The organism is Nonlabens sp. Ci31 (genome assembly GCF_012974865.1).
Classification (GTDB): domain Bacteria; phylum Bacteroidota; class Bacteroidia; order Flavobacteriales; family Flavobacteriaceae; genus Nonlabens.
Genome location: NZ_CP043633.1, coordinates 1 through 115,343, shown reverse-complemented (window position 1 = coordinate 115,343; position 115,343 = coordinate 1). Strand labels below are relative to the sequence as shown.

At 36.6% G+C, this 115,343-nt stretch carries 109 protein-coding genes and 2 pseudogenes (1 of these 111 running past the window's edge); 74 read left to right on the top strand and 37 right to left on the bottom strand.

The genetic code is table 11. The features are described 5' to 3' along the window. The 32 genes and pseudogenes from F0365_RS00555 to F0365_RS00400 all read left to right on the top strand — a co-directional run. Window positions 1-58: the 3' end of a polysaccharide biosynthesis/export family protein gene (locus tag F0365_RS00555; protein WP_169931859.1), read on the top strand. Its footprint begins 740 nt before the window's first position; only the last 58 of its 798 coding nucleotides appear in the window; its start codon lies beyond the left edge, outside the window; it ends in the stop codon at window positions 56-58. A 1-nt stretch (window position 59) separates the two neighbouring features. Beyond that, window positions 60-2,522 (top strand): exopolysaccharide transport family protein, encoded by a 2,463-nt coding sequence (locus F0365_RS00550; RefSeq protein WP_169931858.1) that lies wholly within the window; start codon window positions 60-62, stop codon window positions 2,520-2,522. 358 nt (window positions 2,523-2,880) lie between these two features. Then, on the top strand, window positions 2,881-3,735 hold the full coding sequence (locus F0365_RS00545; protein WP_206071290.1) for a polysaccharide pyruvyl transferase family protein: 855 nt from the start codon (window positions 2,881-2,883) through the stop codon (window positions 3,733-3,735). A 172-nt stretch (window positions 3,736-3,907) separates the two neighbouring features. Next, window positions 3,908-4,753, top strand: a complete 846-nt coding sequence (locus F0365_RS00540; RefSeq protein ID WP_169931857.1) for an ABC transporter permease — start codon at window positions 3,908-3,910, stop codon at window positions 4,751-4,753. Window positions 4,754-4,755: 2 nt separating this feature from the next. Beyond that, complete coding sequence (locus F0365_RS00535; protein WP_169931856.1) at window positions 4,756-5,982, top strand: polysaccharide ABC transporter ATP-binding protein; 1,227 nt, start codon at window positions 4,756-4,758, stop codon at window positions 5,980-5,982. After that, window positions 5,982-6,869: a class I SAM-dependent methyltransferase gene (locus tag F0365_RS00530; RefSeq protein WP_169931855.1), complete on the top strand. Its 888-nt coding sequence runs from the start codon at window positions 5,982-5,984 to the stop codon at window positions 6,867-6,869. Before F0365_RS00535 ends, F0365_RS00530 begins: the two co-directional genes overlap by 1 nt. A gap of 97 nt (window positions 6,870-6,966) precedes the next feature. Further along, on the top strand, window positions 6,967-8,163 hold the full coding sequence (locus F0365_RS00525; RefSeq protein WP_169931854.1) for a polysaccharide pyruvyl transferase family protein: 1,197 nt from the start codon (window positions 6,967-6,969) through the stop codon (window positions 8,161-8,163). Continuing rightward, on the top strand, window positions 8,160-9,047 hold the full coding sequence (locus tag F0365_RS00520) for a hypothetical protein (protein WP_169931853.1): 888 nt from the start codon (window positions 8,160-8,162) through the stop codon (window positions 9,045-9,047). Before F0365_RS00525 ends, F0365_RS00520 begins: the two co-directional genes overlap by 4 nt. Continuing rightward, window positions 9,047-10,183 (top strand): glycosyltransferase family 4 protein, encoded by a 1,137-nt coding sequence (locus F0365_RS00515; RefSeq protein ID WP_169931852.1) that lies wholly within the window; start codon window positions 9,047-9,049, stop codon window positions 10,181-10,183. The genes F0365_RS00520 and F0365_RS00515 overlap by 1 nt, the downstream gene beginning before the upstream one ends. Further along, a complete protein-coding gene (locus F0365_RS00510) occupies window positions 10,180-11,064 on the top strand; it encodes a glycosyltransferase family 2 protein (RefSeq protein ID WP_169931851.1) in 885 nt (294 codons plus the stop codon). The genes F0365_RS00515 and F0365_RS00510 overlap by 4 nt, the downstream gene beginning before the upstream one ends. Beyond that, window positions 11,061-11,945, top strand: a complete 885-nt coding sequence (locus tag F0365_RS00505; protein ID WP_169931850.1) for a glycosyltransferase family 2 protein — start codon at window positions 11,061-11,063, stop codon at window positions 11,943-11,945. Before F0365_RS00510 ends, F0365_RS00505 begins: the two co-directional genes overlap by 4 nt. 3 nt (window positions 11,946-11,948) lie before the next feature. Further along, window positions 11,949-12,908 (top strand): glycosyltransferase family 2 protein, encoded by a 960-nt coding sequence (locus tag F0365_RS00500; RefSeq protein ID WP_169931849.1) that lies wholly within the window; start codon window positions 11,949-11,951, stop codon window positions 12,906-12,908. Window positions 12,909-12,912: 4 nt separating this feature from the next. Next, window positions 12,913-13,833 (top strand): glycosyltransferase family 2 protein, encoded by a 921-nt coding sequence (locus F0365_RS00495; RefSeq protein WP_169931848.1) that lies wholly within the window; start codon window positions 12,913-12,915, stop codon window positions 13,831-13,833. Between the two features lie 57 nt (window positions 13,834-13,890). Continuing rightward, window positions 13,891-14,792: pseudogene (locus tag F0365_RS00490) on the top strand (IS1595 family transposase). A gap of 16 nt (window positions 14,793-14,808) precedes the next feature. After that, entirely contained in the window at window positions 14,809-15,774 is a 966-nt protein-coding gene (locus F0365_RS00485; protein WP_169931847.1) for a glycosyltransferase family 2 protein, read from the top strand. Then, entirely contained in the window at window positions 15,767-16,546 is a 780-nt protein-coding gene (locus F0365_RS00480; RefSeq protein ID WP_169931846.1) for a glycosyltransferase family 2 protein, read from the top strand. Before F0365_RS00485 ends, F0365_RS00480 begins: the two co-directional genes overlap by 8 nt. Further along, complete coding sequence (locus tag F0365_RS00475) at window positions 16,546-17,394, top strand: glycosyltransferase family 2 protein (RefSeq protein WP_169931845.1); 849 nt, start codon at window positions 16,546-16,548, stop codon at window positions 17,392-17,394. Before F0365_RS00480 ends, F0365_RS00475 begins: the two co-directional genes overlap by 1 nt. A gap of 1 nt (window position 17,395) precedes the next feature. Next, complete coding sequence (locus F0365_RS00470) at window positions 17,396-18,178, top strand: glycosyltransferase family 2 protein (RefSeq protein ID WP_169931844.1); 783 nt, start codon at window positions 17,396-17,398, stop codon at window positions 18,176-18,178. After that, window positions 18,175-19,035, top strand: coding sequence for a glycosyltransferase family 2 protein (locus tag F0365_RS00465; protein ID WP_169931843.1), 861 nt, complete (start codon window positions 18,175-18,177; stop codon window positions 19,033-19,035). The genes F0365_RS00470 and F0365_RS00465 overlap by 4 nt, the downstream gene beginning before the upstream one ends. Before the next feature lie 14 nt (window positions 19,036-19,049). After that, window positions 19,050-20,153, top strand: a complete 1,104-nt coding sequence (locus tag F0365_RS00460; RefSeq protein WP_169931842.1) for a glycoside hydrolase family 99-like domain-containing protein — start codon at window positions 19,050-19,052, stop codon at window positions 20,151-20,153. Between the two features lie 328 nt (window positions 20,154-20,481). Next, on the top strand, window positions 20,482-21,567 hold the full coding sequence (locus F0365_RS00455) for a glycosyltransferase family 2 protein (protein WP_169931841.1): 1,086 nt from the start codon (window positions 20,482-20,484) through the stop codon (window positions 21,565-21,567). Further along, on the top strand, window positions 21,568-22,494 hold the full coding sequence (locus tag F0365_RS00450; protein ID WP_169931840.1) for a glycosyltransferase: 927 nt from the start codon (window positions 21,568-21,570) through the stop codon (window positions 22,492-22,494). A gap of 5 nt (window positions 22,495-22,499) precedes the next feature. After that, window positions 22,500-23,627, top strand: a complete 1,128-nt coding sequence (locus F0365_RS00445) for a glycosyltransferase family 4 protein (RefSeq protein WP_169931839.1) — start codon at window positions 22,500-22,502, stop codon at window positions 23,625-23,627. A 54-nt stretch (window positions 23,628-23,681) separates the two neighbouring features. Further along, window positions 23,682-24,851, top strand: a complete 1,170-nt coding sequence (locus tag F0365_RS00440; protein WP_169931838.1) for an acylneuraminate cytidylyltransferase — start codon at window positions 23,682-23,684, stop codon at window positions 24,849-24,851. Continuing rightward, window positions 24,838-25,713 carry an N-acetylneuraminate synthase family protein gene (locus tag F0365_RS00435; RefSeq protein WP_169931837.1) on the top strand — a complete coding sequence of 292 codons (876 nt, stop codon included), beginning with the start codon at window positions 24,838-24,840 and terminating at the stop codon, window positions 25,711-25,713. The genes F0365_RS00440 and F0365_RS00435 overlap by 14 nt, the downstream gene beginning before the upstream one ends. A 120-nt stretch (window positions 25,714-25,833) precedes the next feature. Then, window positions 25,834-27,252 (top strand): UDP-glycosyltransferase, encoded by a 1,419-nt coding sequence (locus F0365_RS00430; protein WP_240961774.1) that lies wholly within the window; start codon window positions 25,834-25,836, stop codon window positions 27,250-27,252. Further along, the gene (locus tag F0365_RS00425; RefSeq protein ID WP_169931836.1) at window positions 27,252-28,385 is read left to right on the top strand and encodes a glycosyltransferase family 4 protein; all 1,134 of its coding nucleotides are present in this window, start codon (window positions 27,252-27,254) and stop codon (window positions 28,383-28,385) included. The genes F0365_RS00430 and F0365_RS00425 overlap by 1 nt, the downstream gene beginning before the upstream one ends. After that, window positions 28,382-29,908 carry a glycosyltransferase family 2 protein gene (locus F0365_RS00420; protein ID WP_169931835.1) on the top strand — a complete coding sequence of 509 codons (1,527 nt, stop codon included), beginning with the start codon at window positions 28,382-28,384 and terminating at the stop codon, window positions 29,906-29,908. Before F0365_RS00425 ends, F0365_RS00420 begins: the two co-directional genes overlap by 4 nt. Further along, window positions 29,895-30,935: a glycosyltransferase family 2 protein gene (locus F0365_RS00415; protein WP_169931834.1), complete on the top strand. Its 1,041-nt coding sequence runs from the start codon at window positions 29,895-29,897 to the stop codon at window positions 30,933-30,935. Before F0365_RS00420 ends, F0365_RS00415 begins: the two co-directional genes overlap by 14 nt. Next, window positions 30,935-31,480 carry a serine O-acetyltransferase gene (locus F0365_RS00410; RefSeq protein ID WP_169931833.1) on the top strand — a complete coding sequence of 182 codons (546 nt, stop codon included), beginning with the start codon at window positions 30,935-30,937 and terminating at the stop codon, window positions 31,478-31,480. The genes F0365_RS00415 and F0365_RS00410 overlap by 1 nt, the downstream gene beginning before the upstream one ends. Then, window positions 31,480-32,847, top strand: coding sequence for a glycosyltransferase (locus F0365_RS00405; RefSeq protein ID WP_169931832.1), 1,368 nt, complete (start codon window positions 31,480-31,482; stop codon window positions 32,845-32,847). The genes F0365_RS00410 and F0365_RS00405 overlap by 1 nt, the downstream gene beginning before the upstream one ends. After that, a complete protein-coding gene (locus tag F0365_RS00400) occupies window positions 32,844-33,914 on the top strand; it encodes a glycosyltransferase (protein ID WP_169931831.1) in 1,071 nt (356 codons plus the stop codon). The genes F0365_RS00405 and F0365_RS00400 overlap by 4 nt, the downstream gene beginning before the upstream one ends. A 332-nt stretch (window positions 33,915-34,246) precedes the next feature. On the opposite strand, the gene F0365_RS00395 is transcribed toward F0365_RS00400, so the two are convergent. Genes F0365_RS00395 through F0365_RS00385 form a run of 3 tightly spaced genes read right to left on the bottom strand, consistent with a single transcriptional unit; the run spans window position 34,247 to window position 36,410 of the window. Next, on the bottom strand, window positions 34,247-34,603 hold the full coding sequence (locus F0365_RS00395) for a carboxymuconolactone decarboxylase family protein (protein ID WP_169931830.1): 357 nt from the start codon (window positions 34,601-34,603) through the stop codon (window positions 34,247-34,249). A gap of 3 nt (window positions 34,604-34,606) precedes the next feature. Continuing rightward, on the bottom strand, window positions 34,607-35,443 hold the full coding sequence (gene tatC / locus F0365_RS00390) for a twin-arginine translocase subunit TatC (protein WP_169931829.1): 837 nt from the start codon (window positions 35,441-35,443) through the stop codon (window positions 34,607-34,609). A gap of 1 nt (window position 35,444) precedes the next feature. Next, entirely contained in the window at window positions 35,445-36,410 is a 966-nt protein-coding gene (locus F0365_RS00385) for an SIS domain-containing protein (RefSeq protein WP_169931828.1), read from the bottom strand. Window positions 36,411-36,495: 85 nt separating this feature from the next. Between F0365_RS00385 and recQ the strand changes: the two genes are divergently transcribed. Next, window positions 36,496-38,688 carry a DNA helicase RecQ gene (gene recQ, locus F0365_RS00380; protein ID WP_169931827.1) on the top strand — a complete coding sequence of 731 codons (2,193 nt, stop codon included), beginning with the start codon at window positions 36,496-36,498 and terminating at the stop codon, window positions 38,686-38,688. A gap of 393 nt (window positions 38,689-39,081) precedes the next feature. Further along, window positions 39,082-39,627: a hypothetical protein gene (locus F0365_RS00375; RefSeq protein ID WP_169931826.1), complete on the top strand. Its 546-nt coding sequence runs from the start codon at window positions 39,082-39,084 to the stop codon at window positions 39,625-39,627. A gap of 366 nt (window positions 39,628-39,993) precedes the next feature. Here the strand turns inward: F0365_RS00375 and F0365_RS00370 are convergent, their stop codons facing one another. After that, window positions 39,994-40,656: a hypothetical protein gene (locus F0365_RS00370; RefSeq protein WP_169931825.1), complete on the bottom strand. Its 663-nt coding sequence runs from the start codon at window positions 40,654-40,656 to the stop codon at window positions 39,994-39,996. A 114-nt stretch (window positions 40,657-40,770) separates the two neighbouring features. On the opposite strand from F0365_RS00370, the gene F0365_RS00365 reads away from it, so the two are divergent. From F0365_RS00365 to F0365_RS00330, 8 genes and pseudogenes are all read left to right on the top strand, one after another. Then, a complete protein-coding gene (locus tag F0365_RS00365; RefSeq protein WP_169931824.1) occupies window positions 40,771-41,703 on the top strand; it encodes a peptidylprolyl isomerase in 933 nt (310 codons plus the stop codon). 223 nt (window positions 41,704-41,926) lie between these two features. After that, window positions 41,927-42,256: pseudogene (locus F0365_RS00360) on the top strand (four helix bundle protein); the annotation flags it as partial. A gap of 138 nt (window positions 42,257-42,394) precedes the next feature. Continuing rightward, on the top strand, window positions 42,395-43,507 hold the full coding sequence (locus F0365_RS00355) for a BT_3928 family protein (protein ID WP_169931823.1): 1,113 nt from the start codon (window positions 42,395-42,397) through the stop codon (window positions 43,505-43,507). Beyond that, window positions 43,504-44,577, top strand: a complete 1,074-nt coding sequence (locus F0365_RS00350) for an ABC transporter permease (protein ID WP_169931822.1) — start codon at window positions 43,504-43,506, stop codon at window positions 44,575-44,577. Before F0365_RS00355 ends, F0365_RS00350 begins: the two co-directional genes overlap by 4 nt. A gap of 659 nt (window positions 44,578-45,236) precedes the next feature. Continuing rightward, entirely contained in the window at window positions 45,237-45,989 is a 753-nt protein-coding gene (gene tpiA, locus F0365_RS00345; protein ID WP_169931821.1) for a triose-phosphate isomerase, read from the top strand. After that, window positions 45,979-46,563, top strand: coding sequence for a DUF1287 domain-containing protein (locus F0365_RS00340; protein WP_169931820.1), 585 nt, complete (start codon window positions 45,979-45,981; stop codon window positions 46,561-46,563). The genes tpiA and F0365_RS00340 overlap by 11 nt, the downstream gene beginning before the upstream one ends. Continuing rightward, a complete protein-coding gene (gene prmA, locus F0365_RS00335) occupies window positions 46,553-47,404 on the top strand; it encodes a 50S ribosomal protein L11 methyltransferase (protein ID WP_169931819.1) in 852 nt (283 codons plus the stop codon). The genes F0365_RS00340 and prmA overlap by 11 nt, the downstream gene beginning before the upstream one ends. A 53-nt stretch (window positions 47,405-47,457) precedes the next feature. Continuing rightward, window positions 47,458-47,739: an ATP-dependent Clp protease adaptor ClpS gene (locus F0365_RS00330; protein WP_410505463.1), complete on the top strand. Its 282-nt coding sequence runs from the start codon at window positions 47,458-47,460 to the stop codon at window positions 47,737-47,739. A 94-nt stretch (window positions 47,740-47,833) separates the two neighbouring features. Here the strand turns inward: F0365_RS00330 and F0365_RS00325 are convergent, their stop codons facing one another. Further along, window positions 47,834-48,511: a M24 family metallopeptidase gene (locus F0365_RS00325; RefSeq protein WP_169931818.1), complete on the bottom strand. Its 678-nt coding sequence runs from the start codon at window positions 48,509-48,511 to the stop codon at window positions 47,834-47,836. 371 nt (window positions 48,512-48,882) lie between these two features. On the opposite strand from F0365_RS00325, the gene F0365_RS00320 reads away from it, so the two are divergent. Genes F0365_RS00320 through F0365_RS00305 form a run of 4 tightly spaced genes read left to right on the top strand, consistent with a single transcriptional unit; the run spans window position 48,883 to window position 54,067 of the window. Further along, a complete protein-coding gene (locus F0365_RS00320; protein ID WP_169931817.1) occupies window positions 48,883-49,569 on the top strand; it encodes a TetR/AcrR family transcriptional regulator in 687 nt (228 codons plus the stop codon). Further along, the gene (locus F0365_RS00315) at window positions 49,556-51,229 is read left to right on the top strand and encodes a peptidase domain-containing ABC transporter (RefSeq protein WP_169931816.1); all 1,674 of its coding nucleotides are present in this window, start codon (window positions 49,556-49,558) and stop codon (window positions 51,227-51,229) included. The genes F0365_RS00320 and F0365_RS00315 overlap by 14 nt, the downstream gene beginning before the upstream one ends. 2 nt (window positions 51,230-51,231) lie before the next feature. After that, on the top strand, window positions 51,232-52,596 hold the full coding sequence (locus F0365_RS00310; RefSeq protein ID WP_169931815.1) for an HlyD family secretion protein: 1,365 nt from the start codon (window positions 51,232-51,234) through the stop codon (window positions 52,594-52,596). Continuing rightward, window positions 52,577-54,067 (top strand): TolC family protein, encoded by a 1,491-nt coding sequence (locus tag F0365_RS00305; RefSeq protein WP_169931814.1) that lies wholly within the window; start codon window positions 52,577-52,579, stop codon window positions 54,065-54,067. Before F0365_RS00310 ends, F0365_RS00305 begins: the two co-directional genes overlap by 20 nt. A 153-nt stretch (window positions 54,068-54,220) precedes the next feature. Here the strand turns inward: F0365_RS00305 and rluF are convergent, their stop codons facing one another. Continuing rightward, complete coding sequence (gene rluF / locus F0365_RS00300) at window positions 54,221-54,976, bottom strand: 23S rRNA pseudouridine(2604) synthase RluF (RefSeq protein WP_169931813.1); 756 nt, start codon at window positions 54,974-54,976, stop codon at window positions 54,221-54,223. A 284-nt stretch (window positions 54,977-55,260) separates the two neighbouring features. Here rluF and F0365_RS00295 point away from each other — a divergent pair, with 284 nt between their 5' ends. Then, entirely contained in the window at window positions 55,261-55,764 is a 504-nt protein-coding gene (locus tag F0365_RS00295; protein ID WP_169931812.1) for a hypothetical protein, read from the top strand. A 167-nt stretch (window positions 55,765-55,931) separates the two neighbouring features. Further along, the gene (locus F0365_RS00290; RefSeq protein WP_169931811.1) at window positions 55,932-56,297 is read left to right on the top strand and encodes a hypothetical protein; all 366 of its coding nucleotides are present in this window, start codon (window positions 55,932-55,934) and stop codon (window positions 56,295-56,297) included. A gap of 102 nt (window positions 56,298-56,399) precedes the next feature. Here the strand turns inward: F0365_RS00290 and F0365_RS00285 are convergent, their stop codons facing one another. From F0365_RS00285 to F0365_RS00275, 3 genes are all read right to left on the bottom strand, one after another. Beyond that, on the bottom strand, window positions 56,400-56,858 hold the full coding sequence (locus tag F0365_RS00285) for a hypothetical protein (protein WP_169931810.1): 459 nt from the start codon (window positions 56,856-56,858) through the stop codon (window positions 56,400-56,402). A 21-nt stretch (window positions 56,859-56,879) separates the two neighbouring features. Further along, on the bottom strand, window positions 56,880-57,341 hold the full coding sequence (locus F0365_RS00280; RefSeq protein WP_240961768.1) for a GreA/GreB family elongation factor: 462 nt from the start codon (window positions 57,339-57,341) through the stop codon (window positions 56,880-56,882). Between the two features lie 87 nt (window positions 57,342-57,428). Next, the gene (locus F0365_RS00275) at window positions 57,429-58,403 is read right to left on the bottom strand and encodes a fasciclin domain-containing protein (RefSeq protein WP_169931808.1); all 975 of its coding nucleotides are present in this window, start codon (window positions 58,401-58,403) and stop codon (window positions 57,429-57,431) included. Window positions 58,404-58,567: 164 nt separating this feature from the next. Between F0365_RS00275 and mnmA the strand changes: the two genes are divergently transcribed. The 4 genes from mnmA (at window position 58,568) to trhA (ending at window position 63,891) form a co-directional block, all read left to right on the top strand. Continuing rightward, window positions 58,568-59,764 (top strand): tRNA 2-thiouridine(34) synthase MnmA, encoded by a 1,197-nt coding sequence (gene mnmA / locus F0365_RS00270; protein ID WP_169931807.1) that lies wholly within the window; start codon window positions 58,568-58,570, stop codon window positions 59,762-59,764. Between the two features lie 352 nt (window positions 59,765-60,116). Beyond that, complete coding sequence (locus F0365_RS00265) at window positions 60,117-61,697, top strand: S8 family serine peptidase (RefSeq protein ID WP_169931806.1); 1,581 nt, start codon at window positions 60,117-60,119, stop codon at window positions 61,695-61,697. Between the two features lie 615 nt (window positions 61,698-62,312). Continuing rightward, window positions 62,313-63,269 (top strand): NAD(P)H-dependent flavin oxidoreductase, encoded by a 957-nt coding sequence (locus F0365_RS00260; protein ID WP_169931805.1) that lies wholly within the window; start codon window positions 62,313-62,315, stop codon window positions 63,267-63,269. Then, the gene (gene trhA, locus F0365_RS00255) at window positions 63,262-63,891 is read left to right on the top strand and encodes a PAQR family membrane homeostasis protein TrhA (protein WP_169931804.1); all 630 of its coding nucleotides are present in this window, start codon (window positions 63,262-63,264) and stop codon (window positions 63,889-63,891) included. Before F0365_RS00260 ends, trhA begins: the two co-directional genes overlap by 8 nt. Before the next feature lie 690 nt (window positions 63,892-64,581). Here the strand turns inward: trhA and F0365_RS00250 are convergent. Both F0365_RS00250 and F0365_RS00245 read right to left on the bottom strand, forming a co-directional pair. Further along, the gene (locus F0365_RS00250) at window positions 64,582-65,250 is read right to left on the bottom strand and encodes a ZIP family metal transporter (RefSeq protein WP_169931803.1); all 669 of its coding nucleotides are present in this window, start codon (window positions 65,248-65,250) and stop codon (window positions 64,582-64,584) included. A 330-nt stretch (window positions 65,251-65,580) separates the two neighbouring features. Then, complete coding sequence (locus F0365_RS00245; RefSeq protein ID WP_240961766.1) at window positions 65,581-66,735, bottom strand: class I SAM-dependent RNA methyltransferase; 1,155 nt, start codon at window positions 66,733-66,735, stop codon at window positions 65,581-65,583. Window positions 66,736-66,797: 62 nt separating this feature from the next. Here F0365_RS00245 and F0365_RS00240 point away from each other — a divergent pair, with 62 nt between their 5' ends. After that, entirely contained in the window at window positions 66,798-67,598 is an 801-nt protein-coding gene (locus tag F0365_RS00240; protein WP_169931802.1) for a class I SAM-dependent methyltransferase, read from the top strand. A 543-nt stretch (window positions 67,599-68,141) separates the two neighbouring features. Here F0365_RS00240 and pyrF read toward each other — a convergent pair. Further along, on the bottom strand, window positions 68,142-68,951 hold the full coding sequence (pyrF, locus tag F0365_RS00235; protein WP_169931801.1) for an orotidine-5'-phosphate decarboxylase: 810 nt from the start codon (window positions 68,949-68,951) through the stop codon (window positions 68,142-68,144). A 25-nt stretch (window positions 68,952-68,976) separates the two neighbouring features. Then, a complete protein-coding gene (gene prfA, locus F0365_RS00230; RefSeq protein WP_169931800.1) occupies window positions 68,977-70,053 on the bottom strand; it encodes a peptide chain release factor 1 in 1,077 nt (358 codons plus the stop codon). A gap of 93 nt (window positions 70,054-70,146) precedes the next feature. Between prfA and F0365_RS00225 the strand changes: the two genes are divergently transcribed. Then, window positions 70,147-70,752: a hypothetical protein gene (locus F0365_RS00225; RefSeq protein WP_169931799.1), complete on the top strand. Its 606-nt coding sequence runs from the start codon at window positions 70,147-70,149 to the stop codon at window positions 70,750-70,752. Continuing rightward, window positions 70,753-71,217 carry a peptide-methionine (S)-S-oxide reductase gene (locus F0365_RS00220; protein WP_169931798.1) on the top strand — a complete coding sequence of 155 codons (465 nt, stop codon included), beginning with the start codon at window positions 70,753-70,755 and terminating at the stop codon, window positions 71,215-71,217. Between the two features lie 105 nt (window positions 71,218-71,322). Here the strand turns inward: F0365_RS00220 and F0365_RS00215 are convergent, their stop codons facing one another. The 6 genes from F0365_RS00215 to F0365_RS00190 form a co-directional block, all read right to left on the bottom strand. Beyond that, window positions 71,323-72,501, bottom strand: a complete 1,179-nt coding sequence (locus tag F0365_RS00215; RefSeq protein ID WP_169931797.1) for an AIR synthase related protein — start codon at window positions 72,499-72,501, stop codon at window positions 71,323-71,325. A 388-nt stretch (window positions 72,502-72,889) separates the two neighbouring features. Further along, entirely contained in the window at window positions 72,890-75,076 is a 2,187-nt protein-coding gene (locus tag F0365_RS00210) for a glutamine synthetase III (protein WP_169931796.1), read from the bottom strand. Window positions 75,077-75,196: 120 nt separating this feature from the next. Further along, window positions 75,197-76,147 (bottom strand): calcium/sodium antiporter, encoded by a 951-nt coding sequence (locus F0365_RS00205; RefSeq protein WP_169931795.1) that lies wholly within the window; start codon window positions 76,145-76,147, stop codon window positions 75,197-75,199. A gap of 114 nt (window positions 76,148-76,261) precedes the next feature. Next, the gene (locus F0365_RS00200) at window positions 76,262-77,020 is read right to left on the bottom strand and encodes a carbonic anhydrase family protein (RefSeq protein WP_169931794.1); all 759 of its coding nucleotides are present in this window, start codon (window positions 77,018-77,020) and stop codon (window positions 76,262-76,264) included. Between the two features lie 25 nt (window positions 77,021-77,045). Beyond that, on the bottom strand, window positions 77,046-77,735 hold the full coding sequence (locus F0365_RS00195) for a DUF2490 domain-containing protein (RefSeq protein WP_169931793.1): 690 nt from the start codon (window positions 77,733-77,735) through the stop codon (window positions 77,046-77,048). 528 nt (window positions 77,736-78,263) lie between these two features. Next, window positions 78,264-79,073: an SUMF1/EgtB/PvdO family nonheme iron enzyme gene (locus F0365_RS00190; RefSeq protein ID WP_240961765.1), complete on the bottom strand. Its 810-nt coding sequence runs from the start codon at window positions 79,071-79,073 to the stop codon at window positions 78,264-78,266. A gap of 114 nt (window positions 79,074-79,187) precedes the next feature. Between F0365_RS00190 and fsa the strand changes: the two genes are divergently transcribed. Then, the gene (gene fsa / locus F0365_RS00185) at window positions 79,188-79,844 is read left to right on the top strand and encodes a fructose-6-phosphate aldolase (protein WP_169931792.1); all 657 of its coding nucleotides are present in this window, start codon (window positions 79,188-79,190) and stop codon (window positions 79,842-79,844) included. A 72-nt stretch (window positions 79,845-79,916) separates the two neighbouring features. On the opposite strand, the gene F0365_RS00180 is transcribed toward fsa, so the two are convergent. After that, window positions 79,917-81,395: a redoxin domain-containing protein gene (locus F0365_RS00180; RefSeq protein ID WP_169931791.1), complete on the bottom strand. Its 1,479-nt coding sequence runs from the start codon at window positions 81,393-81,395 to the stop codon at window positions 79,917-79,919. A gap of 126 nt (window positions 81,396-81,521) precedes the next feature. Between F0365_RS00180 and F0365_RS00175 the strand changes: the two genes are divergently transcribed. The 5 genes from F0365_RS00175 to F0365_RS00155 all read left to right on the top strand — a co-directional run bounded on the left by F0365_RS00175 (window position 81,522) and on the right by F0365_RS00155 (window position 87,129). Continuing rightward, window positions 81,522-83,138 carry an ABC-F family ATP-binding cassette domain-containing protein gene (locus F0365_RS00175; RefSeq protein WP_169931790.1) on the top strand — a complete coding sequence of 539 codons (1,617 nt, stop codon included), beginning with the start codon at window positions 81,522-81,524 and terminating at the stop codon, window positions 83,136-83,138. A gap of 345 nt (window positions 83,139-83,483) precedes the next feature. Next, complete coding sequence (locus F0365_RS00170; protein ID WP_169931789.1) at window positions 83,484-83,765, top strand: riboflavin synthase subunit beta; 282 nt, start codon at window positions 83,484-83,486, stop codon at window positions 83,763-83,765. 8 nt (window positions 83,766-83,773) lie between these two features. Beyond that, entirely contained in the window at window positions 83,774-85,606 is a 1,833-nt protein-coding gene (mutL, locus tag F0365_RS00165) for a DNA mismatch repair endonuclease MutL (RefSeq protein ID WP_169931788.1), read from the top strand. Beyond that, window positions 85,607-86,254, top strand: a complete 648-nt coding sequence (locus F0365_RS00160; protein WP_169931787.1) for a rhomboid family intramembrane serine protease — start codon at window positions 85,607-85,609, stop codon at window positions 86,252-86,254. It begins immediately after the preceding gene. A 2-nt stretch (window positions 86,255-86,256) separates the two neighbouring features. Beyond that, the gene (locus F0365_RS00155) at window positions 86,257-87,129 is read left to right on the top strand and encodes a rhomboid family intramembrane serine protease (RefSeq protein ID WP_169931786.1); all 873 of its coding nucleotides are present in this window, start codon (window positions 86,257-86,259) and stop codon (window positions 87,127-87,129) included. 73 nt (window positions 87,130-87,202) lie between these two features. Here the strand turns inward: F0365_RS00155 and F0365_RS00150 are convergent, their stop codons facing one another. Both F0365_RS00150 and F0365_RS00145 read right to left on the bottom strand, forming a co-directional pair. After that, complete coding sequence (locus F0365_RS00150; protein WP_169931785.1) at window positions 87,203-87,826, bottom strand: trimeric intracellular cation channel family protein; 624 nt, start codon at window positions 87,824-87,826, stop codon at window positions 87,203-87,205. Then, window positions 87,823-88,545 carry an RDD family protein gene (locus F0365_RS00145; protein ID WP_169931784.1) on the bottom strand — a complete coding sequence of 241 codons (723 nt, stop codon included), beginning with the start codon at window positions 88,543-88,545 and terminating at the stop codon, window positions 87,823-87,825. The genes F0365_RS00150 and F0365_RS00145 overlap by 4 nt, the downstream gene beginning before the upstream one ends. Before the next feature lie 39 nt (window positions 88,546-88,584). On the opposite strand from F0365_RS00145, the gene F0365_RS00140 reads away from it, so the two are divergent. The 7 genes from F0365_RS00140 to F0365_RS00110 all read left to right on the top strand — a co-directional run bounded on the left by F0365_RS00140 (window position 88,585) and on the right by F0365_RS00110 (window position 95,426). Further along, entirely contained in the window at window positions 88,585-89,556 is a 972-nt protein-coding gene (locus F0365_RS00140; protein WP_169931783.1) for a stage II sporulation protein M, read from the top strand. Then, complete coding sequence (locus F0365_RS00135; RefSeq protein ID WP_169931782.1) at window positions 89,534-90,469, top strand: hypothetical protein; 936 nt, start codon at window positions 89,534-89,536, stop codon at window positions 90,467-90,469. The genes F0365_RS00140 and F0365_RS00135 overlap by 23 nt, the downstream gene beginning before the upstream one ends. A 61-nt stretch (window positions 90,470-90,530) precedes the next feature. Further along, window positions 90,531-91,229 carry a DUF4129 domain-containing protein gene (locus F0365_RS00130; RefSeq protein ID WP_206071289.1) on the top strand — a complete coding sequence of 233 codons (699 nt, stop codon included), beginning with the start codon at window positions 90,531-90,533 and terminating at the stop codon, window positions 91,227-91,229. Beyond that, window positions 91,229-92,518, top strand: coding sequence for a DUF4350 domain-containing protein (locus F0365_RS00125; RefSeq protein WP_169931780.1), 1,290 nt, complete (start codon window positions 91,229-91,231; stop codon window positions 92,516-92,518). The genes F0365_RS00130 and F0365_RS00125 overlap by 1 nt, the downstream gene beginning before the upstream one ends. A gap of 3 nt (window positions 92,519-92,521) precedes the next feature. Beyond that, window positions 92,522-93,655: an AAA family ATPase gene (locus F0365_RS00120; RefSeq protein WP_240961763.1), complete on the top strand. Its 1,134-nt coding sequence runs from the start codon at window positions 92,522-92,524 to the stop codon at window positions 93,653-93,655. After that, window positions 93,655-94,989, top strand: coding sequence for a DUF58 domain-containing protein (locus tag F0365_RS00115; protein ID WP_169931779.1), 1,335 nt, complete (start codon window positions 93,655-93,657; stop codon window positions 94,987-94,989). The genes F0365_RS00120 and F0365_RS00115 overlap by 1 nt, the downstream gene beginning before the upstream one ends. 242 nt (window positions 94,990-95,231) lie before the next feature. Next, window positions 95,232-95,426, top strand: coding sequence for a hypothetical protein (locus tag F0365_RS00110; RefSeq protein ID WP_169931778.1), 195 nt, complete (start codon window positions 95,232-95,234; stop codon window positions 95,424-95,426). A gap of 464 nt (window positions 95,427-95,890) precedes the next feature. Here F0365_RS00110 and F0365_RS00105 read toward each other — a convergent pair whose 3' ends face one another. Beyond that, entirely contained in the window at window positions 95,891-96,601 is a 711-nt protein-coding gene (locus F0365_RS00105) for a DUF4197 domain-containing protein (RefSeq protein ID WP_169931777.1), read from the bottom strand. A gap of 109 nt (window positions 96,602-96,710) precedes the next feature. Between F0365_RS00105 and F0365_RS00100 the strand changes: the two genes are divergently transcribed. Then, window positions 96,711-97,253, top strand: coding sequence for a hypothetical protein (locus F0365_RS00100; protein ID WP_240961760.1), 543 nt, complete (start codon window positions 96,711-96,713; stop codon window positions 97,251-97,253). Between the two features lie 88 nt (window positions 97,254-97,341). On the opposite strand, the gene F0365_RS00095 is transcribed toward F0365_RS00100, so the two are convergent. The 8 genes from F0365_RS00095 to F0365_RS00060 form a co-directional block, all read right to left on the bottom strand. Beyond that, entirely contained in the window at window positions 97,342-98,241 is a 900-nt protein-coding gene (locus tag F0365_RS00095; protein ID WP_169931776.1) for a DUF6268 family outer membrane beta-barrel protein, read from the bottom strand. A 157-nt stretch (window positions 98,242-98,398) separates the two neighbouring features. Then, window positions 98,399-98,647 carry a DUF6952 family protein gene (locus F0365_RS00090; protein WP_169931775.1) on the bottom strand — a complete coding sequence of 83 codons (249 nt, stop codon included), beginning with the start codon at window positions 98,645-98,647 and terminating at the stop codon, window positions 98,399-98,401. After that, window positions 98,628-98,942, bottom strand: coding sequence for a thioredoxin family protein (locus tag F0365_RS00085; protein ID WP_169934699.1), 315 nt, complete (start codon window positions 98,940-98,942; stop codon window positions 98,628-98,630). Before F0365_RS00085 ends, F0365_RS00090 begins: the two co-directional genes overlap by 20 nt. 86 nt (window positions 98,943-99,028) lie before the next feature. Next, the gene (locus F0365_RS00080) at window positions 99,029-99,664 is read right to left on the bottom strand and encodes a peroxiredoxin (protein WP_169931774.1); all 636 of its coding nucleotides are present in this window, start codon (window positions 99,662-99,664) and stop codon (window positions 99,029-99,031) included. Between the two features lie 691 nt (window positions 99,665-100,355). Further along, window positions 100,356-101,267 (bottom strand): patatin family protein, encoded by a 912-nt coding sequence (locus tag F0365_RS00075; RefSeq protein WP_169931773.1) that lies wholly within the window; start codon window positions 101,265-101,267, stop codon window positions 100,356-100,358. 11 nt (window positions 101,268-101,278) lie between these two features. Next, window positions 101,279-102,154, bottom strand: coding sequence for an MBL fold metallo-hydrolase (locus F0365_RS00070; protein ID WP_169931772.1), 876 nt, complete (start codon window positions 102,152-102,154; stop codon window positions 101,279-101,281). 53 nt (window positions 102,155-102,207) lie between these two features. Then, window positions 102,208-103,740 (bottom strand): Na+/H+ antiporter NhaC family protein, encoded by a 1,533-nt coding sequence (locus tag F0365_RS00065; protein WP_169931771.1) that lies wholly within the window; start codon window positions 103,738-103,740, stop codon window positions 102,208-102,210. 58 nt (window positions 103,741-103,798) lie between these two features. After that, on the bottom strand, window positions 103,799-104,347 hold the full coding sequence (locus F0365_RS00060; RefSeq protein WP_169931770.1) for a cupin domain-containing protein: 549 nt from the start codon (window positions 104,345-104,347) through the stop codon (window positions 103,799-103,801). Between the two features lie 117 nt (window positions 104,348-104,464). On the opposite strand from F0365_RS00060, the gene trxB reads away from it, so the two are divergent. Beyond that, the gene (gene trxB, locus F0365_RS00055) at window positions 104,465-105,451 is read left to right on the top strand and encodes a thioredoxin-disulfide reductase (RefSeq protein WP_169931769.1); all 987 of its coding nucleotides are present in this window, start codon (window positions 104,465-104,467) and stop codon (window positions 105,449-105,451) included. 203 nt (window positions 105,452-105,654) lie between these two features. On the opposite strand, the gene F0365_RS00050 is transcribed toward trxB, so the two are convergent. The 4 genes from F0365_RS00050 to F0365_RS00035 all read right to left on the bottom strand — a co-directional run bounded on the left by F0365_RS00050 (window position 105,655) and on the right by F0365_RS00035 (window position 109,239). Further along, complete coding sequence (locus F0365_RS00050) at window positions 105,655-106,479, bottom strand: GIN domain-containing protein (protein ID WP_169931768.1); 825 nt, start codon at window positions 106,477-106,479, stop codon at window positions 105,655-105,657. A 111-nt stretch (window positions 106,480-106,590) separates the two neighbouring features. Beyond that, on the bottom strand, window positions 106,591-108,399 hold the full coding sequence (locus tag F0365_RS00045) for a PspC domain-containing protein (protein ID WP_169931767.1): 1,809 nt from the start codon (window positions 108,397-108,399) through the stop codon (window positions 106,591-106,593). Continuing rightward, complete coding sequence (locus F0365_RS00040; protein ID WP_169931766.1) at window positions 108,396-108,737, bottom strand: PadR family transcriptional regulator; 342 nt, start codon at window positions 108,735-108,737, stop codon at window positions 108,396-108,398. The genes F0365_RS00045 and F0365_RS00040 overlap by 4 nt, the downstream gene beginning before the upstream one ends. A gap of 1 nt (window position 108,738) precedes the next feature. Next, a complete protein-coding gene (locus tag F0365_RS00035; RefSeq protein ID WP_169931765.1) occupies window positions 108,739-109,239 on the bottom strand; it encodes a DUF4870 domain-containing protein in 501 nt (166 codons plus the stop codon). A gap of 160 nt (window positions 109,240-109,399) precedes the next feature. Between F0365_RS00035 and F0365_RS00030 the strand changes: the two genes are divergently transcribed. The 4 genes from F0365_RS00030 to F0365_RS00015 all read left to right on the top strand — a co-directional run bounded on the left by F0365_RS00030 (window position 109,400) and on the right by F0365_RS00015 (window position 113,352). Beyond that, window positions 109,400-109,849 (top strand): DUF4442 domain-containing protein, encoded by a 450-nt coding sequence (locus tag F0365_RS00030; RefSeq protein ID WP_169931764.1) that lies wholly within the window; start codon window positions 109,400-109,402, stop codon window positions 109,847-109,849. Window positions 109,850-110,281: 432 nt separating this feature from the next. After that, window positions 110,282-111,325 carry an o-succinylbenzoate synthase gene (locus tag F0365_RS00025; protein WP_169934698.1) on the top strand — a complete coding sequence of 348 codons (1,044 nt, stop codon included), beginning with the start codon at window positions 110,282-110,284 and terminating at the stop codon, window positions 111,323-111,325. A gap of 2 nt (window positions 111,326-111,327) precedes the next feature. After that, entirely contained in the window at window positions 111,328-112,290 is a 963-nt protein-coding gene (locus F0365_RS00020; protein WP_169931763.1) for a CPBP family intramembrane glutamic endopeptidase, read from the top strand. Between the two features lie 6 nt (window positions 112,291-112,296). Further along, window positions 112,297-113,352, top strand: coding sequence for an AMP-binding protein (locus F0365_RS00015; RefSeq protein ID WP_169931762.1), 1,056 nt, complete (start codon window positions 112,297-112,299; stop codon window positions 113,350-113,352). A 90-nt stretch (window positions 113,353-113,442) separates the two neighbouring features. Here F0365_RS00015 and F0365_RS00010 read toward each other — a convergent pair whose 3' ends face one another. Both F0365_RS00010 and dnaA read right to left on the bottom strand, forming a co-directional pair. Next, entirely contained in the window at window positions 113,443-113,892 is a 450-nt protein-coding gene (locus tag F0365_RS00010) for a low molecular weight protein-tyrosine-phosphatase (protein WP_169934697.1), read from the bottom strand. 23 nt (window positions 113,893-113,915) lie between these two features. After that, window positions 113,916-115,343 carry a chromosomal replication initiator protein DnaA gene (gene dnaA, locus F0365_RS00005; protein WP_101011957.1) on the bottom strand — a complete coding sequence of 476 codons (1,428 nt, stop codon included), beginning with the start codon at window positions 115,341-115,343 and terminating at the stop codon, window positions 113,916-113,918.

Genomic DNA, 115,343 nt, shown 5'->3' with positions numbered 1-115,343 from the left:
TGTTATTTCGATATTTACTACATTAGTCACCACATTATTATTCTTTACACGTTTATAAAATGGAAGAAGAAGAAAAAGAAGTCAATTCCTTAGCTGGAATATTTGATATCCGACAGTTTGCACTCAACCTGCTTAAGTTGTGGTGGTTGTTCCTTTTATGTATAGGTATCGCCTTCGGCTACGCCTACTATAAGAATCAGTTTATACAGACTATTTATAATGCCAGTTCTTTAATCAGTATCAAGGACAATTCCAACCCACTATTTACCAGCAATACCAGCCTGACTTTTAATTGGGGAGGAACTACCGATAAAGTAACTACAGCTATTGTACAATTCAAGTCCAGGACCCATGCCGAGCAAGTGGTGGATGAATTGCAGTATTACACCAATTATATCAAAGAAGGGGATTACTACAATACAGATGCCTATAAGCAAACACCTTTTTTTGTGTATGCTGATACCAATAAAGCCCAGCTTTACGGCAGGTATTTTAGGATCAAAGTGCTGGATCAAGAACGTTTTGAACTTTCGACTAATTTTCCAAATGCAACCGCTGGAGGCTATCATTATGGGGAGAAAAGAAGCCAAAGCCTAAAGGTTCCTCAAGGCAATTGGAAACAGCAATTCAAATTTGGAGACTCCATACAATTGCCATTCTTAAATGCGCTGATCGAAAAACGTGGAGCAAATATCGCTACAGGAGGAGAATGGTTGTTTAATTTTGGAAATTATTGGGGAACGGTGAATCGGTATAAAAATATTGCTATCAGACCAGCTCCTGAAGGTTCTTCTATATTGCTTTTAAGCCTAAGCGGCGGTAACAAACAACGATTGATCGATTACATCAATACCAGCTCTGTCATTCTAGAAAGAGGAGAGCTGGAGCGTAAAAATAAGTTTGCCGTCAGTACGATCAATTACATCGATAGCTCTTTGGTCCTACAGGAAAAAGCGTTGCAAAAATCTGAACAAGACCTGGAGGATTTTAAAGATAAATCCCAGGTGCTCGATGCGTTGACGCAAAATTCTGATTTTAATAAGCGGTTGTCCGAGTTTGAAATCTTAGAACGGGGGATTCAAAATAAGTTGAATTATTATGATAATTTAAAATCTTACCTTAAAAATAAAACGGACTATACGGTGATTCAAGCACCATCGGTAGTAGGAATAGAAGAAGGTAGTATTTCTGGAGCCGTGTCACGATTGATCGCTCTTTCTGAAGAACGCAAAAAAAGAGAATTTGCCATGCGACCAGACGCGCCGGTATTTAGAGAAATTGATCGGGATATCAACGCTATCAAAGAGGTGATCTATGAAAATATCAAAAGCTCCAACAGCTTGCTTAATAGGGAACTGAATAGGTTGTATGCTCAGATCAATGAAGTGGAGGCCCAAATTAAAAAATTACCAAAAGAACAACAAGAATTTTTAAGAATACAACGACAATTCGATCTGGATAAAAATGCCTATAATGTGTATATGTCTAGAAAAGCGGAGGCAGAGCTGATCAAAGCGGCTAACGTGTCTGATGTGTATGTGATTGATGAAGCAAAGGATACCGGTGGCGGGGGTACACGTCGGGATTCTAATATCAATTATTTGATTGCCTTACTGGTAGGTCTAGCGATTCCTATTGCATTGGCATTTGTGCTGACCATTTTGGATAATTTTGTTCACACTCCTAAGGATATTGAAAAATTATCTCCCATACCCGTCATAGGGGTGGTCGGTAAAATGAACCATCCTACCAATCTTATCGTAAAGGACAAACCCAAATCTACCATAGCCGAATCTTTTAGAGGCATACGTTCTAGTTTGCATTTTATATACAATCAAGAGTCGCTCTATGGATCACGTACCATCATGGTGACCAGTAGTGTGAGTGGAGAAGGAAAAACCTTTGCCAGTATCAATTTGGCTTCGGTTTTTGCGTTAAGCGGCAAACGTACTTTATTGATCGGACTGGACTTAAGAAAACCTAAGATTTTTGACGATTTTGGGGTGGATAACGATCTAGGAGTGTCTAATTTTTTAGTAAATGATTGTAGTTTAAAGGATATCGTACGTCCTACAGGAATAGAACATCTGGATATTGTTCTTTCCGGTCCGGTACCGCCCAACCCCAGCGAATTGATCATGTCCAAACGCGCAGGAGAGATGATTGAGCAGTTTAAAAAAGATTACGATTACATCATTTTAGACACACCTCCTTTGGGTCTGGTAGCAGATGCGTTAGAGATTGCCAAATATGCAGATGCGACCCTGTATTTGGTGCGCCAAGGCTATACCAAGAAAGGGATGCTGGATGTGGTCAATGAAAAATACAAACGTGGGGAGATCAAAAACCTAAGTTTTGTATTCAATTACTTTAACGATCGTGGTAAATATGGCTATGGTTATGGCTATGGTTATGGTTACGGTTATGGCGCTTATGGTAATGGGTATCATGAAGATGAGAAGAATGCTGGTGTTATGATAAGAATTAAAAAAATAATCAAAGGAATTATAAAGCCAAGATAATTTCCTTAGACAAGAGGTTTTGAATGCCGAATATCGATTATGGAATAAAGAATAAAGAAGTCTGATGCTAGTAATAAGACTTTAGATTATAAAGAACTGTATTTCAAGAGCCTTAATGCTCGCTATATAGAATTAATCGAGTAGGGAGTTTTTAGAAGTTATATATGGAGCTTTAAAGTTTTAGGTGCCAGCTGTGAAGAAGGTGTAAATAGGAAATTAGATAGAACTGAATATACTTGTTCTCCAGCTACTTTGGTACTTCCTCAAGCTCATCACAAATAGGCTTGTTGCAATGCCTTAATGCTGTGCCTATTCTTTAGTTGATAAAGAATTAGGAGTGATACAAAATAAAGACTTTATGAAACGAAGTCTAAAAGTAATTTTAATGGGTAAAAAGATACGATTGTACTGGTGGAGCGAGATTTTTATCCAAAAAAAGCCTCAAGAAAACTACGGAGATTTGTTGGGTGCGTATTTAGTAGAGCGTATATCGGGTAAAAAAGTGCAATGGGTGCGAGTTCCTAAATTTAATTTTCTCAATTATTTCCAACCGCTTTATGTGACTATAGGAAGTGTGCTTGCTCATATCAATAGCTACTGCATCGTCTGGGGCAGCGGGATCAATTTTAAAGAGGAGCCCATTGCTGCTGCTACCTTCTTGGCAGTTAGAGGTCCGCTTTCGCGAAAGCGGATCCTAGAATTAGGTTATGACTGTCCAGAAGTTTATGGGGATCCAGCATTGTTGTTGCCTTTGTATTTCAATCCAGTAGTAGAAAAGCGTTATGCTTTAGGTATTATCCCTCACATCAATGACCTTCAACAAGTGAAAGAATGGTACCGAGACGAAACTCAGATCAACATCATTGATTTTAACACCAATACTATTGAAGAGACCACCAAAGAAATACTTTCTTGTGAACAAATAATATCTTCTTCTTTACATGGGGTGATTGTAGCACATGCTTATGGGATTCCTGGCGTACAAGTTTGTTTTTCAGATCGTATATTTGGCGACGGAGTGAAGTACCATGATTATTTTTTATCTGTAGGATTAGACACCTATTTACCAGAACCAATGCATAGCGCAGTTTCTTTAGAAGAAGGTGTTTCTATAGTTAAAAAACACACCAACAAATTACCAAAAGAATCGAATATTAGGAATCTACAACAAGGCTTAATCGCTGTATGTCCTTTTAAAACCACAGATGTATGAGTTGTATGCTTATTTTAGAGGTAACGCATAAGTTATGGTCCTAGTTATTTCAATTGATCAAGTCCGACACGTATAGCTCGTAACCCACATAAAAGATGTTTAAAAACAAGTTCAATTCTGTTGCTTTTTTAATATATGACAACAGTTCCCTAGAGATAAAACCAATGATATTATGGCTTTAGAAACCAAGATATACCAACGAGGAAACTCCCTAAGCCTTATAAAGCTTGTAAAGGATTCTTTAAAGGACCTGTACAGTTCTCGATTTCTTGCGCGACAATTGGCTACTAGAGATATAAAATCACAATACAGACAGTCGTTACTTGGGGTCTTCTGGTCTTTTGCAGGACCACTTTCTACTGCGTTGGTTTGGATTTTTTTAAATAATTCTGGTGCTGTAGGCTTGGACGACACGGGTGTGCCTTATGCCTTATTTGTTTTTTGTGGCACCTTATTGTGGTCTACCTTAAAGGATTCTATAAATATGCCATTAGCGGCAACTAATGGAGCAAAAGGGATCATGTCAAAAATTAATTTCCCTAAAGAAGCATTGATCCTCTCAGGGGTGTATAAACAGCTTTTTAATAGTCTTTTTAAGTTTATCTTAATGGTTGTTTTATTGATTTTTTATCAGGTAGTTCCCTCTTGGTCCCTACTGCTCTTCCCACTTACTTTTTTAATACTCATACTGGTAGGAGTGAGTTTTGGACTCCTTATCACACCTATTGGAATGTTGTATACAGATGTGGCCAAAGCGATATCTATGGTCATGGGTTTTGTGATGTACCTTACTCCTGTGGTATATGTGATCCCAAAAGAGGGTTTTTTAAAAGTATTTATGGAACTCAACCCATTAACACCTTTATTAGAAGTGAATCGCAGTATATTGCTAGGTATGGATATAGCCTTTTTAAATTATTTTATGGCATTGTTCCTTATTATGGTACCGGTGTTTTTAATCGCACTGGCCATCTATAGGGTTTCTATTCCAGTAATTGTAGAACGTTTTAGCGCATAATTATGGAAGGAGAAGTACTGATAAAAGTTGAAGGATTATCAAAAAAGTTTGCTAAAACGCTTAAAAAGAGTCTTAAATATGGAGCATATGACCTTGTGGCTAATTTAAGGGGGCGCAAGCCCAGTACAGCATTGCGCCCGGAGGAGTTTTGGGCATTACAAGACATTAATTTTGAGGTAAGACGTGGCGAGTGCTTAGGACTTATAGGTCATAATGGCGCCGGGAAATCAACTCTGTTAAAAATACTCAATGGCTTGATCAATCCAGATCAAGGTAAAGTGACTATGAAAGGTAGAGTTAGTGCTTTGATAGAGTTAGGTGCAGGCTTTAATCCCATCATGACCGGTAGAGAGAACATTTATAATAATGGAGCGGTACTCGGGTTTTCTAGAGAGGAGATAAACCGTAAAGTAGAAGAAATCATCGATTTTTCTGAAATACGAGAGTTTATCGACATGCCGGTACAAAATTACAGTTCTGGAATGAAAGTGCGACTAGGCTTTGCAGTAGCGGCACAGATGGAACCGGATATATTGATTATTGATGAGGTGCTGGCTGTAGGGGATGTAGGGTTCAGGATTAAATGTATGAACAAAATTGCTGATATTCAGAAAAACTGTGCCATCATTTTGGTTTCTCATTCTATGCCTCAAATTGCGCGAATTTGTAACCGTGGAATTCTACTAGATAAAGGAAAAACCTTTTTAATATCAAAGAGTGTAGGTCAACTTGTTGAAGAATATTATTTAAGATTTGCAGATAATTATAAATCAAATGAGATAAATCCTTATGGCGCAGAGGTTCTCGATTTAAAAGTAAATGACTTGGAAATTGAAAATGACGAATCATCTATAGTATTATCTAGAGGAGAAGAAGTTGAGTTAAGTTTTAAACTGAAATGTCCAATAGATATAGAAAACTTTTCTGTTCACCTTCCCATTACAGATGAACAAATGGTACACGTAGCATTAACTACCTCACTTGAAAATCTAGGTGTAAGCAAGAATTTTGGTGAGAAAATTATGGTTAGATGTAAAATACCGGCATTTTTTACAAATGGTAAATTTTATGTAGGAATTACTGTTGTTGAAACTGATTTGAATAATGGTCATTTTAATATAGGTAGAACGATTTACAAAAAGGAGAATTGTTTTAAATTTTTTGTAAAAGATGCACCTCTAACCACGTCTGTTCCTATATTATTAAACGCTAATTTTAAAATAGACTGATGAATACTTGTCCACTTTGCCTTTCCGTCCAGAATGAATTGCTTCATACAAATTCAAGAGGAGATAAATATTTAGAGAACTATGTGTGTGATAACTGTGGTTTCATTTATACTTATCCTAGAATATCTAACGATGAGATTGATAATTTGTATTTAAAAGGTGAGTTTTCTATGGATGCTAGGAAATCTTATAAACCTGATTTAGCAAAGTTTATACAAACTGAAACTTGGGCTCTGGAAAGATTACACATCCTTGAACAAAAACTACCCGACTTTTTCTCAACTAAAAAAAAATGTCTAGAAATAGGTAGTGGTGCTAGCAGTTTCCTTTGGTTACTTAAAAGTAGAGGGCATTTAGTGAAAGGAATTGAACCAGACACAAATTTTGTAAATGTAGCAATAGATAGATATGATATTGATGTAGACACTTTGCTTTTTGATGAAAATTACAAATCGGAACCATTGGATTTTATTTGTAATTTTCATGTGATTGAACATGTCTTAGATCCTCGAATTTTTGTGAAAAATATGTACAGCATATTAAAGGATGATGGACTTATTTATATTGAGTGTCCCACAATTGATGATATATATACAAAGAGCTTAGATACCTTTTTCTGGGATGTTCATGTAAACACATTTTCTAATGTTAGTTTAGCATGGTTGTTAGAGAGTGAAGGTTTTTTAATCAATGATCTTTTCATGCACAGAGGTTTTGTAGGTGTTATAGCTACAAAAGGAACTGAATTAAAATATGCTCCAGATAGTAAAGAAAGGGTATTAAACTTAATTAAAGAGTTTTATAAGACAAATTCTAAAATTCAAATTAAATTAAGTTTAAAAAAGAGAGTAGTAGGAATGCTAAAGCGAATTCTAGATAAAATATAATGTCTTATGGTATTCTTGTTTTAGTAATTAAAAGGGCTTGACCACGAATTTTTAATTGAAAAAGTCGTTTGTCTTAATATAAAATATAAAATAAATAATGAAAATAATGAATAAGATATGGAGAAGGTTTAAAAAGCTGGTCAAGCCAATAGCATTATCTAAAAAACCTGAAGAGTTACAACAAATAATCAGTTATTCTAAAAACGAAACCCCTTTAACTTTAGTTCATGTTTCTGCATTCAACTACGGGAATGCAGGAGATGTTTTATTACCTATTGTTTTACAAGACACTTGGCAGCATGAATTTGGAAAAATAGATTGGATTAATCAAAAGGTTTATTCTGAAGTTGATATAGAATTAGTTAATAGAATAAACGAATCTAATGGTGTAGTAATTGGCGGTGGCGGCTTATTTTTAAGAGACACAAATCCTAATGAAATTAGTGGTTGGCAATGGCCGTGCTCTATTGAGATGTTAAATCAAATTAAAGTTCCTGTTATTCTATATGCGGTAGGATATAATCGATTTAGGGGACAGGAAGAGTTTGAACCATTCTTCACTGAAAACATCTGTGCATTTGCAGAAAAAGCAACTTACATAGGATTAAGAAACTATGGTAGTATTAATGCTATTGAAAACTACCTGCCAGAGCGTTTACATAATAAATTAAGGTTCCAGCCATGTATGACAACATTTATAGCACAACTATATCCGAATGAGTTCAACTATGATGATAAGCAAAATTTTATAGCATTTAACGCAGCTTTTGACAGATCTCATCTTAGATTTGGTGAAAAAATAGGCGATATTTTATCAAAAACGGCTCAGGTTTTAAAAGAGCTTTCCATAATAATTCCTATTAAATTTTATAGTCACCTTCCGTCTGATGACGCTATTATACCGTTTTTACAAAGTTATGAAGTACCGTTTGAATTAGTTAACCTTCACCAAAAGCACCCAAAAGAGATTATTGAAGCATATGTGCGTCCTAAACTAGTGATTGGAATGAGAGGTCATGCTCAAATGATTCCTTTCGGTTGTAAAACTCCTATTCTATCTATTGTTTCTCATGATAAGTTACAATGGTTTTTAGATGATATAGGGAAACCAGAATGGGCAGTTGACGTATTGTCTACTTGGTATAAAGATGAGTTGAAGAGCAAAGCTCTAGATGTACTATCTAAAACCATGGAGATTAAAACATTTATTAATGAAAAGCAAAAGGAATTATATCAGATTTCTATTAAGAATGTTAGTGATTCAATTACTGAAATTAAACATAAAACCCTTTGAACAATCAATATCCTAATCCAAACGAATGGGTAGTGGTTCTAGGTTCTGGAGCTAGTATTAACGATTTGCCTGATGATTTAAAACAATGGGCAAATAAGACTGTTGCACGTATAGGAATAAATAAATACGGCACTTTTTACGAGAAGGCAGGAATTATGCCTAGTGATATTTATTTTCATGATTTTCATGATAAGACTTCGGAATACTTTTTTTATGAGACTCTTAATAAAACTAAAAAAGTAGCTAGTAGGTTTTATGTTTCTGCAACTTCAAAAGATTTAATTACTCAATCACTTATTTATTATATTTATTCTTATTCTATTTTCAGAATATTAAAAATGAAATCAATTCTAATTAAACTAAGTCGTAATTTAATCAAACCAATAAGAAAAAAATGGCATAATAGCTTGGTGTTTTTTTTAAGTAATTCTTTTAGGAAAAAGCCATTATTATTAAAAAAAAACAGTGAAATAGATGTTGTAGATGTTTATTATCTTTGGGATAATGATAATAAATGGGCGAGTAATCTTAATCAAAAATTATATCATTTTAGAGGCAGTTTAACAAGTGTGCTAAATTTAGTTTCCGTAAAATATTCTGAATTAAACGTACTGATGTTAGGAGTGGACTTAATCAGTAAACAATACTTTTTTGATGATGAATTACAAATTTTATTTAAAAAAACCGGTTTGGGATATGATTGGACACAATCCTTTATGGTTAATTCAGGAAAACATTATTCTGCTTCTATTGATAGTGGTGTAACTATTTTTGATAGATTTAGTTATGTCGTTGAAAATCTTAATAAATCCGGAAACCAACTATTTGCTTATCCAAATAAAAATGTCATCATATTCGATGGAAAAGTTAAAGATTTCATCTAATGAATATTCTTTTTATAACACACGAGACTTCTCGTACAGGAGCACCACACGTCATATTATATTTCATTCAGTGGATTAGGAAATATCATCCACAACATAAAATTTATATGGTTTCTTTAAAGCGAGAATCTATTTCTAGTAGTTTTGAAGCATTATGTGATGGTTTTATTGAATTGGAGGATTTAAAAAGTTCTCAAAATCTAGGTTTAAAAAAGCAACTTTTAAACAAGGCAGGATTGCTCAGCGAAAAGACGTTAAAGGAAAAATGGTTTCGGATAATTAAAAATTGGAAAATTAATGTCATACATGCAAATACAGTCATTTCTATACCTATCGGGGCTGAAATTAAAATGGCATTTGACATTAAAACGCTTATTGCTCATGTGCATGAGTTGGAGGTTATTATACAACAAAAATTACCTAATTTATGTAAGTTTGATGAGCATGTTAGCCATTATATTACCGCGTCTGATTTGGTGCGCGATAACTTAATAGGAAATCATAATTTACCACATCATAAAGTTTCTCGAGTTTATGAATGCTCAACGCCTTTAGACTCTTCTTTTAAAAAAACAGCAGGATTAAATGATAAAATTGTTGTTGGAGCTTCTGGAACGGTCCATTGGAGAAAAGGTAGTGATTTATTTATCCAAACTGCTTTGCAGTTTTGTAAATTGTTTCCAGAGGTAACTATTGAATTTCAATGGTTGGGTTATTGCGATCCAAATGAACAATTAATTATAGAGAAAGATTTAAAAAAAGCTCGATTGTTGGATAGAGTATATTTTTTAGGAATCTCAAATGAACCTCTAGAAGTTTTTAAAAATTTCGACCTTTTTTTATTATTGTCAAGAGAAGATCCATTTCCTTTAGTAGCAATTGAAGTGGGAAGCATAGGAATTCCTATTATTTGTTTTGAAGATGCAACAGGTACGGTAGAGGTTTTAAAAAATTGTGGCATAATTGTACCTTACTTAGATACAACCGCAGTTGCGTTAGCCATAAATTACTATATCTTAAACCATAGTTTATATCAAGCACATTCAAACAACATTAAAAGTGTTTTTAATCAATTTACTCCTGATTTAATTTGTCCTCAATATTATCAAATCATAACTCAAATTGAGAACCGATGATGCAGCAACCACTTGTTTCTATATGCATTCCTACATATAATGGAGCTAAGTTTTTAAATGAAGCTTTAGACTCTATTATCATACAGACCTACAAAAACCTAGAAGTTATCATTAGTGACGATAATTCTCAGGACGATACTCTTACCATTTTAGAATTTTTTAAAAGACAGACAAAGCTTCCAACAGCTATAATTAACCATAAACCAAATGGAATAGGATCAAACTGGAACAACTGCATCAAACATGCTCAAGGGAAATATATTAAGTTCCTTTTTCAAGATGATAAATTGCTTCCTAAATGTGTTGAAGAAATGGTACTTGCTTTGCAAGAACATACAGATTGTAAAATGGTAGCTTGCCAGCGGAGCTTTATGCGTATGGAAGAAATGAGTAACTCTGAAATTGATTTATGGATAGATCGATATAAGAATTTACAACTTCAATTTCCAAATGTTGAAGGTGATTTTCAAAAAATCACCAGTAGTATTTTTTCACAGGAATGGTTTAAAAAATCTCCACTCAATAAAATAGGAGAACCTATTTGTGTGATGTTTGAAAAGTCGTTGTGTGATGAGTTGGGTTACTTTGATGAAAGTTTAAAACAGATTCTTGATTACGAATATTGGTATCGCGTGCTAGCTAAGTATCCTATATTAATAATTAAAAAAGACTTAGTAAGTTTTAGAATTCATGAATCGCAAGCGACAAATGTGAATCGTTCCAAGAAAATAAGAGATTATGAAATCTATGATGAACTACTTTATAAGGATTATTATGATTTGCTTCATCCTATATTGCAATATCAATTGAGACTTAAGTTTCATAAGCCCACCTTATTATGGAATAGAGCAAAGTGCAATTTTAAATCTGCTTTTAAATGAAAATAGTAATTCTTATAGTTACCTATAATGCTATGCCTTGGATAGATTGCTGCATGCGTTCTATTTCAGATAAGTATGACGTTGTTATAGTAGATAACAATTCGCAAGATGAAACAGTAAAACACTTAGAGGACTGTTATCCCAAAGCAACTGTATTGCTTCAAAAAAATAATCTAGGTTTTGGTATGGGTAATAATGTTGGGTTACGTTATATACGGCCTTTGGATTATCAAGGCGTATTTTTGCTCAATCAAGACGCTTATTTGAATTCAAACACTATTGTTGAATGTGTAAAAGCTTATGAAGTAAATGAGGAAGTAGCTATTGTAAGTCCTGTTCAATTTCAAAATGATAATAGGACATTAGATACTCGATTTGTCTACCACGTTACAGAGGCGGGAATAGAAACATCACAATTGTTCAATGAGCCATTTAAAGAAGTCTTATTTATAAACGCAGCAGCTTGGTTGTTACCTATGTCTACTTTAGAAGTTATAGGTGGTTTTGATCCTTTGTTTCAGCATTATGGAGAAGATGATAATTACTGTCACCGAGTTCTTTATCACCATAAAAAAATCATATTAGCTACTCAGTCTCATTTCATACATGATAGAAACAATAATATCCCTAGTGAACCTAAGATTTATAGTTCCATTTGGTGGAAATTAAAAGAGCGAAGATTTAAAGTCATGTATGCAAATCCGTTAAAGTTTGAAAAACCTATTTTAGACTATTACGGTACGGTTTTAAAAAAACTGTCGATGGGTAAAATCAATAATGTTTTACAAGTTTTAAAGTTAAGGAGTAAGCAAAGAGATTGGTTTAAAGCCTGTCAATTAAGTAAACAAATTACTCAAACTAAAGGGCCACATTATCTTTAATATATGAAACCATTAGTTTCCATAATAATTCCATTATACAATCGTGGTCATATCATCACTCGTACCCTTGAATCATTAATGGATCAATCCCATGAGAATTGGGAATGTATTCTAGTAGATGACGGAAGCACGGATAATAGCGTTCAAGTAGTTGAAGGTTTTACACAAAAAGATCAAAGGTTCCAGCTACATCATCGCCCTATTGAAAAACCTAAAGGAGCTAACGCTTGTAGAAATTTTGGATTAGAAATGGCTCAAGGAGATTATATTAATTTCTTGGATAGTGATGATACTTTACATGTAGATAAATTAAAGCTTCAAATCGACACATTATCTAACAATGATTATCAATTTTCGGTTTGTCAAACACAAATGGTTGATGATAAAAGCGGTGATTTTTTAAAGCTCTGGTCCACGGTTGTTAGTTCTCATAAACCATTTGATGATTATGTGACCTGCAGTGCTTGGTGGTCTATCCATGCAGTTTTATGGAAAAACGAGATAATTAGTCAATATCGTTTTAATGAAGACTTACATCAATCACAGGAATATGAATTACACATTAGAATACTAGCTGATTCACCAAAATTTCATGTACTTAATCAAACGCTTGTCACTGTTTTTGTGCATCAAAACCAAATTTCAACCAATTTTACCAGCAGTATTGCTAAATTGAGTTCCAATCTTTATGTGAGGTATTTAACTCTCAAGAATTATTCTGGTCAATTGCAAGATGAGACCAACAAATATTTATACAAGCAATTATTTGATCTATTTAAACACTTTGTGATTCATAAAGAGGTGAAAAAAGCATTGATCTCATACCATTTCCTAGTAAAAGCAGCACCTTATAATGAAGAAATGAAACCCAATAAAAATGAAATACTATTAAGATGGCTTTTTTCTATTCCTAGCTATTTTATTCTCAATAAAGGAGAAGGATTTATAAAATATATAAGATAAGGGTATGAAAATAAGTGTCATTATTCCTGCTTTTAATTCTGAATCATTCATCAACAAGGCTGTGGAGTCTGCCTTATCTCAAAAAGAAGTAGGTGAAGTTCTTGTTATAAATGACGGTAGTACAGATAATACAATTCTTGAAGTTCAAAAAATTAAAGATTCTAGAGTAAAAATCTACCATCATGAGAATAAGGTTAATAAAGGAAGAAGTGCAACGAGAAATTTGGGTATTATAAGATCAAGTTTTAATTTGTTAGCATTTCTAGATGCCGATGATTACTTTCTGCCGTATAGATTTGAGAATGATTTAAAATTGCTAGAGACTTATCCTCGTAGTGAAGGGATCTATAATGCCGTTGGGTTTGATTTTATAAATAGTAATGAGTTGAATGAAGATCTTTACACCGTTACGAAAGAAGTAAAACCAGAAGAACTTTTTTTAGGTTTATTGGATGGAAAGTTTGGTCATTTTCAAATTGATGGTTTAACGGTAAAGAAGGCAGCGTTTGAAAAAGTAGGTTTGTTTAATACAGATTTAGAAGTTGCTGAGGATACTGATATTTTTTGGAAATTAAGTTTGTTATGTAATCTTTATACTGGTATTATAAATCATCCAGTAGCCATGCGAGTAGTGCATAATAACAACGTTTTTTATCGCAAAGATGTCTATGAGAAGTTTAGATACAATATGTATGAATCAGTTTTAAAATGGTCATGTGAGCATAAAATCGAATTAGATGTAATAGATCGTATCCTACGACGTATCTGGATTCTTAAACATACTGATGAAGTTAGTTTGTTTGAGGAGATTAAATATTGGTGGTTTTTATGTTTCTTGCATAAAAGAATCTTCTTTTCTGTACTGAGTATAAAGTACTTTCCAATTATCAGAAGGAGAAAAAAGGTATTTTCATTTCTTTATTAAAAATAATTGAGTTAGTCATATAGTTTCCGTATCTTGTTATCATTAATAACACGGGTTATGGAAGTATATAAAGGTCAAAATATACTGAGTTTTGTGAAAGAACTGCCAGATGATGATGCTTGTAAAGCATATTTAGCAAAAATAAAATGGCAGGATGGTTTTACATGTACAAAATGTGGTCACACTAAGGGCTGTGAAAAATCTGGTTATAGATATCATTGTTACAGTTGCAATCACGTTGAAAGCGCCACGGCAAACACCTTGTTTCATAAGGTTAAATTTGGTTTGCAAAAGGCATTCTGCGTTGTGTTTGAAATGAGTACTAGTACCAAGAGTGTTTCCAGTGTTCAAATGGGAAAGCGATTTGATATCCGTCAAGGTACCGCTTGGTATTTCATGCAGAAAGTTAGAAAGTCAATGAAAAGCAGTCAAAAATATCCTCTAACCGAAATAGTTCCTGTAGATGAATTTACCGTAGGGGAAAAGAACAAGGCAAGCAAGGTAGAAGTTACGATTCAAAAAAGAAAAAAGCAGTGATAGCGGTAGAACTGAGCGCCGAACATAAAATCAAAAGAGTTTATGTGAAGTCTATAGATGATTACTCAGCTAAATCACTAACTCCCATATTTGAAGAACATATAGATCCCTCTGCAAAAATAGTTACCGATAAATGGAGAGGTTATGCTCCACTTAAAAAGAATTATGATATAGAGCAGAAGCTAAGTAATAACGGAAGTAATTTTAAAGAATTACATGTTGTAATTATGCAGTTAAAATCTTGGTTGAGAGCAATACCTACCCATGTTAGTAAATGGCATGTGCAAAGCTACTTTGACGAATTCTGTTTTAGAATTAATCGATCTCAATCCAAACAGAGCATATTCCATAAAACAATAGAAAGAATGGTAATAGCTAAACCAATTTATCATAAAGATATAAAACAGATGCTAAGTGTGTAACTCAAAAAATTAATTTATGTCATTTGCTGTTTCCGTAATCATACCTGTCTATAATGCGGACCAATTTATTGAGAAAGCAATAGATTCTGCACTTATGTTTACAGAGGTTAATGAAGTGGTTGTCATTAATGATGGGAGTACAGATAGTAGTCTGGAACTATTGCTTAAGCTGCAAGAAAAGGACGCTAGAATAAAGATTTACCATCACAAAGGAGCTGTTAATAGAGGAAGATCTGCAAGTAGAAATTTGGGTATTCTTCAGGCAAAATCAGATTACATTTCTTTTTTAGATGCAGATGATTTTTATTTAGAGCAACGTTTTAATAGAGATAAGTTACTTCTGCGTAATCAACATATAGATGGGGTTTATAATGCAGTAGGGTTTCATTTATATCGAGGGATAAGTGATACAGAATATCATCATTTTAAAGTAGCCACTTTATCTCAAATCATCCCGCCAGAAGTCCTTTTCGAAAATATTGTATCAAGTAGATTAGGCTATTTACATTTAAATGGGCTAACTGTAAAGCGCAGAGCCTTCGACATAGTAGGATTTTTTAATGAAGAATTAATTGTTGCTGAAGATTCAGATCTTATTTTTAAAATGGCACTTAGAATGCGACTAGTGCCTGGTTATCTTCAAAAAGAGGTTTCAAAACGAGGGGTACACATTACCAATATTTTTACAAATGATGCTTTGTATGAGGATTATAACCTGCGCTTATATGAATCCCTAATAACCTGGTCTTTACGATATGGTATTCAAAAAGAAAAGATAGCGTTACTTTTGGATACGCTATGGATCCATAGATACCGGCAAAAAGCCAGTATTTTAACTTATGTTATATATTGGATGCAATTACAGAAAAAATGGCCTCAGTTAATGGTAACACGCTTATTTTTGAAATATTTTCCACTTGTACGATTGCGGCAGAGACTGTTTCCTATCATATTTAAGAAAGGGTATCAAATAAATGACTAAAATTTCGATCATAACAGTAAACTATAACGACCTATCGGGTCTAAAAAGGACGGTAGATAGTGTGAGCCATCAGACCTGGCAAGAATTTGAGCACCTTATTATTGATGGTGGCTCAACAGATGGAAGTGTCGCATTTATAAAAGAACATCAAAATGATTTTGCTTATTGGGTAAGTGAACCTGATCAAGGAGTCTATAGCGCTATGAACAAAGGGATTGCTCAATCATCTGGAGAGTACCTGCTTTTCCTTAACGCAGGAGATCATTTTCAAAATCTTGTAGCCTTAGAACAAGCCCATACTTTTTTAACTGGTGAAGCAATTATTTATTTTGACCTAGAAGTAGTTGATCAGGAAATGATTTTTGTAAAATCTTATCCAGATACCTTATCGTTTTCTTATTTTATAAAAGATACCTTGCCCCATCCTGCTAGTTTTATTAGGAAGGATGCTTTTGAGAAAGTAGGAGTGTATAAAGAAGATTTTAAGATCTTGTCAGATTGGAAGTTTTTTATAGATGCCATATGTAAATATGGGATGTCTTATAAAAGGGTTCCACAACTACTTTCTACCTTTTACTTGGGCGGTATGAGTTCTGATCTAAAAAACAGAGGCCTTAAGTATGCTGAAAGACAAGAAATACTTCAAAAAGATTATCCGATCTACCTTAAAGATATTGAGGATGCTTTGATAAATAAAGAAATAGTAGAGGATTTTAGAAATTCTAGAATCGTGGAAAAACTAGTTCAATTTGGATTTTTAAACAAATTTTAATGAGTAAGTTAGTTTCTATCATTGTCCCTTGTTATAAGCAAGCTCATTTTCTAGAGGAGAGTTTAGGGTCTGTAATGAATCAAACGTATAATAGTTGGGAATGTATTATAGTAAATGATGGTAGTCCAGACGAGACCGATCGTGTTGCCCTAAAGTGGACAGCAAAAGACGAGCGTTTTAAATATTTAGAACAAAAAAATAAAGGTTTATCTGGCGCACGTAATGCCGGGATTGAAATTTGCGAAGGAGAATATATACTACCTCTCGATGCTGATGATATTTTGGATAAAGAGTACCTTAAAATAATAGTGCCTGAAATTCTAAAACAACCGGAAGCTGCAGTCATTTCCTGTTATACAAAGTTTTTCCAAGGAAATACCAATACTATAGTAGGTGAATTGAAACCAGAGAACGGTACGGTAACATCACTTTTATACCAAAACCATTTAGTGGCTACTTCACTGTTCAGAAAAGCATCTTGGAAACAAGTCGGCGGTTATGATGAAACCATGAAAAAAGGTTTTGAGGATTGGGATTTTTGGATATCCATTGTTAAATTAAATAAGAATTATATAGTAATACCAAAGTATTTGTTTTTTTATCGCAAAGCAAAAACATCAATGTTAGTAGATACTATAGGAAATCACTTTGAAAATAACAAAGAGTACATTGTAAAAAAGCACGCCAGTTTATATATAGAGGATTTTGACAATTTTGTTTCTGTAATGTTTTACAACATACGCACTCATCGCGCCTCAGAAGTGCGTTTGAAAAACAATAAATTTTTGAAATTTTCAAGAATTCTTTTAAAACCAATTGACATATTAAAAAATAGTTTAAAACGATAGCATGAAACTTTCTGTAGTCATACGCAATAAGAATCAAGATAAAGCGCTGGGTTTTTTACTAAAAAACTTAAGGGAACGATATGTCGATGATGTTGATGAAATTATAGTTATCGATAATTTATCTACCGATAAAAGTGAAGAAGTGACAGCCAGCTTTAATGCTCAATTTGAAACCATTGAGAAATTTAGTTATGGCGGCAGTGCTAACTTTGCGGCACAAAAAGCAACCCATGATATAGTTGTAATTTTTAGTGCCCATTCCTATCCAGTCAGTCACGACTTTTTCAAATTGATAAAAATAGCATTTGAGAAGAATAAAAATCTGGCAGGAGTGAGGTGCCTTCATAATTCAAACGATTATAAAAATTACATCAATAAAGTTAGTCCGAAGACAGACCCTAATAAAGCAGGTCTTATATTTTCAGGTTCAGCATTTAATAGGCTGGTGTGGAAAGAACATCCGTTTAAAGAAGAGGTTGCTACCTTTGAAGATAAGGAATGGTCCAAACGTGTTTTGGAAGCTGGTTATGATATGGAGTTGGTGCCCTCTATTTTTAACTATGATATAAAACGCAATAAAAAACAGTTGTTTTTTAGATTCAAAAATGACCTTATAGGGAATTACCAACTATGGCATGAGGACATTTCTATAAGAAACGTATTTAATGGACTTATAGGAAGTTTGTGGAGAACAGGGTCGAGTTTAATAGTGGATATTTATTATATTTTCAAACGATTTGTAGTTAGTCTAAAATTCATCATCAATAAACCGCAAAAGTTTTGACTAATAATCAACTAAAAATTGTTTCTATTATTATTCCATGTTATAACCAGGGGCCTTTCTTGAGTCAGACTTTAAGGTCTGTTTTCTGTCAGACATATACACGTTGGGAATGTTTAATTATAGATGATGGAAGTACAGATATTAGTAAAAAAATAGCACAAGAGTGGTGTGCTTTAGATACTAGATTTAAATATTTTTATAAAGAGAATGGCGGTTTGAGTAGCGCTCGTAATTATGGTTTACGAAAAAGCCAAGGTGACTTTATTCAATTTTTAGATTCAGATGATTTGATTAGACACGATAAACTTGAATTACAAGTTCAAGATTTAAAGCATAGTTCTATCAGTATTTCAGATTATTTTCCGTTTGATGATACTAGCCAAGATTTTGTGCCACATCGGTATCTCTCTCCTTTTCTTGATGAATCAAATTATAAATCAGAGTTAATTCTAGATTGGGAAAATAGAAAATCAATACCATGTCACACCGTTTTATTTGACAAGAAGTTATTGGTAGAGCATCATTTAACCTTTGATGAACAACTTGAAAATCATGAAGACTGGGTTTTTTGGGTTCAATTATTTTACTTCTCAAATCGTGTGATAAATAGAAAAGATATTTTGGCGTTTTATAGAATCCATAGCAAATCAATGACGATCGATTATCTTAAAATGAGAGTTGGATTTTTGAATGCTGCATTAAAGTTAAGGGCATTTTTTCTTGATTTAAATGAAGTAGAATATGCCAAATTAGCGCAGAAGAAGCATAAACAAATAAAAAAAATAGGTAAATCCTCTACTTTTATTAAATTATCTAGAAGATTCTATCGAAGAATAAAACTAATTTTTAAGAATTAAAGTAATTTCAAAGAATGTCTGAATCCATAAAAGCTATTGCAATTCACTTGCCTCAATTTCACCCAATACCTGAGAATGATAAATGGTGGGGAAAAGGTTTTACAGAATGGACCAATGTAAGTAAAGCAAAGCCATTATTCAAAGGTCATTACCAACCTCATCTTCCAGCAGATCTAGGTTTTTATGATTTAAGATTAGAAGAATCTAGAATAGCTCAAGAACAATTAGCAAAAGCAAATGGCATCCATGGATTTTGTTATTACCATTATTGGTTCAACGGTAAACGGATTCTTGAAAAACCAGTAGAAGCAAAACTAAAAAATGATAAAGAAGATTTGCCGTTTATGCTTTGTTGGGCAAACGAAAACTGGACAAGAGTATGGGATGGTGGTGAAAATGATGTGTTATTAAATCAAGACTATTCGTTAGAAGATGATGCCAACCATATAAAAGAATTGATTACTTACTTTAAAGACTCTAGATATATAAAGGTAAACGGTAAACCTGTCTTCATAATATATCGTCCTAAATTATTTCCAGACATGAGAGCAACAGCTGCCTTATGGCGTGAAATAGTTAAGGAGCATGGTTTTCCTGATATGTATTTAGGATTTGCTGGTAGGTTTGATGACCACCCTAATGTAAGTGAATCTATATTTGATTTCGCATTTGATTTTCAACCTAGATTTGATAAACGTCCATTACCTTATGGTTATACTCGCTTTAAAAACTATTACAATCTCTATCTAAAAAAGCTAGGTTTTCCTTATAAGGATTTTTCAAAACCCATATATGATTATGGAGACTTTGCCAAGTTACAACAGGAAATACCATTTATGCCAAATACGTATCCCAGCATCACTCCAGGGTGGGATAATACAGCTAGGAGAAAAGTAAATTACTTTCTACTTCACAACAGTACGCCTGAAAAGTATGGAGAATGGTTATCACATATAGTAGACAATTATCCTTGGAATGAAAATCCAGAATCTTTTTTGTTTATAAATGCTTGGAATGAATGGGCAGAAGGCAATCACCTAGAGCCATGCAGTAAATGGGGTGATAAATACCTTAGCACCACTAAGGAAGTATTGCGCGGAACGAGAAAGGTTGACTAATTAATTTAAAATATGGTGATGGTTGCACGCAACAATAAGGTTGAATTCCTAAGATTTCTGTTATCGATTTTTATTGTTATTACTCCTATATTTGCTCCTAAAGCAGTACGAGAAAAACAAGAATGGCTTCCCGAACTTATTAATAATAAGTTCAGTTTCTAAGCCATAGGACAGAGTGGTTTCTTTACTATAAGCGACTATTTGATCTATCTGAGTTTAATGCGGAGTGAAAATATCAGAATCTATTTTAAGAAAACGAGCATTACGTTATAAATAAAAATAGCTTTATTACCTTACAGCATTTTGAAAACGTGAACTAACTTAATCTATGTCTAATAGCCTTACTATAGTAATACCTAATCGCAATCGTGATCTTGAAATTGTAAAGCGCAGTTTGGGGTCTATAGTATCACAACTTAATGATGCAATACGATTAGTGATAGTAGATTATGGTAGTGTGTTATCTTATCAAGTGCAGTTAGAACTGTTAGTGAAATCATTTGATCAAGTAGAATTAATACTATGCCCTACACAAGAGCAACTATGGAATAAGTCTAGATGCATTAACATAGTGCTACAATCTTGTGCAACCACCCATTTTATGGTGTCTGATATGGACATGATATGGCATTCACAGTTTCTTGCAAATCAAATAGAATCCTTCTCACAAAAAGAATCAATTTACTTCTCAGTGGGCGTGATGACTCAGGAAGAAAGTACGCTTGATAAATCCTTTGAAGATTATGCAATAAAATTCCAAACCAATAATGAGGCAACTGGAATCACCGTTTTCCCTTCAGCGCATTTAAAATTTATCAACGGTTTTGATGAGTTTTATCATGGTTGGGGCAGTGAGGATACTGATGTTCATGTGAGATTGAAGAATGCTGGCTATATAGTTCGCTTTTGCGAAAGCGAAATTCTCTTCAAACATCAGTGGCACGCAAAATCTTATCGTACTAAAGAAAGTACGTCACCTTTCCATCCCTATCTAGAACGCATCAATCAATCTTATTTATTACTTACTCAAGAATCAAAAAAAATAAAGGCAAATGGCAATGGCTCATGGGGAAAAACCTGTAATAATAAAGTGTATGATAAATTAAGTGAGCCGACACTTCGTTTAAAACGATATGCTACAGAGCACGATGTGCAGGCACTGGTAAATGCTTTAATAGGAATGGATTCAGAGAATGTTGTAGAAGTGCAAATCAAAAAACATCCCGAATCTAAATCTTTAAAAAAATTAGTAAAAGAAGGCTTAGGTAAAAAAACACTACGTTTTATTTCCTTAGATAGAGCAAATGAAACCCTGCTAGAAGCGCTTATACTGAATCATCACAGTTGTGCATATTCTTATAGTTATGATCGTACTGCATCACTAATAATTTTCCGTATTAAATTGGGTTCATAGATGTCAGATACGCAACAACTCATCACAAACTGCACAGTAAGTATCTTTTTACTTACTTACAATCAAGAGCAATATATATCTCAAACTCTAGAATCTATACTGTCTCAAGAGACTGATTTCTCATATAAGATTATAATAGGTGATGACGCTAGTGAAGATAATACCTCACTTATATGTAGTGAATATGCTTCTAGATTTCCAGAGAAAATCGAATACCACAGGCATTGCAATAATTTAGGCTTGATGGGGAATTTTGTAAAAACAGCGACACGATTAAAAGGGAAATATATAGCCATATGTGATGGAGATGACTATTGGCTGGATTCATTAAAGTTACAGAAGCAAGTGAATTTTCTAGAAGAAAATCATAAGTACGCTCTTGTAGGAACTGGAGTACAGTTAGTTTTGAAAAACGGTGAGATTTCTGAAAAGGTCAATATGGATTTCCAAGAGATATCCTTGGAAGAGCTCATCGAGGATAATAAGATTAGTGCACCTACTGCTGTTTTTAGAAATTATTTAGAACTACAAAATTTACCTCATTGGTTCCACACCATACCCTATGGAGATTGGCCATTATATCTTATGTCACTTCAAAAATATGAAGCAATGGCTTGTATTCTACCAGAAGTTACAGCTGCTTATAGACTACAGTCAGGAGTGAGTTTTAAAATGCGCAAAAACTTGTCTTCTGTATTTAAAAATAATGCACGCATACTTGATTTTTTGGCAACTGAAAAATTAATGAAACCCATTGCTAAAGAGCTTTATTCAGGCTGGCGACATCAAAAGTTAAAACAATTATTAGCTCTTAATAATGAGCAAAAATTGGGTAGCGGATTTTTGGTTTTATTAATGTTAATGGCTTTAAAACCATCAATTAAAATGCTCAGGCATTACCTATATTCGCTTAAGAAACAGCTTTAGCAATTATGAAAATCCTACTTGTATCTATTAACTCCATACACTTCCGCCGCTGGTCTGACCAATTGCGAGAAAGTGGTCACGAAGTCTATTGGTTTGATATACTCGACCAAGGATATGCGCCTTCTATAAGCTGGATGACTCAAATTACCGGTTGGAAAAAAGGCTTTTTAAAAAAACGCGGTCGTACGTTTATTAAAAACAGGTGGCCCAAATTATACACAATTCTCGTGCGTAAATATGATAATAAAATAGAAGACGCTTTTGCAAAAGCGGTACAAGAAATCCAACCCGACGCCATACATTCTTTTGCTTTATACTTGAGCTGTACACCCATTTTACCGGTCCTATTACAAAACAACATCCCGTGGATCTATTCTTCCTGGGGTAGTGATTTATTTTACTTTAGGAATAAAGCTTCCTACCTAAAAGATATCAAAGAAGTCTTGCCCCGAGTCAATTACATGTTTGCAGATTGTAAAAGAGATCAAGAAATTGCTTCTGAATTAGGTTTTACTGGAACTCATTTAGGTGTTTTCCCTGGTGGTGGTGGTTTTGATTTAGAACTCTTTGATACGTATAAGATCCCTTTTAAAGATCGCAGGATTATAGCCGTAAAAGGCAATGAAAATAGATCGGGTAGAGCAGTTTCGGTACTAAAAGCTTTGGAACAGCTTTCTGATCAACTCACCAATTATGAAGTAGTCGTTTTTGGAGTCGAAAATGATGCCGTCTCCCAATTTCAAAAGGGAAGCATACCGCATTTGACTATTAAAGGACTTATGGAACATAAGGAACTGATCCAACTTTTTTGCAGTAGTTTGATTTATATAGGAAATTCCAATAGCGATGGAATGCCTAATACCTTGCTTGAAGCCATTTGTGCAGGAGCTTTTCCCATACAGTCCAATCCTGGAGGGGCTTCAGCCGAGCTTATAAAAAATGGAGAGAACGGATTGCTTATTGAAGATTGTGAGGAGGTGTCGCATATTCAAGAAGTTATTTTAAAGGCTATTACAAATCCTGGCCTTCTAAAAAATGCGACAGCTTACAATACCATTCATATGGCTCCATTACTTTCCAGAGATGTGATACGTACAAAAGTAGTAAATCTTTATAGCTCGATTAAAAGTTAATATTTTAAAAAGTTCTCCCCTTGATTACTTAAATTTGACCACAACTTTAAAACCATGAAATCCATAGGATTTATCCCATTACGTGCAGGCTCCAAAGGTATACCCGGAAAAAACAAGAAAAAGCTTTTAGGAAGACCTCTTTTTTGTTGGGTCCTAGGAGAGGCCATAGCTTCTCATCTCGATGAGGTGTATGTATTTACAGATGATTTAGATATTCTTTCGTTTATAGAAAAAGAATACCACTGGACGGATAAAGTAATTGGGGTAAAAAGAAGCGCTTCTAGTGCCACAGATACCGCCAGTACCGAAACCAGTATCCTGGAATTTATAGATGGGCTGACCTCAAAATTCGACTTATTCTGTTTGTTACAAGCCACTTCCCCCTTCACGACTGCAGTGGATATCAATACCTGTATGGAAGCTGTTGCCCATGGCAAGAATTATGACAGCGCATTGACAGTAGTAAATTCGCATCGTTTTACTTGGCACGCAGACGGTACTCCTAAGAATTATGATATTTTTAATCGGCCTAGAAGGCAAGATTTTGAAGGCCTGCTTATAGAAAACGGTGCCTGTTATGTAACTACTCATTCCGCTTTACGCGAAAGCAAAAATAGAATAAGCGGTAATATAGCTACGATCACCATGTCAGAGGACAGTCTTACCGAGATCGACTCCTTAACCGATTGGAAAATTGTGGAAGAATTACTCGCTGCCCGATTGAAATCAAAGAAACAAAGTGAGCGCATTACCCACCTGATCCTCGATGTAGATGGGGTATTTACAGACGGCTGTATTTATTACGGTGCCGATGGGGAGATGATGAAAAAATTTGACATGCGGGACGGTATGGGTTTAGAGATCCTACGTCAGTATGGAGTAGAAGTGATGGTCATGACTTCAGAGGACTCGCAGATTGTTGCTAGCCGAATGAAGAAATTAAAAATTGACAAGGTATTTCTAGGAGTCAAAGACAAGTACAGCTTGCTTTCAAGAATTGTAACGGAAAATAACCTGTCCTTTTCGCAAATCGCTTATATGGGTGATGATGTGAACGACCTGGCCAATATGTGTGCTGCGGGTTGGTCATTTACCCCAGCAAATGCTACGCAACCTATAAAAAATCACGCAGATGTACTGCTGCAAAACAAGAGCGCCGAAGGAGCTATTCGAGAGGCGACAGAATTTATCATAAAATACAACAATCGTTATGACACATTATAAAGCACCTTATACCATCGCAGAAATAGGTGGAAACCATAAAGGCGATATGGAAATCGCTAAAGAATTGATTAAAGTAGCTGCTATCTTCTGTAAAGTAGACGCAGTAAAGTTTCAAAAGCGCCATAACAAAGAATTTCTTACAGAAGATCAGTACAACGCACCTCACCCTAATCCTGTGAATTCTTATGGAGACACTTATGGAGCACATCGAGAGTTCTTAGAATTTGACCTAAAGCAACATGCCGAGTTAAAAGCTTATTGTGAAGAAGTAGGGATTACTTATTCTACTAGTGTTTGGGATACGACCAGTGCTAAAGAAATTGCAAGTTTGAATCCAGAATTCATCAAAATACCAAGTGCCTGTAACAATCATTACGAGATGCTAGGCTGGTTGTGTGAAAATTACAAAGGTGAAATTCACTGTTCTACAGGAATGACTACCAAAGAAGAGATGGAAGAACTGGTTCAGTTTTTTGAAAAACACCAGCGTGCCAAAGATTTGGTATTGTACAACTGTACTTCTGGGTATCCAGTACCATTTCCAGACGTGTGTTTGCTGGACATTACAACCATGATTAAAAAGTATGGCAATCGGGTAAAGACCATAGGTTTTTCAGGTCACCATTTAGGAATAGCGGCAGATGTAGCTGCTTATACGCTTGGAGCAAACGTGGTAGAACGTCATTACACATTAGATCGCACTTGGAAAGGAACGGACCACAGTGCCTCATTAGAGCCGGCCGGAATGAGAAAATTAGCTCGCGATTTAAAAGCAGTGCACCAAGCCTTAGATTATAAGGCGACTGATATCCTACCTATTGAGCAAGTACAGCGCGATAAGTTAAAGTACCGCAAGGATTAGATAAAATTAAAACCAAAATAACACTCCTTCTCTTGATGCGCTGCATTGACCTTGTCGAAGTGAATGCTTGGGATGGGTGTTGTTAAGTTTTGGAATTTAATTTTTTCAAAAAAGTAGAAAGTGATAAAAACAAGTAATTCAAAAAAGAAAGTATTTATACTGTTCCCTGACGGAGTAGGGCTGCGCAATTTTGCGTTTACCCAATTTAAAGAAATAGGGGAGCACAAAGGCTTTGATATCACCTACTGGAACAATACTATTTTTCCTCTTAAGGAAGAATTGGGCTATCCAGAATTAAAGATAGAAAGCACAAAAATACATTCCAAAACAGCAGTATTAAGTCATGCTCGTAAAAGGGTGGAGTTAGCGCTTTCGCGAAAGCGTACACAAGATCAAGTATACCCCACCTATAGATTTCCGTTGCGGTGGAATAATTTAAAAAGCATATTAAAAAGTGCCTTTGTAAGATTCCATGAAACCTTTAGTGCTACCCCAAAAGGATGGCAAAAATTGATGGATCAAATGAATGCTGCAGAGCGCTCTACAGCGCGTTATCAAGAACTGAAAGCCCAATTGGTAGCACACCAACCTGATTTGGTTTTTTGTACGACCCAACGGGCAACTCAAGCCATAGCTCCTCTTCTTGCGGCACAAGATTTAGGCATCAAAACGGCTTGCTGGATCTACAGTTGGGACAATTTGCCTAAAGGAATGACTACCGTGGAGACGGATTATTATTTTGTTTGGTCGGAGTTAATGAAATCTCAGTTACTGGAGTATTATCCCAAAACAAAAGCAGCACAGATAATAGTCACTGGCACTCCTCAATTTGAGCCTCATTATGATGCTTCTATCTTGCTTTCGCGAAAGCAGTTTTGTAAAACTCATGGCTTAGATGCCAAAACCAAGTACCTCTGTTTTTCAGGAGATGATAAAACAACTTCACCATTAGATCAGTATTATTTGGAAGATACAGCTATCGCAGTGCGCCAACTGCGGGAAGAAGGTCGTGATCTAGCTATTATTTATAGAAAAGTACCTATTGATTTCTCTGGAAGATACGATGCTGTTTTAGAAAAGTACAAAGACGTCATTACTCCCATAGATCCTTTATGGAAACCTATGGGGGAACAATGGAATCAAGTCATGCCCACTAAAGAAGATTTTGCCTTACTCGTAAATACCTGTTACCACAGCGAACTCGTAGTAAACATTTGCTCCAGTATGGTATTTGATTTTGTCATTCATGACAAGCCTACGATCTATCCTAACTATGAACAGCCACAGCTTCAAAAAGGAATTCGTGACATAGGTCAGAATTACAAATACGTTCATTTCCGTTCTATGCCAGACTATGATACGTCAGTAACTTGGGCAATGCGTAAAGAAGAACTATATGATGGGATCAAAGGCCTCTTAGACGGGGAATTAAATCCAGTTCCGGTCACTAAAAAATGGTATGGAATCGTCAACAAACCCGAACAGCCAGAAAAGGCGAGTGAGCGTATCTGGGATGGGATTGATCAAATAATGAACTAATGCACATCGCCTTCCATACACCAGAATACCCTCATAAATCCATAAAGCATAGCGCAGGTATCGGTACGAGTATTAAAAACCTCGCTCAAGCATTGTGTGAAGAAGGACACAGGGTGACCCTATTTGTTTACGGTCAGAAAAAAGATGCTGTATTTACGGAGAATGGGATTCATTTTCATTTGATCAAGCAAAGGAATTATTCATTTGGAGGCTTTTATTTTTACAGGAAACACATTGCGCGTTACATCAATAGAAACAGCGCTGGAATAGACTTGCTTGAGGCTGTAGACTGGACAGGTATGACCGCATTTTGCAAGTTCAATATGCCTCATGTTATCAGATTGCACGGAAGTGATACCTACTTTTGTCATTTAGAAAACAGGCCTCAAAAGAAGAAGAATTATCTTTTTGAGAAATGGGCGTTACAAAAAGCAAAGGCAGTAAGTAGCGTAAGTGCTTTTACAGCTCAAAAAACTAAAGAGCTATTCGGCTTAGAAAATGAAATTACAGTAATTCCAAATCTTATAGCTGTAGAGGATTTTAGACCAGTTCATTCCAAGTCAGAATCAACTTATATTCTCAACTTTGGATCTGTTATTAGAAAAAAAGGAGTCATTGCTCTAGCTAAGGCATTTAATTTACTTGCTGCCCAGTTGCCAGATGTTCGGTTGAAATATTTAGGTAAAGACGTAAAAGATGTGCTTACTGGTAAAATGACAAGTGTATTGATAGCACAAGAAATAGATACAGTTTATCATCATCGCGTCGAATTTATCGATCAAGTAGCTTATGAAGAAGTAAGTAATTATATAAATGCTGCGGCTGTAGTTTGCTTGCCAAGTTATGCCGAAGCCTTTCCTATGACTTGGTTAGAGGCGATGAGTATGGAAAAGGCATTAGTAACCTCAGATATAGGATGGGCAAAGGAAATGATGGTGCACGGTGAAACTGGATTTATGGTACACCCTGAAGACTATCATAAAATGTCTATATATCTTACAGATTTTTTAAAGAATGAGCCAATGCGATCTAACTTAGGTAAAAGTGCTCGTCAGAGAGTACTAGAGAACTTTTCAATACCTATCATAGTAAAACAAAATATCGCATACTATAAAGATTTATTAAGATTATGATTTATTTCTATCATGATGGTTTATCAGTTACTAGACTCACTAATAATGGAGATGTACAGCTGTTGCCCAAAAGTGATACGTTGATTGCCCAATTATTTGAAGTTGCTACGCGCTATCCAGATGAGAACATCATATGGGTTCATGAATCGATTGCAGGTAACTTTGATGTCGAAAACTTACGCTCTAAATTTAAGGATAACAACTATATGTTGAGTCTTGGAGATATTAAGAACCAGTTTTTAGTTCCAGAAATAGGTTATGTGACCGATGGTCCTTTTATAGCAGTTTCAGAAAAAGTGATCTATCCTACTTGGTTGATGCAAGATACTGCGGGGATGGTAGCTGCTGCTGTGATCAACCAATTTGATGTAGCCAACTATAAAAATGTATCATTAGAGTATTTTTTAACTTCTGTGGCGCGAATAGGACAACCACAAGGCTTGTTTTGTTATCATATTCCATGGGAGCAACCAAGCACACCTTTAACTCCTAAGAATACTAGGGCACTTTTTAAGTTTGTGGTGCAGCATTACAAGCGATCGTGGAGCTTATTATTGTTTTTCTTTCTTTTTAGATATGAAAATTTGTTTGCTTTCTATTCTTTTTCGAAAGCGCAATCCAATTCTAAATTTAAGATTGAATTTAAAATCCCAAAACTCAAAACTTCATTTTTTGAAATAAAGAATTTTGACTATGATGTTGTAATACCTACCATGGGGAGGCGTGATTATTTAAAAGATGTATTAATAGATCTGAGCAAACAAGATAATTTACCAAGTAAAGTTGTTGTTGTAGAACAAAATAGCGATCAAAACTCAAGATCAGAGCTCAATTATATAGATAACAGCGACTGGCCTTTTATAATTGATCATTGTTTTACACATCAAACAGGTGCCTGTAATGCTAGAAATATCGCCCTTGAAAAAGTAAATGCAACATGGGTATTACTATTTGATGATGATGTACGTATTGATAAGGATTTTATATCGAGCATAGCCAAAAGCATAAATGAAACAGATGTAAAGGCGATGACTTTTGCTTGTTTGCAAGAAGGAGAAAGAGAAAGTAGAAAAGCGTATTTACAATGGGAAAACTTTGGCTCTGGCTGTAGTGTAGTCCATAAAGAAACTATTCGAAATTGTAAATTTGATATGGTATTAGAGCATGGTTATGGGGAAGATAGCGACTTTGGGATGCAGTTACGCAACTTAGGTTACGATGTTATTTATGCTCCACAAATACATATGGATCATCTCAAAGCTCCTATAGGTGGATTTAGGTCAACGTTTGAATTTAAGTGGCAGAACGACGCTATTCAGCCTAAACCATCACCTCATATTTTGTATCATCGAAGAAAGAACTTTACACGAGAGCAACTTAAAGGTTATAAAATCACTCTCTTTTTCAAATTTTATTTTGATCAATCCATTAAAAACCCTTTTACGTATTTTAACTATTTTAAAAAGGCTTGGAAAAAAAGCCTTTATTGGTCCAACCTATTAGCTCAAGATGCAACAAATTAAAATTAGTCTTATCATTTGTACTTATATGCGTCCCCAACCTTTATCCAGGTTGTTGGAAAGCGTCCTGCTGCAAACTCAAGTGCCTGATGAGGTCTTGATTATTGATGGCAGTACCAATGAGTTGACCAAAAATGCCATCACTCAGTTTCAACTAAAAAGAAACAAGGAGGTTACAGCAGGATTTTCAACCTTAGATTCGCTCCGCTATTTCCAAGTACCAGCAGCACATCGCGGCTTGACCAAACAACGCAATTACGGAATCGACAGAGTAAGTGAAGAAATGGAGGTGGTTGCTTTTCTTGATGATGATACAATTTTAGAGCCTTCTTATTTTCAAGAGCTATTAGCCACCTACCATACGTATCCAGATGCCGTAGGAGTCGGCGGTTACATTACTAATGAAGTTTCTTGGGAACCTTCACCAATAGAAGATAAAAACGATCTGAATTATTTCTACTATGACGGTTACAGGCGTAAAGAAAGCAGTCGCTATATGCTAAGAAGAAAATTAGGTCTGGCACAAAAAACACCTCCAGCCGTATATCCAGCATTTGGACATGGCAGGTCCATCAGTTTTTTGCCACCATCTGGAAAGATATATCAAGTAGAGCAGTTGATGGGTGGCGTCTCTAGTTTTCCATTAGCTATCTTAAAGCAGCATCAATTCTCTGAATACTTTGAAGGATATGGGCTCTATGAAGATGCAGATTTTACATTGAGGCTTTCTAAAATAGGGAACTTATATGTAAATACAGCAGCAAGCCTAGAGCACCATCACGATGCAGCAGGAAGGCCTAATCAATACAGTTATGGAAAAATGGTGGTGCGCAACGGCTGGTATGTCTGGCGTGTAAAACATCCCCACCCGTCTTTTAAAAATAAATGGAAATGGTATCAAATCACCTTATTGCTCGCTGCTATTAGATTTCTCAATATCTTTACCACTAGCGAACGCAAAGAAGCATTTACAGAATCTATGGGTAGAACCATGGGGATATTGAGCTTGTTATTCTCTAAACCTAGGTAATGAAATTTTCTAAAGACATCAAGCGTTATACCACCTACAGCGGTAAGTCTGCTGTAGTGATGTTGTTGACTCAGCAAGGCTTGTGGGCCTTATTTCAGTACCGTTTTTACAACTGGATTTACAATTCAAAGTCACCTAAAATAATCAAGCTGCCTTTATTGTTTGTGGGAGTTTGTCACCAAAAAGGAGTCGAGATGCTTACAGGAATCACATTACCTTACTCTGCTCAAATAGGAGAAGGATTGTACATAGGGCATCATTCTGGAATCATTATGAATGCAGGAGCCATCATTGGAAAAAATTGCAATATATCACAAGGTGTTACCATAGGAGTAAGCGGTAAGGGGAAATACCGAGGAGCACCTGTCATAGGAGACGAAGTGTATATAGGAGCAAATGCTACCCTAGCTGGAAAGATCTTTATTGGTAATAAAGTTGTGGTAGGAGCTAATTCTTTAGTCATAAGAGATGTCAGTGACGGAGTAACCGTTTTAGGTGTTCCTGCTGTAGAAATAAGTAAGAACGATTCAAGCGCTTATATCTAATGAAATTACTCCTCATTTCTGACGCACCTATTCTTTTTGAAAATAAGGAGAAAGTCGCCTATGCGCCCTATGTTAAGGAAATGAATATGTGGATGAAATACGCGACTTCAACCACATATGTTTGTCCGACCAAATACGATCGTTCCTTGCTTACAAAAGCTTTTGATTTCCAAGATTGCGAAATAAAAAGTGTCAAACGTCTAGAATTTCACACCCTATTTTCAGCCATAATTTCTTTTTTTAGTATTCCCTATCAAGCGGTAATCTTGTGGAACGCCATGCGCAAAGCAGATCATATTCACTTGCGATGCCCTGGAAATCTAGCTTTACTGGCTGCTATAGTTCAAATCTTATTTCCGAGTAAAAGGAAGACTGTTAAATATGCCGGCAACTTTGACCCTATGGCATCCCAACCTATGGCTTATCGATGGCAAAAGAGTCTGTTATCCAATACCTTCCTCACTAAAAATATAAAGGTGTTGGTCTATGGAGAATGGCCCAATCAAACTAAAAATATCCAAGCCTTCTTTACAGCTACTTACAGCAGGTATCAAATCCAGCCTGTTGCCAATAGGAATTGGAAAGGACCTTATAAAGCAGTTTTTGTAGGAACCATGGGAGCCAATAAAAGACCATTAGAAGTTTTTGAACTCATAAAAGAATTACGGGCTAACGGAGTTGCTATTTCTTTAGATTATTACGGCGATGGTCCTTTGAAAAAAGATATTGAAATTAAAGTAAAGCAAGCTGGATTAGAAGATCACATCAGCTTGCACGGTAATGTAGAGAACAGCATTGTTACTAAAGCCTATAAAAATTCACATTTCTCCTTGTTACTTTCAAAAAGTGAAGGCTGGCCTAAAGCCGTCGCTGAGGCCATGTTTTGGGGTTGTATACCAGTGGCAAGTAAAGTAAGCTGCGTCCCCTGGATGCTGGGTTATTCAAGTTCAGAGTTAGGAGTTCAAAGTTATGAGTTGAGGGATGATGTTTCCAATTCCAAAGCTCTAGGTTCAAATCTGGAAATAAAAGATCAAGAAACCTACCCTTTAGGGCTAGGGAAAGGTTTCGATGCCAGTTCGAGCGGGAGCGATGCACGGAGCCTGTCGAAGGGTCGAGAACGATTACAAAATAAAAAAAATAATCCATCAGCTAACTTTGCGGCAAACAAGGAACAAAGGGGCATACTAATAACTGACCTTTCAAGAGCAGTTGAGGCAGTAAGCACTTACTTAGGACATCCAGAATTGCTACAGCACATGTCACAAGCCGCCGCGACTTGGTCACAACAATACACTATAGATGATTTTGAAAGTGAAATTGCCTTGCTTTTAAAAGAAACAGATCCACCAAAAGCCTCTAAGAAATGAAACTGCTTCAAATCATAGACAGTCTAGAAGCCGGCGGCGCAGAACGTATGGCGGTAAATATTGCTAATACCCTCGCTAAAGAAGGTCACGACTCCCATCTTTGTGTTACTAGAAAAGAAGGTTTGCTTCAAAAAGCAATTGACTCAGAGGTAGCCTATCTTTTTTTAAACAAGAAAGGCAAGATAGGATGGCGAGCTGTTTTTAAATTGAGGAGTTATATAAAACAGCATCAAATAGAAGTAGTTCATGCGCACAGTACTTCTGCTTATATAGCGGTGCTCGCGTTAGTTTTCTTGAAGAACCAACCTAAACTGATTTGGCACGATCATTACGGTAAGGCTGACCAATTAGATCAAAGGCCCTACAAAATATGGAAGTTGATTTCGGTCTTTTTTGACCAAATAATAAGCGTTAACAAGCGATTAAAAACTTGGGCTGAGAAGGAGCTGAAATGTAAAAAGGTGCTGTACTTAGAGAACTTTGCTGTGCAAGCTCCGATGTTACCCTTGCAAAGTCCGTTGGATGGAACAGCGGGAAAGCGCATCGTCTGTCTTGCCAACTTAAGGGAACAAAAAGACCACCTTAACTTGCTACAGGCTTTTGAGAAGCTACCGACAGAATTTCACGAATGGACCTTACATCTCTGTGGTCAGGATTTTAAGGATGCCTATTCCAAAGACTTACAGCATCAAATACAAAAGCGAGCTCTAGCAAGTCGTGTTTTCCTATTGGGATCTCGACCTGATGTAACAGCCGTTCTAAATGCCTGTGATATAGGAGTATTGTCTTCTAAGTCAGAAGGATTGCCTGTAGCCTTATTAGAATATGCGTTGTGTCCATTGCCAGTGGTAGTTACTGATGTAGGCGCTTGTAAAGAAGTAGTAGCAGATTGCGGGCTCGTTGTTCCTCCAGAAAACGCGAAGCTTCTAGCAGCAGCTTTGGAACAGCTTATCTCAAATCATGAATTACGAGATCGCTATGCAACTCAATTCCAAGAACAGGTGCAACAGCATTACGGTAGTGATCGTTATGTGGAGCAGCTGGTTAAGATCTATAAAGAGGCTTGATTGTTTTTTTTAGACGTTAATAACTAACCCTAGTAGTCATCCCGCTGAAGAGCGGAATCGCTTATATCTCTACATGTGATTTGATTAGATTTCCCCCTTTTGGGAAATGTCAGACGGGTACGGAGTTTCTCAAAGTAAGGACAATGGGGAATGAAAACAGGAGCACAGCGAGACAGGATAATTTTTCCCTTTTAGGAAATGTCAGACGGGTACAAAGTTTCTCAAAGTAAGGACAATGGGGCTGCTATATTGGAATTATATCTCAACTGGTTGTTTAGAACAATGCATCAACACTCTTAAATTCGATCGGCCTTCGTCAACTAGTCGGTCGTCTATTTTTCAGCAGCATGCTGCTCTATAGCATCCCAATATTCGTAAGCACGACGTAGATGAGGTATCACAATCGTTCCACCTACTAATGTTGCAATGGAAAGTGCTTCTACCACTTCTTCCTTAGAAATACCTTCTTTATGACTGGCTTCTAGGTGGTACTTTACACAGTCGTCACATCTCAATACGGCACTGGCAACAAGACCTAAGAGTTCTTTGGTTTTTTTATCTAACGTACCTGCTGCAAAAGCATTGGTATCTAGATTAAAGATGCGTTTGATGATTTTATTGTTGTCTTCTATGATAGCATCGTTCATTTTTGCACGATACGCATTGAATTCTTCTACTTGATTACTCATAAGTTAAGGGGTAGCTAATTTTCTTTTTCTTCTCTTCTGTCGGTAAAGCACAAATTTAGATATGAAAATACTCACTTCGTACAAAATTAACACAGGTATAGCAACTATTATTTGACTGGCAACATCTGGCGGTGTGATAACGGCCGCTACGATCAGCACAATAACTAAGGCAAACTTTCTATTCTTTCTCAGTCCTTCGGGTGTAGCGAGGCCTACTTTAGTTAAGAAATAGATAATGACAGGCAGTTCAAATAGCAATCCAGAGGCTAAAATAGAAGCTCTGATATAACCTATATAACTGGATAAACTAGGTTCTGTCGATATCTCGGGGCTTAAATTATAAGTCATCATAAAGTGAACCGATAAAGGAGCAATGACAAAATAACCAAAGGTGACCCCTATAAAAAATAATAGGGAACAAACGATGATAAAACCACTGCTGTATTTTTTTTCTGACGATTTTAAACCTGGGGATATAAACCTCCATACTTGGTACAATACCCATGGAAAAGCAACTACAAAACCTACTAAAATAGACGTCCAGATATGAGTAGAAAACTCATCAGACATTTCTCTGGATTGGACTTTGAAATTGAAATCTGGATTACAAAAATCACTTACAATTCCGAAATACTTCCCAAAGTCACAAAAGAACTCATAGGTGATAAAAGTACCTCTCTTAGGCCCAAAGATGATGACGTCAAAAATAAAGTCTGTAAAAATTCCTGCAATTACAGCACCTATTAAAATTCCAACTATAGAACGTATCAACGACCAGCGCAGTTCTTCTACATGGTCCAGGAATGACATGTTATTGGGATCTACTTTTTTACGAGCCATGTTATACGATTCCCTCTCTTATTAAATCATGAATATGCACCACACCAGCATAACCGTTTTCATCCACGGCAATCAATTGAGAGATGTTTTTTTCTTCCATCAATTCGCGAGCTTGTACCGCCATAGAATCGGCTGTGATGGTTTTAGGAGGACTGCTCATAATATCACTTGCCACTAAGTCATCGATATTTTTACCGCTAGAAAGCATGCGTCTTAAATCACCATCAGTAATTATTCCTATAGCTTGACGATCTTCAGTCACTACCGTCATTCCCAGCATATTTTCTGAAATATTCACAATCACATCTCTTAAAGAGGTAGTGGCTTGTACTTCTGGTTTGTTATTTTTCTCACTGATGTCATGAACACGCAAGTATAATTTTTTACCTAAGGCGCCACCTGGGTGGTACCTCGCAAAATCTTTATCGGTAAAGCCTTTTAATTCCAGTAAACTTACCGCAAGCGCATCGCCTATAACGAGTTGAACAGTAGTGCTGGTGGTAGGAGCTAGGCCATTAGGGCAGGCCTCTTCTTTGATATGTGCATGTAGAACATAGTCTGCTTCTTTCCCTAAAAAGGAATCTCTATCGCTTGTTATCCCAATCAATTTATTATTGAAATTCTTGATCAATGGCACGAGTACTTTGATCTCTGGAGTATTTCCACTTTTTGAAATACAGATCACCACATCATTGGTTTGTACGATTCCCAAGTCGCCATGAATAGCATCGGCTGCATGCATGAAAATCGCAGGTGTTCCTGTGGAGTTCATGGTAGCTACTATTTTCTGGGCTATAATCGCACTTTTTCCTATTCCAGTGATGATAACTCTGCCTTTGGAGTGGTGTATGTGCAGTACCGCTTTCGCGAAAGCGAAATCAATACCATCCACAAGATCTGTAATAGCCTGTGCTTCAATGCGAATAGTTCTTCTCGCAACTTCTAAAACTTTATTTTCTTCGTCCAAAAATGATTAGTTTTATCTATAATTTGTGATAAGCAAATTATATCGTAAATTTAGCTTACAAAGATAAACAAAACGCAGCAGCCGCATGGCAGATACGCAAATAGGATTAGAAGAAAATCTAAAGAAATTTTTTGGATTTGGGCAGTTTAGAGGATTGCAAAAACAGGTTATAACCGCACTACTTAATAAGGAAGATTGTTTTGTCATCATGCCTACGGGCGGTGGGAAGTCACTGTGTTATCAGTTACCGGCATTGATGCAGGAAGGAACAGCTATTGTGGTTTCTCCATTAATTGCATTGATGAAGAATCAGGTCGATGCCATACGTGGCGTCTCTGACCATGATGGCGTAGCGCACGTGCTCAATTCATCTCTTTCTAAAGGAGATGTGCAAAAAGTAAAAGACGACATTACTAGCGGTATTACTAAGTTGCTTTATGTAGCTCCGGAGTCATTGACCAAAGAAGAATATGTCGACTTTTTAAAGCGACAAAAAATATCATTTCTAGCGGTAGATGAGGCGCACTGTATTAGTGAATGGGGACACGATTTCCGTCCAGAATATAGAAACTTACGCAGGATCATAGATCGTATAGGAGCAGATATTCCTATTATAGGACTCACTGCTACAGCAACTCCTAAGGTGCAAGAAGATATTCTTAAAAACTTACAGATCACTGGTGCAACTACGTTTCAAGCTTCCTTTAACAGGCCTAACCTCTTTTATGAGGTGCGTCCTAAAAAAGAAACCGTAGATGCTGATATTACTCGTTTTATAAAACAAAATGATGGAAAATCAGGAATTGTTTACTGTCTGTCGCGCAAGCGTGTGGAAGCACTGGCTCAGGTATTACAAGTAAATGGGATCAAAGCAGTTCCTTATCACGCAGGACTGGATGCCAAGACAAGAGTACTGCATCAAGACATGTTCTTAATGGAAGATACTGATGTGGTGGTAGCAACCATAGCATTCGGTATGGGGATCGATAAGCCAGATGTACGTTTTGTGATTCATCATGATATTCCTAAAAGTATCGAATCTTATTATCAAGAAACGGGTCGTGCAGGACGCGACGGTGGAGAAGGGCATTGCCTTGCCTATTACGCTTATAAGGACATTGAAAAATTAGAAAAATTCATGTCTGGAAAACCTATCGCAGAGCAAGAAATAGGTCATGCACTCTTACAAGAAATGGTAGGTTACTCAGAAACGAGTATGAGTCGCAGACAATACATCTTGCATTATTTTGGGGAGCAGTTTGATCCAGCCACTGGAGCTGGTGGTGATATGGATGATAATATGCGCAATCCAAAGCCTCAAAAAGAAGCAGTAGAAGAAGTGAAAAAACTGATTCAATTAATAGGCGCGGCAGGGGAACGTTATAAATCTAAAGATATTGTCAATATCCTGATGGGTAAAAATAATGCCATGATTTCTAGCCACAAGTTGGATCAACACGACTATTTCGGCAGTGGTAAGAATAAAGAAAAAGCATTTTGGACGGCTTTGATACGTCAGGTATTGGTCGCCCGTTTGATCAAAAAAGATATAGAAACCTACGGCACGCTTAAAGTGCTGGATGAAGGTCGAGAATATGTGAGGTCTGGAAAGACTTTTATGATGAGTGACGATCACACCTACCATGAATCTACTGACCAAATTGTAGGAGCTTTTAAAGGGGGAGCAATAGATGCACAATTGGTGAAATTCTTAAAGGATTTACGTAAAAAAGTGGCGTCGCAAAAGAATGTGCCTCCGTATGTAGTATTCCAAGATCCTTCCCTAGAAGATATGGCGACCAAGTATCCCATCACAATGGAAGAAATGGCAAATATCCATGGAGTAGGAGAAGGAAAAGCAAAAAAGTATGGAAAGTCATTTGTAGAATTGATTTCGGCATACGTGACAGATAATGACATCCTCAGACCAGACGATTTGATTATAAAGAGTACTGGAGCAAAATCTGGGAATAAATTGTACTTCATTACCAGTATAGACCGCAAGCTGAACTTTGACGACATGGCAAGTGCAAAAGGTATGGATATGAATAAATTGATCAGTGAATTAGAAAGTATCGTTTATAGCGGTACCAAATTAAATGTAGGGTATTGGATTGATGAAATACTGGATGAAGAACAGCAAGAAGAACTCCACGAGTATTTTATAGTATCCGAATCTGATAAAATAGAAGCCGCAGTAGAAGAATTTGACGGGGACTATGAAGAAGAAGAATTGCGTCTCTATAGATTGAAGTTTATTAGTGAAGTAGCTAATTAATTTTTTTGAGCTGATCGCCATATAGTAGAGCGTAAAAATCCCAATAGGAAGATCCCTGTTGGGATTTTTTTATCTCATCACCACCGATTATTTTCTGTCGGCACCACTGTTTTTACTTGTTTAAAGCGGTTACTTATTTCTCAAATTAAAGTTCTAAGCTTTATAAAATCAGGAATTATCTCTTTTGCTTTAAGGTTGGTGTGAGAATTCTGCTTTTGCATCGTACCAGCTGGCAATTGGGAAATCGAGAGTAAAACAAAGTATGTCAACAGGTGACATAGGAGTTAATTTATGGAACTCAAAGCATCTAGCTCGTGGCACGCCTCTTGAAAGTAGTTGAACAAGGGCAAGCCGAAAACCTGATAGAGTAGGCGGGATACAAATACAGAAATCATGAAAAGAATGTTACTTTTTATCGCAGCTGGTCTGATGATGACGATCACTGCTCAGGCAAACGAAATCAGCTTGAAGCAAACCAATGATTTCAACAATAATAATGGCAGGTACAGAAATGTGCAACCGGTATTGTTTACCTATAATCAAGTAGACTATGCTATTTTTCCGAATGGGAAAATCGAGTTTGAATTGCCGGAGTATCGCTCCAGATCAACGGTGAATAGACGCAGCTCCATACGCAGTCATAGTGCCTACCATGATTCCAACAGCAGTAGAGTTGATAGACGTTTTGTGAGATACAACAGAAGAGGTCAGGTGACTAAAATAGGAAACACGCGTGTTTTTTACAACAGTCGTGGTAAAGTTGCTAAAGTAGGAAACCTAAGAGTTCAATACAGAAATAACGTTCTGAACAGTGTAGGCGGACTTCAAGTTTTATATAACAGACGTGGACAAATTACTGCAGCTAGAGGACATGTATTGGTTAGAAACCATTATGGTCGTGGACATGATTGTAACGATCATAAACTTTGGTCACTTTGATACAGATGATCACGGGGACCACCAAGATTGGGATAGCGGAATTTACTTTAAACGCAAGCCAGTTAAACAATAAAGTTCTTTAATGAATAAGTAGGAAAACCTCTTGAGATGAAATTCTTGGGAGGTTTTTTTAGTTTAAAAAAATAAAAGTAAAGTGCCTTGGAGAGCTAGAGCAGCTCCCTTGTTTCAGATCAGCAACGCGCTTGCCTTTATGGAGCTTCCTAAAGTATCCAAGTTACCCAAGTGTCGGTAAAAAATAAGAAGTGGAACACCTTAATTGGAAGTTGGTATTTGATACCTCACTAAAACATCACCTCCTCATACAAAAACCTTAGGAGGTGGTGTTTTGTTAAATAGCGGTACAGGTTAATCTCCCAACTCTTGTAAGTCTACTTCGGTCACTTTTCTAAAAGATAGCTTGTAGCCTTCAAATGCTGCAAATCCATAAAATAAAACATCCATAAAACCAAAGGATTCTATCATCAAGTCCATAAAAAAAGAATAATCAAAGGAGATCAAAGTTTCCATGTAGCCCATGCTCTGATAATCTGCTATAAATCCTATGGAGCTTAAGAAATTCCCTAGGAAACAACTGAGAATAGCAATTACAGCCCCAGATATTCCAAAAATCATATCGATTCCTTTACCCATAAATCGTATCGCATATCCTACTATAAAACCTATACCTATTGCCATATAGCCTATTTGGTAACCAGTTGCTACGGTAACTATTGCCCAAATTATCGCGCCTACAAGACCTGCAGCTATTCCGGCCATAATTCCTACTGGAAAGTTTTGTTGAGCTTTTAATTTTTCACTATGACCTTCTGATAACCCGTGGAGTTGAACCTCTTGGTCTGTGTCCCATGCGACTTCTTTTCTTACCAGAGTTTCATCTGTTTTGAAATCTGCGCATTCGATATCAAAATCAGCCTTGCGGTTGGTAAGTCCGCACAGCATTCCTTGTTGAAGATTCATGTTTCTGTGGGTGCATCTTTCACAAAATGTAAGGTGTTCTGCTCTAGTCATTGTTGGTTGGTTTTGAAATAAAAAGAACCAATATAAGAAGTAAAAAAAACTATACCAGCATTCTGAAGACTGAATTCTAAAGAATTACCTTTGTGGTCTTAAAAAACAATAACAATGCAAGAAGGAATTTACGCAAAATTTGATACTACTAAAGGAGAAATCCTGGTACAACTACATCATGACAAAACACCTGGAACAGTAGGTAATTTTATAGCACTCGCTGAGGGGAATTTAGAGAACAAAGCCAAAGATCAAGGTACTCCTTATTATGATGGATTAAAATTTCACAGAGTGATTCCAGATTTTATGGTTCAAGGTGGAGATCCACAAGGAACTGGTGCCGGTGGGCCTGGTTATAATTTTGATGATGAGTTTCATCCAGAATTACGTCATGACGGACCTGGAGTATTGAGTATGGCAAATGCGGGACCTGGAACAAATGGTTCTCAGTTTTTTATTACTCATATAGCAACGCCATGGTTAGATGATAAACACACTGTCTTTGGTAAAGTAATAGAAGGACAAGATGTAATAGATGCCATCGCTCAAGGTGACGAAATTAAAAAACTTACTATCTTAAGAGAAGGCGATACTGCAAAAGAATTCAATGCTGTCGAAGAATTCCGTCAGTTTGAAGGAGCTGTAAAAAAACGTGAAGAGCAGGGAAGAAAACAAGCAGACCAAGAGATCGATGAGATCGCTATGGGTTTTGATAAAACAGAAAGCGGTTTGCGTTATAAAATTATCAATCATGGTGATGGTGTGCAGGCTGAAAAAGGTAAAACGGTTAGTGTACATTACAAAGGAATGCTGCCTAACGGTAAAGTATTTGACTCTAGTTACGATCGCAAGCAGCCTATAGATTTTGCTCTAGGAATGGGACAGGTCATCGCCGGATGGGATGAAGGAATCCAACTTTTAAAAGTAGGGGACAAAGCTCGTCTAGTGATACCATCTCACATCGCTTACGGAAGTGCTGGTGCAGGTGGCGTTATTCCGCCAGATGCAACATTAGTGTTTGATGTAGAACTAGTTGCAGTAAAGTAACTTATTTTAAAAATATATTTAAAAGCTCTGTTCTTCATGGAATAGAGCTTTTTTGTTTTGCAGGTATGTAGCGTTGGGCATGAGGCATTAGTAGTTAGGTGTAGTAATGAACTTTTTTAATAGGGATTTCCTTGTTAGGTTTTCTTTAATTATAATAATTCCCTTAGGCTGTATAAAAAGTAAATATCATTTTAAGTTTGAAGATTTATGAGTCTTTCAAAAAGCTATAGACTTTGCAGCGCTTGTTGACTCTACAACTAAGGGGTTTCTTCAAAGAGAATTATATGCTTTAGGTTCACAATATCGGAGAGCATCAAATGCTATAGGACTTAATATTACCGAAGGTTATCCTGGCAGTGACGCGCAGTTTGTCAAGCATATTAATCATGGATTACACAGTTCAAATGAATGTGTTTTTGCTAATGAAAAAGCATTGCGTAGAAACTATGTACACTTTGAGCAAAGCGAGGAAGTAAGAAGTCAAATTACCACAATACAAAAGATGTTGACAAGTTTACGAAGTAAAATTAAGGTAAGAATAGATAAAAAATAATTTTACCACATACCACATACCACATACCACATACCACATACCACATACCACATACCACATACCACATACCACATACCACATACCACATACCACATACCACATGCCTATTCATTATATTTACCCTTTAAATAAAAAAACATGAAAGGATTAGTTGCTTTTTGTCGATGGTTTGTCGGTATATTATTCATATTTAGTGGTTTAATTAAATTAAATGACCCTCTAGGATTCTCTTATAAATTAGATGAATATTTCAGTGCCGCAGTGTTAGGACTGGAGTTTTTGCAGCCGTTTGCACTTCCTATGGCTATTTTTGTAGTCATTTTTGAAGTGGTTTTAGGGATCATGCTTCTCCTAGGATTTCAGAAAAAGTTTACGATCTGGTCCATATTGCTCATGATTGTTTTCTTTACATTTTTAACTTTCTATTCTGCATATTTTGATAAAGTGACGGATTGTGGTTGCTTTGGTGACGCTATTCCCTTAACACCATGGCAATCTTTTTACAAAGACGTGGTGCTCTTAGTGATGATATTGGTTTTGTTTTTTAATATGGATAAAATAAGTTCCGCTTTCGCGGCATGCCCGCCGGCAGGCAGGAAAGCAAAATCCTCCATCATCATTCTCGTAGCCACTATCATTTGTTTTATCATCGCATATTACGTGTTGATGCATTTACCTATTCTTGATTTTAGAGCCTATAAAATAGGAACCGATATAGAAGATGCGATGAAGGAAGACCCTAGTCATCCAGCTATTTATGGGTACGACTGGTATTATACGGTCGATGGAAAAGAAGAAATAATTACTACAGAAGGATTGCCACCAGAAGGTCGACCAGCTTATGATAAAGTAGAAACACGTATTATTCAAGAAGCAGCACTTCCTAAAATTCATGATTTTTCTATAGAAAAAGACGGGGAAGACTACACTCAAGAAATCTTAGATAAAGAAAAAGTAGTCTTTGTCATGATTTACGACATGACCAAAGCGGAAGAAGGCGGTATGCAAAAGTTAGCTGCTTTTATAGAACGAGCGCAAAAAGCAGGTTATGAGGTGATAGGGCTGAGTGCAAATCCTATAGACCAATTGCAACCTTTACTGGATGCAAATAATGTGGAGCTGCCATTTTATACCACAGACGGGACTCAAATTAAAACTGCAGTAAGGTCAACACCATCTATAATGACGATTAAAAAAGGTGTGATTACTGCTAAGTCGCATTGGAATGATTTTGAGCAACTGTCTTTATGATAAGCTATGCGCTTAAAAAAATGGGTTATGCGATACTGACATTATATGGTGTCGTTACAGTAATTTTCCTTCTATTCTATCTTTTACCAGGAGACCCAGCACAAATGATGCTGGGGCAAAATGAGTCGGAAGAGCAACTGGCAAATGTGAGAGCTAAATACGGTTTGGATCAATCTGTAGGAACTCAGTATTTGTATTTTCTCAATGATTTATCACCGGTGTCTTTTCACAGCACAGAGGCATCTGATTTTACTTACGACGAGGGTCAGTACACCGGTATAGATCTCCTTACTATAGGGTCAACATCTACATACGTCAAATGGCCTTACCTCAGAGAATCCTTTCAAAAAACGGGTAAAAAAGTAAGCTATATCATAGGAGAAACCTTGCCCAACACCATGATTCTAGCACTGGCAGCTATAAGTATTGCATTGGTTTTGGGATTGGTTTTAGGAGTGACATCAGCTTTGTATAAAAACAGCTGGATCGACCAAATCATTCAACTGGTCAGTACGATGGGAATGAGTATTCCTAGTTTTTTTAGTGCCATTATTTTTGCTTTTATTTTTGGGTATGTGTTACATGAATATACGGGGCTGAAGATGAGTGGTAGTTTATATGAAATGGATGATTATGGAGAAGCAATGCGATTGCAATGGCGCAATTTGATTTTGCCAGCAGTAGTACTTGGCATACGACCGCTAGCCGTTATTTCTCAATTGATGAGAAACAGCCTGCTCGAAGTCATGGGACAAGAATACATCACTACAGCTTATGCCAAAGGACTCACCACATTGCAAGTGATCAAAAGGCATGCGTTTAAAAATGCACTGAACCCAGTAATCACTGCTGTAAGTGGTTGGTTTGCTAGTTTGCTTGCGGGCGCTGTGTTTGTAGAATATATTTTTAATTGGAACGGAATAGGAAAAGAAATTGTAGAGGCTTTAAATACGCAAGATTTACCGGTCATTACAGGAGCGGTTCTTGTAATTGCAACCTTGTTTATCCTTATTAATATTCTGGTGGACTTGATCTATGTATGGCTGGATCCTCGAGTGAAGTTGGAGTAAGAACTTGAACTTGAACTCGAATTTGAACTTGAATAACAAAGATCGACTACGGTATAACGAAAGTTGAAATAAATTAGGAGGAAAGAAGAAAAGAAAAGATTCAACAAATTTTAATCAAGAATCCAACAATAATGATAATCCCAAGCAACCGTTTAAGCTCGGAGGTTTTGCCATGGAAAGAAGTAGGAAAGTAAAATCAGAAGTTAGTATGGTAAATTCTGAGGTTTTAAACCTCATATGATTCTGAACTCGAACTCGAACTCGAATTTTACGACAAAAATCTAACTAATCTAAAAATTTTGTATTAGAATAAAGTCGGTACTTAAATTAAAGTATGCTAGGTAACCTTATAGGTTTGAAATAAACACAACTGATTAATGGAATATAGACGAGTAAGCACGTTTCAATTTAAGTTGGAGTTTTAAAAGATCAAGAGAATGTAAAATAGAGATGCTGTTCACAAATTATGAAACAAGATCGAAGACTCAAACGGCCCTTTTCTCTCCTAATACCACATATCTTAATCCTTAAATCTTTTTGTAACGCAAACGTTTTTTACTATTTTAAACCCAATACCTTCACATTCATTTGCACAACAACAATAAAAACGGCAATTTTGAAATTAACGATCAATTGATAACGACCCCAAAAAAAATACCATGAGAAAAAATATAGTAGCTGGAAACTGGAAAATGAACTGTGATCTACCGCAAACAACAGATCTAATCAATGAGTTAAAAAAAGGTCTTGTAAAAGACGTCAATTGTGAAGTGATGATTGCTCCATCGCATCCCTTCTTATACAATGCTTTTAATAGTACATTAGATACCGTTATTGAAGTAGTGGCACAAAACGTATGCGAAGCTCAAAAAGGAGCCTATACAGGAGAGGTTTCTGTAGATATGTTAGATAGTATAGGAATTAAAACAGTCCTTATAGGTCATTCTGAGCGCAGAGATACTTATGGAGAAACGGACGAATTACTCGCTGCCAAAACTAAAACGGCTCTTGAAAAAGGAATGCGTGTGATCTTTTGTTGTGGAGAACACTTAGAACAACGTAAAGCCGGTAACCACTTTGAAACAGTTACTCAGCAAATTGAAAAAGGACTTTTTGACCTTAGTTCAAAGCAAATGGAAAAAATAGTTGTGGCATATGAGCCAGTATGGGCGATAGGTACTGGAGAAACGGCAAGTCCAGAACAAGCACAAGAAATGCATGCACACTTGCGTTCTTTTATAGAATCAAAATTTGGAAAAGAAACCGCAAACAATACCAGTATCCTTTACGGAGGAAGTGTAAAACCTGCAAATGCTGCAGAGATTTTTGCAAAACCAGATGTAGATGGAGGTCTTGTAGGTGGCGCTTCATTAGACGCACAGTCTTTCCTCGATATCGCTAATGCATTTTAAGAATTTATTTTTACTCGTATTCCTGACGATAAGCTCACTAGCAGTAGCCCAGACGGAGTATGGGTTCAAAGTAGCCGCTGCTGCTGAAGAACTGACTAAAGATCAGGTGATTTATAACGGCAGCTATTTTAATATTCCGTACCCTAATGGAGACGTACCAAAACCTTATGGTGTTTGTACAGATGTAATCATTAGAACCTACAGAAAGCTAGGAATCGACTTGCAGAAGGAAGTTCATGAAGATATGAAAGCGCACTTTTCTAAGTATCCGCAAAAATGGGGATTGAAGAAAACAGACACTAATATCGATCACAGAAGGGTGCCTAATTTACGTACTTTTTTTACTAGAAAAGGAAAGAGTCTAGATCTAAGTCAGCTGGCGGTTGATTACTTACCTGGTGATGTAGTTAGCTGGACGTTGGGCAATGGACTGACACATATAGGAGTGGTTTCCAAAACAAAATCAAAAGACCAAAAACACTACTTGATGGCGCATAATATTGGCGCTGGACAAGTACTAGAAGACTGCCTATTTAAATTTAATATTACAGGACATTACCGATATGGAAAATAATACAACCGATCAGATTTATGTGGAATACAGTTTTAAAGTAGCCCCACAACAACCTTGGAATGATGTGCTTATGGCACAACTGGGCGAGGTAGGTTTTGAGAGTTTTATAGAGACAGAAGATGGTATCAAGGCGTATGTGTTGCAATCTCTGGATAGTGACGATATACTCGATACGGTGGATCTTATGGATAATGATTTGTGTGATATCGCTTTCGCGAAAGCGGCAATACCAGCAACAAACTGGAACGCAGAATGGGAAAAGAACTTTGATTCCATTACGGTGAATAACCGATGTGAAGTACGCGCCCCATTTCATAAGGCTAGCGGTGTCGAATTTGATATTGTGATAGAACCAAAGATGAGTTTTGGTACGGGACATCACCAGACCACGCACATGATGATACAGCATTTATTAGAAGAAAATGTCGCAGGTCTCGATGTGTTGGATATGGGTAGTGGTACTGGAGTCTTAGGTATTCTAGCTCAAATGCGAGGTGCTGCGGCAGTGGACGCTATAGATATTGATACTTGGTGTTATGAAAATGCACTGGAGAATGTAGAGCGTAATAAAATGGATAAGGTAAATGTCATTTTAGGTGGCGCAGAGCAGCTGGCAGGTAAATCTTATGATTTTATCATCGCTAATATCAATAGAAATATTTTGCTTCAAGATATACCTGTATATGCAAAGAGTTTAAAAAGTGGAGGCACCATTCTTTTCAGTGGTTTTTACGAAGAGGATTTAGAAAACATTAAAAATAAGTGTAATGAATGTGGCATTGTTTACGACTCTCATATTAAGAAAGATAACTGGATAGCTGCTAAGATGTTGAAAGCATAACTTTAACTTTATAGTTGATTTTTATTAAGTGGATTTGTTTTAAATTTATACACATGAAATTGAGCACACAAGAACAGGTACTTCCAGAATTGGAGTTGGAAGTCTTGGAGCAAAAGGAGAATAAAATTGTCCTTTTTAATGATGAAGTAAATTCATTTGATCACGTCATAGATATGCTGGTGGCAGCATGTGATCACACACCTATACAAGCAGAGCAATGTTCTCTTATAGTACACTATAAAGGAAAATGCAATGTGAAGTCAGGAGATTACGATGATTTAGAGCCGCGATGTACCGCTTTGTTAGAAGCTGGATTAACGGCTGAGATTCAATAGAGATTTTGCTTTCCCCTTTTTATTCAATTATGAATAAAACATAAATGCCTACTTTAAGTAGGCATTTTGTGTATATACAATTTTGAATTAGCTTTTAGAAGCCAGCGAGTTGCTCAAAAAAGGAACCTATCTTTTTTGATCTATCAATGAGGTGAATTTCTATGATCCAGTGACGCTGCTCTCCATGAGCACCTGTTAGATTCATAGGAGTATGATTTTCTGGATGTATGTAATTTGTTTTTACTTCTGTTTCTAATTTTTCATGCGGAAAGTGACCTATCAAGTGTCCAGCAATAGGACCGCCAAATTCCCAATCATGACGTTCAGCTAGCACAACACAAAAGCTATATAATTGAGCACCCGTAATGGAAGGATGACTTTTAAAATGCTCGTTAGCTACAAACCATAGTTTTTCTGAATCTGCAGCCAGTTGCTTTTTATAAGGATCAGCTCCAATAACGTAAGTCCTACCATAGTCTGCTTCCCATTCTTCTAGTATAGGACCGAAGTCTATAAAAACAATATCATCTTCCTTAACCACTAAGTCCGGCGGATTCTCATCATAGGGATGTAGTGTATTTTCTCCAGCGCGCACGATGCGTTTGTGCCAGTATTTTTGAATACCAAATAATTCGTCAGCGAGCTCGAAGATATCAGTGTTGATTTGTTTTTCAGTCCTGCCAGCTTTTATAAGTTGTCGCTTTTCAATTTCTTGAAATAACAAGGCTGCTTTTTCTTCTGCTTTTTGAAGTTCTATTAAGGTAGTAGTCATAAAGTAAAAATAGTATTCAGTAGGGAATTGTAAGCATGTTCTTGCGTATATATGAAAAGCATGTCGTGTTAAAAAGCAGGGACTAGCATCTCAGGAGTGCACAAGTCAAGACAAACAAAGGGTTTCAAGCGACTTGTTGCTCTTTCATCTTGATAATACTCAGGTAAATGCAGCACAGTTAAGCTCAGCATAACAGTTCTAGGCATCACGCGAAAGCGTCAGCAAAACCCTAGTTAACAGACTTTTTTTATGAGTTGAGCTAGAAATAATTAATTTTGAGTTTGCGTGCAATTAAAAATTAATGTTAATTAATATCATTAACATTACACATTGATAGTAATACTATTATATTTGTGCGTTAATAAAAAGCTATGCATACACTCCTCAAAAACCTTAAAGTAGAGATCAACGATAAATTATACGTCAAAGATCCTGAAAGTTCTGACTTAGGCAAACGTATACTGAGTTGTAGTATAGAAATGATTTATGAATTGGGCTTTGAACAATTCACTTTTAAAAAGCTTGGGCTTGCCATTAAATCTAATGAAAGTTCTATTTACAGATATTTTGAAAATAAGCATAAACTATTACTTTACCTTACCTCATGGTACTGGAGCTGGCTGGAGTATCAATTAGTTCTTCAAACGTTGACCCTATCTGTCCCTAAAGATAAATTGAATAGAGCTGTAGAGATTTTAACTCAAGAAGTGACACAAGACTCTAACTTCAGTCATATAGATGAAGTGCTTTTAAATAAAATTATTATTTCAGAGTATTCTAAATCATATCTAACTAAAGAAGTTGATATAGAGAATAAAGAAGGTTATTTTGCAGTGTACAAACGACTGGTCTTGAGACTTAAGGACATGATTAAAGAGGTTGATCCTGCTTATGCATTCCCTGCCTCATTAAGTAGTATGGTCATACAAGGTGCGTTGCATCAGCACTTTCTAAAAGATCATTTTACAGCCATTACAGATTGTAATAGTACCACAACGCCTACGTCTTATTTTTTAAATCTTATAGATCAACTTATTATATCAAATGGAAAAAAATAAAAACATACTTACCGCATGGCAGCGCCTCATCAGCATGCTCGAGTTAGACAAAAAGGACATCAGGCAGATCTTCTATTATGCTATTTTTGCTGGTTTAGTAGGTCTTTCCTTGCCTTTAGGAATTCAGGCGATTATTAACTTAATTCAAGGAGCGCAAATCAGTACTTCTTGGATCCTATTAGTGGTATTAGTCACTTTAGGTGTTGCTTTTGGTGGGGTATTGCAAATTATGCAAATTCGAATTACGGAGAATATCCAGCAGAAGATATTTACTAGGTCTTCCTTTGACTTTGCTTACCGGTTTCCTAAAATCAAGATGAGTGCCTTACGAGGTTTTTATCCGCCAGAATTGGCTAATAGATTTTTTGACACCCTCACCATACAAAAGAGTCTGTCTAAATTACTAGTAGATTACCCTACAGCTATTTTACAAATTATATTTGGTTTATTACTCTTGTCTTTTTACCATCCATTCTTTATTATTTATGGAGTTTTACTGGTAGTTTTAGCCTTTTTTCTATTTAGATACACTGCAGAAAAAGGTTTAAGAACCAGTTTGTTAGAGTCTAAAAGCAAGTATAAAGTCGCACACTGGCTTCAAGAGATTGCGAGATCACTAATTAGCTTCAAACTTTCTGGAATTACTCATCACGCAGTTGATAAGAACGATGTATTAGTTTCGGAATACCTGAAGTATAGAGAGCAGCATTTTAAAGTGCTGATTATACAAGCAATTCAACTGATAGGTTTTAAAGTCTTGATTACGGCAGGACTTCTTATTATTGGTGGGTTGCTGGTCCTTAGTCAAGAAATGAATATTGGACAGTTTGTAGCCGCAGAACTCATTATTTTGATCATTATAGGAGCTGTTGAAAAAATTATATCTGGCCTAGAATCATTTTATGATATTCTAACATCTTTGGAGAAACTAGCCCAGGTGGTCGATAAGGAGTTGGAACCTCAATCAGGAGAGCATCCTTTTAATAAGGAACAAAATTTTCATGTAGAACTCGATCAAGTAACTTACACAGTTCCAGAAAGAACACGACCTATATTAGAAAACATCTCTTTAAAAATTTCTGAAACATGTACCATACTTATAAATGGTTCTAACGGTAGCGGTAAAGCTACTTTATTAAGACTTATCGCTGGAATTATCGAGCCTACTCAAGGAAGTATTTATGTGAATAATTCAGATTTAAGAGGTCTTGATCTTAATTATTACCGAGCAAATTTAGGGCAGTCATTAACAGAAGAAACGCCTTTTGAAGGTACTTTAAGGGATAACATCACCTTTGGAGATATAAGTATTGACGATGAGCGTATTTATTGGTCCCTTGAGAAAGTAGGTCTGATTAATTATATTAAAAAATCACCTAAGGGATTGGACACTATGATTTTTCCAGAAGGAAAAGAATTGAGCTATACGGTCGGAAAGAAAATTGTCCTTGCCCGCAGTATAGTTAGACAACCGAAAATGCTTATTTTAAAAGACCCGCTGGATCAGTTTGATGAAGAAGAAGCGACCAGGATCATGGAGTTCCTTACAGATCCTGCTAATGGGTGGTCACTAGTTGTTGTTAGTCAGAATAGTGAATGGAGAAAACGTTGTAGTAGATTAGTAACACTGCACAACGGTAAATTAATTTTAGATCAATAATTATGCTTAATATATCTAAAAATGAGCTCAAGGACCAACCTAATTTGAATAATTTCAATGCGGGTAGAAAAGTGATGAAACGCAAGCATTACAAATACTTCAATAGATTTTTAGGCGGTTTTGCTCTTTTTGCTATCATATTGATGTTTTTACCTTGGACACAAAATATAAGTGGAAACGGTTTTGTAACGACATTAACTCCAGATCAAAGACCGCTTACGCTACAATCTGCCATCGCTGGTCGTATTGAACACTGGCATGTGCGAGAAGGAGATCGAGTTGAGAAAGGAGATACTATTTTAGAAATAAGCGAGGTAAAAAGCGAGTATATGGACCCTGATTTGGTAATTCGTGCAGGGCAGCAAATAGACGCAAAATCTGCAAGTGTACAATCGTATCGAGAAAAAATAGGACAATTAGATAATCAAATAGAAGCTCTCGCAGGTGAAAGAGTGCTGAAATTGGATCAAGCAAAAAATAAATTGCTTCAAGCCAAATTAAAAATAGATCAAGACAGTATAGATCTTATAGCTGCAAATAATGATGAAAGAATAGCTCAAAAACAGCTGGAACGTACAGAGCAGCTAGAAAGTGAAGGCATTAAATCTACGGTAGATGTGGAAGATAAAAACCTAAAAGCTAGAAGTACTATGGCTAAGGCAAATTCTCAAGAGCAAAAACTATTGCAAACTAGAAATGCGGTAATAGTCGCAGAAATTGAACTAGGTCGCATCAAACAGGAATATGCAGAGAAAATTGCAAAAGCTCGTGCCGAACAGTTTACAGCACAATCCAGCCAGTTAGATGTAGAGGCAGAGGTGAGTAAATTAGAGACAGATCGCTCTAATTATCAAATTAGAACCGATCTTTATTTTGTAAAAGCTCCTCAAGATGGATTTATCAATAAAGCAATTTTGGGTGGTATAGGAGAAACCTTTAAGGAAGGTGAACCATTGATCAATATCATGCCTACTAATTACGACCTTGCTGTGGAGACCTTTGTAGAACCTATAGATTTACCTTTGATCCATGAGGGTGAGAAAGTACGGGTACAATTTGACGGCTGGCCAGCAATCATTTTCTCTGGATGGCCTAATGCTTCTTATGGTACGTATGGTGCAAAAGTGATTGCTGTAGAGACTTTTATTACAGAAGGTAAAGGTAAATATAGAATTTTACTTGCTCCAGATGAAGAAGATCATGCCTGGCCAGATGCTTTGCGTCCAGGCTCTGGTGCACGCACTATTGCGTTATTGGAAGATGTGCCTATCTGGTATGAATTATGGCGTAGACTTAATGGTTTCCCGGCAAATTATTACATACCAGAAACTACTAAAAAAGAGACCAATGAGAAGAAGAAAAAGTAACTTATTCTCTTGTTGGTTTGCGGTCTTGGTGCTATTTGTTTCTATGAGTTTGAAGGCGGTTCCGCTTTCGGGCCATGCCTGCCGGCAGGCAGGAAAGCAAAACACACAGCAAGCTCCTCAAACCATATTACTTGACACCACGATCATGAGCCTAAGAGAATTTTTAGGTTACGTAAAAAAATTCCATCCAGTAGTAAAGCAAGCAGGACTCGTGGTAGATCAAGGTCAAGCGCAATTACTCAAAGCTCGTGGTGGTTTTGACCCTAAAATCGAAGTAGATTACGATCGTAAAGATTTTAAAGGAACTGAATATTACGATGAGTTGCGAGGTGCTTTTAAGATTCCCACTTGGTATGGAGTGGAATTTAAAGCCGGGGCAGAGCGCAATGAAGGAGCCTTTCTAAATCCGTCTCTCAATGTTCCAGAAGAGGGATTATACAGCGCAGGAATTAGTGTGCAATTAGGTCAAGGATTGTGGATCAATGACCGTATGGCCACCTTAAGAAAAGCAAAATTATTCAGACAGCAAACACAATCTGAAAGAGATCTACTGGTCAACGCCGTTTTATATGACGCAACCGAAGTCTATTTTGAATGGTGGCAAGCAGCCCAAGAAAAAGAATTGTTTCAAGGGATTTTAAAAAATGCTCAGATACGCCTTAATGGTATCAAGCGCAGTGTAGAAACAGGCGATAAGGCTGTCATCGATTCTGTGGAAGCTCGTATTGCAGTAAAGACAAGACTGTTGGGATTTGAACAAGCAAAAATTGATTTTATCAAAAAAAGACTGGAACTATCTAATTATTTATGGCTAGATGACGTTCCTGTAGAGTTACAAGAAACGGTTATTCCAGAAAAGGATCTGATCTCTCAAATTGATGCAGCCTTAGAGATAATGGGACAGTCATTAGATTTATTTACGGTAGAAAATCATCCTAAAATTCTAGCGTTGCGACTTAAAATGGATCAGCTAGACGTAGAACGGCAGCTGAAGGGGAATATGTTATTACCTAAAATAGAAGCCAGTTATGATGCGATTTCTCCAGAATGGGATAATGGTAATTCTTTCCAATTGAGTGATTACAAAGCAGGTTTATCCTTTTCTATGCCTTTGTTTCTCAGAAAGGAACGCGGGGATTTAAAACTGGCACAAATCAAATTACAAGATGCAGAATATGATGTGCTAGCCACCTCGCTCGCTATAGAAAATAAGGTAAAAACTATATTCAACGAGATCGACTCCTACCTTATACAAAATGATATCACTCAAGAGATAGTACAAGATTCTCGACTCATGCTCACTGTAGAAGAGCGCAAGTTTGAGTTGGGAGACAGCTCTATTTTCTTAATCAACGCTAGAGAAACTAAGCTTATAGAGGCAAGTCTTAAAAGACTAGAAGTCGGTGTGAAACTGTTGAGTTCTAAAGCAAGGCTTTTTAACAGTCTCGCCTTAGTTCCTGAGAATTTGTAATTTATTTTATGGTTAATTAGAGATTGCCATCACAATTCTAAAAATAAATGTCAATTAACGAGATAAGTGATGTATTGAATTTAGGAGTCACTGTTACGGAGCCTGCCTGCATTAGCTTGTTGAAGTGTTTAAGGTAGCGGTGTTTTATTTTTTCTAGATATTAGAATCTTTTTTTTCTTTATGGTATTCTTTGGTACTTTCGATGGTAAGCCGGTCTATTTCATCCAGCTCTTCTTTAGTAAGATCTCTATAGGTACCATGGGGTATGTCTAGCGATACATTCATGATGCGTATGCGTTTTAACTTGGTCACTCGGTAGTCCAAATACTCACACATACGTCGTATTTGTCGGTTGAGACCTTGTGTAAGTACTATTCTAAAGGTTTTACGTCCTATTTGTTCTACTTCACATTCTTTAGTTACCGTATCAAGAATAGGGACTCCTGAACGCATTTTTTTAATAAAACTTTCGGTAACACTACGATCTACGGTGACAATGTATTCTTTACCGTGATTGTTTCGAGAGCGTAAGATTTTATTGACAATATCACCATCGTTAGTAAGGAAAATAAGTCCTTCACTCATCTTATCCAGTCTTCCTATGGGGAAAATACGGGTAGGATAATTGATGAATTCGATGATATTGTCTTTTTCTACTCTGGTATCTGTAGTACAAACAATACCTACGGGTTTGTTAAATGCAATGTAAACCGGTTTTTCTTTTTTCTTAGAAATAGATTCACCATCTACAGCCACGGCATCATCAGGCAGGACTTTAGTACCCATTTCAGGAACCTTCCCGTTTATAGTGACACGCTCTTGCTCAATGAGTTTGTCTGCGGCGCGGCGGGAACAATATCCTTGCTCACTTAAGTATTTATTAATGCGTATTCCAGTAGTTTCTGACATGTTGCAAAGGTAGGATTTTGATCCTTATGATACATTCCTCTATAACAGACTTTATACCTGCTAAATAAATACAAATATCAATATTCTCTGCTTTATAAACCTAATTGTAACTTTCTAAGGGATGTATTCTTACAAGCTCCAAAGAGTTTCTAATTAAGGCTAATATGGTTGTATAAATACAATTATTAAAAGGAAATGGCTGATTCTTAAAGCAGGAGTTCCTTAATTAGTTCTCCTTTGTAACAAAATTATTTTTTGGACTACTTATAAGCATATCTATCCTTATGGAAACGAATCAAAATCAAGAAAATCAACAGCGTCAATCTGAATTTTTTCAACAACAACAATACCAGCAGCCTTATTACCAGTATATGCCTACTGATAATTTAAGCACTTTTGCAACGCTGCATTTGGTAAAGGGAATCCTAACGATTTTATTTTCGTTATTCTTTTTACTCTATATGTTTGTAGGAACTGCGTTGACATTTGGATCTATGAATAATGACCCAGACCTTCCATTTCATCCAGGGAGTATTTTTATTGTGATAGGAGCAGTAGGATTTGTAATTACGGTTACCATAGGTATCTTAACTTTATTAGCTGGAAAATATATGAAGGAGCGACGCAATTATAACTTTATTTTTGCTATTTCAATAATCAATTGTATCACGGGTATATTGGGAATCCTTCTAGGGGTTTTTACCATTTTGGATTTGAATAAACCTCATGTAAAAGCACAGTTTGAGCCAGGCTATGATCCACAAAATCCTTTTGGGCAGAACGCTTAGAAAAAGACTTCCGCCTGCCTGCTTGCCGATAAGCATAGCCAGAAAGTATACGGACACTTATTATTTTATTCGGTAATAAGTATTGCTTGTATTTCCATAATTATAAGCGCTATTCATCAATATAAAAGAGGATAGCAGTACCTTTGCCATCTGAAATAAAATGAACCATGACTTTAGAACAATTCTTAACTGCTATCTTATTTAAAGACCTTGATTACAAGGTTACTGAAGAAGGAGTGCAGGTATTCTCATCAGACGCTTTTAGAGAGGTTATTGAGAGAAGTATGAAAAATGGAGTAGGTATTTATCGCGTACTCGTATGGAAAAATGATGAGGTAGAGGAAATCCTTACACACGAGCAATTTCTTAAAAAAGCAACCGACTTAAGATGGGCCAAATCTGCTTATTTTAAATTTAGCCGAGAAGACGCCACTTATGAATTTAGTGGAGAGTTCAAAGTATCCGAAAAATTATTGGAACGGGCAGCTTTATTTGTTCCTAAGGTCAAGAAAAAAGACGAAGAAGAGGAGTAAATATTCCATCTCATATATAAACAAAAAATCCAGTTTTTTAAGCTGGATTTTTTGTTTTAAAGGAACTCGTCCACAGACTCCGGTTCCTTGTACTACAAGTTATTATTTCACAATATCTCTCATGATCTTTAAGTGATGCTGGGTGTGAATCGCCATAAACTTAATCGTATCCATACGATTTAAATATCCAAAAAGGGGATGTTTAAAGTTTTTATTTTCTGCTAAGTTGTTGAGGTCTTTTGTTGCGTTTTTAATTTTATCAAGGTCAGAAAGTAATTTTTCTTCTGAGATCCCGCCCTCAGGTATGGTTTGCTTAGGTGCGCGACCTTTTCCTCGCGGAATGAAGCCTGTATTCATGATTATAAACTTAGGCAGCGAGAATTTAGGCTGGTAATCTTCTGGATTAGAGTTGGTCAAAGTTTCTGAAATACCATTTAATACCTGTAAGCTGTGATCCAGATGCCAGTAAGTACCTTTATCAGAAACCTTAAGGTTAAGTTGATCGCCTTTTTTGATAAATGAGGTGACTTCGGCTAGTTGTTGATTTAATTTAGAAGACATAATAAAGGAATTACAGAATTATTAATACACTTTTAAAATCATCACGTCTTGATCTTGAAACCTAATGACGGTACCTTTTTTTTTACCTTTCAATGCTTGACCTATAGGAGAAGATAGGGATATCGCAAAACAGTCCGTTTCATTCACAGAAAGTTTACCCATTCCAGCAGCTACATAGAATAACCCAGAAGGCAATATCACCAATGCTCCAGGTTCTACCTGATGGCATTCCTTATCTGGATCGATACGTAGCAACTGATCGAGGATTTTAGAAGTTTCAGCACGTTGTCTTTTGTATAACTCTTCTTCATTTTGAATCATGGCTCTGCCTGTTTCATACTTATCTCCGGCACTGCTTTTTGTTTCATTGCGCTTAGCATCCATTAAAGAATCTAGGTTTTTTTCGATAGTCGTTAATCGATCACCCACAGTTTCAAGACAGTGTGTATTGATGGTTTTTTTAAATTCTGGGTAATTGATCATATTCATAAATGTACTATTGTGGTAAATATAGAATAAAAAAAGTCCCACCAAAGAGCGAGACTTTTTAAAATTTTGTAAGTGTTCGAGTTACAGAGGTCGTATCACAATATCTATTTTATGAATGACTCCATTAACAGCGGTAATATCTGTAGCGGTTATGTTTGCTTCTGTCATCTGTTCATCAGTTATTAGAATGCCAGACGTGGTGTTTATGGAAAAGGTTCCTGTAGTGATAGGGTCAATGACAACTCCATTGCTTATGTTTCCAGAGCGTATGCGATCGTTTCCTACAACATGATATAATAAGATATCGGTAAGATTGGTAAGGTCAAGAATATCTTGAAGGCTAGTAAGACCGTCCATAGGATCTAAGTCTACTAAATCTTGAAATCCATCGTCTGTAGGAGCAAAGACCGTAAATGGATCTTGCATGCTTGCATCTGTATTGGATAAAGTGATTTCTAGTCCTTGTTGTAACAGTGCGGTTTCTAAATTGCTAAATTCTGGATTTGCAGCAACGAGAGTGATTACAGTAGGTAAGTCTAACACCTTATCAATCATGTGAACCACACCATTGTCTACCTCAATATCGGCTTGGGTTACCGTGACACTGCCGTTTAATACAACTGAAGTAGTAGCCTCTATAAATAAATCTAATGCTTCTACTTCTTCATCCTTCCCTAAGGTTTTTATATAACCAGTATTTAATAATTCACTAGTCACTTCAATATTGAGAACGTGGTAAAGTAAAATAGCTCTTAAATCTGCTATAGGAACTGCCTCAATATTTGCAAAACCATTTTCAGTAAAATACTGATTAAAAGCTGCATTATTAGGGGCAAAAACGGTGTAGGTTCCTTGTGAATCTAAGGTTGCGTCCAGTCCGGTTCGTATCAACGCCGTATTGAGAATACTGAATTCGGAGTTGGTTTCTGTCAAGTCGTAGGCAGAGTTATTAGGATCTATAATATTCCCATTATCATCTGCATCTTCACAAGAGGTATATAGAACGGCAACTATAGACAATAAAGCAATGGTGCATTTTTTAAAAGTAGTATTCATTTCTTTTTCTTTTCAACTTACAAAATAACGAAAACAAACTAGTTAAATTGTCTCTAAACCTTTGAAAAACTTTCCATTTATTCATAGACAAAATACCTAAAGCTATAAGAAAAATCTAATAGATTCAAAACCCTAATCGACTGCTCTTATCGTATTTTTGCAGTATGGCAAAAGTAGTAGTAGGACTTTCTGGCGGCGTGGACTCTAGCGTTGCCGCATTTTTATTAAAAGAGCAAGGTCACGAGGTCATCGGTTTGTTTATGAAAAACTGGCACGATGATACCGTAACTATAAGTGATGAGTGTCCGTGGTTAGAAGATTCTAACGATGCGATGCTGGTCGCAGATAAGTTGGGCATTCCATTTCAAACGGTAGATTTAAGCAATGAATATAAGGAACGCATAGTAGATTATATGTTTGACGAGTATGCTCGTGGACGTACACCTAATCCTGATGTGCTTTGTAATCGAGAGATCAAGTTTGATGTCTTTATGGATATTGCCTTAGAACTAGGTGCTGATTTTGTCGCAACAGGCCATTATTGCCAGAAATCAACCAGCATAGAAAACGGTGAAGAAATTCATCATTTGATAGGTGGTGAAGATGCAAATAAGGATCAAAGCTATTTTCTTTGTCAAGTTTCTCAAAAGCAACTCGCTAAAACACTTTTTCCAATAGGTCATTTACAGAAACCTCAAGTGAGAGAAATAGCCGCTTCCCAGAATTTAATTACAGCAGGAAAAAAGGATTCTCAAGGCTTGTGTTTTATAGGAAAAGTACGACTACCTGATTTTTTACAACAGCAATTGCAACCTAAGGCTGGCGATATCGTGGAGATCGATGTACAGACCAGTCGCGAGAAGATGCTAGAGCTTGTTCCTGTGGAAGATGCTGGCCGAGATAATGAATTGGTGACGCTTTCGCGAAAGCGTAAATACCATCCAACAGAAGGAAAAAAAGTAGGGACCCATCAAGGAGCACATTATTTTACGCGTGGGCAACGCAAAGGACTCGCCGTAGGTGGGACACCAGAGCCGCTTTTTGTGATAGAAACTGATGTGAATACCAATACGATTTATGTAGGTCAAGGAAAAAATCATCCTGGATTATACAGGCGTGGTCTTTTTGTGACAGTTGCCGAAACGCACTGGATCAGAGAAGATCTAGAGATAGAAGTAGGAGGGACTCTAGAAGTAATGGCCCGTATACGTTACCGTCAGACTTTAGAGAAAGCGACATTGCATTGTGTGGAAAATGGACTCTACGTTATTTTTGATGACGAGCAAAGTGCCATTTCTCCGGGCCAGTTTGTAGCTTGGTACCAAAATAACGAGTGTTTAGGTTCTGGGGTAATTGCTTGATAAAATCAAGAATAAACTCCAACTCAATTTTAACCAGAAAGCTCTTTACAAAGGAATATTAACCCTCTCTCCTTTGGAGAGATCAGAGAGAGGCTTAGGGTGCTAGAGGTTATATCCAAACCTAATTTTTAATCAAAAAGCTCTTTACAAAGGAAAATTAACCCTCTCTCCTTTGGAGAGATAAGAGAGAGGCTTAGGGTGCTGGAGTTTATACCCCAACTCAATTTTAATCAAAAAGCTCTTTACAAAGGAAAAATTAATCCTCTCTCCTTTGGAGAGATAAGAGAGAGGCTTGCGGTGCTAGATTTTAGTCTTAATAGTTTTGTGATAGAAATCATGTAACTTTCAAGCTATGAAAAAGGTAGTGTTTTTTTTAATTATCGGTATGGCAAGCATATCTAATGCCCAAGATTTTCACGCTTGGATTTACTTTGCTGATAAACCTAATGCGGTAGCGTCACTTAACAACCCTCAGAGTATTTTAACTCAAAGAGCCCTAGACCGCAAATCGAGGCACAACATCCCTATTGACGACAGAGATATGCCTGTGAATCAAGCTTATGTAGCACAAATTAAAGCGCAACTGGGAATCAGTTACAAAGCACAATCTAAATGGTTCAATTGTGTTCATGTAGTAGGAACAACAACAGCTATTGACGCACTAGCAAACCTTGCTTTTGTATCCAGTATCGATTATGCAGACCCTACAAAAAGTACTTCTAGAAGCTATGAAGATAAGTTTGCTCAGACGGTCACCACACCACTGGCATATGGTACGGCAACAAATCAAATACAAATGATAGGTCTGGACGATTTGCACAATACAGGAAATGCAGGAGATGGAATGTTGATCGCCGTGACCGATTCTGGTTTTCCTAATGTAGATGTGAATACTGGTTTTGCTCAATTACGCAATAATAACGGAATCGCTGGTGGCTGGGATTTTGTGGATCGAGATGCTACTATTTATGAAGATCATTATCACGGGGCAAGAGTATTGAGTGTTATGGCAGGAAATGAACCGGGTAATTTTGAAGGAACTGCACCAGATGCGCGCTATCATTTATTTAGAACAGAAGAAGCCTTACAAGAAACTCCAGCCGAAATGTCTTATTGGGTGCAAGCCGCAGAGCGTGCAGATTCTCTTGGTGTGGATGTCATCAATGTTTCGCTAGGTTATTTGGGTTTTGATAACACTGCAGAAAGTCTCGATTATCAAGACATGAACGGCACAACAGCCTTTATTTCTCGAGGAACTAATGTTGCTTTTGAAAAAGGGATTATAGTGGTTACCAGCGCAGGAAATTCCGGTAATAGCAATCTTCATCCTTACAATTCTGCCCCAGCAGATGCCTTGGGTGCATTTTCTATAGGTTCTGTGACTGCCGCAGAAGTAAAATCAAGTTTCTCTAGTACTGGACCTACAGTAGATGGTCGTATTCGTCCTGATATTGCCGCTCAAGGAAGCGCCACGGCAACCATAGACGAATCTGGTATTCTGGTAGCTACCAGTGGCACCTCTTTTAGTGCTCCTTTAATTAGTGGATCGGTAGCTTGTTTGATGCAAGCCTTTCCCAACCTTACGCCTCAACAAATAGTCGATGCCGTAAGAGCCAGTGCTAATCAAGCCATGACTCCAGATAATTTGTTGGGTTATGGAATTCCTGATTTTGGAGCCGCACAACAAACTTTGAGCACGACCAGTCTTAACGATCAGGATTTTATTTATTATGTACAAGACAAACAGTTGATTTTCAATACCGCTCTAGGCGAAAACGCCACCTCTTTCCAGCTTTATAATTTACAAGGGCAACTGGTCTTTGAAAAGGCATATAGTCGAGAAGGTTTCATCGATCTCAACCAAGTAACTACTGGGTTGTATCTATTTAGAATCGATCATAGTGAGAAGAGTTATAAGGTAGTCATTAGGTAAAATTGCTCCTTTCCTAAGCACCTGCATTTGACGATTGTAGTTTACGAAATGAGAGGAATGCATAGGTGGGCAAAGTGAGTGAAACGATCTTTGATTGAAAAGTTAGAAAGGTGCCGTAAAAATAAAACAACTAAGCATTAAATTCAAGCACCGCAAACATCCTTTGTCTTGTGGACTTTTCGCTTGAGGAAAAACCATCACATGTACCTACTGCATCAGGATAAAAAAATCAGAAGTACCGTTTTCCCTTTGAGGTGATGCGCTGAGTTCGTCGAAGTGGAAAATAAGAATTGGGTGTTTGCGTTGTTTAGAGAATTGATAAAATTCCATTTTAAAGAATATAATTTTTAACTTTCTAATAAATAAAGTATTCACCTGTAAATCTCCTTTAATTCGATCCGTTTTAAACAATGCTAAGACACCTACTTGGCGTTTCAAATCCCACACCTCATTTAAATAAACGTTTAAAACCTTCCTCAGTCCAAGCATTTCCTTTCAGACGAAGGCAAAACAAGTGGAGCAACTTGTTGCCAACCAAAAGGGTTTGACACGATGCTCTTACCTAAGCATTCTTCCTTAAATTTGCATCAAGTTTAAATTCAAGTAAGAACCTTCATGCCACAAAATCCTATCACAAAATTATTCAATATCAAATACCCCATTATTCAAGGCGGGATGATCTGGGCAAGTGGTCACAAACTAGTCACCGCAGTCAGTAACGCTGGCGGATTAGGTTTAATAGGTGCTGGATCTATGTATCCAGAGGTATTGAGAGAACACATCCAAAAAACTAAAGCAGGAACAGACAAACCTTATGGTGTAAATGTTCCCTTACTTTATACCGATCTAGAAGAAATTTTAGAAATTATCATTGAAGAAAAAGTGCCGATTGTTTTTACAAGTGCAGGAAATCCTAAGACCTACACAAAACGATTAAAAGATGCTGGTATCACTGTAGTTCACGTAGTGAGCTCTGTAAAATTTGCCTTAAAGTCGCAAGAAGCAGGAGTAGATGCAGTTGTTGCTGAAGGTTTTGAAGCTGGCGGACATAACGGTAGAGAAGAGTCGACCACGTTGACCTTAATACCACAAGTAGCAAAAGCAATTGATATTCCGTTGATCGCTGCTGGAGGAATTGCTACCGGTCGAGCGATGCTTGCAGCTATAACTTTAGGAGCAGATGCCGTACAAGTAGGAAGCAGATTTGTCGCGACAAATGAAGCAAGCAGTCACATGAACTTTAAAAAGGCGGTTGTAGAGGCGGGAGAAGGAGCAACACATCTGACATTGAAAGAATTGGCCCCAGTAAGGATGATGCGCAATAAATTTTGGAACGATGTTCAAGAGCTCTACAAAACAGCCCCAACTCCCGAAGCATTAAAAACACTTTTAGGTAGAGCAAGAGCAAAGAAAGGAATGTTTGAAGGGGATATGAATGACGGCGAGTTAGAAATAGGACAAATCTCAGGATTGATAGACGACATTATTCCTGCGGCTCAAGTGGTAGAAGATATGGTTGCCGAATACGAAGAGGCTAGAAAAGAACTTCTAAATAAATCTATTCATGGCTAGAGTACAAACGGACCTAGAAGAGGTCTGGAATGTAATCACGCACGGGATTGGGTTTCTTCTTTTTATAGTGATAAGCATTGTATTATTTGCAAATGCAGACTGGTCTATGGAGTATATGTTAGCGGCACTTTTGGTGTATTGCGCATCACAACTTTTCTTGTATTTCTCTTCAACTGCTTATCACAGAGCAAAAGAAGGTGTTTTAAAATTTAAACTCAGAAAGTTAGACCACATTTCTATTTATGGTTCTATTGCAGGAACCTACACGCCAGTTTGTTTGATTACTTTAGAACAATCTAGTGGTTGGTATATTCTAGCAGCTGTTTGGGGAATCGCTTTATTTGGAACCATATGGAAGTTGTTCTTTACAGGAAAGTTTGAAGCCTTCTCAAGTGTCTTGTACTTGGTGATGGGATGGATGATTGTCTTTGACCTCCATACTTTAAGTGATGCATTCACTTATTTACAAATGAACCTCTTAATCGCCGGCGGTATTTTTTTTACGGTAGGAATTGTATTTTATGTTTGGAACAAACTCTATTTTAATCATGTGATCTGGCACCTATTTGTATTGGGCGGTAGTTTGAGCCATGCAGCAATGGTTTGGTTTGTGGTGGTTTAGAAATTTAGTTTATTTGGATTTTGTCTGTTGGAGAAGAACTTCAAAATATGCACATTGCCATTAATTACTCCAAAATATATAGAATTATAGGTTAAAAGAATTGCTTTATGTGTTTTCTTTTTGGAATCAATTATTGGGAATTGATCTGGGTTCGATTCTAATTGTATGAATATACCCTCTAACTCACTCTGGATTTTTGAAGTAACAAAACGAGCGAATTACGTTAAATTCTCTCGTGTTTGCTCAAGATCTTATAGGGATTTTGGAGACCGGATAATCAAACTACCAACTTCTAATTAGTTTCAATGCTTCTTCGTGAGTGTGAAACCATCTGGCTGCTATGTCTTAAAGAGCCTCATCTAATTCCTTTTCAAGATCAAAATCAGTCTCATAGATGATTTCTGGTTCTTTAACTGTCTTATTATCTTTTAAAATCTCTAATATGGAGTTTAAAAGAGAAACATCATCACAGTTCTCTGTTTTTTCAATGAGTTGTATTTTCGGAATATCGATTTAGTTTTGCACGGCTTTAATATGCAGGATTTTGATTGTAATTAAAAAAAACAGTTTGTTTTAAGGGATAGCAGTAGGGTTCCAATTAATGATCGCCTGCTGAGAAGGTAGGTATTCTATCTAAATCATCTAGGAGACTTTAGAATTATATAAAGATCTTAGAAGAGAATCTTTCACTTACAATACAAACCCCAATACTCCACCCAAAACCATCACCACAATCTTAGCCAGATTAAATTTATGTGCTTCACTAGCTTCTAGAATAAGAGTGGTAGAAACATGAAGAACAATTCCAGCAACTATAGCTTTGATGGGTAGCATAAAATCTTGAAGGAACTCCAGGTTTCCAGCAGCAAGACTTCCCAAAGGTGACATCGCTGCAAAAAACAATATAATAAGGACCGTATTCCACCTAGTGTATTTACTCGATAGTAAAAAGGAAGTAAAAATAAAGGCAATAGGTATTTTATGAATTGCGATTCCATAAATCATACTCGTTTCGCCTTGTAATGGCATTCCTTCTAGAAATGCATGTAGGCACAAACTCCCAAAAAGCAAGTAAGGAAAAACAGCCACTTCTTTATGGATGTGCAAATGACCATGCTCAGCTCCTTTAGAAAAGAACTCTAGGATAATTTGCAAGAATACCCCTCCCATAAGGTAAGCGCCATAAGTACTGTCGCCACTTTTGTAAATCTCAGGTAAAAACTCACTAGCCACCGCACTCAATAAAAAGGCTCCTGAAAAAGCCAGCAGCAACTTCACGCGGTTTTTAGATTGTGGTTTGACCAGTAGTGCCGCAGCAAAACCCAATAAAACAGCAAGAAAAGGTAGAAGTAAATTCATGTTTTGAAGTTATGAGTTTAGAGTTGACCAAGACTGATTTATGCCTATGTAAAATATTAGTTGACATCCCAGAAAATTTAGCTCTTGATTTTTAATTTTTTAATTACAGTTAATTCCAAATTTGTCAGGGATCGGCTTGTTCTATCGTAATTTACTTTTCCAACGCTTACTGTAAAATCCACTATTGTTATTCCAGAAAATATAGCTCGATATTCTTCCATTAACATTCATAGCTAATTCCAAATTTCTCAGGGAGCGGCTTGTTCTATCGCAAAGTTATTAAATAGAGTTTTACCTCATCCCTCATCCCACATCCCTAATCCCTAATACCTATTCTTCCTCTTCCTCACGAGCTCTTACCTTATGCAATTTCTTCGTTCCTTTATACATTTCGTATTTCACAAGCTTAGCCTCTATCTTACCGTTGTACAATTGGATCTTGCGAGAAGGACGTAAACCGACAAATTTCAATGCATCCAGATTTCCAGTAATCATCCATGCGGTAGAACCGGCATAACGCTGCTTTAAGGTGTCACCTATCTCTTTGTAAAATTCTTCCACATCCACAGAAATACGCTCATCATAGGGCGGATTGAACATTAAAAAAGCACTCGCACTTTGATGATCTCTAAAAAAATCTCCTTTTTCTACATTAATGAAATCCGTAAGATTGGCATTTTTTATATTTTCTACAGCTTTTTCTATGACATAACCATCAGCATCACGGGCGATAATTTTACCGTCAAATTCGCGCATTTTCTTTAAACAACTCGCTTGAATGTTTTCAAAAAGCTCATTGTCATAATCAGGCCATTTTTCAAAACCAAATTCATTACGGTTGATGTTAGGAGCAATGTTAGCCCCTATCATAGCGGCCTCGATAGCAATCGTGCCACTACCACACATAGGATCTATAAATGTAGAACGCTGGTCCCAATTGCTCAATAATATAATTCCAGCTGCCAAAACTTCATTGATTGGAGCCTCATTAGTCATTGTTCTATAACCGCGTTTGTATAAGGGTTCACCACTAGTGTCTAGTGACACGTCTACATTCTGGTCGTTAATATGCACTGATATTCTTAAATCAGGATGTCTGGTATCCACATCTGGTCTTTGACCTGTATTGCGACGTATTTGATCTACGATTGCATCCTTGGTTTTCAATGCCACATACTGGCTGTGATTAAAATATTGAGAAGCAATTGTTCCATGAACTGCGAGTGTATCATGATGTGTAAGATGCTTCGACCAGTCGTATTGATAAATCCCATCGTAAAGATCGACTTCATTGCGTGCTGTAAAGCTATAAATAGGTTTTAAAATCCTGATAGCGGTACGCAACATCATATTTGCTTTATACATAAAGCCTTGGTCTCCAGTAAATTCCACCATGCGCACACCACGTTTTATGTTTGTGGCACCCAGTTGTTTCAGTTCTTGTTCAAGTACTTCTTCTAGGCCAAAAATCGTTTTGGCAATCATCTTAAAATTTTGGGACATCATCATGGAATTTGATCGACAAAATTAAGGTATTTTTGCGGTCTATGAGCAATCTAAACACATCAGATCAGTGGTTCGCCAGTTGGTTTGATACGCCTTATTACCACATCCTATATCGAGATCGTGATTACACGGAGGCTGGAGCGTTCATGCAGCGCCTTAGCCAGCGATTAAAGTTGGATGAGAATGCTCATATTATGGACCTCGCCTGTGGTCGTGGCCGTCATAGTATGTATCTCAATCAACTGGGATATCGTGTTACTGGAGTTGATTTGAGTGATAGTAGTATCGCTTTCGCGAAAGCGGAATTAAGAAAGTCCTCATCGCGAGTATCAAATAATGAAGAAAGCAACAGCTTAAATCCTATCGATGCTTCTCGTATCGAGTTTCATGTGCACAACATGACGCGTGCTTATGACCAGACTTTTGATGCTGTTTTTAACCTTTTCACTAGCTTTGGTTACTTTGATGACGCCGCTGATAACTTAAGGACGATCAAGGCTATTAAAGAAAACTTGAAACCAGGTGGTTATGGAGTGATTGATTTTATGAATGTGAGTTACGTGATTAAAAATCTAGTAGCACAAAACTCTAAAACGGAAGCAGGTATCACCTTTCATAATTCCAGGCGTTTTGAAAATGGTTTTATATACAAAGAGATAGAATTTAGAGATAACGATCACGACTACCATTTTACCGAAAGAGTAAGTGCCTTAACCTTAGAGGATTTCCAAAGGTATTTTGCAGCTGCTGGAGTAGATCTTATAGAGGTTTACGGTAGTTACCATTTAGAAGACTATGATCAACAAACTTCAGATCGTTTGATTATGGTGTTTAGGAATTGATTCCAGCATCTTGTCAAAGCCTTTTGGTTCTCAGCATAGCGGGAGTAACCCGTTTTCCATTGGTCTGAAGGGAAATGCTTTAATCGAGAGTTTTTACATTTTAATATAAATATTTAAAATTAAGAGAACTAGGGTGTTTAGGTTTTTTCAAATAGAACATGCATTAAAAGATCTTAGCAGAGTATTGATTATGTAATTTTAAAGCTTCCCGCTTTTCTCAAAGGGAAAATTTAATTTGTGTACGAATTAAATAAGAGGATCGTAGCGCTAAATTTTGTTTTCGTTTTTTAAACGCTTTAAAATGCTGCTAATTCTAGAGAAGGTTTCCATCTTCTTTCAACCTTTCCGACCAAAGCTTGCTGAACTCGCTTAGCCCCATTTTCATTTTTTAAGGAAAAGAGCTTTTAAAGCTTAATGTCATGCCGCTGCATAGCGGCATCGCTTTGCTTTTTATCAAAAGTCAACTTGATGGAGTTTCCCTTTTGGAGAAATGTCTGCTAGGACGATGGGGCTGTGATGCTAGAACTTTCTATAAAGCTTTTTCTAAATCAACCCAGCCATTTGCTCCTGCAATTCCTTTGCTTTAGCTCTCGCAGCTTCAGCATAGTCTTTGTCTTTTGAAGCGTAGATGATACCGCGAGAAGAATTTACTAATAATCCTACCTGATCATTTTTACCATACTTTACTACTTCTTCCAGACTGCCTCCTTGTGCACCTACGCCAGGAACTAATAAAAATGCATCGGGAACAATCTTACGTATTTCTTTTAGGTACTTAGCTTTTGTAGCGCCTACTACATACATTAACCTGTCGCTATTGTTGTATTGCGCAGCGGTTTTAAGGACTTCTTGATACAGTGGTGTTCCATCTACCGTTTTGGTCTGAAAATCATAGGCTCCTCGGTTGGATGTGAGTGCAAGAAGAATAGCAAATTTATTTTCAAAAGCCAGAAATGGCTCTACAGAATCTTTACCCATATAGGGAGCAATCGTGACACTGTCAAAATTCAAATCTTCGTAAAATGCTTTGGCATATCGAGTAGAAGTATTTCCTATATCGCCACGTTTGGCATCTGCTATGCTAAAGTGATCTGGATAATTCTCGTTGAGGTAGTTACTGATTTTTTCTAAAGCGATCCACCCTTTTACCCCATAAGCCTCAAAGAATGCTGTATTGGGTTTATAAGCTACACATAAGTCGTGAGTGGCGTCGATAATCGCTTTCGCAAAAGCAAAAATAGGATCTTCTTCCTGTAATAAATGAGCGGGTACTTTTTCTAAATCTACATCCAATCCTATGCATAGGAAGGATTTTTTCTCAAGTATTTGGGTGGTAAGGTTTTCTAAAGTCATTTGTATACTTTGCTGCTATGCTCCGTTATATGTCGTCATCATTCATCTGTAACTTCTCGGTATTATCTACCAGTCGAAGTTCATCAATGATTTTTTGAATATCACCATTAATGATATTATCCAGGTCATACAACGTCAAGTTGATGCGGTGATCTGTAACGCGACCTTGTGAATAATTATAGGTTCTAATCTTGGCACTACGGTCACCCGTACTTACCATGCTTTTGCGCTTTTCAGAGTCGGCTGCCATTTTCTTTGCTAGTTCGATATCATATAAACGAGAACGCAATACTTTGAGGGCTTTCTCTAAGTTTTTATGAGAAGACTTTTGATCTTGACAACTTACAATCATTCCAGTAGGCTCGTGGTGTAATTTAATGGCAGAGTAGGTCGTGTTTACCGACTGTCCCCCAGGACCAGTAGAGGTGGTGCGCTCTATACGTACCTCAGTCATGTCTAGTTCTAAGTCAAATTCTTCAGCTTCCGGTAATACCATAACCGTTGCAGCACTGGTATGCACACGTCCTTGAGTTTCCGTTTGAGGTACGCGTTGTACACGGTGTACGCCAGCTTCAAACTTTAAAGTCCCATAAACGTCATCACCATTTACTTCCATGATGATTTCTTTATAACCACCACTAGTTCCATGGCTCGTGTCTACGATACTGGTACTCCAGCCTTTACTAGAGCAATACTTTTCATACATTCTAAAAAGATCACCAGCAAAAATACTCGCTTCATCTCCACCTGCACCAGCACGTATTTCCATCACGGCATTTTTAGCATCTTCTGGGTCTTTAGGAACCAGCATCATGCGTATTTCCTCCTCTAGTACAGGAATAGCTTCTTTAGCTTCGTCCAGTTGCATTTGAGCCATTTCTACCATATCGGCATCGCTACCGTCAGATATAATGTCTTGTGCTTCTTCTAGATTTGCCGTAAGTTCTACATAAATCTCACGCTTGTCCATGAGTTTTTTAAGATCTTTATATTCTTTGGTAAGTTGTACATATCGTTTTTGATCAGATATTACATCTGGCTGTATGATCAAGTCATTCACCTCGTCAAAACGATTTTTTACAATATTTAATTTATCTATCATGGTCTAATTCAAGTCCTGCGAAAATACGGAATTAACCGTTAATTTTTCGGCATAAAACTTGCTGATTGATGTGTTATCAAAAAACAATGTGTCATGAAAAACCTACTTATAGCAGTTGCTTTTTTATTCTCGATGAATTCTTTTGCTCAGACTATTGAAATAGGAGCTGGAATAGGAACTGGCGCCTTTTATTTTATAGAAGAAGCTGACAATAACGTGGCTACCGCTTATGATTCTCCCGCATCTTTATATCTAGATGTCAAATATAATTTTAAGGATCGTATCGATGCTGTGAAATTGCGTGTTCAAAACACGAGTGTTAATATAGTAGGAGAAGATTATCAGACTGCTGCACCGCTAGATGGAATGGTGGAGACCTTCACAACCTCATTATTATATGAGCGTTTAAGAGCAGATAAAATGTTTAACATAGGTTACCATTTTGGAATTGGACTGACTCAGCAAGAGTTTAAACAACAAAAGAACACGAATCTTAGAGCTCTTGAGAATCGTTTTATGAGCCTTACCTTTGGTGGTTTATACTCCTTAAGGCTTCATGAAAAACTTCGTTTAAATTTTGAAACTGCAGTTTTATGGACAGATCCTATCAATTCTTTTAGAGGATCAGAAAATTGGCAGACAGCTGGTGAAGACATTAGTTTTTTAGCCCAAATAGGCATTTCTTACCGCTTTAAATAAATGAAATACAAATTAGGTCTTGGCGGTGGCTGTCATTGGTGTACGGAAGCTGTTTTTCAAGCTGTTGACGGTGTGGAACTTGTAGAGCAGGGTTATGTTGCTAGTATGGCTCCTTACGAAAATAGGAGTGAAGCGGTGATCATTCACTTTACAGATCATGTAGGTTTGGAAAAATTAATAGATATTCATTTACAGACACATGCTGCAACAAAGCAGCACAGCCGTCGCAGTGATTATCGAAGTGCGATCTATTATTTTGATAAAGAATTAGAAAGTAGAATAGAAGGGATTATTAGCTCGCTTTCGCGAAAGCGAAACCAAACATACATTACTAAAGTGTTGCCATTGGTCTCCTTTGAACCATCGCGAGAATCTATACAGAATTATTACCTCACCAGACCAGAGGCGCCTTTTTGTAAACGGTATATTGAGCCGAAGTTGGAGGTTGTTAGAAGCTTAACTTAATGACCTGACATACTGAACTTGTTTCAGTATCTTCTAGAAATAATCCATTATTTGCGTTGATTTATCTTTTTAGATGCAGGAAATAATTGGGATATTTATTCAGACCTAATACTCAAAAACTCCAAACTCACTATCAATAGTCAATTTCTTAGAACTTGCAGCTTCTACACGGCCTATGATTTTTGCCTCTACATTAAAAGATTTTGAGATGTCAATAATTTCTTGAGCAATAGATTCATTTACATAGAGTTCCATGCGATGACCCATGTTGAATACCTGATACATTTCTTTCCAGTCCGTCCCTGATTCTTCTTGAATCATTTTAAACAAAGGCGGTAATTCAAATAAATTGTTCTTTATAATATGCAAACCTTTTACAAAATGTAAGATCTTAGTTTGTGCACCTCCAGAACAATGTACCATCCCATGTAGATCTTCTCGGTTGACCTCGCTTAGAATCTTTTTGATAATAGGCGCATAGGTACGAGTAGGAGATAAAACCAATTTACCTGCATCCAGCGGACTTCCTTCAACGAGATCGGTCAGGTTTTTAGAGCCAGAATACACCAAATCTTCTGGAACTGCTGCATCGTAACTTGCGGGATATTTTTCTTTTAAGCTTTTATTAAAAACGTCATGTCTTGCGCTCGTAAGACCGTTGGATCCCATCCCGCCATTATATTCAGTTTCATAAGAGGCTTGTCCAGAGCTCGACAATCCTACAATAACATCTCCAGCTTTTATATTTGCATTGTCTACGACATCACTGCGTTTCATACGAGCAGTAACGGTAGAATCTACAATAATGGTTCTTACGAGATCCCCTACATCGGCTGTCTCTCCACCGGTAGAGATGATTTCTACGCCGTGTTTTTTAAGATCGGCTAATAGTTCTTCTGTTCCATTGATAATGGCCGAAATCACCTCTCCTGTTATCAAGTTTTTGTTTCTTCCTATGGTGCTAGAAAGTAAAATATTATCTGTCGCTCCTACACAAAGCAGGTCGTCTACATTCATGATCAAGGCATCTTGAGCGATTCCTTTCCATACAGAGAGATCACCAGTTTCTTTCCAATACATATAGGCTAAGCTGGACTTTGTCCCAGCACCATCTGCATGCATGATCAAACAATGCTCTTCTGACCCAGTCAATGAATCAGGAACAATTTTACAAAAGGCTTGTGGGTATAATCCTTTGTCTACGTTTTTTATTGCGTTATGTACGTCTTCTTTGCCAGCGCTCACACCGCGCTGTGCATATCTTTTAGAAATGTCTTGGCTCATGTGGCAAAGTTACTATTAATGTATGAAGTATGAAGTACTAAGTACAAAGACAGTTGTGTGGAGATATGAAGAGGTTGTTAAGAAAATCAATAAATTTGAAGTCTACGTCTTAGTTGACAGTCACAGTTTTTAGTACGCAGTAAACAAGTTGGTTTATCGAATGCTCCAAATGGGAGTAGCCAGGATCTGTCAAAAACGTTTTTTTATTTTAAGGATTCATTTAATTGTAGCAGTAAGATACTCATTTAGTAGATGAAGAATCCTGATTTAAAGTAGGCTGCTTGTTTTCGATAGCCTTAATGACACTCTTTCGCGAAAGCGAAACTATAAAAAAAAAGCCCTAGAATTTAAATTCTAGGGCTTTGAACCTAAGATAGTATAAATTGAATTATCTAGTGAATAATAATTCTCTGTACTTAGTTAATGGCCAGATTTCATCATCTACTAATAGTTCTAGTTTATCACAGTGGTAACGTATCACATCAAAGTATGGTTTCACATCATCGCAATAAGCTGCGGCAGTTGCTTCTGCATCTTTTGCGTTGTTGGCTTTTTTACGAGCTTCCGTCATTTCTGTAATACCCTTGTTGATGTTCTCGATATGCTCAGAAATTTCTTCTATCAAAGTCATTTGCTCTTTGGCCATTTTTTTGAAGTCCTTACCAAAGATTTCTTTCAATCCTACTACATTTTCGATCAATGTATTTTGATACTTAATAGCTGTTGGAGTTACATGGTTGCGAGCTATGTCTCCTAAGATACGTCCCTCAATCTGTATGCGCATGGCATAGTCTTCTACTTCAATTTCATAACGAGCTTCAGATTCTACCTTGCTCATAATGTTCAAGCCTTCAAAAAGCTGGATACTTTTCTTAGAAACTTTAGCTTTAAGAGCGTTAGGCGTTGTTTTATGATTACTTAAGCCACGTTTTTTAGCTTCTTTTTCCCAAGCTTCTCCGTAACCATCTCCTTCAAAACGGATTTTCTTAGATTTTTTAATGTACTCTCTGAGCACATTGAATATAGCCTCGTCTTTCTTAAGCTTTTTGTCTTTTATAAGCGCATCTACTTCTGCTTTAAACTCGATCAGTTGCTGTGCTACGATCGCGTTAAGAACGGTCATCGGGTTGGCACAGTTTGCTGTAGAACCTACGGCGCGTAATTCAAATTTATTCCCAGTAAAAGCAAAAGGAGAAGTACGGTTACGGTCGGTATTATCAAGAATTACTTCTGGGATTTTACCTACTACGTTTAGTTTGAGGTCTGTTTTTTCTTCTGGAGAAAGTTTTCCGTCAGTTACTTTTTCCAACTCGTCAAGGACTCTTGTTAACTGAGAACCAATAAATACAGATATAATTGCTGGTGGTGCTTCATTTGCCCCTAGTCGGTGGTCGTTTGATGCACTAGCGATAGTTGCTCTGATCAATTCTTCATGATCGTGAACTGCTTTAATCGTATTGACAAAGAAAGTTAAGAATTGAAGGTTTTTCATAGGCGTACTACCAGGAGAAAGTAAGTTTACTCCAGTATTAGTAGCTAGTGACCAGTTGTTGTGTTTTCCAGAACCGTTTACTCCTGCAAATGGCTTCTCATGGAATAATACTTTGAAAAAGTGTCTTGAAGCTACTTTTCTCATCACATCCATAAGTAAGGAGTTGTGATCTACAGCAAGGTTGGCCTCTTCAAAAATAGGAGCCAACTCAAACTGATTAGGGGCTACTTCATTATGACGTGTCTTTACAGGTATACCTAGAAGCATACATTCTGTTTCCATATCACGCATAAAGTTCAATACACGTGTAGGAATAGCACCAAAGTAATGATCATCTAGTTGCTGTCCCTTTGCAGAGGAGTGCCCTAATAAAGTACGACCAGCTAATTGTAAATCTGGTCTAGAGTCAGCTAGTGCGCTATCGATAAGGAAATACTCTTGTTCCCATCCTAAAGTAGCAACCACTTTAGATACATTTTTATCAAAATACTTACATACATCAGTTGCTGCGCTGTCAACCGCTTGTAAGGATCTTAAAAGAGGCGTTTTATAATCTAATGCTTCACCAGTGTAGGCTACAAACACAGTAGGAATACAAAGTGTAGTTCCCATGATAAAAGCTGGAGATGTAGGATCCCACGCCGTATAACCACGAGCTTCAAATGTGTTTCTGATTCCGCCATTAGGGAAAGAAGAGGCGTCTGGCTCTTGTTGAACGAGTTGTCCACCACCAAATTTTTCCATTACAGTTCCATCCATTTCTAATTCAAAGAATGCATCGTGCTTTTCTGCAGTGGCTCCTGTTAGAGGTTGGAACCAGTGTGTGTAATGAGTGGCGCCGTTTTGAATCGCCCATTCCTTCATTCCTGTAGAAACATGGTCAGCAATATTGCGATCAATTTTACTACCGTTAACGATGGCGTCTTGCACGCTTTTGTAAGCATCTTTGTTTAAATGCTGGCGCATAGCACCTTTGCCGAAGACGTTTTTTCCGAAAATATCGCTTCGTCTTGCGGGTTCATTAACAGCAATTTCTTTGCGATTGAGTGTTTCTTTTAGAGCTTGAAATCTTAATGTAGACATCTGTTGTGTGTTTATTATTGAAAGATTGCTGCAAAAATACTATAATATGATAATCTAGCCCTAAAAAAAACGAGGTTAAATATCAACAATATTATAATTTTTGTAAACAAACCCTATAATTTATAGGGTAGAGAAGGCTGAATAGATAAATAGCAAGTAGACCGCTAAATAAAGGATTCCTTTGTATCTAGAGATGTGGTAGGCTTTAGGTAAAAAAGCCAAGGGTAGCAGCGCAAATGCAATACCCAACATCCAGTAAATATCATTAGTTAACAAACCCATTCCCTTTTCTTCAATTTGTATGGGTTGGATCAAGGCAGTAATTCCCAATACAGAACCTATGTTGAATATATTAGATCCTATAAGGTTACCTAGCGAAATAGCCTTTTCTTTTTTCAAAGCTGCTATAATAGAGGCGGCAAGTTCTGGTACAGAAGTTCCTATGGCAACCATAGAAACGGCAATAATACTTTCAGGAATACCTAATCTAGCGGCTATATCTACAGCGCCTTGAACTAGTAATTCACTTCCTTGCCATAATGCCATACCTCCTAGAAATAAAAACAGAAAAATTTTCCACCATTTGGCTTCTTGTAATTCTTCTTCTACACCTGCGGCCTCTGGGTCTTTGCGAGCTCTTCTAATCAGTAAAATAAGAAAAACAACTATAGCACTTAATAAAATAGCTCCTTCCCAACGCACCAAATTATTTCCTGAAAGGAGTAAAATGTATAATAGAATGCTAAAACCCATCATCCAGGGCCAATTGAACTTAAAAAAGTCTCTATTAATAGCTAGTGGAGCAATTAAAGCTGTAGTCCCTAAGACTAAAGCAATATTTGCTATGTTAGAACCGATAACGTTTCCCAGTGCAAGTCCTGATAAACCGTCTAATGCTGATTGAATACTGACTATAAGTTCTGGAGCACTGGTAGCAAAAGAAACCACCGTAAGGCCAATGATCATTCTAGAAAGATGAAGTTTTAAGGACAGGCCTACTGAGGAGCGAACTAAAAATTCACCACCTATTACTAGAAGTACCAAGCCTATCAATAAATAAAATATACTCATAGGATTATTTTAAGAAGCCAAAAATAAAAGATAATAGCAATGAATAGTAAAACGATAGATAAAAAAAACAGAGGTTATTAAGGCCTCTGTTTTTATACTTTGTTGAAAATATGGTTATTTAAAAACTACTTTTCCTGTTTCCATATTATAAACAGCTCCTATAATCTTAATTTTTCTGTCATCATGCATTTTATTTAAAGTAGGGCTCACTTCTTTTATATCAGCAACTGTTTTAGCGACATTTTCATCTATAATCATGTTTGCAAACTCTGTGTTTTTTGAGGAGTGCACTACGTTTTTGTGAGCATCAAGAACAGGTCTTATCTCGTTCAATAAATTTTGAAGATTAACCATACCTAATCCAGCAGCATCGGTATTATCTATAGCGTGATGAACTGCGCCGCAGGAAGTATGCCCCATTACAACTATTACTTTAGAACCTGCAACAGCAGTTGCAAACTCCATAGAACCTACAATATCAGCATTTTCAATATTTCCAGCAACACGAGCTACAAAAATATCTCCTATACCCAGATCAAAAACATCTTCTACAGGTACACGACTATCTACACAAGAAAGAACGATTGCTTTTGGATATTGACCTATAGCAGCAAGTCTCCTTTGCTCTGAATGGTCTCTTGTAGTTAGGTTGTTATTTACAAAATTCTGATTTCCTTTTTTCAGACGCTCTATGATTTCGTCTGCGGTCATGTTTGCTTGTTCTTCAGCGGTTAGAATACTTGTTACAGATGTTTCCATCTCTTGTAATTTGTTACTAGTTGGATTTTCAACTGTTTCTTCTGCCTTGTGATTACAAGCTATTAGACTACTCATTAATAAAGCCGACATCATGATTCTAATTGTTTTTTTCATTTCGTTTGATTTTAAATGTTAGTTGTTAAAACGTATGGTGTAAACTGAATTGGAGCTGGCCTTTACCCCAGTTTACTGTTTTTTGATTCATCCAGCCCAATTGTAATCTCATTTTATTTGTTAAGGAATACCCAGCTCCTAAATAGGTTCTATTTCTGTCAAAAAGTTCTACAGCGCGATTTTCTCCTATATAGGTCTGTCCGTTTATAAATACTTCATTGTACAGGGCTAAATAAATAGCATTCTTGCTGAGATCTGTTTTATTAATAGGTACATTTAGAAATAGATTGTAACGATATCTTGTTCTAAAGTCTTGATCTTCCACCCATCGTTGTTCGTATCTAAAACGATGGGTAATATAAAATCTCTCTCCTAATTTTTGAGGCAGAAGCGCTTCTTGGTATACCCGATTTTCGGCACTTGTTTCATCAGAATTGCCAAAGTCGCCAGTTGTAATATTGGCATAACCTGCGGTAAATAAAATAGGCGAATTATCTGGACTATAAGTAATCCCAGACCTTAGTAACAGTTGTTCCAAATCACCTAAGCCTTGCCAGTCTCGATATTGAAGATCTCCTTGTATTCCCCAATTAGACTCTTTTAACTTTGCGTTATAGAAATACATATACCAAGAACCAGTTTGTGATGATTCCACTTGAGCATATCCTACTAAAGAGATAGTTGATGCTAATAGAATTATAACTTTCTTAAACATAAGTATTTATTGATTCAAAAATATAGTAATACACGCAATATAGATAGTAATACTATCATAAATATTTGTTATATTTTTTTAGCTGCAACAGATAAGACATAGTTTTAATATCTCGATGGAATTATGATCTTTAATGGTGGAGTTCTAGAAGAGCAATGGACTAAATTTTTCATATGGCTCTAATGAAAATATAAACCTAATAATTGGTTGGTAGTAATAGTAGGGATATAAGTGTTTTGTCATCAAATATGGATGATGAGAATACTACTAATTTATTGGAAAGCTGTGAAAATTAGTGAGTAAAATCGAACAAATAGTATAGGACTACTATACTCCGTTTATCTATGTTGCATAAATTTAGTCAGCAGCATGTTGGATATAGAGGTAATCAAACCCGCTGTAAAGAGCGTTTTACTAGATTGTCACGTTTATCAAATAAGGAAGATATACGGAATCAATTAGAGCGCATAAATAATTATCTCGTTTTTTCTAGCATTTTTAGAACTTTTAAACAAATCGAGATAATGTCTATTTAGTAACTTCACAAATACATCTAAAACCAGTTTTCAATTCCTGTTGATTATAGTAAGAAAGGTTGCGATCCAGCATGGAGTTGTAGGTCTTGTTCTTTCCTATTTCTTTGATTTCCATGATGGTCATCTGGCCCGTGTTGTCTTGCATTTTACTAAAGAGATCAAAATTTCCTGTATATGCATATATCTGATTTTGATATTTAAACAGTTTAAACTCGCGATCCAGTTTGTTTTGAGCCCTGATCATTTCAGGCTCCGTGGGTAACCTGTATAGCACTTTATAAGGAAAACGAGCTCGTTGCGATGCGCTGTTGCTTTTTATCGCATATACGGCATTTACAATGTCAGTACGCCATAAGCAGAATAATTCAGCTTGCTTTTTAGATACATTTACAACAGGGTGTGACTGAAAAAAGGGACTGGTGTAATAATTTTCCATACTTAATTTATTGGTAAGCATTTCTTGCGGATTTTGAAGACTGGCTTCTCTAAATAACTCGCGGCTCCCCGTTTGAGGTTCAAAAACAACATCTTCATCAAGTCCATAATGCGGTAACTCCTTCATCTTTTCATGTTTTGATAAAGACCAGTAATTTTCTAAGTGATTTAAAAACTCTTGATACATGGAATTAGTAACCGGTACCCGGTCTATGTACAGAATTTCTGTTAACATTAAAGTTCCTGGAGGCGTGGAATCGGCAACTTCCACCTTTTTCTTAGCATTTATAGGCTGGAATAGACTACAGCTACTGCTTAGAAATAAAATGGATATAGCTACAAATGAGTATTTTGTAATTCTGGTCATGATGAAAATGGCTTGTTAAAAAATAATCATATTTAATTCTATAAAAATACTTATTTAAGAAAGGTAATCTCCATTTTTGTAGGACAGTTATAATTAACATCTTAACACACAACGATGAAATTTTTTATAGATACCGCAAACCTAGAACAAATCGCAGATGCCCAAGATATGGGTATTCTCGATGGAGTAACCACAAACCCTTCTCTTATGGCTAAAGAAGGAATAACAGGGGAAGAAAACATTATCAACCATTATAAAAAGATCTGTGAGTTGGTAGATGGAGATGTCAGTGCAGAAGTTATTTCTACAGACTTTGAGGGAATGGTTAGAGAAGGAGAAGCTCTTGCAGCTCTCAACGATCAGATAGTGGTAAAACTGCCTATGATCAAAGATGGTGTGAAGGCTTGTAAGTATTTTACAGATAAAGGAATTAAAACAAATGTGACACTTGTATTTAGTGCAGGACAAGCATTACTTGCTGCAAAAGCAGGAGCCACTTATGTTTCTCCGTTTATAGGTAGACTGGATGATATCAGCACAGATGGTTTAAATCTTATTGCCGAGATAAGAATGATTTATGACAACTACGGTTTTGAGACACAAATTCTTGCTGCATCAATACGACATACCATGCATATCATTGATTGTGCAAAACTAGGAGCAGATGTCATGACTGGTCCACTTTCTTCTATAGAAGGATTGTTAAAGCACCCATTAACAGATATAGGTCTTGCAAAATTCCTTGCTGATTATGAAAAAGGAAATTCATAAGTAAGTGGTTTTCTAAAAATAAAAGCGATCTAAATTTATATGTAGATCGCTTTTATTTTTTAAAAGGAGTGACTACCTACTTAGGTATCCCAATAAGGTGGTTTCTATCTGGTAATGAAATAGGTTAATGTTAGGATCTAGAATAGTAAGCCCTGGAGCAACTACCATACTGCGATTATCATTTCTTAGAGCAAGTTGCTTACTGATAGACTGATTATCTACTAGCTGAAATTCAGAAGATTTATTAAAACCAAATTTCACACTTGCCTCATGCCATACACCGCTGGTAGGATCATCAAGATTGATACCTATAAAATTGATTTCAGGATACTTTTCTCTTAATTCGTTTACTCTTTTATGAATGCGCAGTGCGTATGATTCGTTTTTATTAGACCAATAAAATAGCACTCCTAAACCTTTCACTTGTGAAGATAAATCAGTGATTTTATTGTTGTATTGATACAATTCAAAATTAGGAAGTTTATTGCCAGGATCTAAGTTCATATAGGTCGCTGCCATTTTAGTAATGTTATCATTAAGAAGCTTATCTTCAGATATCTCCAGAAACTCAGAAACTAAATCACTGATTTCGACAGCATTTTTTCTGTTTCTTATAAAGTTTCTTGTTTCTATTCCTGCAAACAGTCCTTTAAGTTCCTGATCTGTAAAGAGACTATCGATGACATGAAGTTTTTCTTTGCGATACTCATATCCTGTTCTATCAACCGTTTTTCCAGAACCGTGTTTACGAGCACAGTTGTATAAAGCAATATTAGAGACTAAAGAAATGACATAGGGCCGGTAGGCATAATTGTTAAGCAATTCTCTGTCACATATTTCTAGATGTTGTCGATAAGAATAAAAATTAGAAGGCAATACATCGCTTTGGAGAATTTCGTTTTTACCATAATGAGTATAGGCGTATCGCTCCAGTCCTGACCAGCCATTGAATTTTATAATTTTAATAGTGTTTTCAACAAAATGATCTTGGAAGTTATCTTTTTTTGCGGCTTGTTTTAATTTTTTGATCCTCATCTCTGTAAGACGATCGATCATTTCTTTAAAGTTATTAGGCTCTCTTTGGGATTCACTTAACAAGCTTCTATTGCTCTTTTCGATTTCTAAAAATAAGTCAATGAGATAATTGTTTTCCTTTGCAGCCGCTCCAGTAAAAGCCAGCGATTCATCAAACGCTTTTGTGTTCAATCGCCATCTCAATGTATCTCCATAACCTAGATAGAAAGACTGGTATTCGTTAGTATGTACAAAGGTGAATAGTCCGGGCTTTATATCTTTATACGTTTTGATAAACACGCCTTTTGCATCTAATTTTAAAGTGTCTTGTATACCAGAATAATTTATTAAAACTACATGATCTGTTCGTGGATTAATAATCTTTCCAGTAAGCACTATAGAAGTAGTCTCACCTTGATGATCATTTCCACAACTGGAGAGTAATAGCAGACACGCTATTGTGTAAATAGTAAGAGGAATGTTATGGTTACGCTTTCGCGAAAGCGATATTTTTTCAAACATAAAGACACTAAACATATTGCGGTTGTTACAAAAAAAGGCTTATTGATCTAAAAGTGCAGTTAATGCCTTGTTAAATTGATGGCAAAGAGTTTTTTTTAAACTCCATAGAATGAGTATTTTTGCAAATTCAAAAATCAATTTATGTTAACGGTTTCTAATTTATCGGTACAATTCGGTAAGCGCGTATTATTTGACGAGGTAAATGCAAAATTCGGTGGTAGTAATTGCTACGGGATTATAGGTGCAAATGGGGCAGGTAAATCTACTTTCCTTAAAATTCTTACTGGTAAAATGGATGCTACCAGTGGTCATGTAAATCTAGAGGCAGGCAAAAGAATGTCTGTTCTTGAGCAAGATCACAATGCCCACGATGAGGATACCGTTCTGGAAACAGTTCTTAAAGGAAACAAGCCTCTTTATGAGTTAAAGGCACAGATTGACGCACTCTACGCAGATTATAGCGACGAGAATGCAGATAAAATAGGAGAGCTTCAAGTAGCCTTTGAAGAAATGGACGGTTGGAATGCAGACAGCGCTGCAGCATCGCTTCTTTCTAACTTAGGAATAGGAGAAGAATATCATGCTACCTTAATGAGTGATATGGACAATAAATTAAAGGTGCGTGTTTTGTTGACACAAGCACTTTTTGGTACTCCAGACGTGCTGGTAATGGATGAGCCTACTAACGATTTGGATTATGAAACGATCGCATGGTTAGAACACTTTTTAGCAAATTATGAAAATACGGTAATCGTAGTTTCGCACGACAGACACTTTTTAGATGCCGTATGTACCAATATAGCCGATATTGATTTCGGTAAAATCAATCAATACAGTGGTAACTATACTTTCTGGTACGAGTCCTCACAACTAGCCGCAAGACAGCGTCAGCAAGCAAATAAAAAGGCCGAAGACAAGAAAAAAGAACTGCAAGAGTTTATTGCGCGATTTAGTGCTAACATGGCTAAGTCTAAACAAGCTACTTCTCGTAAGAAGATGATAGATAAATTAGACATTTCTGAAATCAAACCTTCCTCTAGACGTTATCCAGCGATTATTTTTGATAGAGATCGTGAAGCTGGAGACCAAATTCTCAATATAGAGAAGCTTACGGGGTCCGTAGATGGAGAAGTTCTTTTTAAAGATATAGACATCAACCTTGCTAAAGGTGATAAAGTCGTTATTTTTTCTAGAGATAGCCGCGCAACTTCTTTATTTTACAATATTTTAAATGATCGTGCAACTGCAGATTCTGGAGCTTTTAATTGGGGTGTTACGACAGTTCAAAGCTATTTACCTGTTGATAACTCAGAGTTTTTTAATGTAGACATGGACTTAGTAGACTGGTTGAGACAGTATGCGCAAACAGAAGAGGAAAGAGAAGAAGTTCATATCAGAGGTTTCTTAGGTAAAATGATTTTCTCTGGAGAAGAAGCTTTAAAAAGTGCTCGTGTACTTTCTGGAGGAGAAAAAGTACGTTGTATGCTATCTCGCATGATGATGAAAAGAGCTAACGTTCTTATGGTAGATGAGCCTACTAACCACTTAGATCTTGAATCTATCCAAGCCCTAAATAACAGTCTTAAGAACTTTAAAGGAACGGTGCTTTTAACTACTCATGATCATGAATTTGCTCAAACTGTGGGTAATCGTGTAATCGAATTAACGCCTAATGGAGCGATTGATCGTTATACTACTTTTGAAGAATATATGGACGATAAAAAGATCAAGGAATTGAGAGATAAAATGTATTCTTAGTTTCAGTCTCAGTTTTCAGTTAGATGCTACACTTTGTTAGGAATGTTGGTATAAAGTAGTAGTTTGATATTCTCGCTTCCGAAATATATAGGGAGTAAGCTGGTGTATTCAATCGCTTGCTTTGATAAATAGAAGTCCATTGAAATATTTGTAAACAGCGACCTGTCATCCTAGAGAGTTTGGATGTAAAATGTTGTAAATAAAAGAACTAGCAACTACCAAATCTATCTAGGATCTGCTGGTTTTTTTCTTGATTTTATTTTTACTTTTATTTAGTTTTTATTGGGAACAATCTTTGCACTAGGTCTAACGAGTATTCGTTAAATTTGTAAAATACCAGAGGTTATGGGATTGATAGGTCGCAGAAAGAATAAAAAATACGATTATGAGCCACGTTACTATAAAAATAGTACGGGTACAAAGCCTTTTGAGATCAAACACAGGTTTGATGATCAACGCTCTACGGTGCAAAATGTAGGCTTAAAAGGTAAATTCGGCAATGCGATTCAAGATCTTAAACAAGGAGCAGATGTAGTAGTAAAAAGAAGACTTTTGATTATTATAGCTATTCTAGTACTCCTATTTCTCTGGATCATCGATTTTGATTTATCCATCTTTAGATTTTAATTGACTTCATGTCAGACATTATAAAATTATTACCAGATCACGTTGCTAATCAAATAGCGGCTGGAGAAGTGGTGCAACGACCGGCCAGTGTGGTTAAAGAATTACTAGAAAATGCTATCGATGCTGGCGCTACACAAGTACAACTGATTATCAAAGATGCTGGTAAAACGTTGATCCAAGTAATTGATAATGGAAACGGAATGAGCATGACAGATGCTCGCATGGCTTTTGAACGTCATGCCACATCAAAAATATCCACTGCAGATGATCTTTTTAATCTGTACACCAAAGGTTTTAGAGGAGAAGCACTTGCTTCAGTTGCTGCCATTTCACAAGTCTCTGTAAAGTCCAAACGACAAGAAGACGATTTAGGTACCCTATTAGAAATAGAAGGAAGTAAAGTTACTCGACAAGAACCAGTAGTCACTTCTCAAGGAACCATGATTAGTGTGCGTAATTTATTTTATAACGTACCCGCCAGAAGAAAGTTTCTCAAATCAGACCAAGTAGAATTGCGCAACATTACCGATGAATTTCACCGAGTAGCCATGGTACATCCAGAAGTAGCGATGAGTTTTGCTCACAACGATACTTCTTTGTTTAACTTGGTAAAAAGCACTTACAGACAGCGCATTGTTGGGATTATGGGATCTAAGACTAATGAAAAACTAGTTCCTGTAGAAGAAGAAACCGAGTTGATGACGGTCAAAGGTTTTATAGGAAAGCCCGAATTTGCTAGAAAAACTCGCGGTCTTCAATACTTCTTTGTAAATAATAGATTTGTTAAGCACAATTATTTGAATCATGCGGTAGCCAGTGCTTTTGAAGGTCTTTTAAAAGATAAATCAAACCCGTCGTATTTTTTATACCTCACTGTTCCTCGAGATAGTGTAGATATTAATATTCATCCTACAAAAACAGAGGTGAAATTTGACGATGAGCACAGTTTGTATGCGATTCTTAGAGCAAGTGTCAAGCATGCTTTAGGGCAGTTTTCGGTAAATGCTATTGATTTTCATCAAGAAAAGCAATATGAAGTGCCTTATGATGTTGCAAAAAATGCACACTCGCAGGTTCCTAAGATAGAAGTAAATCCAGATTTTAATCCCTTCCAGCAAGAGAGCAATATCAATAAATCTTATCAAACATCTTCTTTTCAAAAGCCACCAGCGCGGCCATGGGAAGCCTTGTATGCAGGGATAGAAGAAAGGACACAGCTTATTGACGAGACCCATACAGAAGAATCTTCTTCTTCTATGTTCCAACAAGCTGAGGTAGAACAGCGCAATATTTTTCAGTTGCAGCGCAAGTTTGTGATCAGCACTTTAAAAAGTGGGTTGCTGGTGGTGAATCAACAACGCGCACATGAACGTATTCTTTATGAAAAATTATTAAGACAACTTACTGTACAAAACGGAGTAAGCCAGCAATTGCTTTTCCCTATTAAGATCAATTTGCCTGTAGATGAAGTGGCTGTTCTTATCAATTTGCAAGAAGAACTAGAACATACAGGGTTTTTATTTAAAACATTAGAACACAATGTGGTAGAGATCGAGGGGCTTCCATTAGAATTAAAAGAAAAGGATGTCCCTTTTGTTTTAGAGGCTGTTATTGCAAAAGAGCAACAGGATTTACCAGAAAACACCTATTCCCCAGCAGACAGACTCGCACAGACTATGGCTGCAACTATGTCTATTAAAACAGGGGAGGTATTGAATAGTGAAGCGATGGAAAACTTAGTAGACGAATTGTTTGCCTGCAAAGAGCCAGAAATCACCGCTTCTGGAAAGAAAATATTTATCAATCTATCTGGAGATAGTTTAAACTCAAAATTCAACTAGATGTTCAATTTTAATTTATCACCCATGGTTAAGAATCTGATTATTCTTAACGTAGTTGTTTACATTGGAATCACCTTTTTTGCTCAAGATTTATTTGGGACATTTGCTTTGTGGTTTTTTAAGAATCCTAATTTTAAAATCTGGCAGCCCATAACGCATATGTTTATGCATAGTTTTAATATTTCGCATTTGCTAGGTAACATGATTGCGCTACTTTTTTTAGGACCAGCAATCGAAAGATGGATGGGGTCTCAACGATTTTTATTCTTCTATTTAATGTGTGGAATAGGTGCTTTTCTTACCGTTGCTGTGGTAGACTTCTATAGTTTTACCTTTAACAATGCTTATTTTATGGCCACTAGTTATAGAATTCCATCGGTAGGTGCCAGTGGTGCTGTGTATGGCATTATGGCAGCGTTTTTATGGCTGTATCCTAACGAGAAGTTGGTATTATTCCCAATCCCTATTCCTATAAAAGTTAAATATTTGATAGGGTTCTACATGATCAAAGAATTACTGGCTACCTTCGGGATTATAGCTAGTAGTGCAAATGTGGCACATCTGGCGCATATAGGTGGAGCAATATTTGGATTTATAATGGTATGGTATTGGAAGAGAAATGATATGGATAAATACAGAATCAATTAGTTATGAATATTTGGGATAAATTCAAAGCAAAATACGATGCGTTTGATACGAGTGGTCGACTCATTACGATTCTATTTTTCACCACCTTATTAGGTTGGATTTTGAGTCGCGCCTATGAACCAGCCTATATGCAATTGGTATTACCCAAAGGTTTTTTACCTGCCTTATTACAGCCTTGGAGCTGGATTAGTTATGGCTTTCTTCATGAAGATTTATGGCATTTTATAGGGAATGCTTTTGGAATTTACATTGCTGGAAGGTATGTCTTAAATATATTTAAGAGCAGACAGTTGCTGTCTCTATTCTTTTTAGGAGTTTTAGCAGGATCCATTTCTTTTATAGTTGCAACTGGTTTATTGCCTGGATTCTTTAGAGGAGGTAGCATGATAGGTGCTAGTGCAGGAGTTTTTGCTTTGATATTTTTTGCTTGTTCGTACTTTCCCGAGTCCGAATACCGACTCATATTTGTAAATATCAAGTTGAAATATTTTGCTTATTTTTTCTTAGCATCTAATCTAGCTATGGTAGCCTTACAATTGAATACAGGCGGCAGTCTGGCACATCTCGCAGGGGCGGGAGTAGGTTATTATACTGCCATACGTATGAAAGATGGGATAGATATTCTAGAGGGTTTTGCAAAAATAGGCGACTATTTTACCAACCTTTTCAAATCTACTTTCAATACAACAAAATCAGAGCGTAAAGCAAAGATGAAAACCGTCTATAAAGGCAATAACAAGGCTTCCAAGTCTGCTGCTGCAAAATCTACAGATCAAGGAAAAGTAGATTCCATTTTGGATAAAATTTCTTCTAGCGGTTATGAATCCCTCTCTAAAGCAGAGAAAGATTACCTTTTTAAGGCTGGGAAAGATTAAGATATTTTGAGTTGTTCCACTTTCCTGCCTTGCCTGCCGGCAGGCAAGGCAGGAAAGTAGAACTATCGTGTAATTATTCTATCCGTTCTTCTTTAGGATAAGGTGATGGTAGGTTGATTTTAAACACGACAGATAGTATCCTTATGGCGATAACAGTAATCCCTGAGGCAGGGAAAACGATCCCATTTGGCAATTCAAATTTTAGAAGTATAAAGTAAACCCCACCACCCAAAATACATGCGGTTGCATAAACATTTTTACGGAAAATCACCGGAATTTCATTCACTAAAATATCCCTTATCACACCACCAAAACAAGCTGTAATACAACCTAGTACAATACAAATTAATGGGTGTAATCCTGCTTTGAGCCCCATTTCTAGACCTACAACAGTGTAAAGTCCTATTCCTATCGTATCAAATAAGAAGAGCGTGGTACGCAGTTTTAATAAGTACTTCCTAAAAAAGAAAGTGACTACAACACAGGCCAAAATAGTATAAATCAAAGTCATATTGCGCATCCATGAAATAGGCTCAACACCTATAAGGATATCTCTTAACGTACCACCACCAGCAGCAGTGACGAAGGCAATAATTACAATACCAAAAGGGTCTAATTTTTTTGAGAAAGCTGCTAAAGCACCAGAAATGGCAAATGCTATGGTTCCTAAAAAATCAATAGCTTCTATAAAATTCATCGTCCTTGAGTTAAGTAGGTGTAGTCTTTAAGAATCGTGCGTATAAAAACACCGTCTCTTAAGTCTGATTGTGTATTTAGAAGTGATTCTATCTTGATGCGCAGTTCTCGTAAAGTCATATAATCACGACTTTCTCCAGCGAGACGGTAAATGTCTTTGATCTCATTCACGTCAGCATCAGAAAGGATATAAGCATTTTGAAATTGTGGTTGGTAATCAGGATCCAGGTCTTCTAGAATAGTATGAGAGATTTTAGTACTCTTTCTAGTATTGATAACAATCGTTTTTGCCGCTATGTCGCCCAATCGTTGTTTTCTTTCCGAAAATAAAATGGCTACTACTCCTACGGTGCCAAGGAATAAAACGATATCTATAAGTCTTAAGATCCATCTTATTAGAAAATCAGAAAGTCTAGCGGGAGAGCCATCTTCTTTAACTACTTTAATTCCCATGATAAATTTCCCTACCGTATGGCCATTAAAAACAAGATGCATGACTAGGGAATAACAAAAAACAGGTAGAAGCGATAACTCGCGTATTCCTAAAACGTTATTTTGATCAAATAAGCCTACCGCTTTGTAAACCGTTAGTGATACTGCAATGATGTAGATAATTAGTACGACGGCATCGAGTAAAAAAGCTATAATGCGCTTTCCTACACCAGCAAATTCATATTCAATGTTTACATTTTGTGCCGTGTTAATTGCAGTATTTGACATACGGTTGTAAGTTTATATCTTTATTCAAAAAAATAGCCCATGCGTGAAGCTGCTTTCGTCAAGCAAAATAAAGAAAAATGGATTGCCTTTGAAAGAGCATTAGATGCTCCTATAAAGATCAATCCAGATCATTTATCTGACTTGTATATCCATCTTACTAATGATCTTGCTTATGCACAGACCTATTATGAAAATTCAAATACGTTGAAGTATTTAAATTCGCTAGCGAGTCAGGCACATCAAAAGATATATATCAATAAGAAGGAGAGCAAAAATAGCATTGTAAAGTTCTTTAAGACGGATTTTCCATTATTTTTTTCAAGTTATCAAAAAGAATTTCTTTTAGCTATTCTAGCTTTTGCTGTCGCCGTATTTATAGGTACTATAAGTACGCTCTTTGATGATAGTTTTGTAAGGTTAATCTTGGGAGACGGCTACGTAAACATGACCTTAGAAAATATAGAGGCAGGAAACCCAACAGCTGTTTACCAGGATAGTGGTCAAGGTGGTATGTTTTTAGGAATTACTATTAATAATATAAGAGTAGGAATGATGTGTTTTGCGCTAGGTTTCCTTACCTCTATCGGGTCTTTATATGTGATTTTTAGTAATGGTATTATGGTAGGTGCATTTTTTACCATGTTTTATAAAGAAGGAGTGACTATAGAGGCTTGGCGTGTTATTATGTTGCACGGTACTATAGAACTTTCTATCATAGTAGTTTGCGGTGCTGCTGGTATAATCTTAGGAAACGGAATACTGTTTCCTGGTACTTATGAACGTAAATATTCATTAATAAAAAGTGCAAAAGCTGGTTTAAAAGTGATGGTAAGTACTATTCCTTTATTTATCCTAGCAGGTTTTATAGAAGGTTTTATTACTAGATATGCTTTTATGCCTGCTGTACTCAACTGGGTGATTGTAATAGGAAGTGCAGCGTTAATTATATGGTATTACGGGATTTATCCTAGAATAGTTAAAAACAAATATGAACAAATACATAGAGCCTAGGCTGCGTAGGGATTTTGGCGGAGTAATAACTGCCTATTTTGATTTTTTAAAAGGGGATCATAAAAATATTTTTAAGGTATTTATTACTTATAACTTTATTTTTATCATTATACTTTTTTTGACTAATTATCTTGCAGATACAGGCCTGGATGCGTTAATAGCATTGTCAAATGGTTCTTACCTCGATCAGGCGATGTCTGGCTCGCTAGAAACTAGTATTGCGGCTAGTGTCGTAGGTTTTGTTATTAATGTGATTGTGATCCTTTTAAATGCAAGTTTAGCAGGTGTTTATTTGCGATTGTACGAAAGAGATGGTAGGAATAACCCAAATTATAAAGAAGTGTTTCATTTTGCTAAAAGGAAATTTGGAGGCATGTTTCTGATCCTATTGATAGGTGGAATTGCGATCATACCAGTATCTATAGTTTCTGTTATAGCTATTATCATACCTATAGTAGGAGTACTTATCATATTTCCCATTATTCTGATTTCCTATTTTACTTGGATAGGTATGAGCATGTTTTCTTATGCTTATGATGAGCACCTAGACGCCGTAGCTGCTTTAGGAAAAGGATGGGAAATGCTGTTTTCTAAATACTGGAAAGCTTTAGGAGTTTCCTTTATCACTACAGTCCTTATTTATCTTACTTCTACTTTATTTCAATTGTTACCAGCCCTCATTATAGGGTTTTACAGTTATAACAGTGCAGAAGATAATCTAGAATTAGAAGATAATATTTTTATTAAAGGGGTAGAATTTTTCTTTTATGCCATCAATAGCATTACAGGAATACTGACCTTCTTTCTGATCATGTTTGTGATGGGCTATCTGTATTTTAATTTGCACGAGATCAAGTACAATGTATTTTTAAAGAGTCGAATTTCTAAATTAGGAGTTGAGAATGAGGAATAGACCTTACGTATTCATCGTGTTTATGGCACTCGTTTTTTCGAATATGGGAAAGTCTCAAGTTATGGAGACTTTAATTCAAGAAATTGAGCAGCAGCCTGTTGAAATAGTTGATACCTTGGGAAGAAATTACGATACTAGAGACCTTAGCGTACGTAAAATAGATCAGGACTTAAAAGAAGAATACTCTGGTGGAGAGTTCAATTATGAACGCACGCAAACGAGCAGCCAAAACCTCTTCAGTAGGTTGTTAAGTTGGTTGATTGAAGGAATTCAAGATATATTTGGCTTTACACTATCGCCACTTACCATTAAAATTCTGACTTATGTGTTCTACTTTCTTATTGGGGCAGTTGTTATTTTTATGATTGTGAAGCTGCTAGGTAATGAGAACGCTTCTAAACTTTTTGGGAGAACAACTAGGAAGACCAGTAGTGTCGTTATAGAAGAAACCCACATAGAAGAAATAGACTTTACAGACCTCATTCAAAACAACGAACGAGAAGGAAATTATAGAAATGCGGTGCGTTATCAATATTTAGCGATGTTAAAAAGTCTGAGTGCCCAAAATTTAATTGAATGGGACTTTCAAAAAACCAATACGGATTATTACAAAGAACTTAAAAATTTAGAAACTAAAGAACACTTTAAAAAAGTATCCTATTTATATGATCATGTCTGGTATGGAGAATTCCCTATAGAGGAAGAATCCTACCGAGAAGCCGTAGCAGAATTTCAAATACTTAAAAATAGAGCTGCCTGATGGATAAGAAATCTAAAACATACCTCTATATCATATTTGGTGTTGTAGCCTTGTTGCTGCTTCTGGAAGTCATCACACCACAACCATTAAGCTGGGAAGAGAGTTATACCAGCGGCGATAAAATTCCTTATGGCGCCTACGTGCTGTACGATCAACTGGATGAGCTCTTTGATGAAGAAGTGGAAAGCATAAAAGTAGATCCAGTTAGTTTCCTGAAAAAACACAAAGACGAGACGAACGCTAATTATATCTTTATTAATAATTACCTAGGATTTGATAGAACAGAGATGGATCATCTTATGGAGTTTGCAGAGCGAGGTAACAAAGTTTTTGTTTCCACCCAAAGTGTTACGGGAGCTTTTGGAGATTCTTTAAAATTAGAATCCAACCGTTATTACAGTTACTACGAAGAAGATACGGTTCGAGTACGATTAAATAATCCCTTGTTTGAAAACCGCAGTTACATATATCAAAAAGGGAGTAGTTACCGTCATTTTGTTAGTTACGACACTACTAGAACCACTGTTCTCGGTGAGGTATTGCCATTTGAACCTGTAAAAGGATATCTAAAAAATATATTTGGAGAAGAATTTGGTTCGGAACAGGATTCTACTCCAAGCATTATAAAAAATGCGATTGAAAAGTCGAAATCTAGACAAGTGCCTCAAGCAAACTTTATAGAATTAAAAGTAGGAGACGGAGCTATTTATTACCATCTTAATCCTATTGCTTTTACTAATTATTACATGCTGCAGGAAGGTAAAGAACAATATGTAAGCGAGGTCTTTTCTTATCTTAATGATGGCCCAGTATACTTTGATGATTATGGAAAATCGGGAAGGCGTGTGGTTTCTTCTCCTATGAGATTTATTCTTACGAACGCTGCATTGAAATGGTCTTGGTACATTACTTTAGGAGCGATTTTGTTGTATTTTATATTCAAGGCAAAACGGGAGCAGCGGCCTATTCCAGTGGTGAACCCATTAGAAAACAGCACTGTAGAGTTCACTAAAACCATAGGGAATCTGTATTTTCAAAGTGGTGATGTGTCCGGAATCATACATAAGAAAATTAACTTTTTTCTACAAAAATTAAGATTAAAATATTTTGTGAATACCGAGAAGATGGACGCTGTTTTTATCCAGCGTTTATCCGTTAAAACTACTGTTTCACAAGAGCAAACTAAAGACATTATAGATTACATCAATCACTTACGCAACAAGCCAGTGCACAGTGATTACGAATTAAAACAACTCAATAAAAAGATAGACGCTTTTTTTAAAGATTAAGAAATGGAAGAAAATAATAACGACTGGAATAAGCCACAAGAGCAACCACAGGGGCAGCCGCCACAAGAGCCTGCACAAGAGCAATTTGTTCAAAAAAGTGAAGAGGGAGGTGATGATACCGCTTTCGCGAAAGCGGAACAACCAACAGCAGAAGACCCAGCCTCCTCTTTAGAGTTTAAAAACAGACTGGATTTAAACCACTTGAGCGCTGCAGTTTATAAAATCAAAAAGGAATTGCGCAAGGTGATCGTTGGACAAGAAGAGATGATCGATTTACTGATCGTTTCTATACTAGCAAACGGACATTCCTTAATAGAAGGAGTTCCGGGAGTTGCTAAAACTGTAACAGCAAAGCTGCTAGCTAAAACTTTGGATGTAGATTTTTCACGTATCCAATTTACACCAGATTTAATGCCGTCAGATATCTTGGGAACCTCAGTGTTCTCCATGAAAAATAATGAATTCGAGTTCAAACCAGGACCCATATTTTCCAATATTATATTGATCGATGAGATCAACCGAGCGCCAGCAAAAACGCAAGCAGCACTTTTTGAAGCCATGGCAGAGCGACAAGTGACCATAGATGGAAAAGAGTATGATTTAAAGGCGCCGTTTTTGGTCTTTGCAACACAAAATCCGATAGAACAAGAAGGAACCTACAGGCTGCCAGAGGCACAATTAGACCGTTTCTTGTTTAAAATAAACGTAGGCTACCCTAATCTAGAAGAAGAAATTCAAATTCTTACAGATCAGCATGCTCGTAAAAATATTGATGCTGAGTCTACTGTAAATGCGGTAATGAATGCTCAAGAAATCGCTACATACCAACGAACGGTCAAGGAGATCGTGATAGAAGATAACTTGATTAAATACATTGCAAAGATCATTTTAGATACCCGTAACAATCCTAACCTTTATCTAGGAGCGTCACCTCGTGCTTCTATTGCGATTATGAATGGTGCTAAAGCTTATGCAGCAATTATGGGACGTGATTTTGTTACTCCAGACGATATCAAATACATCGCTACGGCTGTAATGCGTCATAGAATTATCCTTACTCCAGAGCGAGAAATGGAAGGACTTACTGCAGACAGAGCTGTGGCACAAATTTTAGAAAACATAGAGATTCCTAGATAGTGAAGAAATTTTTTAAAAGCCTTTATCTGCAACAACGCTTTTTTATCGCACTGGGAATTCTAGTCGTGTTATTTGTCTTTGCGTTCTTTTTTGAACGTTTGATCGATTACTTCAAGATCGGGTTCTTTGTGATGATAGGCTTGCTTGTTTTTGATATTTTGCTATTATACAGGACTAAAAATGCGATAAAAGCAAGTCGTAACTTACCTGATAAATTCTCAAATGGAGATAAGAATCCAGTGGACATATTGGTATCGAATCAATACAGCTCATCGATTCATATAAAAATCATTGATGAGTTACCAGTTCAGTTTCAGGAGAGGAGCTTTGAGATCAAAGAAATTATACAGAAGTCTGATTCTAAAACATTCCCCTACACCGTAAGGCCTACAGAACGAGGCGAGTATCATTTTGGTGGGCTGCAAATTTTTGTGAGTACGACTTTGGGGTTTGCTCAACGGAAATTTTCATTTAACCAAGATGCCATGGTGCCTAATTATCCGTCTTTTTTGCAATTGCGCAAGTACGAGTTGATGGCGTTTACGAACAAGTTAAGAGATTATGGTCTTAAAAAGATAAGGAGAATAGGGCATACCATGGAATTTGAACAAATTAAAGATTATGTTCAGGGTGATGATGTGCGCAACATTAACTGGAAGGCGAGTGCCAAGCGAAATCAGTTAATGATCAATCAATTCCAAGATGAAAAATCCCAACCCGTTTACTCCGTAATTGATAAAGGTAGGGTGATGAAAATGCCTTTTGAAGAGTTGAAGTTGGTGGATTATGCGATCAATTCAACACTAGTGATTTCAAATATTGCTCTTAAAAAAGGCGATAAGGCTGGGATGTTTAGTTTTTCTGATAAAGTTTCTAATCAGGTAATGGCTCAAAAAAGAGCTTCTCAAATGAACTTGATATTAGAGACCTTATACAATTTAGACACCGATTTTAAAGAGAGTGATTTTGCAAGATTGTATATAGATATCAAGCGATCCATTACGCAGCGTAGTCTATTATTGCTGTACACTAATTTTGAAACTATGGACGCTTTGCACAGGCAGCTTCCATACCTTCAGGCGATAGCAAAAAATCATTTGTTAGTAGTTATATTTTTTGAAAATACAGAGCTCAAAGAATTGGTTAAGCAGCCTGCAGTATCTACTCAAGATATCTATCAAAAAACCATTGCAGAGAAATTTATCTATGAGAAAAAATTGATTGTAACTGAATTGAATAAATATGGAATTCAAACCATACTGACAGAGCCACAACAATTAACAGTAAATACCATCAACAAGTATTTAGAGATCAAAGCCCGCGGATTGTTATAGTGACACCTAAAAAGAAACTTTATTTTTTTAATGATTGCTATAAGGATTATCCTAAATGGATATTTCCTGCTTTCATTGTGGCCTTCGCTATTTTATTTGTTGAGATTTTAGACAAAATAGCAAGGCATTACATTTTTACGTTATATACAACGGGATTACTCTATATACTGCTCATAGGGTATCTTATTTTTCAATCCACTAGGAAAAACGCTTTCCATTGGGTAAGAGATGATCAATTTAAATTGACGATTAAAGGCAAAAAACTAGAAGTAGATGTCAAGTTTTTGTCAGATTATTATATAGAAGAGGAAGTATTGCATATCATAAGAATCAATAGATTAGATACTTTTCCAGTAGATCATTTAAGAGAAAAAGGCATAAAAAAAATGCTGCATCTTATCGAGACATTACACAATAATAGTAAAAACAGTAAATGATTTAAGCTTCTGTAAGTAATTCAGACCTTAAGAAATGTATTTCTTTTCTGAGTTCTAAAGCCCTATTAATCAGCTTATCGCTATAAGTTCTGTTTTTTAAACCGGCGTTAAAAGATTGTTTCATTAAAGAGTTGTATCCTTTTTCATGTACCTGTACTTCTCGATATCCATTTCGTATGATTTATAACCATATTCCATTCCTAAGGTATTTTAATCTTAAGGTAATGATAATCAGGTACATAAACTTTTAATCCTAGCAATTTGTTAAGGTTTAAATCCCGTAGGTTAAAACTGTATTCATATCTGTAAACCGGAAGAGTAGTAGGATAATAATGGAAGGAGGCTTAATGCTTTTAATAAAAAAAAGCTATGAATGTAAACAGCCATAGTTTTTACCCCTTGCCATGTCCGAATGGACACTTATAGGATGACTAAAAAGTGAAAAGGTTGCGTTGAAACGCGACTTACTTGTCTTGTAAAGCAAAAACTCTTTTTAACAAGTCTGTTCCTCTGGAACTTACCTTACTTCTTATTTCGATTTCTTCCTGAGAGATTACCTTAAAAACACCTTCTAGAGCCTTTTGAGTTACATAGTCAGTTAGGTCTGGATTTACTTCGTTAGTAAATGGGATGCTGTTGTATCGGGTAATAGCTGTGCTCCATAAGTCTGTTGCTCCTACTTTTCCTAGACTGTTTTGAATCACTGGACTGAATTTATCGTAAAGTGCTTGCTGTGTCTTATTTTCTAGGTAAGAGGTTGCTGCACGTTGATCTCCTAGTAGAATGTTTTTGGCATCATTAAAAGTAATGTCTTTTACGGCCTCTACAAAAATAGGCAGTGCTTCTTGGGTAGCATCTTCTGCAGCGCGGTTTAAAAGTTTAAGACCTTCGTCTGCAACACTGCTCAATCCTATTCTTCTCAATCCACTATCTACCTTTTGTAATTCTTCTGGGAGTAAAATTTTAACGAGATCATTTTTATAAAATCCGTCAGCACCCATAAGTTTGGTTACTTCTTTATCAATTCCTTGGTCTAATGCTTGTCTCAAGCCATTTCCTATGTCCATTTGAGAAAGCGCGCCGCCACCTTGAGGTAGGTTATTAACGATTTCTTGCAAGCTGCCACAACTGCTTAAAGTAATCATAGCGACTAGGATATATGTGATTTTTTTCATGAGATTTTATTTTGTTCAAAGATATATGAAAACGACGCTATTGTAAGAATGTAAAATAGTTCGATCTTAGTATAAAATTTGGTTGTCCTCTCATCTTTAAATATTCATTATGAAACAGATCTTTTTATTACTCTTTCTTTCACTATCTTTTACAAGCTGTTACACCTCACAAGGTCTCGCTAGTCGCATAGTATCTAAGCCCGTAGTTTTAACTAAAACGCTGCTCACTGGACTTTATGAAAATCAAATTCCTGACGATCCAGAAAATAGTTTGTGGAATGATCTCTGTTTGCATAACTCTAGAAAGGTACATGACACAAGGGAGGGAAATCAAGTATTCATTGAATATACAGAAGAAAAAGAAATCAAAGTGGAACTGTATCAAAACAATCAACTTCTTGATTCCATGCTTTTACCAGGGAAGCCTAAAGACAATTACTTTGTCATTAGAAAAGGCAGCCATTTTTTCACGCTAATTTTAATCACCTCTAAGGTCAGTAAAAAAACCATTTTAGGTAATGACGCAAATGCTGATCTACTGCTAGCTCAAGGAAGATCTAGTAACACTATGTTTTTAGAAAGTGAGGTGGGTGACGAAGGGGAAACCATTACGGCAACCTATATGAGACTTGGAGACACAAGGCCTAATTAAATATTGCAAATAATGAAATAAAAAGTGCCCCATCAAGAAATCATGATTTCTTGATGGGGCACAAATTAGTGTACTTAATAAAGAATATTTACAAATCCAATCTATAAATTACGTCAAATCCTACAAAAAGACTACTGACAAATTCATTATTCAACCTGGTTCTATCATCTCCACCTAAGGCAACAGTAAGTAGTTGCGCACCTACGGTATCACCACTTTGATAAAGACCATAATCAGTAGTGTCCAGTCCTGCTTTTGCTCTAACGATCAATTGATCTTTCATAAAAGAATATCCTGCATAAAGGGCAAATCTAATAGATTCCTCTTGCACATAAGTATCAACAATACCACCACCCATGTTATAAGATTTTATAGAAGTTCTTAAATCTGCACCTAGACTAAATTGTTTAGAAATACCATAATTAGCTTCCATTCTTATAGGGAAAGCTGCGTCTATGTAAAATTTGTTATTAGGTGTTCTGTAATACACCCCTAAAAGCGGAGTAATAATCGCACCAAATTCTTCAGAAGAACTGTATAAACCATATTTGGTTCTAAATCTGTTTTTGTGACGGTATTCTAATAAGGCAATAGCACCAAACTGAAAATCGGCACCACCTATATTGTTAAAATTAGAAGCTAGTTTAGGAAGTAATAGATAAGTTCCCGTCCATTTACTAGAGTGATAAATTTTTGCTCCTAGATTTAAACGAGTCATAGTTAAACCTTCACTTGTAAAACCTGCCGCACCATTAAAATCTAGACTAGTATTTTCGGCTGTAAAACCTGTAATTAAAATAGTCTTATCGTTGATAGGAGTAGGGTAAAGAAATTCAAGATTCACGTTGGTAATGTCCGTTTCTTGATTTCCATCTACATCTTCCATTGCAGTGTTACCGAAATTTAAACGCGCGATATCTAAATAGTTTTGAGCACTTGCTAAAGTGCTTCCTAAAAGGAGAAGTAATAAAGAAATTTTATATTTCATGGGGTTGTGTTTAGTTATTACGTAAAAATATACCACAATGAGTATTAATTCCTCAAAACCATCGAGTTTTTATCTAATTTTTTTAAAATGATTCTTAAACCATAAAAAGTCTTCCACCAGAAAGGTCAAAGACTTTTTTATAAGATGGTAATACGATCTATTGATCAATCGATCCCATTACTTTTTGTGCAAATGCATTTGCAGCTTCTATACCACTCATTCCCTGAGCTACATTATTGTGTACTTCAAGAGCGCCACATATGTTAGTAATCAATTCTCCTACCACATCCATTTCTTCTTCAGAAACGGATCTGTGTTCAGAAAAACTTTCTAAAACTTCCAATGTAGTTTCTAAAGCTTCTGCGCTAGCATTTTTTTGTAAATGTCTAATTACTGGTAACTTCATGTACTAAATCTTTAAGGTTTTCAAATTTATTAGTTTGCGCTTGGTTGACAAAAGCGCCGTTTTTAAAAGTAGCAAAGGTTGGTAAATTATCCACCGTTGCTAATTTTCGTGATTCTGGAAACTTCTCAGCGTCGGCAAGAATAAAAACAGTGTTTTCATTTTCTGAAGCTAGTTTTTTAAACTTAGGTTTCATCACACGACAGTTGCCACACCAGGTAGCCATATATTGTACTACAACTGTATCGTTGTTTGCAACGATTTCTTGTAGATTATCTTGATCTAATGTTTGCATTATAAAATATTTTAAAAAAAAATGAGGAAATTAGGAAAGATGTTGATCCCTACTTTCCTCATTGATTATGGATTCTACTATTATTCTATTTAGTTTTTAGAAAGGTACTCAGCAGTAGCGTTGCGATTTGCTCCCATTGCTTCTTTACCTTCTTCCCAATTTGCTGGACATACTTCGCCATTTTTCTGTACGTGTGTATACGCATCGATCATTCTTAGGAATTCATTTACATTTCTTCCTACTGGCATATGGTTCACTCCTTCGTGAAATACAGTTCCTTCTTCATCGATTAAGTATGTAGCTCTAAAAGTTACATTATCACCTACAAGAACATTGTCTTCTAGCTCATCATTGTACTCTACCTCAATGTCTAAAATATCTAATGTACCAGAAAGATTGCGGTTGGTATCTGCAAGGATGTCATAAGTAACTCCTTCTATTCCACCATTGTCTTTAGATGTATTTAACCATGCAAAATGCACCTCTGGAGTATCACAAGAAGCACCTATTACGATCGTGTTTCTTTTCTCAAATTCTCCTAAAGCTGCTTGAAATGCGTGTAATTCTGTTGGGCATACAAATGTGAAATCTTTTGGGTACCAAAATAAAAGCACTTTTTTACCTTTCTTTTTTGCTTCTTCAAATACATTTAATTTAAATGTATCTCCCATTTCATTCATTGCATCTACCTCTAGATTTGGAAATTTTCTACCTACTATAGCCATGTTTTATCTTTTAAGTTATTCTTTTATTTCAATTGCAAATGTAATGTCCGCTTTCGCGAAAGCGGAATAATTTCTATCTCATTAACATATGTTACGATTGATTTTAGCTATTTAAGTAAGTTTTAAGAATAGGTTGAGTTGATAACAATAAATCAGAATATACTGATCATAAACGATCTATTTAATCGCAAGTTGCTGCACGACTTTTAGTGATAAGGCTGCAAATAGTTGGAGTTATGGATGCCCGTTGATAAAAGGCGCTGTTACAGTAATGCTTAGGTTCTGGCCTTTGTTTATTTTGATTTCAGCGATAATTTTTGGGATAAGATGGCGTATAATAAAAAAATAAAGCTTCAAATCCCAAATTCCATTGTTAAACTGAGCCTGTAGAAGTTGGGTTTAAAAACCGAGATATTGTACCGTCTACGACTGACATCATAAAGTAATAATAAAAATTAGAAATCTATAGGAGTTGATCCTTATTCCATAGGATGGTTGGTGTAAATTCTTTGAGGTTGACGTATTCAACTTAAATGGAAATCAAAATTTAATTTAAATGGCACTTTATTTATGCTAACTTTATCTTGATATAAAATCGTTTTTGACACATGGGCAAGCTCAGTGCATCGCTTGCGCTCCAACTGGCATTGTTGTTTCAAATTCAAGTTCGAGTTCAAATCCGATTTCCCTCTTACTCCTCAGGCTTGATTTCATTCAACTCCACATTCTTACTCGCTGCATATTGATAACCACTTTCCCACCATTGTTTCATTTTTTCTTTTTTAAAGATCAGAGAATTGGTAGTTAAAACAGTAGGTGTGTAGTAAAGATTAATGATGGCATTGTTATTATTTGCGACCTGTTTACCTATGGTAATATTTTGTTTTTCAATGCGGTTCATCATAAATCCATGTAGGTTAGAAAGTAGAGAGAATACGTTTTTAGAAGGCAGGTTATTATAATAGGTCACTTCTGTTTCTAGAATAATTACATCTACCTCAGTAGCACCCCGTTCGAGAGCTTCTTTAATAGGAACCATACTCCCAAAACCACCATCAGCATATTCACAACCATTTTTTCTGACCAAGCTCATAAATGGAATGTAATTACAAGAAATCCAGATCCAGTCTAAGTAATCTTCATATTCAAAATCCTTAATAGACTTGTATTCGGTTTCATTTAACGAAAGATTAGAAACGGTAACAACTACATCTTTAGGACTATTTTTAAGTGTTCGAAACTCTTCTTCAGGAAGTGAATTCTTCATGAGTTTTCTAAGATTTTTGCTTTCTCCAAAAGTTTTGGAGCCTCTTAAAAAATTACGCAATACCTTAAAGTGGTTGATACTGATTTGATCCTGGCCAAATTTATCTCGCTTCACCAAAAAAGGCCTGCGATTGAAAATAGAAGATTGATTGACACTGGTGTAAACTTCTTTGATTTTAGCTATTTTACCTAATGCGAGATGGGATATAAGCAAGCTACCTGTAGAAGTCCCTATATATAAATCGTATTCATGACCCAATTCTTCTTGTAGGTATTGCGCAACACCACCTGCAAAAGCTCCTTTACTACCACCACCAGAAATTACAAGTGCTCTCATAGGGGCTTGTTTTACTTGTCTTTAGTTTCCAGAATTAAACTGTCGTAAATCGTGGTGCGAATTCTCTCTGAGCTGACAAACCCATCACCAAATCCTAAAGCATCGTATTTTTTGGTAATTGAATTGTTTTTAGCTACCTCTTTTCGATTTTTTCCATCACTTATTTCTTTTTGAATCTGCGCTTTTAAGTCTACCAGCATAGGAATATAAGTAGCTAGGTCATTATAAGAAGCCAGCGCCCCGTGTCCTGGAACAATTTTAGTTTCTTCATTTATGGTGTTCAATACCCTTTTTTGAGCAGTGATGTAGCCACTTATCGATCCGCCAGAGTCAAGATCTATAAAAGGATAACGACCATTAAAAAACACATCTCCCATATGGACTACATTATTTTTAGTGAGGTATATAAAACTATCTCCATCTGTATGTGCATGGTGTACGTGAATGATCAAGTCGTTTTCATCAACGAGTGATAATTCAAATTCTTCTTCAATTACTTTCTCAGGTAAAAAGTTTTCGTTTTTTCCATTTTCTGTCAATCGATTCAGCACATTTGCATGTGCGATGAGAGTTACTTTATCAGTATTGAAATTTTCATTTCCTCCAGTGTGGTCGCCGTGGTAGTGGGTGTTGATGAGGTAAGTAAGCGGCTTGTCGGTAATTCTTGCAATTTCCTTTTTTATTTTATCACTCAAAGCTGCGTATTGTGAATCGATCATGACTACTTCAGATTCTCCTACTTGAATCAATATATTCCCTCCAGACCCTTCTAGCATGTAAACGTTTTGGGTCACTTCATGAGTGATGATCTCTAGGTTGTCCAATCTATTTTGTGCAGGAGAAACCAGGCTTGTTATTAAAAACAGGGCAAAAAGTAATTTTTTCATTTTCTTTTATTTATAAATACACTTGCAAAAAAGCCATCAGTATAGCGTTGTTCTTATAATTGTGAAGGATCTTCTCCTAGCGTACTCATGGTAGGTTTTTGAACACTTAGTTGTTTGATTTTAATCCTAAAAGCAGCAAATAATAGGGTCATAAAAGGAGAAAGCCAGTTGAATATTGCATAGATAAAGTAATCCTTTACGTCCACGCCTAAGGTAGTACTTTGATAAGCTCCACAGGTATTCCATGGAATCAGCGCGCTGGTTACCGTACCAGAATCTTCTAGAGTTCTAGAAAGGTTTTCTGGGGCAAGACCTTTTTCTTCAAAAGCTTTAGCATACATTTTTCCAGGTACAACGATGGCTAGGTATTGATCACTTGCCGTCACATTAATCGCTAGGCAACTTACTACAGTACTTGCAAAAAGCCCGAAAACAGAATCAAATAAATTAAGCAATGCACTGCTGATGCGGGATAAAGCACCTATAGCGTCCATAACACCGCCAAAAACCATCGCGCAAATAATCAGCCAGATCGTTCCCAACATGGATTCCATTCCTTTTCCTTCAAAGAGGCCAGCAAGTTTATCTGCAATCTCTGGATTATCAGTTACAGGAACAACTACTGTTTTTACGGTAATGGCATTCATAACCCCTTTATACATTGCTGTAGCGTTCCATTCTTTTACTCCAGAAATAGCATGAACTAATTCTGGTTGAAATATCAAAGCAAATACACCCGCTAAAAGAGTTCCTATTAATAAGGCAATTAGAGGAGATACTTTTTTTATAATCATTGCGATGACAATGATAGGAACCACAAAAAGGATTGGAGAAGTATTAAAAGTAGCATCAATAGCTGTCTGATATTGTGAAACATCTGCCACACCAGTGGTATCAATTGAAAACCCTATGATCACAAAAACAATGAGCGTCACGGCTATAGTAGGCACTGTTGTAAGAGTCATGTATTTGATGTGTGTGAAAAGATCTGTTCCAGCCATCGCAGGAGCAAGATTAGTCGTATCGCTCAATGGACTCAGCTTATCTCCAAAATAGGCGCCGCTCAATACCGCACCAGCCGTCATTCCTGCGCTGATGTCTAGTGCGCCAGCAATTCCTATTAAAGCAATACCTACTGTAGCGCTAGTCGTCCAGCTGCTTCCAGTGGCGATCGAAATTACCGCACAAATAATTACACAAGCAGCAAGGAATATGGACGGATTTAAAATATCAAGACCGTAATAAATCATGGTAGGAATAATACCGCTCAACAACCAGGTACCTGCAAGTGCACCTACCATCAATAGAATTAAAATCGCACCGGTAGTAGATTTGAGGTTTTGAGCCACTTCTTCTACCATGGTTTTGTAGGAAACCTTATTAAAATAGCCCACTATTCCAGCCACCGTAGCACCTAATAATAAGACAAACTGGTTGGAACCGCTTAAAGAATCATCGCCATAGACGTACACATTAACAGCGAGCATCCCAACAAGAGCAAAAACAGGAATCAGCGCTTCCCATATATTTAGTTTTCTATTCTCAATTATTTTTTCGTCTTCGTGGTTGATATTTTGGCTTTCCATAAGGGCGTTTGATGAACTGTAATGTTACGATTTTGTAAAGTGAGTTGCAAACTAGATGTTAAAGAGATTTATATTTTTGTAATAGATGTTTTTCATAACCTAGCTTTCGCGAAAGCGTAACCAATACAGATAATAAGGGTTTAAGGAATCTAAAGAGAAAGTGATCTACTTGTGTGTCTCCCCAATGAAGTAGCAATATGGCATGAAATGGATTGTAAGGGATCTGGTTCTTTCCAAATGTCTTTCCATCGCTCACCAATCCAAAGAGTACCGCCATAAAGTTTTCAAATCCTGGCTGTCCAGGTTCTAATCTTGCTCTAAAAACTATAGATTGATCGCCTGGGTTATAAAATCTATGCACATCAAGCAAGGGAACTTTAAAATGCGCTCCAGGTGGTAAGAAGAGCTCCTTACCTAAATAGTGAACCCCTAAAACACCTTTTTGCGGATAGAAATCTTCTGTAAACCGCTTGTGAAAATGTACGGGGTTGCCTCCATCAGGTTGTAATTCCACTTCTATCAAGGTATAAGCGCCATGAGTTTGAGCACTGGTTTTAAGAATGGTGGCTTTTTCTTTAGTTATAGGGTTGAGGTACACTTGTGGCATTAGTCAAAGGTATCTCTTGATTATGGAAATCCTTAATAAACGGATAATAAATAGTGATCATTAGTTTAAGGTATTGAGAAGTCATCCTATTACCTTTGTATAACAAAGTTTACAATTATGTCAGAGAATATAGAAAGAATAAAATGTTTGATCATAGGTTCAGGACCTGCAGGATATACAGCTGCTATTTATGCTGCTCGTGCAGACATGAAACCAGTAATGTACACAGGAATGGAGCCAGGTGGACAATTGACTACAACCACAGAAGTGGACAATTTCCCAGGGTATCCAGATGGGGTCGACGGGCCTACAATGATGGTTGATCTACAGAAACAGGCAGAGCGTTTTGGCACGCAAGTACGCTTAGGAATGGTTACTGAAGTACATTTCTCTAAAGAAAAAGGAGGGATACATACTGCTATCGTAGATGGTAAAACAAAAATAGAAGCGAATACCGTAATCATTTCTACAGGAGCAACTGCAAAATATTTAAATATACCTAGTGAGCAAAGACTGCGCGGTGGTGGTGTAAGTGCTTGTGCTGTTTGTGACGGTTTCTTTTATAAAAATCAAGATGTGGCTATAGTCGGGGCAGGAGATACTGCTGCAGAAGAGGCATCTTACCTAGCTAACATATGTAAGAGTGTTACCATGTTGGTACGTAAAGACCATATGCGTGCTTCAAAAGCGATGCAACACAGAGTGCATGGCTTAAAGAATATAAAAGTCTTGTATAATTCTGAGGTGGATGAAGTTCTCGGAGATTCGGTAGTGGAAGGATTGCGCATTGTAAATAATCAAACGCATGAAAAGCATGAGATCGATATTACAGGAATTTTTATCGCTATAGGTCACAAGCCTAATACAGATATTTTTAAAGGTCAATTAGATATGGGAGAAGATGGCTATTTAAATACGATACCAGGTTCTACCAAAACAAATCTTCCAGGTGTTTTTGCCTCTGGAGACGTACAGGATAAGATCTATAGACAAGCGGTTACTGCTGCAGGAACAGGTTGTATGGCAGCTCTAGACTCTGAGCGCTACCTAGCCGAAATAGGTATAGTGGAAGAAGTTAAAGCTGGAGATTACAGTATTAAATAAGTACATCACAAGCTGTTATTTGATCCTAAAAAAAAGTCTCTTTGAATTATTTTCAAAGAGACTTTTTTAGTTTAAAAAGCAGGTGTACAACTTGCTTAAAATGGTTTCTTAACGTCTGAAAATTGGATGATTAACTAAAAATAAAATCCCCTAATCAATTGGTATGATTAGAGGATTTTTAAATTCTACGTAAGACTTAATACTTATTCTTTCTTTAATACTGATTTTCCGATAAACTTCTTCACTTCTATTTTAGGAGTGTTGTAAAGAGTTACTTCTGCATCATCACTAGAGTTTAAGGAAAAGTTATTTTTCACATTAATTTCTGTCTTTGCATTATTGTTGATTTTTAATTCTAAATCATCAAAAACTAGGTTCTTGCCTTCTAGGGAAGCTGTGTCAGTCATGGTCATTTGACCGTTTTTGATATCTCCTTCTATTTTTGCATCTACGCGATCTTTCATATGCAACTCTAAGTTGTCGTATTTGATCAATGCTTTTACATCAGCATTATTTTTAAGATTGATGACGGCATTTTTTCCACTAAGATTCAATTCTGATTTGGTACTGCGTTCTGCATTAAGAGTTAAGCGCTCTACGCTTGCGGTTATAAAAACTTCAGCATCTTTTTCTATGTTCAATTCCAGTTCTTCAAATATAAGACTGGTAACAGAAGAAAGCACGGCATCATCAGTAACGGTTATAGTTTTTAATTCAGGTCCGTAAATGATGCGAAATTTCATTTCTTTTTTAGAACGTATTCTAGCGGTAGTGGTAACCACCAGTTTGCCATCAATAACACTCGCCGCAAGGTATTGATGCAAATTAGAGTCTGTAGTGATTTCTACTTGTGGAGAAGCACCTGGTACGATTTCTATTTCATAGTCATTGCTTATCTCTAACATTTTAAAAGGTGCGATAGGACTTATCTCTGTGGTTACCTCACGGTTTCCTTTTACTTTGATCAGATCTTGTGCGCTTGTTATGGTAGTAGTCAACGCAAAAACAAAAAGCAGTATTTTTTTCATGATGATAATTTATTTGTCAAAGGTAAAACAAAAACCGCTCCATAGCGAAATGGAGCGGCTAAGAGTTCTACATCTCAATCACAAGCGTAGAACGTCAACTGAAAATTGTTTCTAATAGGTGTCGGTTTTTGTAATGGTAACAGGTCCCACTTTTTTGGTTTTAGTAACAGTTACTTTGCCAATTCTTACACCACCTATTGTCAAAGGTTTTGTCCTGCTAACTTTGCCATCATCGCCATCAGAGTATTTCCATTTCCCATCGGTGGTAGTGGTGGAGTCTATAACTCTGTTTTGCTGCTTATCGTTAGGTTCTGCTGGATTATTATGTTCACCTCTTGTTTTCTCTTTAATAGGACAGTCTAAACATACTGCTTTACCATTTTTAATTTGGTAGGTATTATTACTATTTCTTCCTAAATCAATTGCATCATCGGCGATCCACTTGTAGTAATTACGTTGAAACCTCTTGTTTAATTTTGCCTTCGTTCCTTCAGGTAGGTAAATCGTTACATTAACTCTTTGGCCAAAGAGTCCAGAACCTTTAGGTGCGATGACATAATTAGGTGCAATAAAAGTAGAGTCTGTTATCTCATAATTATAAACTAAAGATTCGGCATTTAATTTTGCAGTGTCAAAAGAATCTCCTTTGGCTTTAAAATTAATGTTGACGTGAGCAAGACTGTCGCGGCTTACTGCAATGGCAACATGAACCTCATTGATTCTTATGGCTTTTTCTCCTTTGTAATCAATCACTTTGATTCCATTGTTATTGACATAAATTTGATCTCCTAAATCAGTATCCTTTAGTAATTGCAAGTGGAACACTTTTTCTTTATCCACAGCAAATTCATTTACTTCAATAACATTTCCATCAAAGGCTTGACTTGCTGCAATCCTAGCAGCAGAGACACTGAGAACTATAACTGATATGATCCATAATACAACCAAAACTATTTTAGCAGGCATTCCAATAGACTTCAAATTATTAACCAATAACTTAAGACCTAAAACCGCCAGAATTAATAGCGGTATTCCTGCAGCAAAAATAATAGCGGTTAACAATACCCAAGATGCTTCCTGGTGAGGAACAACTAAATCAAAAATATGTATCAAATTCTGACCATCAACGGAAACAAAACTTGCTGTGATCATAGAAACAACTAGACCTATGAGCGCCGTAGATGCTGCCAAAAATACAATCAGCCCTATAACTTTCACTAAAGCTTTGAAAAACCCCTTAATTAAACGACCTAAAAGGCTAAAAAACCTAATAGAACCTCGTTTTCCTTTTTGACCTACGATATGGTGGTCGGCGTCGGTCTGCCCATCGACCACAGGATCAAAACCCTGCTTAAAATTTTCCTCAATGTTAGAAATATTTACTTCCTTTCCCATCATGGTAAGTCGCTGGTTTGTAGTTACCGCATCTGGTACCAGAATCCATAGTAATACATAAACAGGAATGGCCCAGCCTACACTAAAAAAGACCAAAAGCACCCAAATAACACGTACCCATACCGCTTCTATTCCTAAATAGTATCCTATACCACCAGAAACACCGCCTATATAACCGTTTTGAGTATCTCTAAAGAGTTGTTTGTTTTTACCACTACTTCTGTATTGTTTGCGAGAAGTTTGCTCTTCAAAAATTTCTTCATCCACTTCATAATCTTCAGGTTGCCCCATGATATCGATGACTTCTTCTACATAAGTAATGGAGATGACTTGCATTTCATTAGCTCTTTTTTCAAGAAAAAGTTCGGCAATGCGGGATTCTATATCGTTCATTATCTCGTCAGCACCACTGGTACCGGCAAATGATTTACGTACCGCTGCTAAGTAACGTTGCAGTCGTTGAAAGGCATCTTCATCTATATGGAAGAACAGCCCAGCTAGGTTTATATTGATGGTCTTGTTCATGATTTGGTCATTTTTGATTTGGTTACTAAATTAACGGCATTTTTAAGATCGTCCCAAGTGGTGGTCAGTTCTGTCAGGAAAATTTTACCTGTTTCCGTAAGTCCGTAATACTTACGTGGCGGTCCACCGGTACTTTCTTCCCAGCGGTAATTGAGCAGTCCTGCATTTTTAAGTCTCGTTAGCAATGGGTATATGGTTCCTTCTACTACCAGCATTTTAGCATCTTTTAAGGTACTCAGAATCTCTGCCACGTAGGCATCTTCTTCCTTTAAGACGGATAGAATGCAGTACTCTAGTACGCCTTTACGCATTTGCGCTTTTGTATTTTCTATCTTCATATTATTTTTTATTAGGTACTTCCACCTCGTCATGATGAGGTATGAAATGAATCGTTATTGGATAATTGTAATCTTTACCGTCATGGGCTTTAATAGCCGCTTGAATAGTACATACCAGATCGACAACACCTAGAATAAGTATGGCCGTACCACAAATAACACCACTTGCTATAATAGTACTAAAGATGCCCATGTCGTTCCAGAAAGGAAAATCATTAGCGTTATCTATGGCTTCCCATAAACTAGGACCACCAGAAATCATCGACCCTATGATAATGCCACCGCCTATAAAAGCCAGTACAATCGTATAAAGCGTGATGCTGATCTGAAAGTTAATCGCTTGTTTTCCATGTCTATCTATAAAATCAGATTTCTTAGAATTAATCATCCATAACAAAATGGGAAGGATAAAATTCCCTAAAGGAAAAATCCATTTTCCGAAAGTTAATAAATGAATACCGGTAGCGATATTATTGTAGTTATTTTGGTTTGTTGATTCCATAGCCTATTATTTTCTTATGCAAATATATATCTAAAAGATAGTAATATGCAATACAAAGTACCATATATTTTATATAGTCACTTATTTTAGCTGGTTTCGCTTTCGCGAAAGCGTTATACATACAAGCCTTTTCATTACTTTTGTGTAAAATGTTAAAGTTATGATCACGCCTAAAAAAATTAACGCATTTACCTTTTTAAAGCTACCGAGTTGCTGGTGGACGGGTGTGAGATGTACAGAAATCGATGCAGAAAACTGTACGGTTACCGTAAAACACAAGTGGTTCAATCAAAATCCATTTAAGAGCATGTACTTTGCCGTACAAGCTATGGCAGCAGAGCTTTCTACTGGGTCTTTAGTGATGTCTTATATACATAAAAGTGACGCCAAGGTTTCTATGCTTGTGGCCAATAATAAAGCCTCTTTCACTAAAAAAGCTACAGGACTGATTACTTTTAAATGTCATGATGGAGCGGCGATAAAAGAAGCAATAGCAAAAACAATAGCTACAGGAGAAGGGCAAACCCTATGGATGACCTCTAAGGGGGTGAACGAAAATGGAGTGCAAGTGAGCGAATTTCAATTTGAATGGACGGTGAAGAGGAAGTAAGCAAATCTCAGAAGATATGGCTTGAGATTTATAATATGTATTATAGTAGTTTCCAGATTTATCTGGAATTGGTTTTAGTCTCCAAGAAGCTAGATTACTTCTCTAATATTTTCCCGTTTGGGAAAATGTCAGCAGGACAATGGGGCTTGCTGTTTCATTTTCGAGAATTTATAGTACAAAATTATCAACCGAAAAACCCTTTTGGTTGCTCATTTAGCAAAGCTAAATTTGTCGACAACCTGTTTTCCCTCTATAAAAGGGAAATGCTTTTCATTTTTTGAATTGACTTGGTGAAATTCTCTTATACTTTCTTCTCTGGAGAAATGTCTGCAGGACAATGGGACTTTTAGGTTTTTTCTCAAAAGTTAGAAAACTCAAATCTTTATGGTCATTTTATCAATTCAAATTATTCTTACTGACTATCTTCACCCCATGAAAGCAGCTTTCCAGAAGTACGTTTTAGAGTTCAAGCAACCTGCGGGGACTTCCCGTGGTGTTTTAAAAACAAAAAACACCTGGTTTTTGATGATCGATAACGGAGTGAAGAAAGGAATAGGAGAGGTGAATATGTTTCCAGGTCTTTCTATAGATGACCGACCAGATTTTGAAGAACAACTGCAATGGACTTGTGATCACATCAATTTGCCACCTGTAAAAATGATGCAGGCGTTAAAAGAATGGCCGTCTATTTTATTTGGTTATGAAATAGCGATGAAGTCCTTGCAGTCCAGTGACCCTTTTACGCTATTTCCTTCTATGTTTACAGAAGGACAGGATGCTATTTCTATCAATGGCTTAGTGTGGATGGGGAATCAAGATTATATGATGCAGCAGTTAGAAGAAAAACTTAGGGCAGGCTTCGACTGTATTAAATTGAAAATAGGTGCTATTGATTTTGAGTCTGAAATGAGTCTTTTAAAATTGATACGTTCCCGCTTTCGCGAAAGCGAGATCACCATAAGAGTAGATGCTAATGGAGCTTTTACTCCAGAGAATGCATTGGGGAAATTGGAAGAAATAGCCCAATATCAAGTGCATAGTATTGAGCAGCCTATACAACAAGGACAATGGCAAGAAATGGCAAGGCTTTGTGAGCACACGCCTTTAGACATAGCACTTGATGAAGAATTGATAGGTTTGTACGACATAGAAGAGAAAATAAATTGTCTGGAAACCATAAAGCCACAGTACATCATTTTAAAGCCCGCTTTAATAGGAGGTTTTCAGAGCAGTAGAGAATGGGTCAACCTCGCAACAGAAAGAGCTATCAACTGGTGGGTCACTAGTGCGCTGGAATCTAATATAGGTCTTAATGCGATTGCGCAATTTACCTACACGTTGGGGAATAAAATGCCACAAGGACTGGGAACAGGGTCGCTTTTTACTAATAATATAGACGCACCTCTAGAGATTAAAAAAGGTCATTTGTATTGTAACGCATCTGGCAGTTGGAATACTAATGATTTAAAATGGTAAATATGTATATAGAACAAGGTTATAAAGGAAAACTAGGGACTTGGAACTTTTTTGTAATTCCAGTACTATTTATACTCTTGATGGCTTTTAATTACGTGTCTACAAAGCTGATGCTCTCTGAAAGCGATCAGTCTATGGAGGTGCTGATGAGTCAAATGATTGATCAAATGGGGAAGAATGTTTTCTTAGCTGTAAATCTTATGATTTTCGTCGTTGGCTTATTTGCGGTATTCTTTTGGGTAAAATTTATTCACCAACAGACACTTACTCATTTAACTACTTCTCGTAAAAAGATTGATTGGAAACGCATAGGCTTTATGTTTGTGCTTTGGGGAACCTTTTCTGCAGCGACCACCCTTATTGCTGTTTACTCCGTTCCTGAAAATTATGAGTTGCAATTTAATTGGACTAGTTTTTTACCATTGCTTATCATTTCATTAGTGTTATTTCCATTTCAAACAAGTTTTGAGGAATACCTGTTCAGAGGGCAATTGCTTCAAGGTTTGGGTATAGCCACTAAAAGCAGGGCTGTTTCTTGGATAGTCACTTCTGTATTATTTGGAGTGATGCATGCTGCAAATCCAGAAGTGGAGAAATTAGGTCCTTCCATAATGATTTTTTACATAGGTACAGGGCTGGTATTAGGAGCGATGACCTTGCTGGACGAGGGATTAGAACTTGCGTTGGGATTTCATGCGGCAAATAATATAGTTGGCTCCTTATTAATAACCTCTACTTGGACCGCTATACAAACAGATTCTGTTTACATAGACACTTCTGTTATGCCCTCTTTTTCTATCATAGACGCCTTACCTATATTTATAGGTTATCCTATTTTATTAATTATCTTAGGTAAGATTTATAAATGGAAAAACTGGAAAGAAAAATTGTTTGGTAGGGTACTGAGCAAGAAAGAGTTTCTCGCAATAGAAGGAGTATCTTCTTATGACGAATTTCAAGAATAATAAATTATGATCCCTAAAATACATCCGACTTTTAAATTAAATGGTCACTCCTTAAATCATGAAGGAGTCATGATCGTTGCTTATAGTTACATCAAAGAGGGCGAAGAATGGGAAAAGCAAATAGGCGATTTCCTCTTGAGTTGGCTGGATAATTTTGAAGTAGTCACCGTGAGAACTAGCGGGTCTACAGGTGTGCCCAAAGAATACAAACTAGACAAACAGCACATGATTAATAGTGCGGTAATGACAGGAAAGTATTTTAATATAGGAGCAGAAAAAGACGTGTTGTGCTGCTTGCCTTTGAGCTATATAGCTGGAAAGATGATGATGGTGCGCGCTATGACGTTAGGATGGCATTTAGATCTCGTGCAGCCTAGTACGACACCACTTCGAAAAGCCGAAAAGAGATACGACTTTACGGCCATGTCTCCTTTGCAAGTTTCTAAATCTCTAGATGATATTCACAAAGCTAGAAAAGTTATCATAGGTGGCGGAGCTGTTTCTCAAGGTCTTATTGAAAAACTGAAAGGAAAGCATACCAAAGCATTTCACACTTACGGAATGACAGAGACCTCTTCTCATATTGCGGTAAGAGAGTTGTATCCTACTTATGAAGAGAATTACACCGTTTTGGAAAATGTTCAAATTGAAAAAGATAAAGAAAACCGATTGGTAATTCATGCACCTCAATTAGCGAGAACTTCTTTAGTTACTAATGACCTGGTAGAGTTGATTAATGACAAACAATTCAAAGTCTTGGGTAGAGTAGACGATGTCATCAATACAGGATCTGTAAAAGTGCATCCTGCCCAAGTAGAACAAAAACTATCTCATCATATTTCAGAGTCCTTTTTTATATCAGGAAAAGCAGATGAAGAATTGGGACAAAAAGTAATTTTGATTATTGAGGGCAAAGAAAGAAACGTACAACAGGCCTTCCAAAAACTGGGTAAATTTGAAACACCAAAAGAAATTCATTTTGTAGATAAGTTTGCTTTAACACATACCGGTAAAATGGATAAACGAGTGATTTTAGAAAAATTATTTTCTGATCATCGATAGAAAAGCTTTGGATGAAATGAGGAGCTTTTAAAAAATAGCCCATCAAAATCGTTAGATTTTGATGGGCTATTTTTCTACTGACTGCTGTGATTATTCTATACGATTGTCAATTTGCTTAGCAATAACATCGGTAGCACGATCGAGCATGCGGTATATATTTTCAAATCCTTGAGAGCCTCCAAAATAAGGATCTGGTACATCTAGGTTTTCACCAGGGAAAACTTCGTCTAGAATTTTGACCACCTTTTTCTTCTCTTCTTCTGTAATGGCTAGTGCCATGACGTCATTGTAATTAGACTGATCCATTACATAAAGAATATCAAAATTTTTAAAATCTTCTTTTATAAGCTTGCGGCTCTTTTGATTGGAGATATCTAAGCCGTTTTTGTTTGCAACGGCGATGGATCTTTTGTCAGGAGCTTGTCCTTTATGTCCACCACTTGTTCCAGCACTGTCTACCGTAAATTTGGTAAAGTTGAGTTTTGATCTCATCAAGCCCTCAGCGAGTGGAGATCGGCAGATGTTTCCTAAACATACCATTAATATGTTCGTTTTCTCGTTCACTAATTAGCTAATTTTTTATGAAGGTCTTCTACGTATTTGTTGAACTGTTTATCTGTAGAAGCAAGATTATCCACTGTTTTACAGGCGTGCAGTACGGTAGCGTGGTCTCTTTTACCTATTTGGGTTCCTATACTTGCAAGAGAAGCTTTAGTAAGTTTTTTAGAAAAATACATCGCTAGTTGTCTGGCTTGTACAATGTGACGTTTACGCGTCTTGGATTGTAAAGTTTCTACATCCATAGAGAAGTAATCACTTACTACTTGTTGTATTTGGTCGATAGAGATTTCTCGTTTTGTATTCTTAACGTAGTTTTCTACGATCTTACGAGCAAGATCTATGGTGATTTCCTTACGATTAAAAGAAGAGTGCGCAATCAAAGAGATGATCGCTCCTTCCAGTTCTCTAATATTCGTTTTAATATTATCTGCTAGGTAGTGGATGACATCATCATCCATCTCTACGCCATCGCGGTAGAGCTTATTCTTGATAATGGAAACACGAGTCTCATAATCTGGATGATTCAACTCTGCACTAAGTCCCCATTTGAAACGAGAAAGAAGGCGTTGTTCAATATCCTGCATATCCACAGGTTTCTTATCACTAGTTAGAATGACTTGTTTTCCATTTTGATGCAAGTGATTAAAAATGTGAAAGAAGACATCTTGTGTACTTGCTTTTCCAGCAAAGAATTGAATGTCATCTACAATAAGGACATCTACAATCTGGTAGAAGTGAATAAAATCATTTCTATTATTCTTACGTACAGACTCTATATATTGTTGTGTAAACTTTTCGGCACTGATATAAAGAACTGTTTTATCTGGATAGTTTTCTTTAATTCCTACACCTATAGCATGAGCAAGATGTGTTTTACCTAATCCTACACCACCAAAAATCAACAACGGATTAAAACTAGTTCCACCAGGTTTATTAGAAACGGCCATTCCAGCACTGCGTGCTAGTCTATTAGAATCTCCTTCTAGAAATGTTTCAAAATTATAAGATGGATTGAGTTGTGACTCAATTTTTACATTTCTAATTCCAGGAATAATAAATGGGTTTTTAAGCTCAGGACTTTTACTTCTTACTGGTGCATCCACAGACTGTGAATTGTTAATAGAGCGGTTGCTACTAGGAATCTTTTCGGTAAAAGCTTCCATTCCTTTGGTAGGATTTTCCATCTTGATCGCATAGATCAACTTAGCTCCTTCTCCTAATTCACGTGTAAGCGCAGTTTTTAATAATTTGATGTAATGTTCTTCTAGCCATTCATAAAAAAAACGGCTGGGTACTTGTATACTTAGGGCAGTATCAGTTAGCTTTACAGGTTTGATTGGTGCAAACCATGTTTTGTAGGCTTGGGCAGCGATATTGTCTTTTATAAATACTAGACAATTTTCCCATACCGATTCTGATGTCAGTGCCAT

Coding starts and splice junctions, on each gene's coding strand:
- F0365_RS00550 (WP_169931858.1), top strand. CDS start 60: ATGGAAGAAGAAGAAAAAGAAGTCAATTCCTTAGCTGGAATATTTGAT.
- F0365_RS00545 (WP_206071290.1), top strand. CDS start 2,881: ATGAAACGAAGTCTAAAAGTAATTTTAATGGGTAAAAAGATACGATTG.
- F0365_RS00540 (WP_169931857.1), top strand. CDS start 3,908: ATGGCTTTAGAAACCAAGATATACCAACGAGGAAACTCCCTAAGCCTT.
- F0365_RS00535 (WP_169931856.1), top strand. CDS start 4,756: ATGGAAGGAGAAGTACTGATAAAAGTTGAAGGATTATCAAAAAAGTTT.
- F0365_RS00530 (WP_169931855.1), top strand. CDS start 5,982: ATGAATACTTGTCCACTTTGCCTTTCCGTCCAGAATGAATTGCTTCAT.
- F0365_RS00525 (WP_169931854.1), top strand. CDS start 6,967: ATGAAAATAATGAATAAGATATGGAGAAGGTTTAAAAAGCTGGTCAAG.
- F0365_RS00515 (WP_169931852.1), top strand. CDS start 9,047: ATGAATATTCTTTTTATAACACACGAGACTTCTCGTACAGGAGCACCA.
- F0365_RS00510 (WP_169931851.1), top strand. CDS start 10,180: ATGATGCAGCAACCACTTGTTTCTATATGCATTCCTACATATAATGGA.
- F0365_RS00505 (WP_169931850.1), top strand. CDS start 11,061: ATGAAAATAGTAATTCTTATAGTTACCTATAATGCTATGCCTTGGATA.
- F0365_RS00500 (WP_169931849.1), top strand. CDS start 11,949: ATGAAACCATTAGTTTCCATAATAATTCCATTATACAATCGTGGTCAT.
- F0365_RS00495 (WP_169931848.1), top strand. CDS start 12,913: ATGAAAATAAGTGTCATTATTCCTGCTTTTAATTCTGAATCATTCATC.
- F0365_RS00485 (WP_169931847.1), top strand. CDS start 14,809: ATGTCATTTGCTGTTTCCGTAATCATACCTGTCTATAATGCGGACCAA.
- F0365_RS00480 (WP_169931846.1), top strand. CDS start 15,767: ATGACTAAAATTTCGATCATAACAGTAAACTATAACGACCTATCGGGT.
- F0365_RS00475 (WP_169931845.1), top strand. CDS start 16,546: ATGAGTAAGTTAGTTTCTATCATTGTCCCTTGTTATAAGCAAGCTCAT.
- F0365_RS00470 (WP_169931844.1), top strand. CDS start 17,396: ATGAAACTTTCTGTAGTCATACGCAATAAGAATCAAGATAAAGCGCTG.
- F0365_RS00460 (WP_169931842.1), top strand. CDS start 19,050: ATGTCTGAATCCATAAAAGCTATTGCAATTCACTTGCCTCAATTTCAC.
- F0365_RS00455 (WP_169931841.1), top strand. CDS start 20,482: ATGTCTAATAGCCTTACTATAGTAATACCTAATCGCAATCGTGATCTT.
- F0365_RS00450 (WP_169931840.1), top strand. CDS start 21,568: ATGTCAGATACGCAACAACTCATCACAAACTGCACAGTAAGTATCTTT.
- F0365_RS00445 (WP_169931839.1), top strand. CDS start 22,500: ATGAAAATCCTACTTGTATCTATTAACTCCATACACTTCCGCCGCTGG.
- F0365_RS00440 (WP_169931838.1), top strand. CDS start 23,682: ATGAAATCCATAGGATTTATCCCATTACGTGCAGGCTCCAAAGGTATA.
- F0365_RS00435 (WP_169931837.1), top strand. CDS start 24,838: ATGACACATTATAAAGCACCTTATACCATCGCAGAAATAGGTGGAAAC.
- F0365_RS00425 (WP_169931836.1), top strand. CDS start 27,252: ATGCACATCGCCTTCCATACACCAGAATACCCTCATAAATCCATAAAG.
- F0365_RS00420 (WP_169931835.1), top strand. CDS start 28,382: ATGATTTATTTCTATCATGATGGTTTATCAGTTACTAGACTCACTAAT.
- F0365_RS00415 (WP_169931834.1), top strand. CDS start 29,895: ATGCAACAAATTAAAATTAGTCTTATCATTTGTACTTATATGCGTCCC.
- F0365_RS00410 (WP_169931833.1), top strand. CDS start 30,935: ATGAAATTTTCTAAAGACATCAAGCGTTATACCACCTACAGCGGTAAG.
- F0365_RS00405 (WP_169931832.1), top strand. CDS start 31,480: ATGAAATTACTCCTCATTTCTGACGCACCTATTCTTTTTGAAAATAAG.
- F0365_RS00400 (WP_169931831.1), top strand. CDS start 32,844: ATGAAACTGCTTCAAATCATAGACAGTCTAGAAGCCGGCGGCGCAGAA.
- F0365_RS00395 (WP_169931830.1), bottom strand. CDS start 34,603: ATGAGTAATCAAGTAGAAGAATTCAATGCGTATCGTGCAAAAATGAAC.
- tatC (WP_169931829.1), bottom strand. CDS start 35,443: ATGGCTCGTAAAAAAGTAGATCCCAATAACATGTCATTCCTGGACCAT.
- recQ (WP_169931827.1), top strand. CDS start 36,496: ATGGCAGATACGCAAATAGGATTAGAAGAAAATCTAAAGAAATTTTTT.
- F0365_RS00375 (WP_169931826.1), top strand. CDS start 39,082: ATGAAAAGAATGTTACTTTTTATCGCAGCTGGTCTGATGATGACGATC.
- F0365_RS00370 (WP_169931825.1), bottom strand. CDS start 40,656: ATGACTAGAGCAGAACACCTTACATTTTGTGAAAGATGCACCCACAGA.
- F0365_RS00365 (WP_169931824.1), top strand. CDS start 40,771: ATGCAAGAAGGAATTTACGCAAAATTTGATACTACTAAAGGAGAAATC.
- F0365_RS00355 (WP_169931823.1), top strand. CDS start 42,395: ATGAAAGGATTAGTTGCTTTTTGTCGATGGTTTGTCGGTATATTATTC.
- F0365_RS00350 (WP_169931822.1), top strand. CDS start 43,504: ATGATAAGCTATGCGCTTAAAAAAATGGGTTATGCGATACTGACATTA.
- tpiA (WP_169931821.1), top strand. CDS start 45,237: ATGAGAAAAAATATAGTAGCTGGAAACTGGAAAATGAACTGTGATCTA.
- F0365_RS00340 (WP_169931820.1), top strand. CDS start 45,979: ATGCATTTTAAGAATTTATTTTTACTCGTATTCCTGACGATAAGCTCA.
- prmA (WP_169931819.1), top strand. CDS start 46,553: ATGGAAAATAATACAACCGATCAGATTTATGTGGAATACAGTTTTAAA.
- F0365_RS00330 (WP_410505463.1), top strand. CDS start 47,458: ATGAAATTGAGCACACAAGAACAGGTACTTCCAGAATTGGAGTTGGAA.
- F0365_RS00325 (WP_169931818.1), bottom strand. CDS start 48,511: ATGACTACTACCTTAATAGAACTTCAAAAAGCAGAAGAAAAAGCAGCC.
- F0365_RS00320 (WP_169931817.1), top strand. CDS start 48,883: ATGCATACACTCCTCAAAAACCTTAAAGTAGAGATCAACGATAAATTA.
- F0365_RS00315 (WP_169931816.1), top strand. CDS start 49,556: ATGGAAAAAAATAAAAACATACTTACCGCATGGCAGCGCCTCATCAGC.
- F0365_RS00310 (WP_169931815.1), top strand. CDS start 51,232: ATGCTTAATATATCTAAAAATGAGCTCAAGGACCAACCTAATTTGAAT.
- F0365_RS00305 (WP_169931814.1), top strand. CDS start 52,577: ATGAGAAGAAGAAAAAGTAACTTATTCTCTTGTTGGTTTGCGGTCTTG.
- rluF (WP_169931813.1), bottom strand. CDS start 54,976: ATGTCAGAAACTACTGGAATACGCATTAATAAATACTTAAGTGAGCAA.
- F0365_RS00295 (WP_169931812.1), top strand. CDS start 55,261: ATGGAAACGAATCAAAATCAAGAAAATCAACAGCGTCAATCTGAATTT.
- F0365_RS00290 (WP_169931811.1), top strand. CDS start 55,932: ATGACTTTAGAACAATTCTTAACTGCTATCTTATTTAAAGACCTTGAT.
- F0365_RS00285 (WP_169931810.1), bottom strand. CDS start 56,858: ATGTCTTCTAAATTAAATCAACAACTAGCCGAAGTCACCTCATTTATC.
- F0365_RS00280 (WP_240961768.1), bottom strand. CDS start 57,341: ATGATCAATTACCCAGAATTTAAAAAAACCATCAATACACACTGTCTT.
- F0365_RS00275 (WP_169931808.1), bottom strand. CDS start 58,403: ATGAATACTACTTTTAAAAAATGCACCATTGCTTTATTGTCTATAGTT.
- mnmA (WP_169931807.1), top strand. CDS start 58,568: ATGGCAAAAGTAGTAGTAGGACTTTCTGGCGGCGTGGACTCTAGCGTT.
- F0365_RS00265 (WP_169931806.1), top strand. CDS start 60,117: ATGAAAAAGGTAGTGTTTTTTTTAATTATCGGTATGGCAAGCATATCT.
- F0365_RS00260 (WP_169931805.1), top strand. CDS start 62,313: ATGCCACAAAATCCTATCACAAAATTATTCAATATCAAATACCCCATT.
- trhA (WP_169931804.1), top strand. CDS start 63,262: ATGGCTAGAGTACAAACGGACCTAGAAGAGGTCTGGAATGTAATCACG.
- F0365_RS00250 (WP_169931803.1), bottom strand. CDS start 65,250: ATGAATTTACTTCTACCTTTTCTTGCTGTTTTATTGGGTTTTGCTGCG.
- F0365_RS00245 (WP_240961766.1), bottom strand. CDS start 66,735: ATGATTGCCAAAACGATTTTTGGCCTAGAAGAAGTACTTGAACAAGAA.
- F0365_RS00240 (WP_169931802.1), top strand. CDS start 66,798: ATGAGCAATCTAAACACATCAGATCAGTGGTTCGCCAGTTGGTTTGAT.
- pyrF (WP_169931801.1), bottom strand. CDS start 68,951: ATGACTTTAGAAAACCTTACCACCCAAATACTTGAGAAAAAATCCTTC.
- prfA (WP_169931800.1), bottom strand. CDS start 70,053: ATGATAGATAAATTAAATATTGTAAAAAATCGTTTTGACGAGGTGAAT.
- F0365_RS00225 (WP_169931799.1), top strand. CDS start 70,147: ATGAAAAACCTACTTATAGCAGTTGCTTTTTTATTCTCGATGAATTCT.
- F0365_RS00220 (WP_169931798.1), top strand. CDS start 70,753: ATGAAATACAAATTAGGTCTTGGCGGTGGCTGTCATTGGTGTACGGAA.
- F0365_RS00215 (WP_169931797.1), bottom strand. CDS start 72,501: ATGAGCCAAGACATTTCTAAAAGATATGCACAGCGCGGTGTGAGCGCT.
- F0365_RS00210 (WP_169931796.1), bottom strand. CDS start 75,076: ATGTCTACATTAAGATTTCAAGCTCTAAAAGAAACACTCAATCGCAAA.
- F0365_RS00205 (WP_169931795.1), bottom strand. CDS start 76,147: ATGAGTATATTTTATTTATTGATAGGCTTGGTACTTCTAGTAATAGGT.
- F0365_RS00200 (WP_169931794.1), bottom strand. CDS start 77,020: ATGAAAAAAACAATTAGAATCATGATGTCGGCTTTATTAATGAGTAGT.
- F0365_RS00195 (WP_169931793.1), bottom strand. CDS start 77,735: ATGTTTAAGAAAGTTATAATTCTATTAGCATCAACTATCTCTTTAGTA.
- F0365_RS00190 (WP_240961765.1), bottom strand. CDS start 79,073: ATGACCAGAATTACAAAATACTCATTTGTAGCTATATCCATTTTATTT.
- fsa (WP_169931792.1), top strand. CDS start 79,188: ATGAAATTTTTTATAGATACCGCAAACCTAGAACAAATCGCAGATGCC.
- F0365_RS00180 (WP_169931791.1), bottom strand. CDS start 81,395: ATGTTTAGTGTCTTTATGTTTGAAAAAATATCGCTTTCGCGAAAGCGT.
- F0365_RS00175 (WP_169931790.1), top strand. CDS start 81,522: ATGTTAACGGTTTCTAATTTATCGGTACAATTCGGTAAGCGCGTATTA.
- F0365_RS00170 (WP_169931789.1), top strand. CDS start 83,484: ATGGGATTGATAGGTCGCAGAAAGAATAAAAAATACGATTATGAGCCA.
- mutL (WP_169931788.1), top strand. CDS start 83,774: ATGTCAGACATTATAAAATTATTACCAGATCACGTTGCTAATCAAATA.
- F0365_RS00160 (WP_169931787.1), top strand. CDS start 85,607: ATGTTCAATTTTAATTTATCACCCATGGTTAAGAATCTGATTATTCTT.
- F0365_RS00155 (WP_169931786.1), top strand. CDS start 86,257: ATGAATATTTGGGATAAATTCAAAGCAAAATACGATGCGTTTGATACG.
- F0365_RS00150 (WP_169931785.1), bottom strand. CDS start 87,826: ATGAATTTTATAGAAGCTATTGATTTTTTAGGAACCATAGCATTTGCC.
- F0365_RS00145 (WP_169931784.1), bottom strand. CDS start 88,545: ATGTCAAATACTGCAATTAACACGGCACAAAATGTAAACATTGAATAT.
- F0365_RS00140 (WP_169931783.1), top strand. CDS start 88,585: ATGCGTGAAGCTGCTTTCGTCAAGCAAAATAAAGAAAAATGGATTGCC.
- F0365_RS00135 (WP_169931782.1), top strand. CDS start 89,534: ATGAACAAATACATAGAGCCTAGGCTGCGTAGGGATTTTGGCGGAGTA.
- F0365_RS00130 (WP_206071289.1), top strand. CDS start 90,531: ATGGAGACTTTAATTCAAGAAATTGAGCAGCAGCCTGTTGAAATAGTT.
- F0365_RS00125 (WP_169931780.1), top strand. CDS start 91,229: ATGGATAAGAAATCTAAAACATACCTCTATATCATATTTGGTGTTGTA.
- F0365_RS00120 (WP_240961763.1), top strand. CDS start 92,522: ATGGAAGAAAATAATAACGACTGGAATAAGCCACAAGAGCAACCACAG.
- F0365_RS00105 (WP_169931777.1), bottom strand. CDS start 96,601: ATGAAAAAAATCACATATATCCTAGTCGCTATGATTACTTTAAGCAGT.
- F0365_RS00100 (WP_240961760.1), top strand. CDS start 96,711: ATGAAACAGATCTTTTTATTACTCTTTCTTTCACTATCTTTTACAAGC.
- F0365_RS00095 (WP_169931776.1), bottom strand. CDS start 98,241: ATGAAATATAAAATTTCTTTATTACTTCTCCTTTTAGGAAGCACTTTA.
- F0365_RS00090 (WP_169931775.1), bottom strand. CDS start 98,647: ATGAAGTTACCAGTAATTAGACATTTACAAAAAAATGCTAGCGCAGAA.
- F0365_RS00080 (WP_169931774.1), bottom strand. CDS start 99,664: ATGGCTATAGTAGGTAGAAAATTTCCAAATCTAGAGGTAGATGCAATG.
- F0365_RS00075 (WP_169931773.1), bottom strand. CDS start 101,267: ATGAGAGCACTTGTAATTTCTGGTGGTGGTAGTAAAGGAGCTTTTGCA.
- F0365_RS00070 (WP_169931772.1), bottom strand. CDS start 102,154: ATGAAAAAATTACTTTTTGCCCTGTTTTTAATAACAAGCCTGGTTTCT.
- F0365_RS00065 (WP_169931771.1), bottom strand. CDS start 103,740: ATGGAAAGCCAAAATATCAACCACGAAGACGAAAAAATAATTGAGAAT.
- F0365_RS00060 (WP_169931770.1), bottom strand. CDS start 104,347: ATGCCACAAGTGTACCTCAACCCTATAACTAAAGAAAAAGCCACCATT.
- trxB (WP_169931769.1), top strand. CDS start 104,465: ATGTCAGAGAATATAGAAAGAATAAAATGTTTGATCATAGGTTCAGGA.
- F0365_RS00050 (WP_169931768.1), bottom strand. CDS start 106,479: ATGAAAAAAATACTGCTTTTTGTTTTTGCGTTGACTACTACCATAACA.
- F0365_RS00045 (WP_169931767.1), bottom strand. CDS start 108,399: ATGAACAAGACCATCAATATAAACCTAGCTGGGCTGTTCTTCCATATA.
- F0365_RS00040 (WP_169931766.1), bottom strand. CDS start 108,737: ATGAAGATAGAAAATACAAAAGCGCAAATGCGTAAAGGCGTACTAGAG.
- F0365_RS00035 (WP_169931765.1), bottom strand. CDS start 109,239: ATGGAATCAACAAACCAAAATAACTACAATAATATCGCTACCGGTATT.
- F0365_RS00030 (WP_169931764.1), top strand. CDS start 109,400: ATGATCACGCCTAAAAAAATTAACGCATTTACCTTTTTAAAGCTACCG.
- F0365_RS00025 (WP_169934698.1), top strand. CDS start 110,282: ATGAAAGCAGCTTTCCAGAAGTACGTTTTAGAGTTCAAGCAACCTGCG.
- F0365_RS00020 (WP_169931763.1), top strand. CDS start 111,328: ATGTATATAGAACAAGGTTATAAAGGAAAACTAGGGACTTGGAACTTT.
- F0365_RS00015 (WP_169931762.1), top strand. CDS start 112,297: ATGATCCCTAAAATACATCCGACTTTTAAATTAAATGGTCACTCCTTA.
- F0365_RS00010 (WP_169934697.1), bottom strand. CDS start 113,892: ATGGTATGTTTAGGAAACATCTGCCGATCTCCACTCGCTGAGGGCTTG.
- dnaA (WP_101011957.1), bottom strand. CDS start 115,343: ATGGCACTGACATCAGAATCGGTATGGGAAAATTGTCTAGTATTTATA.